This window comes from Amycolatopsis sp. NPDC049691 (assembly GCF_040675005.1).
In the GTDB taxonomy this organism is placed as follows: Bacteria; Actinomycetota; Actinomycetes; order Mycobacteriales; family Pseudonocardiaceae; genus Amycolatopsis.
The window spans coordinates 55,206-170,015 of the sequence record NZ_JBFANX010000003.1 but is presented as its reverse complement, the minus strand read 5'-3'; the positions used below and the strand labels follow the sequence as shown (position 1 = coordinate 170,015).

Sequence of the window (114,810 nt, the reverse complement as noted above, 5' to 3'; positions counted from 1 at the left end):
AGGATGTTGCGCGGGGCCACGTTCTGCGCGTACCGGCCCAGGAAGCCGATGATCGCGGAACCGACGAGCCAGGGGATGACCCAGACCGCGGCCTTGAGCTCCAACGGGCGTCGTTTCTCGGCGGGGGCGGTGGCGTAGCTGATCGCGAAGATCAGGAGGCCGACGATGACGGCGGCGAGGATCTTCCACGTCGTGTCGTAGCCGCCCCAGTAGATGATCAGGTTGGCGCTGACGAACCCGATCGGGGCAAGGACCTTCGCGTAGGGCGTGCGGTAGGGGCGGGGTCGGCCGAGGTCGCGCTTGCGGAGCGCGGCCAGGGAGACCGGCGCGAACGCGTACATCACCGCTGTCGCCGAGGTCACCACGTTGACCAGCTCCTGCCAGCTGGGGAAGGGCAGGAAAGAAAACTCGCCGACGACGAACGCGAGGATGATCGACCACAGCGGGATGCCGCGAACGTTGACCCTGCCGAGGATGCCGGGCAGCAGCCGGTCGCGCCCGAGCGCGTAGGTCAGGCGGGCCGACGTCGCGACGTAGACGAGGCCGGTGCCGGCGGGGGAGACGAACGCGTCGGCGTACAGGACGTAGGCGAGCCAGCCGGCGCCGGCGGCGAAGGCGAGCGTCGCGTACGGGCCGAAGTCACCCTTTTCGATCGGGTTGGCCCAGCCCTGGATCAGGTTGTGCGGGTCGATGCTGCCGATGAAAGCGATTTCCAGCAAGATGTAGACCAGCGCGCCGACCGCCATCGCGGTCAGCACCGCGCGGGAGAGGTCACGTTTCGGGTTCCGGGCCTCGCCGCCGAGCTGGATGGCTTGTTCGAAGCCCTGCAGGGCGAATACGACACCGACCGGCAACGCCGCGAAGATTCCGTGCGCCCCGTACGGCGCGAAACCACCGCCTGCCGTGAAGTTGGCGGCGTGGAAGCTCGTCGGAATCAGTACGAACACGGTGACCAGCGGGACCGCGGTCTTCCACAGCACCGCGTAGGAGTTGGTCTCCGACATCAGCTTCACGCCGACGATGTTGATCAGGGTGAAGACCACCATCAGGAGGCTGGCCCAGCCGAACCCGCTTGCGGTGAGCGTGCCGTCGTCGGGGTGCAGGAGGTTCAGGTTGTCCTTGACCCACGCGATGTTGTTCAGGTACTCCAGACTCGCTTCGACCTCGATCGGCGCGATGGCCACGGCCTGCAGCCACGCGGACCAGCCGGCGACGAACCCGGTGACCGTGCCGTAGGCGAACAGCGGGAACCGCGCCGTGCCGCCGGCGACTGGGTAGGCCGCACCGAGTTCGGCGTGGATCAGCGCCAGCACGGCGAGCATCGCCGCGGCGAGCAGCCACGAGATGATCGACGCCGGGCCGGCGACCTGGGCTGCCTTGAGGGCGCCCAGCAACCAGCCCGAACCGATGATCGAGCCGAGGGAAATGAACGTCAACCCGTAGAAGCCGACCGCTCGCTTCAGCTGTCCGCTGCCTTCGTTCGAGGCCACGACGGTTCGCGAGGAAGCCATGCACACTCCTGTCTGCGAAGTCCGGAGTTCTCCCGGGGCCCTCCGGTGGCGTTTCGGAGCACTATGGCGCATGCGCACTCCGAACCAAACCGCTGTCGTGGCAACGATTTAATACTTAAGGCCGACTTAACATGAGACTCGGACATTTATCGCTTATCGGGGTCGTCGACAGCATGCGAGTACGCATACCGGGCTGATTCGCGGCAAAAGGTGTTCAAGTGACAGAAGCGGACATTGTGGAATCGGGAAGGTTGGTGCAGGGCCGTGTTCCAGGTCCACGTATTGCGTCACCGGATGGGCCAGTAGACCGGGCAGAGTGACGCCGGCGTCGATTCCGTCTGGCGGGCGGAACCGCCGGCGTGGCTGGTTGAGCCGTGGGTGAGCGACAGCACCCGGGACGGCCGCGGCTGCGCGGAGCAGTTCATCATCGACCCGGACGACAGCACCGACGCCACGTGCACACCGTCGTCGAGGAAGAACTCGTGCTCGCCGACGAGGTGATCGCGATCCTGCGTGCAGCGGTACTTCGCTCGGCACTTCCCCGGCTTCCCCAGTGAAACCCACGGCGTCACCAGGGACTCCGGCGGCGACTGCCGGATCACCTGCCTCCGCACCGGGTGAGGCGCCGAGACGTAGCAAATCACCCGCGAATCCCCCAGCCGGGGAGTAGTTCCGGTCCGCTCGGGTATGCGCACGGTCGCCGATGGCGGTGACGTGCGATACGCGGCGGGGGAGTGGCGATGCGAGGCGAATCGATCGACGAGGACCGGAGCGGGAACCTGCGGTCGCCGGCCGGGAGCCGGGACGAACCGGAACTGGAAGAAGCGTTCGACCGGATCGTCGACGAGGGCCGTGACCGGCTCGGCCGTCCGTTGCTGCCGCTGGTGGCGACCGGCTTGCTCGGCGGTGTCGACGTCGCGGTGGGAGTCCTGGCCTACCTGGTCGTCGAGCACGAGACCGGTCAGCCGCTGGTGGCCTCCGTCGCGTTCACGATCGGGTTCATCGCGCTACTGCTCGCGCGCAGCGAGCTGTTCACCGAGAACTTCCTGGTGCCGGTCACCGCCGTGGCGTCCGGCAGGGGTACCTGGCCACGGTTGCTGCGGCTGTGGCTGGTCACCCTGGTGACGAACCTGGCCGGCGGGTTCGCGATGGCCGGCATGGTGGTCGTGGCGCTTCCCGACCTCCGGGGTACCGCGGCGGCGAGTGGCTTGCACTACGCCGCACTGGGCACGTCGTGGCGCTCGTTGCTGCTGGCTGTGCTGGCCGGCGCGGTGATCACGCTGATGACCCGGATGCAGCACGCGACCGACGACCTGGGCGTCCAGGTCGTCGCCGCGGTGGCCATGTCGTTCCTCCTCGTCGGGGCACAGTTGTTCCACTCGGTGCTCGACTCGATCATCATGTTCGCCGGCCTGCTGGGTGGCTTGGCGTACTACTCGTGGGGTGACTGGGCCATCGCGCTGGCCTGGTCGTCGCTGGGCAACATCGTCGGCGGCATCGGCCTGGTCACCTCGATCCGGCTGCTCCGGGTGTCACACCGAGTCGAGGAAGCGCAGCACGATGCCCGCGAGGAAGCCGGTGATCGACCCACTTGACCGAACCTGGGGATCGGGTAGGTCCAAGCCACGCCCGGCTCGCGGAACCGAGGCGCCGAGATGATCGGCTGAGCCGGACTCGATCGGTCGCCCGGGGCGGGCGAAGAGTACGACGAGGATTCGTGCGCTCGGCAATTCACAAACTCGTCACCGGGCACTTGAAGTCGGGGCATGAGGCTTTTGTCCGCGCTCGTCGCTGTGCTGCTCGCGGGGTGCTCTACCGGGGTCGTCCTCGCCCGAATCCAGCGCGCCTCCGGCGCAGCCGCACCGGCTCGAGATCAAGATCGACGGGACGGCGGCCCTTACCACGCTGCCCCACACCTTCAGCTTCGCGCCCCACACCGGCAAGCACGTCTAAGGTGGCCGGGTATCTGTCCTAGCACGCTCGAAAACGAGTAGTTGAGCCACGCGAAAGAGTGAAACCTGTTCTCGGACGGCGCCCTGAGGAACCGTGCCGTTCCACCCGCTGCCGCGGTCATCGGGCGCCGCTTCGGTTCGCTCAGCGCGAAGCCCTGCAAAGGTAACTGTTCCGGTCAGCGGGCCAGCCTGCTCCGAACGGGCGAACCCGCCGCGGAGGCGTGTTCTCCCGGCGGTTCGAAGTCGATAATGGTTCCGTGGGGAATTGACAGGCACTTCGCCGCGCGGGAGGGGTCCGCGCCGGCGCTGCCGCAGCACATCGACCGAACCCGCCGGTTCTCGTGACCGGCTCGGAACGCACCGCTGAATTCTTGTCGATATCAGGGGAAACGCCCGCCGGACGACGCGGCAAAGGTCCGGCGTGCGCACGCATAGGGGGATGAACTTGTCGACTGCGAACGATAGCGTCCGCACCCGAACGGAGAGATCCGTCGTCGCGACACTCGCGATCACCGACTCCGACACCCGCGCCCGCGTAGGGGCAGCGCTGGCGCACACGGCCCGGCAGGTCACCGTCGGCGCGCAGGGCTCGGATGTTCTGATCACCGACTGCGCGACCACAGCTCGAAACTGCGCCGATCGCACCGTTCTCGTTCTGCCGGCCACGGCGACTCGCGACGAGGTGAGTGCGCTCGGCCGGACAGGGATCGGTGGTTTCATCGACGCGGAAAGCCTTTTCACCGAGCTGGTGCCGGCAGTCCTCAGCGTCGGTAGAGGACTCAGGTGGGTCAGCCCCGTGATCGGCGCCCGGCTGCTGCAGGGCCCGCCTCCCCAGCTGCCACCACTGACCGGCCGGGAATGCCAGGTGCTCGACCACATCGCCGAAGGCCATTCGAACGTCGAGATCGCGGAGTCGCTCGTCATCAGCGTCCGCACGGTGAAGCACCACGTGACGAACGTGCTGATGAAGCTCGGCGCCCGGGACCGCGCGCACGCAGTGGCCCTGGCCCTCCGCTTCCGCTGACCACAGAACGGCCGCCGGGTTCGTCGGGACCCGGCGGCCCTCACGCGCGCAGGGCCACCACCGGCTCGATGCGGGTCGCGCGCCAGCCGGGTACGAGGCCGGCAACCAGGCCGGTCACCACCCCACCGGCCGCGGCCAGCAGCGCCGTGCGCAGGTCCAGTACCGGCGCCCAGCCGTTCGCCAGGTCGACCGCCACCACGACCACGACACCCGCGGCGCTGCCCAGCACGCCACCGAACGCGCCCAGCAGGGTCGTTTCGGTCAGCAACTGGGCGAAAATGTGCCGCGGCCGCGCGCCGATCGCACGTCGTAGCCCGATCTCCGCCGACCGGGCCGCCACGCCGGCGGTCGCGACCGTCGCGATCGAGAACGTGCCGATCCCCAGCGCGATCAGTGACACCAGCAAGGCCAACGTGGTGACGTCGCCTTCGACGGACCTCCTCAGCGACAACGCGTCCGGTGGCGCGGCGGGCTGCAGTTGCCCAGGCGCTTCCGGCAGCAGGGCCGGCGGTGCCTGCGTCCCGATCACGTGCGCCGCGCCCGGGCTGACCTGCGCGACGACGTCGCGCTCCGGCCGGGTTCGCGCGCCGGCCGCGAGCTTTTGCGCGGTCGAGAACGGCATCACGACCGATGCCAGGGTCGCCGGTTCACGGGCGATGTCGTCGAAGATCCCCATGACCGTGTAGGCGTGGTCGTCGACGAACACGGCGACTCCGGTCCGGTCGATGCTCAGCCGCCGGGCGAGATTCGCCGGCAGGAGCACCACCGCGGCACCCGCCCGATCGTGGAAGGCGTCGAAGGCGCGGCCCTGGATCAGGTGCGGGCCGATCACCGCGAGCGCGCCCGCGTCGGCGCCTACGACCTTCGCCTGCTCGTCGCCGGCTCCGGCCGCCACCGACCGGGTAAGCCGATGTTCCGGCAGCGCGACGCGCGCGCCGGCGGACTCGACGCCGGGCAGCCGCCGCAGCCGGTCGAGTGCGACCGGTCGCTGCCACAGTGGAAGCGCGGGCGTGGCGGCGCCGGTGTTCGCGTCGGATGCGATCGCAGGCTCCTTCACCACCACTTCCGTCGCCCGGGTGACGTCGAACGACGAGGACACCTGGTGCGACAGCGTCGCCGTAATGCCCAGCGTTGCCACAAAAGCCGCGCAGCCCAGCACGATCCCGGCGGCGGTGAGCGCCGAGCGCCCCGCCTGCGCGAGCAACGACAGACACGCTTCCGAGAACAGGTCTCGCGGCCCCAGCCCGGACCGGCGCTTCGGCCCGCTCACCCGGCCTCCTCGGCCACGACGCCGTCGATGACGTGCAGGCGGCGCGTGCCCTCCGCGGCGACTTCGGGATCGTGGGTCACCACCACGACTGTCATGCCGTCGCGGTGCAGCTCCCGCAGCAGCTCGAGCACGTTGCCGGTGTTGGCGCTGTCGAGGTTGCCGGTCGGCTCGTCGCAGAACAGCACGACCGGCCCGCCGGCCACCGCACGTGCCAGCGCCACGCGCTGCCGCTCACCTCCGGAGAGGGTGCGCGGGTCGGCGTCGGCGCGGTGGCCCAGCCGGACCCGCTCGATCGCCGAGCTCGCGAGCGCGCGCCGCTGCCGCGCGGGCCGTCGTCCGTAGAGCATGCCCAGTTCGACGTTCTCCACCGCGCTGCGTCCGGCCACGAGGTGGAATGCCTGGAACACGAACCCGAACAGCTCGCTCCGCAGCGCGCAGCGCGCGGATTCCGGCAGCGCGCCGGTGTCGCGGCCGGCGACCTCGTACGTGCCGTCGTCCGGGCGATCCAGCAAGCCGGCGAGGTTGAGGAGCGTCGATTTGCCGGACCCGGACGGCCCGGTCACGGTCGCGTAGTCGCCTCGGCGGATCGTCAAGTCGGTCGGCCGCAGCGCCCGGACCAGGTGGCCGTCCTCGTAGCTGCGGCTCACTCCCCGCATGCGCAGGACATCCTCGGACACGTCACTTCCCTCCCGCCGCCGAAGCGCCGACGACCACCTGCGCACCGGGCCCGAACGCGTTGCTGTCCGGCGCGACCTCGACCCAGCCGCCCGCGACCTTGCCGGTGCGGACGACGACGTCGGTCCGCGCGCGGTCACGGCCCACCACCGTCACGAAGGTGCTGCCGTCCGGGCGCGAGTAGACGGCGGAGACCGGGACCGCCAGCACCGGCGTCGCGTCGGCCGCCGGATCCAAGATGACCAGCACGGTGTGGTCCGGGCCGGGTGGCAGCACGGGACCGGTGAACGCGAGCGTGACGGCGTAACCGTCGGCGTCGGCCTGGTCGGCGACGGTGCGGACGACCGCTTCGACGGTGGTGCCCTGGGCTTCATCGGTCACCTTGGCCGTGCTGCCTGGCCTTACCAGCGCTCGCTGCGCCGGGTCTACTTTCGCCTGCACCGTGGCCGCGCCGGCATCCAGCTCCAGCAGGACCGACGCCGCGCCGTTGAGCACGGTACCGACCTGGGCGGGCACTGCCGTGATGGTGCGACCGTCGCGGTCGAGCCGGACGACGTCGACGCGGCGCAAGATCGGTTCCGGGGGCGCGGCAGCGGCCTGGTTCTCCGGTGGCTGGGTGGCTGCGCCGCCCCGCGGAACGTCATAGCCCCGCGCGCGGTAGAAGCGGTCGACCGCCTGCGAGGTGCCCGCATCGAAGGTGCCGGTCACCGGGCAGGCGGCGCCGAGGCGCCGCAACGCCTTCTGGACCTCCGTGACGTCAGGGCCCCGGATACCGGGGGTCAGGTCGCGGTACAGCGGGAAGGGCAGCACGAGCCCGAACACCGGCTCGCCCGCGACCTCCGTGAACACCGTGCCCTCGTGCAGCGGCGTGCCCACGCGGGCGCTCATCCGGGTGACGACCGCGGTGACTCCGCTCAGTCCCTCCGGAGCGGTCACCTTTGTCGCCGAGCCCGGCTGCACCGTGCCGCGGGTGATCACCGGCTCGGTGAGCACCCGTCGCTCGGCGGCCGCGGTGACCGGGGCCGGCGCCGGAGGTGCGGCTTCGGCGACGGCCTGAGCCGGCGACCGGACGGCTGGGCCGGCCACCATGCCGACGAGAAGCGCAACGGCCGCGACCGCGACGGTGCCCAGGACGGACCAGACCGCCCGGCGACGCCGGCGGCGCAAGGCCGAAGCCGTCATCGCCCGACCACCTGCGCGGCGGCCTTGGCCACCTTCTCCACCTTCGGGCGCAGCTCGGCGATCTGCGTGTCGTGCTCGCCCATCGCCTTGCGCAGCAGGCGGATCCGCTGGTTGGTGATACCGCTGCCGAACTTCGTCAGCTGAGCGCATTCCGTCGCGGCGACCGCCAAACGTGCCTCCGCGGCCGAAGGAACGTATCGGCGTTCCGGCTTGGCCGCGACGATCTCGACCGACCCCGGGAGCCGTTTCGGCGCGGGCGGTTCGGCACCCTGGTAAGTGCCCGACGGGTAGCCGATGCCGAACGTGTCGAGCGTCCGGGCCCCGGACTTGATCTGGTGGAAACCCTTCCCTTCGACGCACGCCAGCATCGGGCGCAGCAGCGCGTCGGTCACCGCGGTCTCCTCGGGCGAGGCGAGCAGCTTGTCCCGCTCGTCGGCGATGTCGTTGTAGAGCTGGTAACTCTGGGCCTGCACCTCGTTCAGTTCGGCACCCAGCGTCTGCGCGGCCTCGGTGAAGCAGCCGGTCAGGTGCCGGTCGAAGCCGGGATCGGAACTCAGCACGTGTGCGGCTTCGCTGGGTTCGTTTTCGCCGAACCCGAGCAGCCGCGCCTGTTCGGCGCTCCGCTGGGCGAACAGCGGAGGCTGCACGTTCATGTCGCTGAAGGGTTCCGGGTTCTGGTGCACCCCCACCTGGGCCAGCTGCGGGAACCCGTTGCGTGCCATGCAGTCGGCGGTCAGCTTGTTCTTCGCGTACTCGATCAGGCTGATGTTCCCGGCCTGGAAAACCTCGTCGGCGACCCGGTCGACCGGCAGGTCGGCGGCTGACGGCCCGGTCCGCGCGTCGGCGGAACAGGCGGCCACGGCGGCCAGCGCGGCGACGGCGCACACCACCGCCGCGGAATATCGTGCTCGCATGCGTACTCCCCCGTGCCGAGAGGTGCCCGGCCGTGGCCCCGGCCGGGCACCTTCCTCACTTGCAGCGTTCGTGTCGGTCGTTGCGGTTGTTGATGACACCGAGGTTGTACTCGGCGTTGTTGTTCGGGAAGGACCGCCAGGTCCAGAACCCGCCGGAGAAGTCACCCACCCGCACGGAGCAGGATGTGTCCCGATTGGTCACGTTGAGCGCGTTGTCCTGCACGGGCTTGTCCGAGACGCGGTAGGAAAACCCGTCGTAGAACATGAAGTTGTTCCCGCCGTGGTCCGCGTCGTACCAGAACTGCTTCTGGTAGGTCGTGCCGTTGTCGTACCAGAAGCAGATTTCCCCGTTCGCGCACCCGGGGAGGTTGTCCCCGTTGTCCGCATACGCGGCCACCGGCGCCAGCACCGCTGCCGCGGCCGCGAGCGCGGCCACGCCGGCGACCCGGCGCACCGATCGAGCGATCATGTGGAATTCCCCTTTCGCGGTCAGACGCACCGCTCGTGCCGGTCGTTGGCGTTGCGGATCACGCCCAGCTCGTGGCGCAGCTGGTCGTTCGGGAAGTACCGCCAGGTCCAGATCCCGGTCGCGGCACTCAGGTCGCCCACCCGCACGTTGCACTGGGTGTCCCGGTTGGTGACGTCCACGGCGTCGTCCTGGACGCGGACGTTCGTCGCGCCGCCGGCCCACCATGTGTAGCCGCCGTGGTCGGCGGTGTACCAGAACTGTTTCGTCCACAGCACGGCGTTGCTGTAGCGCCAGAAGCAGATTTCCCCGAGGTTGCAATTGACGTCGCCGTCGCCGTTGTCAGCGCTCGCCGGTACCGCGCCGCCGACGACGCCCGCGGTCACCAGCGCGGCCCCGGCCGCGACGGCCGAAACCCACCTTCGCACGTTCACTAGTCCCTCCCAGCTCAGCGAACCCGCCCCGGAACCCGGAACGGGGCAAAGCCGAAGCTAGAGCCGAGAACAGTCGGCCGCATCGGACCTGGGGACAGGTTCCGGCCGGAGCCAGGGATCCGGGCTGACGACGAAACGCCCGGCATGAACTGGTGCTGAGAGGCGCTCAACGCAACCGCAGCACACCCGGCGCTGGTCCGGCATGCGCTACGGCCGGGGTGTGACCGGACGTCGGTCGCAGGCCGCGCGTTTTCAACTGCAGGCGAAGTGGCCCGATGAGGACGGGGCAGGCACTTCGAGCAGAGGCGACGTCGTCGCCATGGCCGAGTCCGTAGCAGCGCCGTCGGCCTTGTCCTGATCGGGCTCCAGCGTGCAGAAACTCAGCAGGGCACTGAGGCCTCCGGAGTGTGCTGTTCGGTGATGGTGCATCGGAGCGGGCCGGGGGAAGGAACTTGGATCGGCAACGGCAGTTTCGTCGCCGTCGTCGGCAGGCGGGACATCCGGCGCCCTGGAGGCTGAACCGGTTCGCGTCGTAGGCCTGGCCAACGATGTCGGCGACGTCTTGGTAGTTGGTGCTGGTCTCGACGAGGAGTTCGTCGAAGGTGTTCGGTTTGCGGACGTAGGGGTATTGGCCGTCGACAGTTCGCCAGGGTCCGAGCCAGGACTGCACCCTGCCCGTCCTCCGTCAACGGTCGCGCTCCAGCCACCTCCACAAGCAGAGCGCGTTTCTCATCGGAGCAGTGCTGGCCGGACAACACGGCGGAGGGGCTCAACCGAATGACGTGGCCAGGCGTGTTCCGGCCGAGTTGCGAAACGAGAGGGGAACCATGAGACGCATGAAGAGGACGGTCCTCGCCGCCGCAGCGGCCCTGGTGCCGGCGCTTCTGGTCACGCCGGGCGTCGCCGAGGCGCGTGATGCCGTCGCATGCACGTGGACGCAGGCCACGCTGGCGCCGCCTGCCGGGCTGGCTTGGGGATACGTCACGGCCGCCGCGAACGGCGGCTGGGTCGCGGGGAGCGGCTCCACGGGCGGTGGGATCCGGTGGCACAACGGCGTCGCGGAAGACCTCGGACGCGCTTTCGGTCTGCAGATCGATCTGCACGACATCAATTCCGTGGGCACTGCAGTCGGTGCGACCCTTGCCGACAGCGTCGAACGCGACGCGGTCGTGTACCGGGACGGCCGGTTCACCGCTCTTCCGGTGCCGCCGGGCCGCCGGTCGGCCCGAGCCCTCGCCATCAACGACGCCGGCGACGTCGTCGGCACCGCGCTCGGCCTCGGTGACAACTTCACCCTGACGCTTTGGCCGGCCACCGCACCCGGCACGGTGCTGACGATCGATCCCGATCCCGCCGTTTACGGCTACGTCAGCCCGGTCGGGATCGACGAGCAAGGGCGCATCCTGATTCGCGCCGAGGGCTCGCAGACGGACTTCTTCGTGCGGTACCCGGACAGGACGATGACCAAGCTCGCACTGGGCACCGACTCCGTGAGCGGGTTCCGGAACGGCCGCATCGCGGGCGAGAAGTACGAGAACGACGAGTTCAAGACGGTCGAATGGGATCTGAGCGGCGCGATCGTTCGCACGCTGGACACGTGGGTGATCGAGCCTGCCGTCGACTCCGGGACACGCACCGCCGGCACCTACCTGACGGCCGACGGCGGCGAGGCGCTCGGTGTCTGGGACAGCGGAGCCCGCACCCACACCCTCGCCACCAGTCCGAGCTCCGGCAGGCTCGGCGGGCCGGTGATCACCGACGACGGCATCATCGCCACCACGATCGGCGCCACGCCGACGACCTTCCGCTACAGCTGTCCTGCCTGACCTGGCGACACGCGGGCGCCGCGGTGCTCAGCCCGGCTGAGTGCCGCGAACGCCTTACGAGGAAAGCGGCCGGGGTAGTGCCGCGAGGATGACCCGCTTCTCGTGGTTCGCGGCCGAGCGCCTGCCCTTGACGGCGGTTCAGCCGCCCCGGGGACTCGGACCTCGGCAGCTTCGGTCACCCGGACTGAGCCACGCTGGCGGTCGGCCAGGTGCCGTCCTCGACCAGGCGGTGGGTCACCCGGACGATCTCGGTGGCGGCGACCTCGGCAGCGGGCGGGATGCGGCCGGATCGGGGCAACGCCAGGACGATCGTGCGGGAGACCGCGGGATCGACGATCGGGCCGCCCCGCAGCCGTCCGGCTGCCACGTCTTCTGCGACGCCCGCCGCGGGCAGGACACTCCACCCGGTGCCGGCGGCCACCAGCCTCTTCTGCACCGGCATCGAGTTGGTCTGGCACGCGATCGTGGGCGCCGTGCCGAGTGCTTCGTCCACGAGGGTGCGCAGGCCGTGTCCCTCGACCGGCAGGATCAGCCGGTTCTCGCACACCCGGTCCCAGGTGAGTGCTTCGGGGCCGAGTTCCGCGTCGGGGGGAGCGATCGCCCACAACGCCTCGCTCAGCAATGGGGTGACGGCGATCGACGGTGTCGAGTTCACGTTGTACAGCAGGCTCATGTCCACTGCGCCGTCGTCGAGCCACTGCCGCAGGTGGCCGGAAAACGCGCTCAGGATCCGCACTTCGATGCCCGGGTGCCGCCGCCCGAGCGCCTCCACCAACGGCGCGGCGACGAGTTCGACGGTGCTCTCGAGCAGCCCGATCGTCACGATGCCCCGCACGTGCTCGCGGTCCGGGCGGATCTCGGCGCGGGCCCGGTCCAGTTCGAGCAGCGCGCGTCTCGCGCGCTCGGCGAGGACTTCGCCCGCCGGGGTGAGGGTCATTCCCTGGCGGCTGCGCTCGAAGAGCGGGACCCCGACCTCGTCCTCCAGTGCGCGGATGTACCGGCTCACCGCGGGCTGCACGACGTGGAGCAGGCGTGCGGCCTTGGTGACGCTCCCGGTGTCGCCGACGGTCACCAAGGCCAAGAGCTGCTTGAGTTCCACGCGTCCTCCTGCCGGTATGCCGGACGCGTCTAGGGATATCACGAATCGGTATTTCTCTCGACTCGTCATAACGAGTCAGGATGACGGCCATGTACGAACTCAGCGCAGACGAGACCGCGATCGTCGACGTCGTCCGCGAGTGGGTCGACCGCGAGGTCGAGCCCGTGGTGCGAGAACTGGAGCACGCCGACACCTACCCCGAAGCCCTCATCGAGCAGATGAAGCGCATGGGCATCTTCGGCCTCGCCGTTCCGGAGCCGTGGAACGACGCCGGGGTGTCCACGCCGTGCTACGCCGCGGTGACCGAGGAACTCGCCCGCGGGTGGATGAGCCTCGCCGGCGCCATGGGCGGGCACAGCGTCGTCGCCAAGCTCCTGCTCCACTACGGAACCCCGGAGCAGAAGGACCACTACCTGCCGAAGCTGGCCACCGGCGAGATCCGGGCGACCATGGCGCTCACCGAACCCGGCGGCGGATCCGACCTGCAGGCCATCCGGACCGTGGCGCGCAAGGACGGAGACAGCTACGTCATCAACGGGTCCAAGACCTGGATCACCAACGCCCGCCGCGCGCAGCTGATCGCGCTGCTGTGCCTGACCGACCGCGACGCCGAGCCGAAGCACCGCGGCATCAGCATCCTGCTGGTCGAAAAGGGGCCCGGTTTCGACGTGTCCCGCGACCTGCCGAAGCTCGGCTACAAGGGCGTGGAGAGCTGCGAGCTGTCCTTCACCGACTTCCGCGTGCCCCGCAGTTCGTTGCTGGGCACCGTCGAAGGCGAGGGGTTCACGCAGATGATGCGGGGGCTCGAGATCGGCCGCATCCAGGTGGCGGCGCGAGCGCTCGGCGTCGGGGCCGCCGCCCTCGCGCGCTCGATCCGCTACAGCCAGGAACGCGAAAGCTTCGGGCAGCCGATCTGGCAGCACCAGTCCATCGGCAACCACCTCGCCGACATGGCGACGGGGCTGACCGCGGCCCGGCAGCTCGTGCAGTACGCCGCCCGCCGTTACGACTCCGGCGAGCGGGCGGACATGGAAGCGGGGATGGCGAAGCTGTTCGCCTCCGAGACGGCCATGAAGATCGCGCTCGACGCGGTGCGGATCCACGGCGGCTACGGCTACTCGACGGAGTTCGACGTCGAGCGGTACTTCCGCGACGCGCCGCTGATGATCGTCGGTGAGGGCACCAACGAGATCCAGCGGACCGTCATCGCGCGTCAGCTCATCAAGCGGAACCCGGTCCGATGAGGCCCGAGGCCACCTGGCTCTTCGTGCCCGGCAACGTCCCCCGGCGCTTCGCCAAGGCGGCGGCCGCGAGCGCCGACGCCGTCGTCATCGACCTCGAAGACGCGGTGCGGCCCGAGGACAAGGACACCGCCCGCGCCGAGACGCTCCGCTGGCTGTCCGACGGCGGCCAGGCCTGGGTCCGCCTCAACGCCACCGGCACGCCGTGGTTCGACGCGGACGTCGATGCCGTCGTCGGCGCGAGCGGGCTGCTCGGCGTGCTCATGCCCAAAGCCGAGGACCCGGTGGCCTTGGCCGCGTTGTCGGCGCGGCTGGGACCGGACACCGCGGTGGTCGCGCTGATCGAGACCGCGGCCGGAGTGCACCGCGTGCACGACGTCGCCGCCTCGCCCGGGGTGACCCGGCTCGCGTTCGGTGCGCTCGACCTGGCCGCCGACCTCGGGGCCGACGACACCGCCGAAGCGATGCTGTTCGCGCGAAGCACGATCGTGCTCGCCTCCCGGGTGGCCGGCTTGCCGGCACCGATCGACGGCGTCACGACGGTCACCGACGACGCCGACGCCGTGACCGCGGCGGCTCGCTACGCCCGCAGCCTCGGCTTCCGCGGCAAGCTCTGCATCCACCCGGCCCAGGTCGGGCCCACCGCACGGGGTCTGGCCCCCGGCGAGGAGGAAATCGCGTGGGCACGGGAAGTGCTCCACGCAGCTGACGGGTCGGCGGGCGCGGTCACCGGTCCCGACGGGCGAATGATCGACAAGCCCGTGCTCGACCGCGCCCACGCGATCCTCCGGTCCTGAAGCACCGGCTACGAAAGGCTTTTCATGCTCCCACTCGAAGGCACGACTGTCGTCGCGCTGGAACAGGCGGTCGCCGCGCCCTTCGCGACGCGGCAGCTCGCCGACCTCGGTGCCCGCGTCATCAAGGTCGAACGCCCCGGCGCCGGGGACTTCTCCCGCGGTTACGACCGGACGGTCCACGGCGACTCCAGCTACTTCGTCTGGCTCAACCGCGGCAAGGAGTCGATCGAGCTGGACATCAAGGACGCGGCCGACCGCCGGGTGCTCGACGCGATGGTCGCGGCCGCCGACGTGGTGGTCCAGAACCTCGCGCCGGGCGCGGTGGGCCGCCTCGGCCTCGACGCCGCGACGCTGCGGGCGGCCCGTCCCGATCTCGTCCACTGCTCGATCTCGGGCTACGGTCCCGGCGGCCCGTACTCGGGGAAGAAGGCTTACGACCTGCTGATCCAGTGCGAGGCCGGGCTCGTCGCCGCCACCGGCACGCCGGAGGAGCCGAGCAAGGCCGGGATTTCGATCGCGGACATCGCGACGGGCATGTACGCCTACTCGGGCATCCTCACCGCGCTGCTGCGCCGGGCCACCACGGGCGCCGGCGCGACCGTCGAGGTCGCCATGCTCGACGCGCTGGGGGAGTGGATGGTCCAACCGGCGTACCACGCGGTCTACGGAGGTTCCGAGACCCGCAGGACCGGCGCGAAGCACGCGTCGATCGCCCCCTACGGGCCATATCGGACCGGAGATGGCAACCAGGTTTTCCTGGCCGTCCAAAGCGACCGCGAATGGGTCCGGTTGTGCCGGGAGGTGCTCCGGCGCCCGGACTTGGCCGCCGATCCGCGGTTCGCCCACAACCCCGAACGCGTCGCCCACGACCACCTGATCGATCCGCTGGTCGAGAAGGCGTTCGCCGCGTTCGACGCCGACCGGGTCGTCGCACTGCTCGGCGACGCCGGGATCGCGTGCGCCCGCCTGCGCCGGCCGGGTGAGCTCCTCGATCATCCCCAGCTCGCCGGGCGTGACCGCTGGCACCCGATCCAGGCCCCGGGTGGTGCCGTCCGGGCCTTGCTGCCGCCGGTCGACATCGACGAAGTCGAACCGGTGCTGGGTCCGGTGCCCCGGCTGGGCGAGCACAACGACGCCCTCCGCGCCGAGTTCGGTTCCCGGCGCGAGGAGGTCACGCCGTGACCGAGCACACCGAAGTGCTGCAACCGGAGCCCGCCGTGGCGCTCGCCCGGCTGCTCGGCGTCGACCTGCCGGACCTGGCGGACGACGGCCTGCCGCTGCTGTGGCACTGGGTCTACTTGCTCGATCGGCCGCATCAAGCCGATCTGGGGCCGGACGGCCATCCCGTGCGCGGGATCGTCCCGGCGCCGGGTCGCCGGCGCATGGCGGCCGGAGGCCGGGTCACCCGGACGGGGCCGCTGGTCGTCGGCCGGGCCGCGACCCGGCGCACCGAAGTCGTGTCGACGACGGACAAGACGGGACGTTCGGGCCCGTTGACCTTCGTCGTCGTCCGGCACACCATCAGCCAGGACGGCGAGGTGAAGGTCGTCGAGGAACAGGACATCGTCTACCGCGCCGCCGCGTCCACGCCTGTCTCGGCGTCGGCGGCCACGCCGGTGCCGCTCGAAGCGGACGAGCGGGCGTTCCCGGTCGATCCGACCGTCCTGTTCCGGTTCTCGGCGTTGACCTACAACGCCCACCGCATCCATTACGACCGCGACTACGCCCGGGACGTCGAGGGCTATCCGGGGTTGGTCGTCCACGGCCCGCTGCAGGCGTTGGCCATGACGGAAACGGTCCGCGCCACCGGGGTGACGCCCACCGCGATCGGCTACCGCGTCGTCGCGCCGCTGTTCGACCACCAGGGCCTGGTGGTGCGCGCCACCAGCGGCGGGGTTTCCGTTCGTGACCACAGTGGCCGGATCACCGCGACCGGCCAGGTCGAAACGCATACTGGAGAAAGGAAAGCACGATGAAGGCCGCAATCGTACGGGAAGCCGGGGTCGTCGAGATCGACGACGTGCCTCGTCCCTCGATCGGCGAGGGAGAGGTCCTGGTCCGCATCCGGGCCGCCGGGCTCAACCGCGCCGACGTGCTCGTCCGGGACGGAAAGTTCGCCGAACAACCGCCGTTCCCGATCATCCTCGGTGTCGAGGGCGCCGGAGACGTCGCGGCGGTCGGCAGCTCGGTCACGAACGTCGCGGTGGGGCAACGCGTGGTCGTGCTGCCCATGCTGGGTTGCGGCGTGTGCGACGCGTGCGGGTCCGATGTGGACAGTCGCTGCCGCGAACTGAAGTTCCTCGGCGAGCACACCGACGGCACGTACGCCGAATACCTCGCCGTCCCGGCTCGCAACGCCGTCCCGGCACCGGATTCCTTGACCTACGTCGACCTGGCGGCGAGCCTGCTCGCGTACCTGACGGCCTGGCACATGCTGGTAACCCGCGGCGGCCTGCAGGCCGGCGAAACCGCGCTGGTCGTCGGCGCCGGCAGCGGCGTGGGCACAGCCGCGGTGCAGCTGGCCGCCGCTCTCGGCGCGCGGGTCATCGCCACGACCGGCACCGACGACAAGCGGGGCCAGTTGCGGGAAATCGGCGCCGACGAGGTCGTGAACTACCGGCAGGTGCCCGGATTCGGCGCGGCGGTCCGCTCGCTGACGGCCGGGCGGGGTGTCGACCTGGTCCACAACTCGGCGGGCGGGGCCACCATCCAGGAGTCGATCCGGGCGCTGCGCCCCGGTGGCCGGCTGATCGGGATGGGCTCGCACTCCGGTCCGCACGCCGACATCAGCCTGTACAGCCTCTACCGCCACGAGATCGACTTTCGCGGGGCGCACGCCGGGGACCTCCGCGAGGTTCCCGACGTCCTCGCCTGGCTCGCCGCGGGGAAGGTGCGCCCCGTGGTCGACTCGGTGTTCCCCTTGGCCGACCTGGCCCGGGCTCACGAACGGCTGGTGAGCCCGGACCGCTTCGGCAAGGTCGTGCTGACGATCGGCTGATGCGTCAGTCGATGGCCTTGTCCTTCGTCTCGGGCATCGTCAGGTAGACGACCAGGCCGATCGCGGCGGCGATCGCGCAGTACAGCCACACCCACGACCCGAGCCCGCGGGTGGTCAGCCACGTCGTGAGGTACGGGACGGTGCCGCCGAACACCGCGACCGACAACGCGTAGGGGAGACCGATGCCGGTCGCCCGGACCTCCGGCGGGAACTGCTCCGCCATGACGGCCGCGACGTTGGCCGAATAGCCGAGCAGCAGGACCAGACCGGCGACCTGGACGAGCAGCAGCAGCCGGAAATCACCGTTCAGCAGCCGGAAAGCGGGCCACGCGAGCAGCAGGAACCCGCCGGCGAACGCCACCAGGGTGGGCTTGCGGCCGACCCGGTCGGACAGCATCCCGGCGAACGGCAGCAGGACCACGAACGTGACGAGCCCGATGACGTTGGCCAGCAGCGCCTGGTTGAGCGGGATGTGCGTGGACACGGCCGCGTAGGTGGGCAGGTAGGTCAGCCACATGTTGTAGAGCACGACGCCGGCGATGTTCAGGCCGAAGACGCGCAACGCCGCCTTCGGGTGCTCCCGCAGCATCGTCACCAGGGCGTTGCGCCGGCCGCCGCCGGCGCGGTGGAACGACGCCGTTTCCTCCACCGAGCGGCGCAGCCAGAGCCCGATGAGCCCGAACAGCGAGGCGACCACGAACGCCAGGCGCCAGCCCCAGCTGTCCACCGCCTGCCGGGGCAGCGCCGAGGTGACGATCGCGCCCATGCCCGAGGCGATGAGGATGCCGGCGCCGACCGACACCTGCTGCCACGAGCCCGCGAACGCGCGGCGGCCGGGTCCGGCGGACTCCACGAGGAAGGCCGACGCCGAGCCGAATTCACCCCCGGCGGCGAAGCCCTGCGCCATGCGCGCGATCACCAGGATGATCGGCGCCGCGAGGCCGACCTGGGCGTAGGACGGCGAGACCCCGATGACGAACGTCGCCGCGGCCATCAGGCCGATCGTGAGCACCAGGCCCTTCTTGCGGCCGTGCCGGTCCGCGTACGCGCCCATGATCGCGGCGCCGATCGGCCGCACGACGAAACCGACGGCGAAGATGGCCAAAGTGGACAGCAGGGCCGCGCTGTCGTTGCCCGGCGGGAAGAAGTGGTGCGCGAAGACGGACGAGAACGTCGTGTACACCGCCCAGTCGATGAACTCGACGGCGTTGCCGATGCTGCCGGCGACGAGCGCCCGGCGGTTGCCCCGTCCGGTCGCTGCCACCTTCGTGCCCAGCCGAGTGGATTCCATGGTCGTTCTCCCTCAGTTGCCGGAGGCCGTCAGCCGGGCCCGGATCGGTGCGGACCGAGCGACGTCCGCGATCGTCAGCGCCATCGCCAGGCCGCCGTCGCAGACGAACCGGTCGCCTTCCGCGCCACCGGCCGCGGCCGCGAAGGCGGCGGTGTGGTTCCCGTCCTCCGCCGGGAGGTCGAACGACAGCATCGGGTGCAGCGCGGGGATCACCTGCGAGACGTTGCCCATGTCGGTCGAGCCGAAGAGCTTGTCCGGGTAGTCCGGGAACGTGCGGCCCAAGGTCTTCGCGTGGGCCTCGAACAGCGCGGCCAGGTCCGGATCGTGCCGGAACTCGCGGTACAGCGACGGCTGGGTGGTGAAGTCCACGGTGGTCCCGGCCGCGAGCGCGCCGGCTTCGAAGCACCGGCGGACCCGCGTCCACACCTCGTCGACTTCGGCAATGGTGTCGCAGCGGATCATGCACTCGGCCACCACCCGGTCGGGGATGACGTTGACGGCCGACCCGGCCTCCGGCACCACGCAGTGGACCCGGACCCCGTCGCGAAGTTGCTGCCGCAGCAGTCCGATGGCGGTTTGCGCGACCACCACCGCGTCGGCGGCGTTCAGCGCGTTCCACGGGCGCGACGCGTGACCGCCCCGGCCGTTGTACTCGATCCGCCACGACCGCGAGGCCCGGAACTGAGGACTGACGACGTCCTTCAGCGACGGGTGCACCATCATGGCCGCGTGCGTCCCGGTGAAGACACCGCGGTTGACCATGATCTCCTTGCCGGTTCCGCGTTCCTCCGCCGGCGTGCCGAACACCTTGAGCGTCAACCCCAGCTCGTCGGTGAACGGCGCCAGCGCCAGGGCCGCGCCCACGGCCGCCGCGGCGATCGTGTTGTGCCCGCAGCCATGGCCGATGCCGGGCAGCGCGTCCATCTCGGCGCAGATGCCGAACACCAGCTCGCCGGACCCCACCGAGGCCACGAACGCCGTGGGCAGGTCCGCCACCGGCTTCTCGACGGCGAATCCGTGCCGCGCCAGGACGTCGGTGATCGCGGCCGAGGTCCGGTGCTCCTCGAATGCCAGCTCCGGGTCGGCGTTGATCGCGTGCGACAACGCCAGGACGTCATCGAGGTGCTTCGCGAAAGCGCTTTCGATGCCGGTCATCGCCACACCTCTCCCAGCAGCCGCAGAATGTTGCCGCCGAGCACGGCGGTGATCTCGTCGTCGCGGTACCCGTGCTCGACGAGCCAGCCGGCGATGTTGCGGAAGTTCTCGGTCGGGTTCTCGAGCCCGTCGACGTGGCTGACCCGCTCCCACTCGAGGTCGCCCGCGTCGAACACGGTGGACGAGCCGATCACCTCGGAGATGGCTTTTTGGAAGGCGGCGTGGTCGCCGTAGAGCGTGTCCGGGCCGAACGCGACGTGCTCGATGCCCATCACCTCGACGGCGTGGGTGAAGTGGTCCATCACCGACTCGATGGACTGCGCCCGGTGGTCGTAGGACACGGTCGTGTGCGGCGCCGCCTCGATGCCCAGGACGCCGCCGCGCTCGGCGCACGCCTTGAGGACTTCGTCCGGTTTCATCCGCGCGATGGGCCAGACTGCCCGCGCCCCGGCGTGCGTGATCGCGATGGGCTTGGCTGACACCTCGATCGCGTCCAGGCTCGTCCGGTCGCTCGCGTGGGAGACGTCGATGAGCATGCCCACGGCGTTCATGCGCTCGACCGCACGCCGGCCGAAGGCGGTCAGGCCGCCGTCGCGCTGCTCCTTCTGGCCGCTGCCGAGCGTGTTGGCCTCCGCGTAGACCAGGCCCATCTGCCGGATGCCCAGTCCGTAGAGCACGTCGATGCGGTCCAGCTCGTTTTCGATCATGCCGGCGGATTCGGTGCCCATGACGAAGGCGACGTGCCCGTCTCGCTGGGCGCCGAGGATGTCGCCGACGGTGCGGGCGACGACGACGCCGTCCTGGTGGGCGAGATCGGCGAGCCGCAGGCCGAGCGTCGTGATCAGGTCGTCCCACTTCCAGCCCGTCCGGCGGCTGCTGCCGATGACGCCGAACCAGTTGTCGAAGACCGCGGTCAGGCCGGCCCGGCGCAGCTCGGCGAAGGCGGTGAATTCGTGGTTGGCGCGCAGGAAGTCGGGTGTGTCCGCGAAGTCGGCGGGCAGCAGCTGCGGGTGGTCGTGAAAGCTGATGGTGACGTTGTCGGCGAGCAGGTGGTCGATCCGGTCGTCGTCCGAACCGGCGGTGAAGCGGCTCCGGCGGGCGCGCGGATCGGACAGCTCGACGGCGGGGAAGTCGACCCCGCGTCGGAGGTAGGGGAATGACTCGTAGTCGTCGGGTTTGGCGGCGGGGCTGTACATCGAGAACGCTCCTTTGTGGTCAGTGGCGGCTAGGCGGTGGCAGAGCGCCGGACGGTGCCGTCGTCCTCCACGACGATCTCCGGGTCCAGGTCCCTGGACGATTCGGCGACCTGCACGAGAACCGACGCGGCGACGTCCGGCCGGGGGAGGATCGGCTGGCTGTCCGGGTCGAGTTCGATCGGGTCGAGGCGGAGGGTGGGCCCGCCGGCGCCGCCCAGCCCGACGCGGAACACGGCGCTTTCGAACCAGGGGCCGCGCACGAGCGCCGGGCGGTAGGGGGCCGACAGCTGCGCGTCTTCCGTCGGCACCATCGATTCGGCGTTCCAGCCGTCGCACCAGTCGAAGACGAAGTTGCCGGTCGAGTACAGGATCAGCCCGTTTCGGTAGAACTCCACGGGGTGCAGGCAGTGGGGGTGGTGCCCGATGACCAGGTCGGCACCCGCGTCGACCAACCGCCGGGCCAGGGGCTGCTGGTACTGGGCCAGCGGCCCCTGCGCCGCGGGCAGGTAGCAGTGCGGAACACCCCAGTGCAGCGCGACGACGACGAAGTCGTTGTGCCGCTTCGCTTCCCGGACCAGGGCTTCGGCCGCCTGCACGTCGGGTTCGTGGGCGTCGGAATGGACGAAGGGCGGCGTGCCCGGCGTCTCGTCCAGGAAGCCGCTGTCGTACTCGAAGGACTGGCGCACCCGGATGGCGCCGATGCCGGCGCGGTCCGCGGTCGCGTCGAAGCCCCGCGGTAGCGCGCAGCAGAAGCTGAAGAACGCGAGGCTTTCGTCGCCGGCGGAAACGACGCGGGCGCGCGTCGCTTCGGCGCGCGTCTCGCCGAAGCCGGCGTGGCCGACTCCCGCGGCGTCCAGCGCGCGGACGGTATCGCGCATCCCGTCGGCGCCGTAGTCCAGCGCGTGGTTCATCGCCAGGGACACCAGGTCGAACCCCAGGTCGGCCAGTTCGGCGGCGCCCGACGTCGGGGCCCGCATGGCGACCAGCTTCTCCGCGCGCTGTCCCCGTCCGGTGAGCGGGACTTCGAGGTTGCCGATCGTCAGGTCGCCGCCGCGCAGCAGCCCGAACGCCGAAGCGCCGGGGTCCGTGCCTCCGGGGCGGCGCGGCCACCCCGAGATCACGACATCGCCCACGACAGTCAGATCCATGGGAACTCCGTTCCGTAATGTGGCACGCTGTGCCGCAGAGTAGACCGATGCTGGCGGCGTTGTAAAGAAGTCGCTGTGCCGGGATGAGGTACGGCAGTGCGTCCAGTGGTACGGTCGTGACCTCATGAGCACCCCAGGCGACGGCGGCGAACCGGACAAGCCGACCAGCAGCATCCGGTCGATGAACAGCGTGCTGAGCACGCTTCGCGTCTTCGAAGAAGTCGCGGTGCGCCAGCCGATCGGCGTCTCGGAACTGGCCCGGGTGACGGGCATCCCCAAGAGCTCGGTCCAGCGCTGCCTGGTCACCCTCGAACAGGCCCGCTGGCTCCGGATCGTGGATCGGGAGCACGCGCGGTGGGGCGTCACGATGAAGGCGCTCGTGCTGGGTCTGCGCAGCGCGGGTGAGCAGGACCTGCGCGAAGTGGCGACGCCGGTCATCAAGGGGCTAGCCGCCGAGACCGGTGAGACGGTGCTCCTCGGCCTGCGCGACGGCGCCGAGTACCTGATCGTCGCGCGCGAAGACAGCACGCAGCTCGTCCGCGTCTTCATGGAGATCGGCACCAGGGTGCCGCTCGGGGCGAGCTCGGGCGGCGTGGCGATCCTCGCCCGCCTCGACCCCGACGAGGTCGGCGAACTCCTGCGGTCCGAGCCCCGGGAGTTCGAGGGCGCGCCGCTGCTCGGTCCTGACGAGCTGCGCGAGGAGATCGCGCGGACCGCCGGGCGCGGCTACGCGGTGAACATGTCGTCGTGGTACCGCCCGCACGTCGCTTCCCTCGGCGCGGCGGTCACCAACGCGGCCGGACGACCCATCGCGGCGGTCACGCTGAGCATCCCGGAAATGCGGTACCAGCCCGCGCAGGAAGAGCAGCTGGCGAAGAAGGTCGTCGCGGCCGCGGACGAGATCAGCCGCCTGCTTGCGTCCCCGTGACGGCATCCGCGCGCACGACGTCGGCGATGAGCGCGGCCGTCCCCTCCGGTGACTCCACCGGGAAGTGGTGACTGCCGAGGTCGACGAGCACCACGTCGGCCCGGCCCGACAGCCGGTCGACGGCTTCCGGGGTGACCAGGTCGCGCACGCCGAACACGGTGATCGGCTGCCGCACGGCGGCGAGCGCCGCGTCCATGTCCCAGGCGACCAGGCCTTCGAACGCCCTTGTTCCCGCCGGCTGCCGCACCGCGGCCATCTTGGCGAAGTGCGCGTCCTTGAGCGCGGGGTCGGTGCCCGGGGGTGAACCGGCCTCGACCATCGAGCGGACCAGCCCGGCGAAGTCGTCTCGCAGCGGCTGCAGCAAGCCCGCCGCCTGCTCTTCGTCCATGGCGCCGAAGAGGAACAGGTAGTGCAGGGCGTCGAGGGCGACGATGTGCCGGACCCGCACGGGACGCAGCCGGCCGGTCTCGACCGCCACCGCGCCGCCGAGTGAGTGCCCGGCGACGACGCCGTCGGTCACCCCTTCGGCGTCGAGGACCGCGGCGACGTCGCGCGCGAACTCCTCGATCGTCCAGGTGTCGCGCGCCGAGCGCGATTCGCCGTGCTCGGCGAGGTCGACCGCGAGCACGCGGAACTCGTCCGGCAAGAACCGGGTCAGCGCGTCGAAGTCCGTCCGGTCGCACGCCCAGCCGTGGACGAAGACGACCGTGGGGCCCTCGTCCGGCCCGCTGATCGAGTACCGGATGGATGTCACGTCCGGTCGGTGGACTTCGCGGCTGTCCGTCACCCGGTGCGTCGCCATGCCTGCTCCTCGTGCCACTATGCGATACGACGTTTCGTCAAGTAGCATGACGGTAAGTGCGCCGTGGAGGCATGTCAATCGCCGAGTGAAGGAGCAGCGGGATGCCGCCGAATCTCTTCAGCCCGATCGAGATCCGCGGGGTGCGCCTGCCGAACCGGGTGGTCGTGTCGCCGATGTGGCAGTACTCCGGAGTGGACGGTCGCCCGACGCCGACGCACACCGTCCACTACGGACGGCTGGCCGAAGGCGGGGCGGGACTGGTGATCCAGGAAGGCACGACGGTGGACCGGCGCGGCCGCGGCACCGTGGGCGACCTCGGCCTGTGGGAGGACGAGGTGGTTCCGCTCTACGCGCAGCTCGTGGAGGTCGTCAAGGCCGGTGGCGCCGTGCCGGGCATCCAGCTCATCCACGCCGGCCGCAAAGGGCGTCGGAACGCGCCGTGGATCCCCGGCACGCCACCGCCGTCCGCGGACTGGCCACTGCTCGCGCCCAGTGCGGTTCCCCTGGGACTCGAGGGGGCCGAGACCCCGGTCGAAATGACGCTGCGCGACATCGAAGGCACGGTGGCGGCTTTCGCGGACGCCGCCCGACGGGCGGACGAAGCCGGGTACGAGGTGCTCGAACTGCAGGCGGCCCACGGCTACCTGATCCACAGCTTCCTCTCACCGCTGGCGAACCGGCGCACCGACCACTACGGCGGGTCGACGGAGAACCGGTTCCGTTTCCTCGTGGAGATCGTCGACCGCATCCGGACGGTCTGGCCGGACGGCAAGGCGCTTTTCGTCCGCCTCTCGTGCGTCGATGTCGAGTGGACGATCGACCGGACCGTCGAGCTGGTGGGGGAGTTGAAGGCTCACGGCGTCGACGTCATCGATTGCAGCTCCGGAGGGATCACCGGGCTGCCGTTCCCAGGCTTGAAAACCGGCTACGGCTACCAGGTGCCCTACGCGCACCAGATCCGCGAGCGGACGGGGAGCAGGACGATGGCCGTGGGGCACATCGTCCGTGCCGCCCAAGCCCAGTCCATCATCGAGCACGGCCGGGCGGACCTGGTCGCGCTCGGCCGAGAGTTGCTCTACAACCCGAACTGGCCGCTGGACGCCGCGCGCAAACTGGGCGTGCCCGATCCGTACGTCCGCGCCCCGGCGCGCATTTCGCACTGGCTGGGCAAACGGGAGCAGAGCTTCCCGGGGTTCGTGCCGTCGACCGGGGGGTGAGCTGCCCTCGGTCGTCGAACAGCCGGCCGGAGTCGCGGCCGGCTTGGCGGCGGTGTTGCCGTTCCGGACCCGGGGCGCGTGTCCGGAACGGCAACGCCGCTCACGAGTGGCACTCGTAGAGGGTCTGCGCTTCCGTCGGTCCCACCGGCTGCTCACCCTGCTGCCGGCGCCCGCCATGGGCAGCCGGGTCGACCTCGGTGCAGTGCTGCGCGATCCACTGCTGCCGCCGCTGGCCGGCCTCACCGCTCATGCCGGGCAGTCCGCCGCCGCGTCCGCCGGACTCTGCGCCGAGCACGAACTTCAGCTTGCCTTCGGCGGTCCACTGCTGGAGCTGGCCGACCGAGGGCGAGTCGTCGCCGCCCGAGAAGCCGCCCATGCCGATGACTGTCTCGTCGGAGCCGATGATGAAGCCCGCGGCCATCATCGCCGAGCCGTCAACGGCCAGGGTGATCTCCGCGTTTCCCTTGTGCTGGCGGGCGTAGTCGAGGACGCGGCGTTGCTCGTCGGTGAGCTTGCCGTCCATCCCGCCGAAACCGCCGCCCGCGCGGCCGCGGCCCGAACCGCCCGGCAGCTGCGGCATGCCGCCCGGGAACCCGCCGGTGCCGCCGGGGAACTGCGGCAGGTCTCCCGAACCGCCGGGGAACCCGCCCGGGCGCATGCCGCCGAACCCGCCGCCGCTCGGTCCCGCGGCCGGCATCGCGCCGAGGTCTTCGCCGGTTGCCGCGCTGGCGGTGGACCATACCGCGGGCACGAACAGCACCGTCACCAGCCCGGACACCAACGCCACCCGGGAAGCCACCAGCCGGCGCGTCTCGACGAGCCGTGCCCCGAGCAACGCGGCCACGGTGACCACGCCCGCGACGAGGACCGCCCAGCGGGTCCAGCCGTGCCACGACGGATCGCGGCTCGCCAGCACGAACGCCCACACCGTGGTGAGAGCGACGGCGCCGGGCAGCAGCAGCCACGAGGCCGCCCCGTCCCCGCGGTACGCACGCCAGAACCGCTCGAGCCCGGCCGCGGAGATCGCCGCGATCGCCGGGGCGAGCATCGTCGTGTAGTACGGGTGCCAGATGCCCTGGGCGTAGCTGAACACCACCCCCGTCACGAGAAGCCAGCCGCCCCAGGCGAACCAGCCGGCCCGCGAAGCCGGGTCACCCGATCCTTTCGCCCGCACGCCCTGGACGGCGACGACCACCAGGACGAACAGTGAGAGCGGCAGCAGCCACGAAATCTGCCCGCCCACCGACGAGCCGAACATCCGGCCGAGCCCGGTGTCGCCGCCGAACATGCCGCCGCCCATCCCGGACGGCAGGCCCATCCCTTCGGGAAGATCCGGCCTCGCGCCGCCACCACCGGGTCCGAAGTTGCCTTCGCCGCCGAAGATCCGGCCGAAGCCGTTGTAGCCGAAGATGAGGTTCCACGCGGTGCCGTCGGTGCTGCCGCCCATGTAGGGCTTCGATCCCGGCCACCAGTCGTGCAGCGCCACCCACCAGAACGACGACGCGAACAGCACGACACCCGCCCCGAGCAGGTCGACGATCCGCCGCTTGACCGGCGCGCGCGTGCCGGCCAGGTACGCCAGCGCGAACCCGGGGACGACGATCCACGCCTGCATCATCTTCGTGACGAACCCGCAGCCGACGAAGAACGCGCACCACAGCAGCCAGCGTGTCCGCGCGCGGCTCGCGTCCGCCTTCACCGAGCGCGTGAACGCGTATGCCGCGGCGACGAGCAGCAGCACGAGCAGCGTGTCCGGGTTGTTGTCCCGGTTGATCGCCACGGTGATCGGGGTGAGCGTCAGGATCAGTGCGGCCAGCAGGGCGACGTTCTCGCCCGCCCAGTGCCGGACGGTGCGGTGCAGCAGGAACACCGCCGCGACGCCCTCGATCACCTGCGGCAGCAGCAGCGCCCAGCCGTGGAATCCGAACACCAGCACCGAAAGTGCTTGCGGCCACAGCGACATCGGCGGTTTGTCCACGGTGAACACGCCGTACGGGTCGAACGAGCCGAACAGGAAGTTCGTGAAGCTGTCCGTCATGGACTTCACGGCGGCCGAGTAGTACGTGTTGCCCAGCTGGCCCGCGCCGATCCGCCACGCGTAGAGCACGGCGGCGGCGACGCAGATCCCGGCGAGTGCCCAGCCCCGCCACCGCGTGCGGGAGGGGGTGGTGACGGAACCGGCCGGTGCCGCTTGGTCGGCGGCGACTGTCATTCTTCGTCCTTTCCCGGGGAACTGTGGAAGACCCAGCTGCGCAGCAGCACGAACCGGCCCGCGGTGCCGAGCACCGAGGCGGCGAACAGCACCGTCAGCTCCAGCACGCGGCCCGGCTCGGGATCGAACCCGTGCAGGGCCAGCAGCGCGGCGGAGGTGAAGGCGTAGTACAGCCCGAAGACGACGAGCCCCTGCAGGTGCGCCTTGCCCCGTGACGTGCTCGCGCCGGCGAAGGTGAAGCGGCGGTTGGCTTCGGTGTTGAAGAGCGTGGTGAGCACGAGCGCGACGAGGTTGGCCACCAGCACCGGCCACCACAACCGGAACACCGCGTACAGCACCAGGTTCGCGATCGTGGAGACGACCCCGATCACGGCGAAGGACAGGATTTCCCAGAGCCGGCCGCCGCTCGGCGTGCCCAGGACGGCGTCCGGGTGGGCGGCGCGCGGGGCGGGACGGCGGGGGAGGTCCGGCACGCGCGCCGTCCCGGCCGCCTTCGCGCGGGCGACGCGGATCAGCCCGCGGATGTCGTCGAGCGCGGTCTTGGTGACGTCGACGCGGCTGTCGGTGTCCTCGACCCAGTCGACCGGGACCTCGTGCACGCGCAGCCCGTTGTGCTCGGCCAGGAGCAGCAGTTCGGTGTCGAAGAACCAGGCGTCGTCCTCGACGTGGTCCAGCAGCGGCCGGACGACGTCGGTGCGCGCGGCTTTGAAGCCGCACTGCGCGTCGGAGAACCGGGCGCCGTGGCTGAGCCGGATCAGCCCGTTGTAGCAGCGGGAGACGAACTCGCGTTTCGGCCCGCGGACCGTGCGCGCCCCCGGGGCCAGCCGCGAGCCGATGGCGACATCGGAGTGGCCGTTGACCAGCGGGGCGACCAGCGGCAGCAGCGCGTCGAGCCCGGTGGAGAGGTCGACGTCCATGTAGACGACGACGTCGGCGGTGCTCGCCCGCCAGGTTTCCCGCAGGGCCAGGCCGCGGCCCTTGCGGTCGAGGTGGCGCACGCGGACGGACTCGTCGTCGCGGGCCAGGGCCTCCGCGACTTCGAGGGTCCGATCGGTACTGGCGTTGTCCGCGACCACGATGGTCCAGTCGAAGGGGAACTGGTCGCGGAGGAACTCGCGCAGCACGTGGATGCACCCCGGCAGCGCGCGTTCCTCGTTGTACACCGGGACGACGATGTCCACCGTGGCTGTCACAGCACGCTGTTCGGGGGAGGCTGTGAGGCCTCCGGTCGCGCCGACCGACATGCTTCCTCCGTTCTGGGTCTCCTGCGGTCGAGCACGACGCTGTGTGACCGGTTACGTGGCTCTCACGGTGGGCTACCGGTCGTGAGAATGGCCTGGAATTAACCTGAGAGAATCATGAGAGGTGGATCTTTCACCGGGCCCGGTGAGATCAACAGCCGGCGCACAGAATCGCCGCGTAACCTCTGGCCGGTGCGACTGCTGGTGGTGGACGACGACCCTGACGTGCGGGAAAGCCTTGAGCGCAGCCTGGAGTTCGAGGGCTACGACGTAGGCACGGCGAACTGCGGGACGACGGCGCTGGCGGCCGTCGCCGGCGAGGCGAAGCCCGACCTGGTGATCCTCGACGTGATGATGCCCGAGATCGACGGCCTGGAGACCTGCCGCCGGATCCGGGCGGCAGGGGAGCGGCTGCCGGTGCTGATGCTCACCGCGCGCGACGCGCTCGGTGACCGCGTCACCGGCCTCGACTCCGGCGCCGACGACTACCTCGTCAAGCCCTTCGCGCTGGAGGAGCTGCTCGCCCGCGTCCGCGCGCTGCTCAAGCAGAACCGCCGCCGCCGGGGTGTCCCCGAGATCCGCCGCTTCGGTGACCTGACGCTCGACCCGAGCACCCGCGAGGTCACCCGCGCCGGGCGGCGCCTCGACCTCACCCCGACCGAGTTCGACCTGCTGACCGCGTTCCTCGACGCGCCGGACAAGGTGCTGACCAAGCACCAGCTGAGGCACGCCGTGTGGGGGCGGGAACCGAGCCGCACCAACAACCTCGACGTCTACGTCGGGTACCTGCGGCGCAAGACGGAAGCGGGCGGGGCGAGCCGCCTGCTGCACACCGTCCGCGGTGTCGGGTTCGTGTTGCGGGCACCGTGAGGCCGCGGATGCTGCGCGGCCGCGTCGCGCTGATCACCGCGGCCATCGTCGCGTTCGCGATCGCGTCGATCAGCACCGTCACCTACGTCTCCACCCAGCACAACCTGCGTGCGCAGCTGGACGAGACGCTGCTCGGCGGCTGGCCGCCACCCGGCGCGCAGGATCCCGCGGCGCCGAAACCCGACTGGGCCGACCTGTGCCGCGCGGTGAACCGGGGCCGTCCGTTGCAGCGGTTCCTCGAAGGCGTGCAGCTGCTCAAGTCCGACGGGACGACCTGCTCGCCCGCGGGCGTGGACTCGGTCACGCTGGTGGCATCGGACCGGACGACGCGCGCGGTGACGCTGCGAGACGGTTACACGCAGTCCGGCACGCCGGTGCGGGTCCTGGTGGGTCCGGTCGGCGACGGGAACGTGCTGGTCATCTCGCGCAGTCTGGCCGAGGTCGAGAGCACGCTCAACGGGCTGGCCAACGTCCTGATCATCGTGTCGCTCGTCGGGGCGGCACTCGCGGCCGCCGCCGGGCTGCTGCTGACCCGCCGGACCCTGGCACCGATGGCGCGGCTGACCGGGGCGGCCGAGGAGATCGCCCGGACCCAGGACCTCGATCTCCCGGTGGCGGTGTCCGGCCGGGACGAGGTGGGCAGGCTGGGGCGGGCGTTCGCGGCGATGACCGGCGCGCTCGCCGAGTCCCGGCGGCGTCAGCAGGCACTGGTGGCGGACGCGGCCCACGAGCTGCGCACCCCGTTGACCAGCCTCCGGACGAACATCGACCTGCTCGCCCGCAGCGAGCACACCGGCCGCCCGCTCGGGGACGGGCAGCGCGCCCGGACGCTGGACCGGCTGCAGGTGCAGGCGGAGGAGCTCGGCGACCTCGTCACCGAGCTGGTGGTGCTCGCCCGCGACGAGCGCGAACTGGAGCACGCCGACGTCGCGATGCCGGTCGTGGTCCGGCAGGCCGTCCGGCGGGCGTCGAGCCGTGCCCGGGACCACGAGTTCGAAGTCGAAAGCGCCGAGTGGCGGGTGCGAGGCGACGCGGCCGCGCTCGAGCGGATGGTGCTCAACCTGCTCGACAACGCGATCAAGTTCTCGCCGGCGGGGTCGGTGATCACGGTCCGCTCGGCACCCGGCCGGATCTCCGTCGCCGACCAGGGCCCCGGCATCTCACCGGAGCACCGCGAGGCCGCGTTCGAGCGGTTCTGGCGGGCTCCCGAGGCTCGGTCGCTGCCGGGTTCGGGACTCGGCCTGGCGATCGTCGCGGACATCGCGGCCGCACACGGCGGGCGTGCGCGATTCGACGATCCGGGGGATGGGAGGGGTGCGCTGGTCGTGGTCGAGCTGCCGGGGTGAAGCCGGTTTCGTGCGGCTTCCAGCGAACCACCGCCGGCCTGAGCCGTGGCCGGCGGCGGTCGAGGACACCGCTTCAGGGGCGAGCCGGGACCGGGCCGGTGGAAGCACGCGGGATGAGCGTGGGTGGCATCACCACGGTGCGGGCGGCCAGGTCGTTGCTCGCCTCGTGGAGCAGATCCAAGGCGGTCATGGCGATCTGGGCGAAGGGCACGCGCACGGTGGTGAGCGGAACGGGCAGGCTGGTCACGACCGGGATGTCGTTGTAGCCGACCAGGGACAGGTCCTCGGGGATGCGGAGGCCCAGGGCGTGGGCGGCGGCCATTACGCCGATGGCCGTGTTGTCGTTGACGGCGAAGATCGCGGTGGGGCGGTCGGTGCGGTCGAGCAGGAGCCGGCCGGCGGCTTCGCCGGACTTCATCGAGAAGGAGTCACCGGCGATCAGGGACCCGTCCACGGTTATCGCCGCTTCGGTGAGCGCGTCGCGATAACCGTCGAGCCGGCCGCGGGCGCTGGAAGCGTAGTCCGGGCCGCCGACCAGGCCGATCCTGCGGTGGCCGAAGTCGATGAGGTGCCGAACGGCCAGCCGGGCGCCGAGCCGGTCGTCGCCGATCGCGGCCGGGCCGATGCCGTCGGTGCGCAGCGCGAGTGCGTGCGGGACGCCCTGCGCGGTCGGCACGCCGAGTCTCGCGGTGGTGAGGATGAGGCCGTCGACGCGGCGGCGGACGAGCGTCTGGACGGCGAACTGCTCGGTCGCGGGGTCGTCTTCGGTCGTGGCCACGACGGCGAAGAGACCGCGACCGGCTGAGGCTGCGGCGATCTGCTCATAGAGCATCGCCATGACGGTGTCGGTGAGCCGGGGGACGATCACCCCGACCGTGCTGGTGCCGGCGCGGCGCATGCCGGAGGCGAGCGGGTCGCGGACGTAGCCGAGTTCGGCGGCGACCTGGCGGACGCGCTGGGCGGTCTCGCTGTTGGACCGGGGGAGCCGTTCGTCGAGCACGCGGGACACGGTGGACTTGCTGACGCCCGCCGCCCGTGCGACGTCGAGGATGGTCACCACAGGTGCAGGCTACTGGTCGCAGGGTCATTTTCCGGGGAGGGGTTGACGGCGGAGGCCATGAGGCGCATCGTATGGGAACGTTCCCGCGAACGTTCCCATACCACTCGTGAAGGGCTTGCGAATGTCACCCGAACACACCCTCGACCTGCGCGGGCTGGTGCCCGCGCCCGTCACGCCGTTCACCGTCGACGGTGCGGTCGACCACGCGGCTCTCGCCTCCTACGGCAAGTGGCTGGCCGGGTTCGAGGGGGTGAAGGGCCTGGTCTGCCTCGGCCACGCCGGCGAGGGCACCTTCCTGACCCAGGACGAGCAGGTCGCCACCATCGCCACCCTGGTCGAGGCGGTCGCCGGCGCGGTCCCGGTCATTGCCGGCATCACCGGCGAGGGCACCGCCGTCGCCGCCGAGGAAGCGGTGCGCGCGGTGAACGCCGGCGCGTCCGCCGGCCTGGTCTACCCCTCCCACGGCTGGCTGCGGTTCGGCTTCCAGGCCGGCGCGCCGCAGGACCGCTACCGGGCGATCTTCGAGACCTCGGGACTGCCGCTGATCCTCTTCCAGTACCCGGACGTCACGAAGGCGAGCTACGACCTGGCGACCCAGCTGGAGATCGCGGCGCAGCCGGGCGTGTTCGCCACCAAGAACGGCGTGCGCAACATGCGTCGCTGGGACACCGAAATCCCCGTGTTGCGCGCCGAACACCCGGATCTGCAGATCCTGTCCTGCCACGACGAGTACCTGCTGCACACGATGTTCGACGTCGACGGCCTGCTGGTCGGCTACGGCGGCCTGGCGCCGGAGCCGCTGCTGGAACTGATCGCCGCGGGCAAGGCACGGGACTACCCGGCCGCCCGCGCGGTCCACGACCGGCTGCTGCCGGTGACCAAGGCCGTCTACCACCGCGGCTCGCACATGGAAGGCACCGTGGCGCTCAAGCTCGGCCTCAAGGCCCGCGGCGTCCTGCCGACCGCGACCGTGCGGTCCCCGCTGATCGACCTGTCCGCCGAGGCCGAAGAGGAAATCGTCCTCGCGCTCAAGGCCGCCGAACTCCTCTGAACGTCGATCGGGGCGGCAGCACCTCGCTGCCGCCCCGCGATCCGGTGACAATGCAGTCCCGAAGGACTCCGCGACGAGGCGGAGAGCGAGGAACGAACCCATGACCACCATTGCTGCAGGCGGAGGGGCGGCGACGACGACCGCGGCCCTGGTCGCCCGCCTCGAGCGGCTCCCGATCACCCGCCGGCTCCTGCTGATCCGCGTCATCATCGGCTCGGCGACCTTCTTCGACGCCTACACCGTGCTGGTCATCGCCTTCGCGATGCCCCAGCTGGTCACCGAATGGCACCTCGGCCCGGCCCAGGTCGGCGCCATCCTCTCCGCCGGCTACGTCGGCCAGCTCATCGGCGCGGTCACCTTCGGCTGGATCGCCGAGAAGTTCGGCCGGATGAACACGCTGCTGATCACCATCGTTCTGTTCGTCTCGATGGACATCGCCTGCCTGTTCGCCTGGAGCGGCACCTCGATCCTGATCTTCCGGTTCCTGCAGGGCATCGGCACCGGCGGGGAAGTGCCCGTGGCCAGTGCCTACATCAACGAGTTCATCGGCGCCCGCAAGCGCGGCCGGTTCTTCCTGCTCTACGAGGTCATCTTCCCGGTCGGGCTGATGTTCGCCGGGATCGCGGGCTACTTCCTCGTGCCCGTCTACGGCTGGCGTGCCCTGTTCGTCGTCGGGCTCGTCCCCGCCGTGCTGACCATCCCGCTGCGCCTGCTGATGCCGGAATCGCCGCGCTGGCTGGCCGCCAAGGGCCGCGTCGAGAAGGCCGACAAGGTCGTCTCGATGCTCGAAAACGAGGCCGTGAAGCAAGGGCACGTCCTGGCCGAGCCCGTCGTCCGGCCCGTCGACCCGAAGGTGAAGACCCGTTCGGACTGGCGCGAACTGTTCCAGGGCATTTACCGCAGGCGCACACTGATGATCTGGGTGCTGTGGGCGACCGTCTACCTGGTCAACAACGGGCTGGTCACCTGGTTGCCCACCCTCTACAAGCAACTCTTCCACCTGCCGCTGCAGACCAGCCTGGCCTACGGCTGGGTCACCTCCGGTGTGGGTGTGCTGGCCTCGGTGGCCTGTGCGCTGCTGATCGACCGGGTCGGCCGGAAACGCTGGTACTCCTGGGCTTTCCTGCTCGCGATCGTGCCGCTGGTCGCGCTCACCGTCTCCGGTGCCACCTCGGCGGTGCAAGTCCTGATCATGGCCACCCTCGCCTACGCGATCCTGCAGACGATCTCGTTCTCGCTCTACCTCTACTCGGCCGAGCTGTACCCGACGCGGCTGCGCGCGATCGGCACCGGCTTCGGCAGCGCCTGGCTGCGCGCCGGCTCCTCCGTCGGCCCGCTCCTGGTCGGTTGGATCGTCGCCGACCTCGGGATCCGCTACGTCTTCTCCGCCTTCGCGGCGGTTGCCCTCATCGGCGGGATCGTCACCATCCTGTTCGCCATCGAAACCAGGAACCAGGTGCTCGAAGAGCTTTCACCGTGATCGAGGGCAGGCTCGGCGGTGTGGAACGCGCGTTCCCCGCCTCCGGGTTCCAGGAGCCCAACGGCCCCGGAAGCCCCTGCGGCACGAACAATGCCTCGCCGGCCTCGAAGACCCGGCGGTCACCCTTCTGATCGGTCAGCGCGACGCGCCAGGGTGTGCCGAGCTGTCAGCGGCTCTCGGCTCTGCGGTCGTTGATGCGGTGGAGTCGAGGGTGTTTGGCCGTGCGCTGGTCCCCGGAAGACCGGCCGCGCAGGCGCCTGCCGAGCCACGGGCCGAGAAAAGTGGCTGCCCAACGCAGTTCAGCGGTGGCGCGCCAGTGCCTCGACGGTGGGATGGGCAACGGTGGTGCGGGGTCGTTCCAGGAAGCGTTGCTGCCGGGCAGCTGCAGGGCGTGCGCGACCGCGTCGGCGATCAGTTGGTGCCCCAGGGGGCTGCAGTGCAACCGATCCTCGCTCCAGAAGCGGCGGTCGGCGACGGAGGGGTGGCGAGCGATCTCCGCGACGGCGACTCCGTGCCGGGCGGCTGCGGCGCGGATCCGGTCGTTGAGGTCGAGGATGCGGGAGCGAACCGGCCGGGCGAGGGGGATGATCCTGGTGACATCGGGAAAGGTCAGGGTCGCCACGCGGGCTCCGGAGCCGGTGAGCGCGGCGAACATCGCTTCGAGGTCGTCGGCCACCGTGGCGGTCTCGACCCGGAGCCGGAGCAGGTCGTTGACTCCGGCGACAACGGTGGCCAGGTCGGGACGCAGGGCAAGGGCCGGCCCCAGCTGCCCGGACCGGACTTCGCCAGCGCGGCGGCCACGGACGGCGAGGTTGGCGTACTGGAGATCGGGGTTGTGGATGGTGAGGTGTTCGGCGAGCCGGTCGGCCCAGCCCCGAAGGCCGGCGATGTCGTCCCCGTCACCGACGCCTTCGGTTTGGCTGTCACCCAAGGCGACGTAGCGCAGGTACTTGCCGCTGCGAACGGGTTCCTGGGGCCTCGTCACCGGCATCCTCCTAGTCATAATGTTGACTAATCATAATCATGGCTACGATGGGTTTGCCCCCATGGTCGACGACGAGGAGACGCGGCGGTGAGTCTGCGGCATGCCGTGCTCGCGGCGTTGCTGTCCGGCGAGTACAGCGGCTACGAGCTGGCCAAGGCGTTCGACGTGGGCGTCGCCAACTTCTGGTACGCCCGGCCGCAACAGCTCTACCTGGAGCTGTCCAAGCTCGAGAACGACGGGTTGGTCAGCGGCCGAGAGGTGGTCCAGCGAAGCCGTCCCACCAAGCGGCTGTTCATGGTCACCGACGCCGGCCTCGCCGAACTGGCGGACTTCGCCGCCGCCGCGAGCAAGCCGTCGTTCATCCGCGACGACCTGCTGGTCAAGGTCCAAGCCGTCGACCACGTCGACGCGGCACCGGTGATCGCGCAACTGGAGCAACGAGCCGCGGCGGCCGCGGCCAAGGTGGAGATCCTCGGCAAGATCCTGCGGCGTTACCGCGGAGACCTCGACGAGGAGACCTACCTGCGTCACGGATCTCCGATCGGGCCGTACCTGACGTGCTTGCGCGGCCGCCGGTTCGAGCAGGAACACCACGACTGGGCTGTGCAGGCCGCCGCACTCCTGCGTGATCGCACGACCCGGAACGATCATCCGGCGCCTACCTCGGATCAATCGCGGTAGCGCTGCCGACCGGCATCCTTGTGGGCGAGCTTGGCGTCGTTCGCCGCCGAACCCGGCGAGCGCCTCGCCGTGACGCTACTTCGGCCGCGCCTGCCGTTTCCCCATCGGCTGCGAAGCCGCTCGCGTCACGACCGCGCGGCGGCGGTGCACGAACATCCCCGCCACCGTCGGCACCGCCAGTAGCAGCGTCACGAACACGATCACGCCGATCCCGCTCGACGGCGACAGCGCCGCGGCCCGGCCGTCGAGGTCCAGCAGCAGCACCCCCAGGCAAACGGCGACGAACTCGGCCGACACCACCAGCAGGACCGCGCGTCCCCACCGCTCGGGGTCGATCGGACGTCGTCCCGGCGCCGGCGACGGGACCCAGCCGGGCCCGCGGTTCCGCCGCCAGATCCGGCTCAGCTCCGCCACCTCGGTCCTGACCACGTGGCCGGTGGCCGATGTGAGGTACGGCAGCGCGTGGCACGTGCCGTCGGTCTCGAAGCAGAGCGCGTGGTCGTTGAGCGCGACGCTGCTCGTGCGTGCCATGCCGAACCCCGGCCGCCGGTAGCGGAACGGCGTCGGGTCGACGCGCAGCGCGCCGACCCGCGCCCACGGGACGAAGACCGTGGACCGGCCCCGGCTGATCGTCAGCCCGGCCGCCGACACCACCGTGTACCGCGACACCAGCCGCCACGCCGCCGCCCCGGTCACGGCGGCGACCACGACGGCCAAGAACTCCGCGAGGACGATGTCGAAGAGCCGCTCGGAGGTGAGCGCGAGGTAGACCGTCCAGGCGACCGCGGCGCCGCCGGCCAGCGTGGTCCACCCCAGCCAGGCCGGTGGGCAGCGGTAGCTTCTCGACTCCTCCATCGGCACGCCCCCTCGTGGCCCGGTGCAGATCTACCCTCGTCGCATTATCCGGACTTGGCCTGTGCCCGGAACAGTTCGTACCGTTCCCGGTCGGTCTCGATGTAGTCGAGGATGTCCGCCGCGTACTCGGCGTTGGTGGCGGACCCGTGCACCAGCTCGCGGTAGAACAGCCACAGGCCGGCCCGTGCGTGTTCCCGGGCACGCTCGGCCAGGTCCGGCCGGCCCGCCCGGACCTCGGAGTAGTGGGTGTCACCGAGGACGATTTCGGTCACCAGCCGCAGCGTCTCCGTGCGGGCCGCGGCCGGCGACTCCTCGATCAGCGCGGCGCAGAGCACCGACACCAGCGGTACCGCCGCCTCGTACAGGTTGCCCTGCACGACGACGTTGTTGCCGAGGTAGTCGTAGTGACGCTCGGCCTCCGCCTCGGTGGTGGCGGCGACCAGCGCCGCCACCTCCGCCGGCACCTCGGCGGCGGTGCCGTGGACGGTGGCGAGCGACCCCCAGTCGTGCCGGTTCAGCTCGACGGACACAGCGGACAGCACGGCGGCCTCCTTCTGAGCTACCACTCCGGCGGATTCTTCCCGAGTGCCCCACTCGTCCAGGGGTCGGGGCTCGTTGTTCGTCGACCACGCGCGGCGGTCAGTCACGTGGCGCTGTCGCATTGCCGGGTGCTTCCAGGGCGGCTCAGGAGTCGATGATGGCCACCGCCCGCGTCCAGCCCGCGGACGCGGCGTGCACCTTGACCGGGAAACAGGCGATCTGGAAGCCCTGGTCCGGAAGCCGCTCCAGCGCGTGCAGCTTCTCGAGGTGGCAGTAGCCGATCTCGCGGCCCGTCCGGTGGCCCTCCCAGATCACGGAGGGATCGCGCTCGGCGGCGTAGCGGGCGGCGGTGTGCACGAACGGCGCGTCCCAGCTCCACGCATCGGTTCCGGTGAGCCGGACCCCGCGCTCGAGCAGGTACCGGGTGGCCTCGCGGCCCATGCCGCAGCCCGAGGACACGTAGTCGTCCTCCCCGTAGCGTGCGCCCGCCGCGGTGTTCACGACGACGATCTCCAGCGGGGAGAGCTCGTGCCCGATGCGGTCGAGTTCGGCCCGCACGTCGGCGGCGGTGGCGACGTAGCCGTCGGGGAAGTGGCGGAAGTCGAGCTTCACGGCCGGCTGCAGGCACCAGTCGAGCGGCACCTCGTCGATCGTGATCGCGCAGCGGCCGCCGTCCATCGTGGCGGAGTAGTGGTAGGGCGCGTCCAGGTGCGTGCCGTTGTGGGTGGTCATGCGGACCTGTTCGTGGGCCCAGCCTTCGCCGTCGGGCAGATCGTCCACGGTGGCGCCGGGGAAGAACGCCAGCAGGTCCGCGGCGGTCCGGTCATGGGTGTGGTAGTCGATCTCCGGGGTGAGGCCCGGCGGGTCGGAGGCGATCCCGGCCCGCAGCGACACGGAGATGTCCACGAGTTGGCGCATCGGTTCCTCCTCCTTCAGAATCCCGTCGGCAGCGGGAGGACGCCGGTTCCCGCCACCACGGTCTGGCGGGTCTCGCCCAGCCCCTGCCCGCTCAGGGTCACGACGTCACCGGGCCGCAGCCAGCGGGGGAAGCTTTCGAGGTCCGGGGTGTCGACGTGCTCGAGCAGGCAGCCGCCGGGGAGGGTGCCGGAGCCCAGTACGTCCCCCGGTGACAACTCGACGCCGCGCGAGACGTAGGCGAGGAGCTCGCCGAAGCTCCAGTCCATCCGGTCGAGGCTGCCGTGGGTGAGCTGCGTGCCGTTGACCGCGGCGGAGAGCCCGATCGCGAGCCTGCCGTCTTTCCGGTGGTCCTCGAGCTCGTCGACGGTGACCAGCGCCGGGCCGAGGGTGAGCGCGCTGTCCTTGCTCTTGCCCATCCCGAGACCGAGGGCCAGGTCGGACAGCTGGTGGTCCCGTGCCGTCCAGTCGTTGAACAGGGTGTAGCCGACGATGTGCCTCTCGGCGGTGGCGGGGGAGAGATCGCTGCCACCGCGGCCGATGACGGCACCCACCTCGAGTTCGAGGTCGAACATGCGGCTGCCCGGGGCGATCGGCACGTCGTCGTGGGGCCCGACGACCGAGGCCGCGTTGGTGAAGTAGAACGCCGGGATCCGCGACCACACGGGGTGCAGTTGCTCGCCGCGCCCGAGGGCGCGGTAGCAGCCGCGCAGGTGGTCGAGGAAGCAGAGCCCGTCTCGCACCGAGGGCGGCCGGGGCAACGGCGCGAGCAACCGGACGTCGCCGAGGGGGCGGACCTCGTCGGGCGCGCGGCGGGCGGTGTCGCCCGCTTCGGCGAGGGCGTCCGATTCGAGGAGCGACAACAGCGTGACCCCGGCACGGAGGCCACGGACGGTTTCGCGGTCCAGAAGGCCGGTGCGCCGGCCGCTGCCCGCGTCGTAGGTCACCCACTTCACCGGTTCTTCACCGCCCGCACGGCTTGCTCGTGGAAGCCCCGTGCCATGGGTTCGACCGCGGCCCACGCGCCCGGCGGGGTACCGGGAAGCGCGCGGCCCGCGGCACGGATCCGGCCGAGAATGCGCTCGGCCGCGGAGTCGGCCTCGGCGGTGAGGGTGGTCAAGTCGGTCGCGGCCAGCACGCCGTCGCGCTTGACGATCCGGCCGTCGACGAGCACGGTCCGCACGTCGGCTGCCGTGGTCTGGAAGACGAGGGTGGCGTACGGATCGACCACCGGGTGCTGCTCGATCGCGGGGCCGCCGACGAGCAGCAGGTCGGCGCGTTTGCCGGGGGTCAGCGAGCCGATCCGGTCGCCGAGGCCGAGCGCGTCGGCGGCGTTGACCGTGCTCCACTCGAGCGCCTCGCGGGCCGGGATCCCCACGCTGTCGGGCATCGCCCCGGCGGCGTTGACCGGTCCCAGCACGTCCTCCCGCGCGCAGGCGAGGCCGAACCGCAGCTCGTGCCACAGGTCGCCGCTGTTGAGGGAGACCACGTCGACGGACAGCGTCGGGGCGATCCCGTGCCGCCGGCAGCGTTCGAAGACGGGACGGCCGAACCCCATGTTGAGCTCGGTCTCCACCGAAATGGACACCTTGCCCCCGCTGCGGGCGAGCGCGTCCCACTCGGCGTCGGTGAAGGCGGTGCAGTGCACGTGGACCATGTCCGGCCCGAGCAGCCCGAGCGCGTCCAGCTCCGCGATGCCGGTGCACAGGACGCTGCCGAAGACGCAGCCGGCGTGGTTGACGAGCAGTGCGCGCCGCTCGCGGGCGGCCGCCAGTTCGGCGACGGTGTGTTCCCAGGGCAAGCCGAACAGTTCCGACAGTGACACCCCGAGCGTGAGCAGGCCCCCGGACGCGAAGTACGTGTCCGCGATCCGGTGGAAGTCGGCGACGCGGGCCGCGTGGTCGCCGAACCGGCTCTGCTCGGGCGAGCTTTCGAAGAAGCCGTAGCAGAAGGCGGCCCGGATCCCGGCCTCCCGCAGGCCGTGGACGGCGGCGTCGGAGTGGTCGGGGGTGTTGTTGCAGTGGGAGAAGTCGAGGATCGTCGTCACGCCCGAGTTCAGCGCGTCGACGGCGCCGAACAGGTTGCCGAGGCGGACGTCGTCGGGTGTGTAGGCGGGGGAGACGCCGAGGCGGATCCCGAAGTAGTAGTCGGCGAGCGTCCAGTCGCCGCAGATACCGCGGACCAGGGACTGCCAGGTGTGCCGGTGCGTGTCGATCAACCCCGGCAGCACCAGGTGCCCGGTCGCGTCGAGGACCTCCGCGTCGGTCACCGGGAGGGAGGGGGCCACGGCGGCGATCACGCCGTCCTCGATCAGCACGTCCCCGGTGGGGAGGTCCCCGAGCGCGGGGTCCATCGTCAGGACGTGGCCGTTGCGGACCAGGGTGCGGTGCGGGCTCATCGGCTCTCTCCTCAGCGTCGTTGCCGGGAAGAGCATCACCTCCGCCGCCGCCCCCGATCATCAGCGGAAACGGTTGTGATCGGGAGGTTCGCCCGGGTTAGACTCCGCCCGCGCGGAAAGAGGTGGGACATGGACGTCCGGTCGTTGCGCTACGCCCTCACCCTGGCCGAGGAACTGCACTTCGGTCGTGCCGCGCGGGCCCACTTCATCGCCGCGCAGGCCTTCGGCCGCCGGATCCAGGAGCTGGAGCACGAGCTCGGCACGAGGCTGTTCGACCGCACCAGCCGCCGCGTGTCCCTCACCGAGGCGGGAGAGCGGTTCCTGCCGCGGGCCCGCCGGGCGCTGGCAGAGCTGGACGCGCTCATGGAGGTCGCGGAGGGCGACCGGGCCGAACCCGTCCTGCGGATCGGTGTGCTGGGTTACGGGCTCGCCGACCGCTGGCCGGTGACCCGCTCCGTCCTGGCCGGGTGCCGCCCCGACCTGGAGCTCACCTACGTCGAACTGGACTGGGCGAACCAGTACGACGCGGTGCGCGCGGGCGAGGTCGACGTGGCGATCGTGCACGACGTCGGCGGGCACGACGACCTCTTCGTCGAGACCGTCATGGAGACCGGGCGTTACGCCGTCGTCCCGGCGGACTCGGAGCTCGCCGAGGCCGGCCACCTCACCGGCACCGACGTGTGGGAACGGCCGTGGGTCGCGCCGATCGGACAGCCGGGGCTGGCGGAGTGGACCGCCGGCCCCGCGGCCCGCAACCGGGTGGAGGTGCGCTCGCCGACCCACATCCCGATCGCCGTGGCGACCACCGGATGCCTTGGGCTGCACGGAGAACCGGCCGCGCGCTTCTTCCCCCACCCCGGCGTCCGCTACCTGCCGCTGGCGGACGGTCCGCGCGCCACCGTCGCCGTCGCCTCGCGAAAGCGCGACCGCCGCGAGACCGTCGCGGCGTTCCGGAACGCCGTGCGTGCGAGCACCGCCGTCGAACGGCTGACCCGGGAGACGGCACCGTCCTGATCGGACGGACCAGTCCGGCCGCGGAACGGGATGCCGCGCGCTCGTGCGACGGTTCCCATCGCGACGGCTCCGGTGCCGAAGGTGCTCACCGTGCGCGGCGATGCCGTCACAGTCGTGAGGCGGTCCGGATCAGCTCGGCGAGGACGCGGGACCGGCTGTGCGCCGGCCAGACGATGTGGGTCGTGACCGGCGGAGCGTCGCTCAGGGGGACGGCCGCGTGCTCCTCCCACAGCCACGTGCGGGCGGACTCGGGGAAAACCGCCACGGTGCGGCCGAGGGCGATCAGCTGGGCGAGCTGGGTCTGGTCGTGGATTTCGGGTCCTGGGCCGGGCGCGTGGGTGTCCTTGCCGGCCCAGCGGGCGAGCGGGAGATCGGGCACGTCCGCGATGTCGTTCAGGGACAACGTCTTCCGCTCGGCCAAGGGGTGTCTGGCGGGCAGGATCGCCACCTGCGCCTCCGTCATCAGTGCGACGCTGTCGAACCCGGTCAGGGAGTTGTACGGCGTGTGCATGAGCGCCACGTCGGCGCGGCCGTCGCGCAGCATGTCCTCCTGCTCGCACGTTCCGCTCGGCAGGACCTCGATCTCGGCGGCGCCGGGCTCGGCCGCGTAGGCGTCGAGGAGTTTGTTCAGCAGTTCGTGGAACGCGCCCGCCTTCACCGCCAGCACCAGCCGGTCGCGGGAGCCGTCCTGGCGGCCGGCGCGGCGGGTGCGGCGGACCGCGGCGGCCGTCGCGTCGAGAGCCACTCGGCCCTCCTGCAGCAGGATTTCCCCGGCGCCGGTCAGCGAGACACCGCGGCGGTTGCGCTCCAGCAGTGTGACGCCGAGGCGCCGCTCGAGCTGCTGGATCGCGCGGGACAACGGGGGCTGGGCGATGCCGAGGCGCTCGGCGGCCCGGCCGAAGTGCAGTTCGTCGGCGACGGCGATGAAGTACCGCAGCTCGCGGATCTCCACAGTGTCCATGCCACAGCGTAGCTGTGATACCGACCGAGTATCACAGCGCACCGGATCGGTGTTGGCCGCTCGGCCGGGCAGCGCGTGAAGATCGACGGCATGAGCACTGATCGACCCGAAGTTTCCCTGCCCGGTGGCACCTGGTCCCTGGGCGAGCTGACCGTGACCCGGTTCGGCTACGGCGCCATGCAGCTGGCCGGCCCCGGGGTGATGGGGCCGCCCGCCGACCGCGAAGGCGCGCTCGCCGTCCTGCGCAAGGCCGTCGACCTCGGTATCACCCACATCGACACCTCCGGCGCCTACGGCCCTCGCGTCACCAACGAGCTGATCCGCGAGGCGCTGCACCCCTACCCCGAAGAGCTGCACATCGTGACCAAGGTCGGCGCGCGCCGCGACGGCCAGGGCGGGTGGCCCCCGGCGCGGCAGCCGGCCGAGCTGCGCCGGGCGGTGCACGAGGACCTGGAGACCCTCGGCGTCGAGCGGCTCGACCTGGTCAACCTCCGCCTCGGCAACGCGCAGGGACCACAGCCCGGCTCGCTGGCCGAGGCGTTCGAGACCCTGGTCGAGCTCCAGCGTGACGGCGTGATCCGGCATCTCGGCGTGTCCAACGCCACGGCGGAGCAGGTCGCCGAAGCGCGCGCGATCGCGCCGATCGTGTGCGTGCAGAACGCCTACAACCTCGCCTATCGGCACGACGACAAGCTGATCGACGCCCTCGCGAGCGACGGCATCGCCTACGTGCCGTTCTTCCCGCTCGGCGGGTTCAGCCCGCTGCAGTCCTCGACGCTGTCGGCCGTCGCCACGCGATCGGGCACGACGCCGATGTCGGTCGCCCTGGCCTGGCTGCTGCACCGGGCACCGAACATCCTGCTCATCCCGGGCACCTCGTCGGTCGCGCACCTGACCGAGAACGTCGCGGGCGCGGCAACTGCCCTGTCCGCCGACGATCTGGCCGAGCTGGACCGAATCGGCCGACCGTGACGCGCTATGTCGGAGTGAGGCGCGCCGGCCGCCCGGAAACGTAAGAGACTCCTAATCCCTTGATCGCCGGGCCGTCGGCCGCTCGGGGCTATCGTCGCCGGGTGCTCGGATCACGGTGGCTGCGCGGTCTGCTCTTCGCGCTGCCGGGACTTCTGCTCGCCGGTTTCGGCGCGGTGCATCCCGCGTACCTCGATGCCGCCACTGCGTCGTGGTGGGCCGAGCTGCACATCGTTCTGCTTCCGTTCTTTCCGTTGCCGGCTGTGGCGCAGTGGTTGTTGCTGGCCCCCGCGCCGCCGTGGCTCCGGTGGCCGGGGCGGGTGGCGGCCTTCGGTTTCGCGGCCTTCTACGGTGGGCTCGACGCCGTCGCGGGCATCGCCGCGGGCACCGTGGTGCACGCCCAGCACGGTGCGACGCCGGTCGTCGGTGCCGTGTTCGGTGTCGGTGATCTGCTCGGCTACGTCGGGTCGGCCTGCTTTCTCATCGCCAATGCCCTGATCGTCGCCGCGGTGATCTCGCGTGCGAAGTGGCGGGCGGTACCGGGTGCGGTGCTCCTGCTGGTCGCGAGCGTGTCCTTTCTCGACAGTCACATCTTCTGGCCGCGCGGCGTGTTCACGATGATCGGCGTCGCCATCGGCATGTCCTGGTTGGCACTCGCCGGCGAGCCGAAGTCCGCGACGCGCCCGGAGCGGCCGTAAGGATGCGGCGCCTGCTCACCAGAACTACCGGCTGCCCGCGGGGACCGACCTGGCCGGCTACCGGAGCGTGCGGCGCTGGCCGCTGGCCGGCTGTTTGCGCTCGGTCCCTTCGCGGGAGGCGACATCCGGTGCCCGCCGGCAGGCCGGACGGGGCTGGCCGCCGAGATGGCCGAGGGCGTCCTCGGCGACGCGTGCGACGAACGCGGCGTCGAGCGGCTCGCGGGAGAACCAGCGACGGTAGAACAGCGGGCCGGCGACGGCGGCGGTGACGTCGGCCGGCCCGCGATCCGCGGCGAGCTCGCCGCGGGCTCGCGCGCGTTCGGTCACCACACCGAACGGAGCCGTCAACCGGGCGTGCAGATCAGCATGGAGCCCGGCCAGCTCGGGATCGCGCTCGGCGGCGTCCACGATGGAGGGCAGGACCGCCGCCCAGCGGGCGCTCCGCAGCTGCTCGGCCAACGCCTCGGCCAAGGCGACGAGATCCCCGCCGAAGCTGCCCGTGTCGGGGACCGGGGGCGCCGACCCGATCGTCGAGCACGCTTCGATCAGCAGCGCGGCCCGTGACGGCCAGTGGCGGTAGATCGTGGTCTTGGAGACGCCCGAGCGTCGCGACACCTCGTCGATGCTGACACCGCCGATACCGCCCGCCGAGAGCAACTCGTACGTCTGGGCGAGCACCGCCGCCTTGGACCGCTGGACTCGAACGTCGACGAAGTCCCCGGATCGGGCCACGTGGTGATCTCCGTTCCTTTTCCGCAGCGAAACAGTACGGTACTGTACCGTACTGTTTTGGGGAGCCGGATGGTCCGGCTCGCCGGGAGCAGCCAGGAGAACGCCGTGAAGCTCGCCTCAGTACGCCTCGTCACCGATGACCTGCCCACCCTGACCGCTTTCTACTCCACGCTCACGGACTCCGAGCCGGTGACCCCCTACGGGTCCGGCGACTACGCCGAACTGCACACCGAAGGCGGCATCATCGCGCTGGCCGACAGTGCGGCGGTCAAGCGTTTCAACAACAACGCCGCCGTGGCCGCCGCCAACCGATCCGCCATCATCGAGTTCGAGGTCGACGACGTCGACGCCGAACGTGCCCGCCTGGGCGACCAGGTCGCCACCTGGGTCCAGGAACCCACCAACCAGCCATGGGGAAACCGGTCGATGCTCTTGCGCGACCCCGACGGCAACCTCATCAACATCTACTCCACCGGACACTGAACGGCGCCGGCGGAGGACACTCACGCACCGACCCGGCCGACACCGCCTGCTACGGACCCCGCCGCTCGACGCTGCCGGACCTGCCTGGGTCGCCGGCAGATCGAAGAGTGCTTCCGGTAAGCCAAGAATGAGGCCGGGACTCGACCACCACCAGGTCCGATCCTGGTATGCCCGCATCACCCTGGCCATGCTCGGTGTTGCAGCACTGGGCACCGCTCGAGCGAACTTCGGGTTGTCGACGACCGGACCGCGGCCGCAGCACGAAGCCACGCCGTACGTGAAGCTCCAGCCGGCCGCCGCCCTCAGGCCTGATGCGTCTCGTAGCCGTTGGCGAGGTAGGTGTCCAGTCGTCGGCGCCGCTCGGCGATGTTCTGTTCCTGCCGCAGAAGTTCGTCGCGGATCTGCCGGACGCGCGCGACGAGCTCGGTGCAGTCGCCACGCGTGTGCTCATCCCGGGCGCAGGGCAGGATGTCCCGGACGACGTCGGAGGACAGACCGGCGTGAAACAGGTCTTGGACGAACGCGACGACCTCGATCGAGTCGGGGGAATACTCGCGGTAGCCGTTGGGCCGGCGCTCGCTGCGCAGCAGGCCCTGCTGCTCGTAGTAGCGCAGTGCCCGGCTGCTGACGCCGGTCGCCTTGCTCAACTCGCCGATGCGCATGCCCCAGTTCACCTTGACCTTGACATTGACGTCAAGGTTTAGCGTCGAAATCATGACCACAGCAGCGCACCTGCGCGACAAGTTCGCCGTCGTCACCGGCGCTTCCACCGGCATCGGGGCGGCCATCACCGAGCGGCTGGCCGCCTCCGGCGCGCACCTCGTCCTGGTCGCCCGCAGTGCCGGCAAGCTCGACGAGACGGCCGAGCGGCTGAGCCGGCGTCACGGAGTGATCGTCCGAGCCGTTCCGCTCGATCTCGCCGCCGCCGACGCGCCGACGCGGTTGGCCAAGACGTTGGCCGACGAAGGCATCGAGGTGGAGATGCTGGTCAACAACGCCGGCGTCAGCACGGGAGGGCCGGTGCTCGACGGGGATCCGGCCCGGTTCCGGTCCCTGATCGACGTCAACGTCACCGCATTGACCGAGCTGACCACGCTCCTGATGCCCGCGATGGTCGCCCGTGGCCACGGGGCCGTCGTCAACATCGCCAGCACCGGCGGGTACATCCCCGCGCCCTACCTGGCGGTGTACGCGGCGACGAAGGCGTACGTCGTCTCGTTCACCCGGGCGCTGTGGGCGGAAACCCGAAGCACCGGGGTCCGGGTGGTGGCAGTCAGTCCCGGTCCCACGAAGACGCCCATGAACCCCCGCGGCACGCGCAGCGCCGAGGCCGTCGCCGCCACGGTGTTGCGCGCACTGTCGGGCACCGGACCGGCGGTCGTCGACGGGAGAACCAATGCGCTGACCGCTCTCTTGTTCGGCCGGCTGTTGCCGCCGCGCCTCAGCCTCGCCGTCGCGCGCCGCATCATGGCGACCGGCCGAAAGGACGTGGCACCCCCACACCGGCCGGGAGAACCGGTGCCGCCGCGTCAGGAAGCACCCGAAAGCTGATCCCTCGATGTTCACCGCCGATCGAAGTGGCGACTCCGCGGCGTTCGCGGCGCTGCCGATCGCCCCGGAGCTGGACCGGTCCCCGAACCCGATGATGCGGCTGCACGAGCGCATCAGGGCGCTGCCGCAGATCACGATCGCCAAGCTGCGCGGACTGGCGAGCGGAGGCGGCGCGGCGCCGCGCTACGACACCGGCAGGACCCGCACGTCGGCGGTGGCAAGGATGTCTCGTTCGGCTTGCGGTGCCGAACTGTCGGTGACGACGACGTCGAGTTCGTCCGGTGGGCAGGCGCGGACCAACGCCGTGCGGCCCCACTTGGACCCGTCGACCGCGAGGAGCGCACGGCCGGCGACGGCGAGCGCCTGCCGTTTCGCCTCCGCGTCGGCGAGGTCGGGCGTCGTGATCCCGATCTCGGCGCTGAACGCACTCGCGCCGAGCACCGCCACGTCGAACCGGAGGGCACGCAACGAGGCCAGGGCGAGCGGCCCCGCCAGCGCCAGCTCCGGGAGGGACGGCTGACCGCCGGGCAGGAGCACCCGGGCCCGCGTGCCGTCCATGAGCGCGAGAGCCGCGTGCAGCGACAGCGGCATCACGGTGACCGGGCGGTCGCGCAGGTGGTGGGCGACCGCCAAGGCCGTCGTGCCCCGGTCGAGGACGACGGTCTCGCCGTCGGCGATCAGCGAAGCCGTCGCCGCGCCGATGGCCTGCTTGGCTTCGGCCGCCAGGGTCAGTCTGACGTCGAACGAGGCCGGCTCGGTCCGCCGGAGCAGGACCGCGCCACCGTGGACGCGGCGGAGCAGGCCCTGCGCGGCCAGTGCGTCCAGGTCACGGCGGATGGTCATCTCCGAGGCCGCGGTCGCGTCCACCAGTTCGGCGACGGTGACCCTCGTCGCGGCGCGCAGCCGTTGGACGATGACCTGCCGGCGTTCGCCGCCCGTCATCCGCACGGGCCCGAAGTGCGGCGGCGCACCAGTTCGGTGGGCAGGTTGACGTCGTCCGGCCGCGGATCACCGCGCAACAGGGCGAAGAGGAGCTCGGCCGCCAGCTGTCCTTTGTGGACCATGGGCTGGCGCATGGTGGTCAGGCCGTGGGAGCCGGCTTCGGGAGCGTCGTCGAACCCGACGACCGACAGGTCTTCCGGTACGCGCAGGTCCAGCTCCCGAGCGGCTTCCAGCACCGCGATCGCCATCGTGTCCGAAGTGCCCACGACCGCGGTCACCTCGTTGTCCGACAGGAGGCCGAGCGCCGCCGGGACGCCCGCGGCGAGGTCGAACCCGCCGGCTTCCACCAGCGGGACGTGGTCGAAGTCCAGGCCCGCGGCTTCGCACGCCTCCTGGTAGCCGGTGATCCGCTCGCGCACGACGCGTTCGGTGCACCTCGCGCGCCGGCCCGCGTCGACCGGTCCGCGGAAGCCGTCCGGGACCAGGCGTTCCGCGATGATCCCGACCCGGCGGTGGCCCAGGCCCAGCAGGTGCTCGACCTGCTCCCGGGCGGCCGCCCGGTCGGCGATGCCGACGAGCGGGACGCCGGGCAGCCGGGGAGCGTCGACGACGACGATCGGGATGCCGCGCGACCGCAGGGTCAGCAGCGCGGGGTGGTCGTCGGGGAGGCTGTGCACGATCACGCCGTCCACCAGCCCGCGCAGCGCGGCCTGCTCGCCGCCGCGGGGGAGCGGCAGCAGGGTGAGGGCCAGATCGTCGAAGCGCCGCGTCCGCACGATGCCCTCCAAGAGACATCGTGTGGACGGGTCGGTGAACGCGTATTCGAGGGTGTCCATCAGCATCACGCCGATCGCCCCGCTGCGGCCGGAGCGGAGGCTGGCGCCGACGGCGTTGGGACCGGCGTACCCGAGCCGGGCGGCGGTTTCCATGATGGCCCGGCGCTGCCCTTCCGAGAGCTTCTCCGGCCGGTTGTAGGCGTAGGACACCGCGGCCTGCGACACCCCCGCGGCCTGGGCGACGTCCTTCATCGTGACCATCCGCGAAGTCTCCTCGATCGGCTCTCGCAGGAACGCGACGGCTTGACAGCGACGCTTCGATGCGTACCCTCTGTGTGAAGTTAATCGTATCACTAACTACTCAGCGGAGTCGAGGAAAGGGCGAACGTGACCGAATTCGAGCGTGCCGCGCATGCCGTCCTGCTGCCCGTCGCGGGTGGGCTGACGGCCGAACCGTGGCTTCGCGACCTGGTCGGACGGGGTACGCGAGCGGTCCTGATCGGGGAGACCCGCGCCGAATACGTCGCCCGCACGATGACTCCCGAGCGCCGGGCCGCCGAGTCGGCCGCGGACTTCGAGGCATTCACCGCCGAACTGGCCGACGCCGCCGCCGAGCCGCTCCTGTTCGCCGTCGACCAGGAGCCGTGGGGCATCGCGCGGCTGCACGACCTGGTGCCCGCCTTCCCGGCCCCCGACGTCCTGCGCGGGCTGCCCGACGAGGAGATCGCCGCCGTCGCGGCCGCCGTCGCGAGCGCCGCCCGCGCACTGGGCGTCACCGTGTTCCTCGCGCCCGTGCTCGACGTCCTCTCCGGCGAGAACCCGTGGCTGACCGGCCGGACGCTGCCCTTCGGCCACGCGGAGGTCGGGCGCATCGCGGCCGCGTTCGTCGCCGGCGTCCAGGGTGCCGGGGTGCTCGCGGTCGCGAAGCACTTCCCCGGCCACCCGGAACTCGCCCTCGATCCCGCGCTGCACGACACGACGCTGGACGCGTCCGTCCCGGCCGACCCGGAACCCTTCCGGCGGGTCGTGGCGGCCGGCGTGCGCGCCGTCATGACCGGACCGGTGGTGGTGCCCGCGATCGACCCGGCCGAACCCGCCTCGACGTCGGCGGCGACCGTCGGGCTGCTGCGGCGCGAACTCGGCTTCGACGGCCTCGTCGTCAGCGACGACCTCGACACGCCCGCCACGACCAGGGGACGGTCCTTGCCCGAGACCGTCATGGCGGCCCTCGACGCGGGCGCGGACCTGCTCCTGCTGCCCGGCGGCCCGGAACTCGCCGGGCTCGCCGGCCGCATCGCCGCCCGGGCGAGCACCGACCACCCGTTCGCGGCTCGGCTGACCGAGGCCGCGGCGCGGGTCCGGGCGACGGCGGAAACCTTTGCGCGGGGAAGTGCGGGATGGGCGATGTCCTGACCGTCCGGGAGGCGCTCGGCCTCGAGGTCTTCCGCCGGACCGAGGTGGCGGTCCTCGCCGGCGAGGACCGGCTCGACCAGCCCGTCCGCTGGGTCCACACCGGCGAGATCCCGGACATCCACCGCTTCCTCTCCGGCCAGGAGATGCTGCTGACGGCCGGGCTGGGCATGGGCGCGACGGCCGAGCTCCAGCGGGCGTTCGTCCGGCGGATCGCCGACGCGCGCGCGGCCGTCCTCGTCGTCGAACTGGCCGGGCGGATGTTCTCGGCGATGCCGGCGGCGGTCGTCGACGAGGCGCGGGCGGCCGGGCTGCCGCTCGTCGGGCTGCGCGACGAGATCCCGTTCGCCGAAGCTTCGGCGCAGGTCCACGAAGTCCTGGTGGAACTGCGGGTGAGCCGCCTGATCGCCGAGGAGGCGACCGGCCAGGCGTTCATGGACCTGCTGCTGGCCGGCGAAGACTACGTCGGGATGGTCAAGGAGGTCGCGCGCCGCACCGGGCACCCGGTCGTGCTCGAAGACGTCGCCCACCGGATGCTCGCCTACGCCGGCGCCACCACCGAAGCGGACGACGTCGTCGCCGGTTGGGGCGTCCATTCGCGGGCGATCCACGAGCGGCACCCACCGGTCCTGCGCGAGGGGCGCGCGGCGCCGACGGCCCGGGCCGGGTCGTTCCGCGACGTCGCGGCCTGCGCCCGGCGCCCGGTCGTGCTGCGCGGGGAGTCGTGGGGCTGGCTGCACCTGCTGCACGGTCCCGTCCCGCCCCACCCGGTCGAACTGGGGACGCTCGAACGCGCCGCGGCGGCGGTCGCGATCACCCTGCTGAGCGAACGGGAAAGCGGTGCGCGCGCGGCCCAGCGGCAGGGCGCGCTGCTCAACCGGCTCCAGCTCGGGGACATCCCGGGAGAGAAGTTCCTCGACCGGGCGCTGGCGCTGGGGCAGGACCTGCGCCACCGCGACCTGATCGCCGTGGTCACGCGGCGCGCGGCCGACGCCGACCTCGCGCTCGTCCTGCGCGAAGCCGGTCTCCCCGCGGTCGTCGGCGACCTCGGCGATCTCGACCTCGCGGTGGTCGGGCTGCCGCCCGGCGCGGGCGACGCCGACCTGCTCGCGCGGCTGGCGAAGCACGGCTTGCGCGGCGGGGTCAGCCGGATCGTCGCCCCCGCCGCACTGCCCGCCGCGATCCGCCAGAGCCGCAGCGCCGCGTCGGCGGCCGACGGGCAGTCCGGGCAGCTCCTGCGGTTCGACGAACTCGGGGCCCTGCGGCTCCTGGTGGCGCTCGCGGAAGGACCGGAGCTGTCGCGGTACGTCGAGGACGAGCTGGGCCCGCTGCTGGAGCACGACGCGACCGCCTCGAACCCGTTGCTGCCCACGCTGCGCGTCTTCCTCCGGTGCGGGGGCAACAAAGCACGTGCCGCGGAAGAGCTGTTCGTGCAGCGGCGGACGCTCTACCACCGGCTCGACCGGCTCACCGCCGTCCTCGGCTTCGACCTCGCGGACGTCGAAGTCCAGCAGCGGCTGCAGCTCGCCGTCCGGGGGCACGACCTGCTCGACCGGCGGGCGCGCCGCCGCTGACCGGCGGTCCAGTGTGTGCAACTCCGGACCCCGGGGTGGCACGGCTTGTGTCTGTCGCGGGGGTCACGCCTTCCCCAGAATTCACGGTCGAGCCCACCGGGATTCGCGTAACGGCAAGGAGTGCGGAGTGTCCACATCGTCCATGATCGTGAAGAAGCCCGTGGTGGCCGCGGCACCGCGCGCCGGCCGCCCGGAAATCGCCGACACGGTCGCCGAGATCATCGCGGACGTCCGGGCCAACGGCGATGTCGCGGTCCGGCGCTGGTCGGAGAAGTTCGACTCGTGGAGCCCGGACTCCTTCCGGCTCGGGCCGGACGAGATCGCCGCCGTCCTGGCTTCGGTACCGGAAACCGTGCTGGACGACCTGCGGTTCGTGCAACGCCAGGTGCGGGGGTTTGCCCAGGCCCAGCGGGACTCGCTCACCGACTTCGAGGTCGAGACGCTGCCCGGTGTCTACTTGGGACAGCGCAACATCCCGCTCGGCGCCGTCGGCGCGTACGTCCCGGGTGGCCGGTACCCGCTGACCGCGTCGGCGCACATGACCGTGGTGACCGCCAAGGTCGCCGGCGTCGAGCGGGTCGCCGCCACCACCCCGCCGGACCGCGGCGCGCCGCCGCCGATCAGCGTCGCGGCCATGCACCTCGCCGGCGCGGACGAGATCTACGTGCTGGGCGGCGTCCAGGCCGTCGCCGCGCTGGCGTTGGGCACCGAGACGGTCGCCGCGGTCGAAATGCTCGCCGGACCGGGCAACGCCTACGTCGCCGAGGCCAAGCGGCAGCTCTTCGGCGAGGTCGGTATCGACCTGTTCGCCGGGCCCACCGAGGTCCTCATCGTCGCCGACGGCACCGCCGACCCGTTCACCGTGGCGACCGACCTGCTCTCGCAGGCCGAGCACGGTCCGGACTCCCCGGCGGTGCTGATCACGACGTCGGCGGAGGTGGCCCGGCGCACCATCGAGTACGTCGAGGAACTGCTGCCCGGCCTGCCGACCGGCGAGGTGGCCGGGCGGGCCTGGCGCGACCACGGCGAGGTCGTCGTCGTCCCGGACCTCACCGCGGCGTACGAGCTCGCCGACGACTACGCGAGCGAGCACGTCCAGATCCTCACCGCTCAGCCGCGGCTCGCGCTGGACCGCATGCGCAACTACGGCGCCCTCTTCCTCGGCGACAAGACCTGCGTCGCCTACGGGGACAAGGTGATCGGGACCAACCACGTCCTGCCCACCCTGGGCGCGGCCCGCTACACCGGCGGGCTCTGGGTCGGCAAGTACCTCAAAACCGTTACCTACCAGGAGATCCAGGACACCCGCTCCAGCGCGGAGCTGGGCGAGATCTGCGGCCGCGCGTCGCGCCTGGAGAACTTCGAGGGACACGCCCGCTCGGGCGACGTCCGCACCGCCCGCTTCGGCTCGGCCCGGCTCGACTGGACCGAGCACTCCTTCGGCCGCGCCTGAGCGGCGCCCCGCAACTCCCCCTTCCCGCCTCGACCGACGGAGGTCGTCATGGCAGCACCGGAAAAAGCAGCCCGCCCACCCGCCACGGCCGCGCCCGCGTCGTCGGCGGAGGACGCGGAACTGCTGGCCGCGCTGGGTTACGAGCAGCGCTTCGACCGCAAAGTCAGCCTGTGGGGCAACTTCGCCCTCGGCTTCGTCTACCTTTCGCCGCTCGTCGGCGTGGTGTCCCTGTTCGCGATCGGGCTCTCGACCGCCGGCCCGCCGTCGATCTTCTGGATCGTGGTCATCGGCGTCGGCCAGCTGCTGGTCGCCCTCGTCTTCGGTGAGGTCGTCTCGCAGTTCCCGCTGGCCGGCGGCCTCTACCAGTGGTCGCGCCGGTTGTGGAACGGCCGGTACGCCTGGTTCACCGCCTGGACCTACATCAGCTGCATCACCATCGGCATCACGAGCACCGCGCTGTTCAGCTCGGACTTCGTGGCCAGTCTCTTCGGCGGCACCGCGGCCCAGCCGGGCGTCAGCTCGACACCCGGGCAGCGGCTGGTGATCGCGCTCGCCGTGACCGCGTTCTGCCTGGTGTGCAACGCCTTCGGCACCCGGGTGCTGGCGCTGATCTCCAAGATCGGCCTGGCCGCCGAGCTCATCGGCATCGTCCTGGTCGGCCTCTACCTGCTGGTGTTCCAGCGCCACAACCCGGTGTCCGTCTTCTTCGACGGGATGGGCACCGGCGGCGCCGGCGGCTACTTCGGGGCGTTTATGGCCGCCTCGCTCGTCGGCCTCTTCCTCTACTACGGGTTCGAGGCGTGCGGCGAGGTCGCCGAAGAGGTCCCGAACCCCGCGCGCAGCATCCCGCGGGCCATGCAGCTGACGGTCGTCGTCGGCGGGCTCGCCGCGATCCTGGCCTTCGCGGGGTACGCGCTCGCCGCGCCCGACCTGACTTCGATCGTGTCCGGTGCGGACACCAACCCGATCCCGGCCATCCTGCAGAACTCGATCGGCACCGTGGGCACGAAGCTCGTCCTGGTGGTCACCCTGACGTCGTTCATCGCCGGGGTGCTGAGCCAGCAGGCCGCGGCGAGCCGGATCGTCTTCTCCTTCGCCCGCGACGACATGTTCCCCGGCTCACGCGTGTTCTCCCAGGTTTCGCGGCGGCACCGGGTGCCGGTCAACGCGCTGCTCGCGGTGAACGTGCTGCCGGTGCTGATCTTCGTGTTCGTCTACTTCTCGCCGGACTCGCTGGTGCGGATCGCCGCGTTCCAGGTGCTCGCGGGGTACGCGGCCTTCCAGCTGGTCGTGCTGGCCGCGTTGCGCATGCGCCTGCGCGGCTGGCGCCCGGCCGGTGCCTGGTCGCTGGGCCGCTACGGGCTGGTCGTCAACGTCGCCGCGCTGGTCTACGGCGTGCTGGCGATGGTGCTGCTCGCCGCGCCGACCGGGGACGCCGAGACCCCGTTCGTGGACCGGTGGATCGCCCTGATCGGGTTCCTCGTCGTGTCCGCGGTCGGGCTGGTCTACCTGTTGGCGGCCAAGCCGGAACGCAAGTCCACCGCGCCCGAAGGCGACGCGCTCGAAGTCGCCGCCCTCTTGCGGGCCCGGGCCACTGCGAAGGAAGGCATCAGCTCATGACACGCGTGCTCTACCTCTACGGCGGCTGGCCCGGCCACCAGCCGTACCAGGTCGCCGAAGAATGGGCCCGGCCGCTGTTCGCCGAGCTCGGGTTCGACGTCGAGGAGACCAACGACGTCTTCGCGCTCGACGCCGACCTCACCGGCTACGACCTGATCGCGCTCAACTGGAACAACGCCCTGCTGTCGGAAGGGCTGTCGGCGGCCCAGGAGGACAGCCTGCTCGGCGCGGTCGCGGCGGGCACCGGGATCGCCGCGTGGCACGGCGCGGCCGCCGCGTTCCGCACGAGCATCAAGTACCACTGGCTGCTCGGCGGCAGCTTCCTGGAACACCCGGCGGGGGAGGGCGTCAAGCACCCGTACGAGGTGTCCATAGTGGACAAGTCGCACGAGATCACCCGAGGCCTCGGCGACTTCCGCGTCGCCTCCGAGCAGTACTACATGTCCGTCGACCCGAACAACCACGTGCTGGCCGAGACCACCTTCACCGGCGAGCACGTGCCCTGGATCGACGGGTACCGGATCCCGCAGGCGTGGACCAGGACGTGGGGGCGAGGGCGGGTGTTCTACAGCGCCGTCGGCCACGACCTCGACGACCTGCGGAACCCGGATGTCACCCGGCTGTGCGCCCAGGGCTTCGCCTGGGCCGCCCGGGACGCGAAGTAGCCACCACGCCAGAGCGGAGAAAACCATGCCTGTCCTCACCGGCGGCCAGATCGTCGCGCGCACCCTGCGCAACTACGGCGTCGACTACGTGGCCGGCATCCCCGGCCACGGCATCTGGTCCCTGACCGACGCCTTCCTCGACGCCGAATCCGACATCCCGTTCATCCAGACGTTCCACGAGCAGAGCGCCGTCCACCTCGCCGACGGCTTCTATCGCGCCACCGGCCGGCCGATCGCCGCGATCACCTCGATCGGCGCCGGGGCGAGCAACACCGTGATCGGGATGGGCACGGCGTTCACGGACTCGACCAGCGTGCTGGTCATCACCGGCGGCCCGCCGACCCACATGCGCGGGCACGGGCTGCTCCAGGAGCTGGACCGCTACACGGCGAACGACTTCCCGAAGGTCGCCGAAGCGGTCAGCAAGCGGCACTGGGTCGTCACCCGGGTCGAGGAGCTGCCGTTCGTCCTGCACCGGTGCTTCAACTCGATGCTGACCGGCCGGCCCGGCCCGGTCCACCTCGAAGTGCCGATGGACGTGCAGGCCGAGGCGGCCGACGTCGACCTGCACGACCTCGCCCGCCGGCTGCCGGTCGGCCGCCAGCACCCGGACCCCGAGGCGGTCGAGCGGGCCGTGGAGGTGCTGCGCGCGGCCCGCCGTCCGGTGCTCGTCGTCGGCGGCGGCGCGATCACCTCCGGCGCGTCGGACGACGTCGTCGCGCTCGCCGAGCACTGGAAGATCCCGGTCGTGACGACCTGGAACGGCAAGGGCGCCTTCCCCGAGGACCACGACCTGTTCGCCGGGAGCGTCGGGCAGACCGGCACGATGACCGGCAACGCGATCGCGAGCTCGGCCGACGTCGTCGTGTCGGTCGGCTGCCGGTTCACCGACTGGTCGGCGTCCAGCTACGCCAAGGGGATCAGCTTCTCGATCCCGCCCGCGAAGCTGATCCACATCGACATCGACCCGCACGAGATCGGCAAGAACTACCCCGCCGAGGTCGGGATCGTCGCCGACGCGCAGCGCGCGGTCGGCGCGATCGCGGCGTCCCTGCCCACCACGGCCGCCGACCGGCCGGAGTACCTCGCGGAACTGGCCTCGCTCAAGGCGGACTGGGAGGAAAAGCTCGCGGGCCGCCGCGACAGCGACCGCTTCCCGTTCACGTCCCAGCGGCCGCTGGGCGCGCTGCGCTCGGTGCTGCCGCGCGACGCGATCATCGTCGCGGGCTCGGGCAACACCCAGGGCGCGGTCAAGCAGACGTTCCCGGTCTACGGCCCCCGCACGCACCTGACGTCCGGCGGGTTTTCGTCGATGGGCTGGGCGATCCCGGCGGCGATCGGCGCCAAGCTGGGGCAGCCGGACCGCCCGGTGGTGTGCGTCGTCGGCGACGGCGACTTCCTCATGACGGCGCAGGAGATCGCGCTCAGCGTGACCACGGGCGCGCCGGTGGTGTTCGTGGTGCAGAACAACGCGGGCTACATGTCGATCCGCGGCGGCCAGCGCAAGCAGACGTCCCGCCACATCGGCACGGAGTTCTCGCGCCCCGACGGCACCCCGTACAGCCCCGACTTCGCCGCGCTCGGCGCGTCGTTCGGCATCGAGTCGTGGAAGGTCTCCGACGCGGATGCGCTGGAGCCGACGCTGCGCAAGGCCGTCCAGTCCGGGGCGCCCGCGTTGGTCGAGGTCCCGACGGACCGCGACGCGGCCGGGCCGTGGGTGCCGGGCTGGTGGGACTTCCCGGTGCCGGCCTACGTCACCGACGAGCGCCAGGACGACTACCGGCGCACCCGAGCCACCGAACAACACCTCTGAGGACGGTCGTGGACTACGGAATCAAGCTGGACGGCCTGCCCGCCGAGGACGTGCGCGGGCTGGCCCGGCCGATCGACGACTCGGGCCTCGACGAGCTGTGGGTCGTGGAGGACCTGGGGCTGGCCGGCGGGTTCGCCCAGGCGGCCACGCTCCTCGCGGAGACCTCGGCGGTGCGGGTCGGGCTCGGCATCAGCCCCGCGGCCGTGCGCAACCCGGCCTACCTGGCGATGGAGATCGCCGCACTGGCCCGGATGCACCCGGGCCGGTTCCTTTCCGGGATCGGGCACGGCATGCCCGGCTGGCTCCGGCAGGTCGGCGCCCACCCGGCGAGCCTGATGACCGCGCTCGAGGAGGTGACGGACGCCGTCCGGCGCCTGCTGGCCGGGGAGACGGTGACGCTGCACGGTGGCCACGTCCGCCTCGACGAGGTCGCGCTGACCCACCCGCCGCGGATCCCGCCCACGCTGCACCTCGGCGTGCGGGGCCCGAAGGGCGTGGCGCTCGCGGCCCGGGCGGCCGACGGCGTCATCCTGGCCGAGGGCTCCGGCCCGGCCTACGTCCGCTCGGTGCGGGACGCGGTCGGTCCCGGCCGGCGGATCACGGTGTTCGCCTGGCTGTGCCTCCGGCCGGATCGCGACGCCGCCCGGGCCGCCCTCCGGCCCGTCGTCGAGCGGGCACTCGGGCAGGAGTTCATGCGGTTCCAGCTGGGGACCGCTCGCAGTGCCGAGGAAGCGCTGAGCGAGGTGACTGTCTCGGGCGGCCTCGCCGACTGCGTGCGGCAGCTCGAGATCCTGGAGCGGGCGGGAGCCGACGCCGTCGTCTTCGCGCCGCTTCCGGGCGAAGAGCCCGACCAGGTCGAGGCCTTGCACGACACGCTCCTGCCGGCGATCCGGCGCTGAACCGCACGAAGGCCGCCCCTCCCGAACCCGGGAGGGGCGGCCTTTTCGCGTTCGTCAAGCAGTCAGCCCGGCGACGACCGACGGCGCGATGCGCAGGGCGTTGGCCGCGATCGTCAACGCCGGGTTGAGCGCCGCCGACGACGGGAAGAACGACGCGTCCGCCAGCCACAGGTTCTCCACGTCGTGGCTGCGGCAGGACGCGTCGAGCACGCTGCCCGCCGGGTCGTGGCCCGCCACCGCGGTGCCGCACATGTGCGAGTTCGTCTCGATGCCCATGCGCTGGGTGAAGATCAGCGGGTAGCCGGCCTTGCGGACCAGCTTCGTCACCCGGCGGACCAGCTCCCGGTGCGGCGCGAGGTTGGTGGGCGTCCAGTCGATCAGGATCCGCTCGCCGTCGACGCGCACCCGGTTGTCCCGGGACGGCAGGTCCTCGGTCGTCAGGTAGATGTCCAGGCTGCGTGCGGACATGAAGTCCAGCGCCCACATCGGCGCCCAGGCTCGCGCGGGCTTGAGCATCGGGGCGCGGAGCTTGCCGAGCATCTGCAGGTTGCCCAGCGGGAACGGCGTGCCCGGACCCGCTTCGTAGAAGTCGTTGACCCCGAGCGTCTTCTGCCACTGGGTCGGATTGGTGCGCAGCGGATTCACCCCGACGAAGAACGTGCTGTTGTGGACCATGTAGTTGCGGCCCAGCAGGCCCGAGGAGTTGGCGAGCCCCTCCGGGTGCTGCGGCGTCGCCGAACGCAACAGCAGGGCCGCGGAGTTCACCGCGCCCGCCGCCAGCGCCACCCGCTTGGCGGTGATCCGGACCTTGCGGCCGTCGCTGAGCGCTTCGGCCGCCACGATCCGGCGTCCGTCATCGGACGTGACCAGCCGGGTGACCTCGGTGCGCACCATGATCTTCACCCCGGCCGCCAGCGCGGGCCGCACGACCCGGTTCTCGGCGTCGGCCTTGCGGCCGGTGCCGTCCGGGCAGCCGTCCGCGGTGGTGACGGCGGCCCGGTCCTCCTGGGTTTCGACGTTCAGCGCGTTCGGGGTGTGGAACGGGTGCAGGCCCTGGGCGGTCAGCGAGTCCGCGAACCGCTGGATCGTGGGCTCGTGCTCGAGCGGCGGGAAGGGGTACGGCGTCGAGTGCGGTGGTTCGGTCGGGTCTTCGCCGACCTGGCCGTGGGCGTCGAAGAGCCGTTCCGCCCGGCCGTAGAAGGGCTCCAGGTCGTCATAGGAGAACGGCCACGCGCGCGAGCGGCCTTCCTGGTGCTCGACCTCGGCGAAGTCGCTGCGCCGGAACCGGGGGAGCGAGGCACCGTAGAACTTCGTGTTCCCGCCCACCCAGTAGTAGACGCCCGGGGCGAACGGCTCGCCCGTGCGGCCGTCGAACCAGAGCCCGGCGTTCTTGTAGCGGCCCTTGAGGTACATCTGCTCGGGCTGGGAGTTCTCCGGCTCGCGGGGGAGGAAGTCCCCGCGTTCGGCGATCAGCACGCGTGCGCCGGAATCGCGCAGGGCCCAGGCGAGGGTGCCGCCGCCCATGCCCGAGCCGATGACGAGGACGTCGGTGTCGATTTCTCCGTTGGCGTCGGGTGTGACGACGGACGGGTCGGTCATGAGGCGCGGTCTTCCTGGTCGGGTGCGGTGCCCCGGATGAACGCGGCGGCGCGTTCGCCGATCATGATGGCCGGGGCGTTGGTGTTGCCGGTGACGAGCGTCGGCATGATCGAGGTGTCGGCGACCCGGACGTTGGCCAGGCCGTGCACGCGCAGTTCGGCGTCGACGACCTTGCCCATCATGCAGGTGCCGGACGGGTGGTAGAACGAGAACGACTGGGTGCGGATGTAGTCGTCGATGTCCCGGTCCACATCGGACCGCGGGGCGAGCCCGGCGTCGGCCGCGGCCCGCAGGTCGCCGTCGAGCAGCGAGGTGAGCCGGCCTTGCCGGGCGATCTTCATGCACATCCGGACGCCTTCGCGCAGCCGGGCGCGGTCGTCGGCGTCGTCGAGGTAGTTGTGGACGATCCGCGGTTTGGCGTACGGGTGGGAATGCCGCAGCCGGACGCTGCCCCGGCTCGCCGGCCGGGCGACGTACGGTCCGAACGACATCCCGGGTTCGAGCGGTGCCGCCAGCCCCTGGTCGCGAACGATGCCCAGCGCGGCGTGCACCTGGATGTCGGGCGCCGGGACGTCGTCGGACGACCGGAGGAACCCGCCGGCCTCGGTCCAGGCCATCGGCCCGGTTCCCTTGTCGCGCAAGCGGTTCTCCTCGGCCGAGGTGTCCGGTCCGACGATCGGCGGGGTGCTGCTGAAGAAACTGAGGAAGCAGCCCGCGTGGTCCTGCAGGTTCCGGCCGACCTCGGGCAGGTCGTGCACCGGCGGGACGCCGGCGGCGGTCAGCTCGTCCGCCGGGCCGACGCCGGACTGCAGGAGCAGGTGCGGCGAGTTGTACGCGCCCAGCGACAGGATGATCTCCTGGCCCACCCCGATCGTCCGGACGTCGCCCAGGTGGTCGACCGCCAGGCCGGTGGCCCGGTCGCCGTCGAAGCGCAGCCGGAGGGCGAGCGTCGAGGGCAGGACGGTCAGGTTCGGCCGGCCGGCGGCCGGGCCGAGGAACGCGACCGCGCTGCTGCACCGCAGGCCGTTGCGCTGGGTCACCTGGTAGCAGCCGACTCCGTCCTGGTCGGCGCCGTTGAAGTCGGGGTTCGGCCGGTGCCCGGCGTCCTGCGCCGCCTCGACCCAGCCGCGCAGCAGGGGGTGCACGGACACCGGGTCGCTCACCGTGAGCGGGCCGCCGATGCCGTGGAAGTCGTCGGCGCCGCGCTGGTTGTCTTCGGAGCGCTTGAAGAACGGCAGGACGTCGTCGTAACCCCAGTTCTTGTTGCCCAGCTCCGCCCAGGTGTCGTAGTCGTGGCGGTGGCCGCGGACGTAGAGCATCGTGTTCATCGAGCTGGTGCCGCCGATCGCGCGGCCGCGGGGCAGGTAGGCGCGCCGCCCGCCGAGGTGCGGCTCGGGCTCGGTTTCGAAGTCCCAGTCGTAGGCCGTCTTGAGCTGCTGCGAGAACAGGGCGGGGATCTCGAAGAGCCGGCCCCGGGCGGGCGGGCCGGCTTCGACGAGCGCGACGGTGACGTCCGGGTCTTCGGACAGCCGGGCGGCGAGCGCGCACCCCGCCGATCCGGCGCCCACCACGACGTAGTCGTAGTGCTCCTGCGAGAGGTGGGGCATGTGTCCTCCTGGGCGGCTGTCCTCTGTGGTCGAGGTGGACGGATTTCCGGCCACGCTAGCCACGGCCGCGCCGGTGGCGGGATGCACGAAGTGAGCAACGGCGGGAGTCTGCACTGCACACCGTGCCGGGTTCGTCGCGAACCACGTCCGCCGGATGACCGGCAAGGTCGGCCCGAGCCCAGGTGAAGGACCACCACCCGGGCTACGGCCCGCCGTCGAGGCGGTATTCCGCGTTCACCAGTTCGAGCAGCTCGGCCACCGAGGTGTCCGCGGATGCCCGGTCGAACGTGATTTCCCCGTGCTGCAGCAGGTTCACCCGGTCGCAGACGTCGACGACCTGCCCGTAGTTGTGGGCGATCAGGATGATCGCGATGTCACCGCGGTGCTTGAGCTCCCGCAGCAGGCGCAGGATCACCGCGCTCTCCTTGGCGCCCATCGCGGCGAGCGGCTCGTCGAGCAGCAGCAGCTTCGCGTTCGAGTACACCGACCGGGCCACCGCGATCGCCTGCCGCTGGCCGCCCGACAGCATGCCCACCTCGGTGGTCACCGACGGGATGGAGATGCCGATCGAGTCCAGTGCCTCGCGGGCGCGGCGTTTCATCTCGCGCCGCCGCAGGAACGGCAGCGGGCGGTGCGTCAGCTCGCGGTTGAGGTGCAGGTTCAGGTAGACGGGCAGGTCGTCGACCATCGCGAGGTCCTGAAACACCGTTTCGATGCCCAGGGACCGCGCGTGCACGACGGACTTCAGCGTGACCGGCTCGCCCTCGAACAGCAGCTGTCCGCCGTCGGGCTGGTGATAGCCGGTGAGGATCTTGATCAGCGTCGACTTGCCCGCGCCGTTGTCCCCGATGAGGCCGAGGATCTCCCCGCGCCCCACGCACAGGGAGATGTCGGTGAGCGCGGCGACCGGGCCGAAGCTCTTGCTGATGCCCTCGGCGCGGATGACGTCGGTCATGCCACCTCCCGGGAGCCGACGCGCTTGCGCACCACGATCAGCGTCACGTTCAGCACCATCGCGCCGAGGATCGCGGCTCCGAGCACCACGTTGAACGCGTTCGCGCTGACACCGGTCAGGTTGAAGCCGTCGAACACGATGCCCAGCAGCAGCGCGCCCAGGAACGCGCCGGCCACCGTGCCCGAGCCGCCGAGCAGCGCCGTGCCGCCGATCACGGCCGCCGCCACCGCGAAGAACATCGTGGTGAACCCGCCGTTCGTCGGGTCGTACGAGCCGACCCGGGTGCCCTGCAGGATCCCGGCGAGCCCGGCCAGGGTGCTGGTGATCGCGAAGTTGACCACCTTCACCCGGTTGACCGGGATACCGGACTCCGCGGCCCCGACCGGGTTGCCGCCGGTGGCCTGGGTGTGGATGCCGAACCGGGTCGCCGAAAGCACCACCTGCATCACGACGACCACGCCGAGCGCCCACAGGAACTCGGTCCAGCGCGCGCCGCCGAACGCTTCGAGCAGGCCGCTGTCCTTCGGCGCCCCGACCGGCCGGGCGTTGGAGATGATGAGCACCAGGCCCTGCAACAGGAACGCCATGCCGAGCGTGGTGATGAACGACGGAATGGTGAGCACGGTCCGGATCAGCCCGTTGACCACGCCGATCGAGGCGCTCAGCACGATCGCGGCCAACAGGGAGAGCCACAGCGGCCAGCCGTTGACGAAGAACTGCATCAGCAGGAACGGCGAGAGGGTGAACACGAAGCCGGCCGAGAGGTCGATCTCGCCGCAGATCAGCAGCATCACCTGCCCCGCCGCGATGATCGCCCACGGGGCCACGTACTGCGCGATCGTCTGGTAGTTGTCGGCGGAGTTGAACGCGTCGGTCGTCACCGTGAAGTAGACGCCGGCGGCGATCGTCACCAGCAGGATGCTCAGTTCCTTGACCCGCATCACGCCCAGCAGCAACGGTTTCACGACGTCGCCCGCTACCGGCTCAGCACCGACGCCGGCGGCAACGGGATCGAGCCGGGCATCGCGATGACGTCCTTGTTGCCACCGCCTTCGAACCGGCTCTTGGCCGTCGCGTACGGGCCGACGTTCTCCTTGGTGACGAACGTGAGACCGGTGTCGGTCACCGGCGGGGCGACCAGCGTGCCGGACAGCCGGAACAGGTACAGGTAGAGCACCGAAAGGAAGCCCTGCAGGTACGGGGACTGGTCGATGGTGAAGTCGAGCGCGCCGCCCTGCACACCGGTGACCGTGTCGTCGAGCAGGTCGAACCCGCCACCGCCGATCTTGCCGGACAGGCCGCGGTCGGCGATCAGCTTCGCGCATGCGGCGGTGCTGCCGGCGTCGACCGCGTAGATCCCCTTGACGGCCGTGTTCCCGGTGTAGGCGGCGGTCATCGCGTTCAGCTCGCCGGCCTGTTCGGCGCCGGTGTTCACCGACTGGACGCGCACGCCCGGCGCGGCCTGCTTGAGCGCGTCGGTGATGCCGTCGAGCCGGGGCTGGACGTTGTTGCCGCCCGGCTGGGAGATCCCGACGAGGATGTCGCCGGCGGTGACCTTCCGCGCGATGCGCTGACCCATCCGGAAGCCCGACAGGTACAGGTCCTGGCCCACGTAGGTGAGCGGGTAGTTGCCGGCGGCGTTGGCGTTGTAGGCGATCACCGGGATGCCTTGGCCCAGCGCGCGTTTGGTGAGGTCGACGAACGCGTTGTCGTCGGTCAGGGCGACGGCGATCCCGTCGGCCTTGCCGGTGATCGCGGTCTCCATGGCGCTCGCCATCTGGGCGACGTTGCCGTTTTCCGAACCGGTCCACTGCGGCTCGGGCACCCCGAGCAGGGCCGCGGCATCGGCGAGCCCCGTCCGGGTCGGCACGAAGAACGAGTTCGTGGTGACGTGGTTGACGAACACGAACCGCCACTGCGGCGTGCTCGGGAAGGGGCCGGCGCGGCCGCCGCCGTTCTGGCCTTGTTGGACGCTCGTGCACGCCGCGAGCAGCGCGCTCGCGGCCGCCGTCGCGCCGCCGGCGCCCAGGTACCTCAGCGCGGTTCTCCGGGACGTGCCTGTTCCAGCTGTCATCGTGACCCCGCATTCATCTCAGCGGCAGAGCTTCGGCTACGGGTCTCGTGGTACGGCGTCGAAGACGGTAGCAGACATATGATGTCTCGACCAGGCGTTCACGGTAACAAGCTGGCTTCTGGACTTTTTCGCGCGGAAAGCGTAGCCATACGTATGTTGTCTGGCTGGACGTGTTCGACGGAGGTGGTGGCCTTGCCCGAGGTGATCAGCGCGATCGACGCCGTCGACGTCCGCTTCCCGACGTCGCGGACCTTGGACGGTTCGGACGCGATGAACCCGGAACCCGACTACTCCGCCGCGTACGTCACCATCCGCACGAGCGCGGGGGAGGAGGGGTACGGCCTCGCGTTCACCGTGGGGCGCGGCAACGACGTCCAGGTCGCCGCCGTCCGCGCGCTGGTGCCGCTGGTCACGGGCCTGCCGGTGGACGACGCGCTTTCCGACCTCGGCGGGTTTTCCCGCCGGCTGACCGGCGACAGCCAGTTCCGGTGGCTGGGCCCCGACAAGGGCGCGATCCACATGGCCGCGGCGGCGATCGTCAACGCCGCGTGGGACCTGCGGGCGCGCCGCGCGGGCAAGCCGGTCTGGCGGCTGCTCGCCGAGCTGCCGCCGGCGGAGCTGGCCGACCTCATCGATTACCGCTACTTGCGGGAAGCGCTTACCCGGGACGAAGCGCTGGACATCCTCCGCCGCGCCGAACCGGGCCGGGCCGCTCGGCAAGCCGAGCTGCTGGCGTCGGGCTACCCCGCCTACACCACCACCCCCGGCTGGCTCGGCTACTCGCCGGAAAAGCTGGCGACGCTCGCGTCGGAAGCGGTCGAGGACGGGTTCACCCAGATCAAGCTCAAGGTCGGGGCCGATCTCGACGACGACGTCCGGCGGCTGCGGCTGGCCCGCGAAGTGGTCGGCCCGGACGTGCGGATCGCCATCGACGCCAACCAGGTGTGGGGAGTCGGGCAGGCGATCGAGTGGTTGCGGCCGCTGGCGGAGTTCGACCCGTACTGGATCGAGGAGCCGACGTCGCCCGACGACGTGCTCGGCCACGCCGCGATCCGCCGGGCCGTGGCGCCGATCAAGGTGGCGACCGGCGAGCACGCGGCCAACGCGGTGGTGTTCAAGCAGCTGCTGCAGGCCGAGGCGATCGACATCCTGCAGCTCGACGCGAGCCGGGTCGCCGGCGTCACCGAGAACATCGCGATCCTGTTGCTGGCCGCCAAGTTCGGCGTGCCGGTCTGCCCGCACGCCGGCGGCGTGGGGCTCTGCGAGATGGTGCAGCACCTGGCGATGTTCGACTTCGTCGCGGTGAGCGGGACCCGGCAGGACCGCGTCATCGAATACGTGGACCACCTGCACGAGCACTTCGTCGACCCGGCGCGGGTCGAGCGGGGGCGGTACCTCGCGCCCGAGCGGCCGGGGCTCGGCGCCCGTCTGCACCCCGAATCCGTGGCGCGCTTCCGGTACCCCGAAGGTCCGGCTTGGCACGCCGAAGCGGAGGTGGTCGCGTGACCACCACAGCCTGTCAACGAGGAGAGGTCATGAAGATCCGCTACCTGTGCACGGCCTTGGTCGCCGCGGCCGGTGTGCTCGCCGGTTGCAGCGGCGGGGGAACCGCGGCGACCGGGGCAACCGTCGTCGGCGTCGACTACCCCCGCTCGGACACCGACTTCTGGAACGCCTACATCAAGTACGTGCCCCAGTTCGCCGGTCAGTTCGGCCTCGACCTCAAGACCACGAACTCGCAGAACGACGTCGCCACGCTGACCGCCAACGTGCAGACGATGATCAGCCAGGGCGTCAAGGGCGTCGTCATGGCGCCGCAGGACACCGCGGCGATCATCCCGACACTGCAGCAGCTGGCGGGCAAGAAGATCCCGGTCGTGTCCGTGGACACGCGTCCCGACCAGGGCAACGTCTACATGGTCGTGCGCGCGGACAACCGTGCCTACGGCGAAAAGGCGTGCCGGTTCCTCGGCACGAAGCTCGGCGGCAAGGGCAAGGTCGTGATGCTGCAGGGCGACCTCGCCTCGATCAACGGCCGCGACCGCACCGAGGCCTTCAACGACTGCATGAAGCAGAACTTCCCCGGCATCACAGTCTTCGGCGAAGCCACCAACTGGGACGCCGGCACCGCGGCGCAGAAGCTCCAGACCCGGCTGACCGCGAACCCGGACATCAAGGGCGTCTACATGCAGTCCAGCTTCGCGCTGTCGGGGACGCTGCAGCTGTTGAAGCAACGCGGTCTGCTCGTGCCGGCGGCCGACCCGAAGCACGTGTTCGTCGTGTCCAACGACGGGATTCCCGAGGAGCTGGAGAAGATCCGCGCGGGCGAGATGGACGCGACCGTGTCCCAGCCCGCCGACCTCTTCGCGAAGTACGCGTTGCAGTACGTCAAGGACGCGATCGCGGGCAAGCAGCCGGTGCCGGGCAAGACCGACCACGACAGCACCATCGTCGCCGTCCGCGACGGCCTGATGGAGGACCAGCTGGCCGCGCCCCTGGTCACCGCGGACGGCGCGAGCTTCGGACCGGTCGCCAGCGTCAAGGTCGACGACAAGTCGTTGTGGGGCAACAGCAAGAGCTGAAGGGGGCGAACATGGCCGCGGTACCGGTCGTCGAAGCGCGGCAGGTCGTCAAGCGCTACGGCGCCACGGTCGCGCTCGACCACGCCGACCTGACCGTCCTGCCGGGACAGACGCACGCGCTCGTCGGCCGCAACGGCGCCGGGAAGTCGACGCTCGTCTCCGTCCTCACCGGCCTGACCGCGCCGGATGCGGGCTCGCTGCGGATGAACGGCGAGCCCGCACCGGGACTGTCCGATCGGGACGCCTGGCGGTCGCTGGTCGCCTGCGTGTACCAGCGCTCGACGATCATCCCGGACCTTTCGGTGGCGGAAAACCTGTTCCTGAACCGGCAGGAGACGCGGCGCGGGTTCGTCCGCTGGTCCGCCGTGCGCCGGGCGGCCACGGAACTGCTCGAACGCTGGTCGGTGGACGTCGACGTGCGCCGGCCCGCGGGCGAGCTCGGCGTCGAGCAGCGGCAGTTCGTCGAAATCGCGCGGTCGCTGTCCTTCGGCGCGCGGTTCGTCATCCTCGACGAGCCGACCGCCCAGCTGGACGGTGGCGCCATCACCCGGCTGTTCGGCCACATCGCCGACCTGCAACGCCAGGGCGTGACGTTCCTGTTCATCAGCCACCACCTGCAGGAGGTCTACGAAATCTGCGACGCGGTCACGGTCTACCGCGATGCCCGGCACGTGCTGACCGCGCCGGTAGCCGAGCTGCCGAAGGCGGATCTCGTGGCCGCGATGACCGGCGAGAACGCCGTCGTGGCCGACGAACGCGCGTCGTCGGCCCGGCGGGGTTCGGCGCCGGTGCTCGAAGTGCGGGGGCTGAGCCTCGCCCCCGCGTACGAGGACGTCTCCTTCGCCGTCGCGCCGGGGGAGATCGTCGGCCTGGCCGGGGCCGGCGGCAGCGGGAAGACGGAGGTCGCCGAAACGCTGACCGGGCTGCGGCGGGCGGATTCGGGCACCATCCTCGTCGGCGGCCACCGCCCTCGCCCCGGCGACGTCCCGGCGGCGCTCGCCGCCGGGCTCGGCTTCGTCCCGGAAGACCGCCACCGCCAGGGACTCGTGCCCGAGATGTCGGTCGCGGACAACGCCACGCTGTCCGTCATGGACCGGCTCGGCCCGGGCATCTTCGTCCGGTCCGGCCTCCGCGACCGCCTGTCCGGGACGATGATCGACCGCCTGGAAGTGAAGACACCCGGCCCGGACCTGGCGGTGTCGGCGCTCTCCGGCGGCAACCAGCAGAAGGTCGTGCTGGCCCGCGCCCTCGCCGGTGATCCGCGCGTGCTGGTGCTGATCACCCCGACGGCGGGGGTGGACGTGCGGTCGAAGGACTTCCTCCTCGGCAAGGTGGCCGAAGCCGCCGCCGGGGGCACCGCCGTGCTGATCGCTTCGGACGAGCTGGACGACCTGCGCCTCTGCGACCGCGTGCTCGTCATGGTCCACGGACGGCTCACCACCGAACTGCCCGCCGGCCGGCCGGACCGCGAGGTCGTGGCCGCGATGGAAGGAGTCGACCTCGATGCCTGACAGCCCCACCGCCCTGCGGGCCGAAGCGCGGACCGAGCCCGCCGCCGCCCGGCCGCCGCGGCGAATCGCCCTCGCCCGCCTCCGCGACTTCGCGCTGGTGCCCGGGATCGTCGCGATCGCGGTGGTCGGCCAGCTGGTGAACCCCGTGTTCCTCCAGTACGACAACGTGCTCAACATCCTGCAGACCATGTCGGAGATCGCGCTGCTCGTGCTCGCCCAGACTCTGGTCCTGGTCGTCGGCAAGATGGACCTCTCGCTGGAGTCCACCTTCGGGCTGGCCCCTGGCTTGGCGGCCTGGCTGACGATCGGCGGCGGTCACTCGCTCGGCCTGCTGCCCTCGTGGACCGCGGTGCCGGTGGTGCTCGCGGTCGGGGTGCTGGTCGGGATCCTCAACGCGCTGCTCATCGTCCGCTTCGGGCTGAGCGGGTTCGTGGTCACCCTCGGCATGCTGATCGTGCTACGCGGCCTGCTGACCGGGATCTCCGGCGGCCAGACGTTCTTCGGCCTGCCCGAATCGATGCTCTACCTCGGCACGACGTTGTGGGCCGGGATCCCGGCGTCGATCTGGATCTGCGTGCTGCTGTTCGCCGCCGGTGTCGTCCTGCTCGGGTACACCCGGTTCGGCCGCAGCCTGTACGCGATCGGCGGCAACGAGGACGCGGCGAAGGCGGCAGGCATCCGCACCGGGCGCATCGTGTGGCTCGTCCTGATCGCGGCGAGCGTGCTGGCCGCGCTCGGCGGGCTGCTGCTGTCGGGCCGGCTGGCTTCCGTGGCCGCGGCGCAGGGCAACGGCTACATCTTCACCGTGTTCGCCGCGGCGGTGATCGGCGGGGTCAGCCTCAACGGCGGCCGCGGCACGCTGTTCGGGGCGTTCACCGGGATCCTGCTGCTGTACATGATCCAGAACGTGCTGACGCTGGCCGGCGTGCCCGCGCAGTGGATCGGGGCGCTCAACGGCACGATCATCCTGGTCGCGCTGGTGATGTCCCGCATCACCAGCGGCAAGCGGCAGACCTAAGCGCCCTCGAGGGCCCGCAGCTCGGCCAGGTGGGCCCGCAGCCAGCGTTCGGAGGTGTCCACGTGCATCAACGCGGCCGCGGTGGCCACGCCGGGGTCGCGGGCGACCAGCGCGTCGTAGATCGCCCGGTGCTGGGACAGGGTTTCGTGCGTGACGCCGCGGTCGACGGTGCCGCGCCAGATCCGCGCCCGCAGCGTCCGCGAGGAAATGCCGTCCAGCAGCGCGGTCAGCGTTTCGTTGCCCGCCGCGGCGATCACCTCGCGGTGGAAGGCGGCGTCGAGCACGGTCAGGCGCTCGACGTCCTCGACCGCGTCCTGCATCGCTTCGAGCAGCTCGGCCACGGCGCTCAGCCGATCATCGCCGATCCGGGTGGCGGCGAGCCCGGTGGCGGCGGGTTCGAGCAGCCGGCGCACTTCGGTCAGCTCCAGCACGGTGCCGTCCTGCATGAGCGAGACCGCGTTGCCCAGGCCTTCCAGCAGCAGGCCGGGGGCGAGGCTGGTGACGTAGGTGCCGTCTCCGCGGCGCACCTCGAGAACGCGGGCGAGCGCCAGCGCCTTCACGGCCTCGCGGGTCGGACTGCGGGAGATGCCCAGCTCGGCGGCCAGCTCGTGTTCGGGCGGCAGCCGCGATCCCGCCGGGAAGCGTCCGGAGCGGACGAACTCCCGGATCCGGTCGATCGCTTCGTCGGTCAGGGATCTCGCCATGGCCGAACTCTATCATTCATATGATGAATATCGCAGATCTGAGGGTGTGTTCGAAGCATTCGAGCGCATCTGCGTCGTTTTGACACCAGGACGTATGACGTCCTCGCGAATCATCGCCGGCGACCTCCAGTAAGAGTGGTGATGCCCGGGTGACGTCTCGACGACGCACTCTGTGCGATCATCCGGCGAAGTTCGGCTGGGTAGTGGAGACGCTGGATGCCCGTTCCCGTGAAGGCCCGCACGGCACGACCGGCCACGACTCCGGCCGTGACGACGCTGCCGAACTCCCGCCGGCCGCGCACCGCGATGGACCCGACGTCGGCGGAGCCCGTCCGCGCGCGGACGCTCGTGGGCAACGCGGCCGTCACGGCGGGGCTGAGTGCGCCGCCCGGTACTGGGGCGCTGCCACAGGACTGGCAGCGTCTGCTGTCGGGGGCCGGTCAGGACCTGGTCGGCAACCGGGCCGTCGCAGCCCGGGCCGCGACACTTCCCGCACCGGGCACCCCGGCCCTCGCTCCGCCGGCGCCCGATGCGGAGCCACCCGGAACGCGCTCGGCGGCGAAGAAACCGCCCGCGCCCCTGGAGAAGGCGACCGCGCCGGCCGCCCCGAAACCCGACCGGGAGGATCCCGGCGTCCCGAAGGAAGGCCAGGACAAGAGCGCGACCAAGAAGGAGGACGCCACCGGCCCGCGTTCGCCGGGAGCCGATCCCAAGTTCCAGGCCCTGAAGAAGGACGTCGGCGCCAAGAAGAGGCAGGTCGGCTCGAGCCACCCGCCGGCGAAGACCGAGGCCGCCGCGGCGCAGGCCGCCTCCGTGCCCCCCGGCGACGACCGGGAGGCGCGCGGCAAGGCGGCACACGCCGATGACATGGATGCCGCCCAGCCCAAGGAGTTCGACAAGACCGCGTTCGTCAAGGCGGTCGAGGACGCGGTCGCCAAGCAGGCGCCCAAGAACCTGGACGAGGCGGACAGCTTCGGTAAGTCGGGCAAGGCCGAACAGGTCAAGAAAGACGTCCAGGGCAAGGTCGGCGAGGGCAAGGAGGCCTCGGCGAAGGAGATCGCCGACACCACGCACGCGACGCCGAAGCCGGCGCCGGACGAGAAGCCGGTCGTGCCGCTGACCGGCGACAAGGTGCCCGGCAAGCCGGGTACCCCGAACCCGAACCAGGCCGCCCCCGACCCGCTGCCCAAGTCGGCGACGGACATGTCGGCGGGCCCGGCACAGGTCGACCGGCAGCTGGCCGACGCGGCCGTCACCGAGCCGCAGCTGATGAAGTCCAACGAGCCGAGCTTCACCACGGCCGTCAAGGACAAGAAGACGATGGAGGCCCACTCGGCGACGGCCCCCGAGCAGCTGCGTGCCGGCGAGGCGAAGGAGATCAAGCAGGTCAAGGCCGTCGCGGCCACCCGTGGCGCCGCCGCGATGGCCGCCATGCACGCGAGCAGGGTCGCGACGGGCAAGAACGTCGGCGCGGGCAAGGTCGGCACCAAGGCCGGCGACGAGGACCGGCGCACCCGGACCACCGCGATCCTGCAGGACGTCTTCGACAAGACGAAGTGCGACGTCGAGAAGATCCTGACAGATCTGGACAAGAAGGTGGACGACGAGTTCACCCGGAAGGAGAAGGGCGCGCGGGACAGGTTCACCGCCGAGCACGAGAAGGGCATGGCGGAGTACAAACACCGCCGCTACTCCGGACTGGCCGGCAAGGCCCGATGGGTCAAGGACCTGTTCGCCGACCTCCCGGAGGAGGCCAACCGGATCTACGAGACGGCCAAGGACCACTACCTGACGGCCATGCGCCAGGTGATCGCCGACATCGCCGACACCATCGGGCGCGAGCTCAACCGGGCCAAGGACCGCATCGCCACCGGCCGCAAGGACCTCAAGGCCGCCGTGGACAAGCTGCCCAAGGACCTGCGGGCGCTGGGCCGCGAGGCGGCCGCGGACTTCGCGGGCAAGTTCGACGAGCTCGGCGACACGGTCGACGACAAGGGCACCCAGCTCGTCGACACCCTGGCCACCAAGTACAAGGACGCCGTCAAGTCGGTGGACGACGAGATCGCGGCGGAGAAGGAGAAGAACAAGGGCCTGGTCTCCAAGGCGGCCGACGCGATCGGCGGGGTCATCCGCACGATCAAGGAACTCGGCTCCCTGCTCATGGGTGTGCTCCGCAAGGCGGCCTCGGCGGTCGGCGCCATCCTCCGCGACCCGATCGGCTTCCTGGGCAACCTGGTCACCGGTGTGGGCGGTGGTCTCAAGCTGTTCGCCAAGAACGCCGGCCGGCACCTCGAACAAGGCGTGCTCGCCTGGCTGCTGGGCACCGCGGCGACCGCGGGTCTGCAGCTCCCGACCAGCTTCGACGTCCTCGGCATCCTGCTGATGCTCGCGACACTGCTCGGCCTGACCTGGGCGAACATCCGCAGCAGGCTGGTCCGCAAGGTTCCCGAACAAGCCGTCAGCGCGGCCGAGACCGCGGTCCCGATCGTCGCGGCGACCAAGCGGCGCGGCATCGCCGGCATGTGGGACGACCTGAAGACCCGGGTCGGCGACCTGAAGCAGAACCTGATCGGCGACCTGGTCTCCTATCTGCTGCCGACCGTCGTCATCGCCGGCATCACCTGGATCGTGTCCCTGTTCAACCCCGCGTCGGCGTTCATCCGCGCCTGCAAGATGATCATCGACATCATCCGGTTCGTCGTCACCCAGGGCCGCCAGATCATCGAGTTCGTCAACGCCGTCCTCGACGCGGTGATCGCGATCGCGCGGGGCGGCACCGGCGGCGTGCCCGCGCTCGTCGAACGCGCCCTGGCCAGGGCGATTCCGGTGCTGATCGGGGCGCTGGCGGCGATCCTCGGCATCGGCGGCATCGCCGGCAAGGTCCGGCAGATCTTCCAGAAGCTGGCGAAGCCGGTCAACCGGGCCGTGGACTGGGGGATCGACAAGATCGTCGGCCTGGTCAAGAAGCTCTGGTCCAAGCTGAAGGCCTCGCCGGGCAAACGGCGGCCGGGGGACCGGCGGCGACAGCCCGGGAAGCGGCCGGACACCGCGCGCCGCAAGGACAGGGATCAGTCGGACCGGCTCGACAAGGCCATGGCGGCCGCCAGGCGGGTCATGGCGCGCCACGCCCGCAAGCCCGTCGGCCGCGACGAGGTGACCGGACCGCTGTCGGCCATCCGCGGGAAGTTCCGTCTCCGTCGGGTCGACCTGGTCGACGCAGGCCGGGTGTGGGCGGTCGAAGCCGAGGTCAACCCGAAGAAGAAGGAGAAGACCGACGCCCTCGTAGCCGGGCCCAAGCGTGGTGATCACCTCTTCGCCCTGGCCTTCGGGAAACAGCTCGGCCAAGCGCACAGCCGCGGTCCAAGCGCTCGAGCTCAACAACGCGGCGGTGGCACGGATCCTGATCGACGGTCTGGCGATAGCTCGCGCCAAGGCCGCGGCGATCCCCGAACTGGTCGTGCGCAAGCCTCGGCAAGCGAGCGGTTCGGACGCCCATTCCCTGAGCTACGGCTACGCCTCGCGCCACGCGCTGCTGGCCATCAACACCGTCGCCGTCGCCGTGGCCCGGTACTACCAGCACCGAGGCGATGCCGACCTGCTGGCACGACAGCTCGCTGTCAGCGCCATGCAGGCCCAGCTCGCCGTCAACCACTGGATCGACGTGGTGATCGACCGGGAATCGGTGCCGTTCGTCCAGGACAAACGCAGCGACCTGGTACTGGGGCAACGACTTCTCGAGCAGATCCGCGCCGATCTCACCGCCACGTTCGCCCGGTTGTCGGGCCGTGGCGTCGAGAAGGGCCGGAGCGCCGAACCGGAGGGTGCGACCGCGCCGGACGATGCCCTGAAACGCCTGGACGCCGCGCTCCGCGACGCCCACGCCCTGGTTCATACCGGGATGCCGGTCGACGAGATCAGGGTCCGCCTGCCGGCCGTCCAACGCCGCCACCGGTTGACCGCGCTGAGGCTCGTCGTGGAACGCCTCGCCGGTGACCACCACGTGATCCACTTCGTCGCGACCATCAACCCGTCGAAGACGAGCCGTTCGGAGAACTCGCCGCTGAGCCGGAAGAAGGCGCAGGCCGACTACGGGGTTCTCATCAAGAACGGCCGGCGGTTCCAACGCTTCGCCGACGCCAACAACGTGATCATCGAGGTGCGGCCCACCAACCCGGATTCGGTGCGCCACCTCATGCGTGGCGCCTGGTACAAACCGGTGGACATCAAGGCCAAGACCATCAACCACGCCGACACGTTGCTGAGCATCGAGGGGGAGAAGAAGGGCCTGGTCGGGTTTTTCCTCAACCCGGTGCCCCAGCCGAAGCGCCGGAACCTCGGGCAGGAGGACGTCGAAGCGGGAAGGAAACGGTACCGCATGCGAGTCGAGGAGCGCCGCGAATACGGTCGGAAGATGCAGAAGCTCGCGCGCAAACACCTGGGCCCCGGCCGGTTCGAGGTGATCGGCTACGTCGTCCACGGCTACGACAAGAACAAGGTCCGCCATCCCATCGCGGGCGATCACGACCTCTACGACATCCGGCGGCCGGACGGAACCGAGATCCCGCAGGACGAGTACGATCTGCTCGTCCAGGACATGCAGGACGGCAAGTTCGGCGTGATGCACGGGGCCGTCGTGCGCTGGGACCCGGACGACCCGCACGAGAAGGAAATGCGCGACAAACTCGTTCGACAACACCAGCGTGGCGGCGGCGAGGGCCTGGTGCGGTTCACACCCGGTCAACCCATGCGGTTCGTCGTGGCGGAGACTCCACTGTGGACCGACCGCCGCCCGTGGGCGCCACCCGCAGGAAGGCCGGACTAGCGATGCCGGATGACCGCACCGCCGAGCGAGCACGGCTGATGGCCGAGAGCTTCCGGCTGCTCGCGCAGGACTCGCCGGACCCCAACCGGGTCCGCGACGTCAACCACCGGTACCGGGCACTGCTGCCCGAGGTCGTCGTGGCGCGTTGCCCGGACAGCGGCGAGCCGGTGCGCTGGCCGATCGACGTGTACGGCCTCGACGGTCGTTTCTGGGACTACCTGAACTCGATCCGCCGCCCGCCGTCGGCGCTACCTCCCGGCTGGTTGGCGATGACCGGTGCGTTGCGGCCGGCCGGCGAACCGGAGCACCCGCCCTTCCCGGTCGTCCCCGGGCCGGACGTGCCGTTCGTGGTGCCCCGGGTCCTCGACAACCCGGGTGTACGGGCAGTGATCGCCGAGGTGCGCGTGGGGGAGCACACCGGTTGGGCGATCAGCTACTTCGGCCCCAAGCCCGAAGCCGTCCCGCTGGTGAACCTCTGGGGTGCCAACAAATATCCGGTGTACCGCGACGGCGTCAACCGGGGTTGGGCGTGGGATCGGCCGAGGGTGTCGCAGTACGACTTCGAGCTCACACCGTGGCTCCGGGCGGGCAAGGTGCTGTGGCTCGAACCCGGCGACGAGTCGCTGACCTTGCGGGAGGGCCTGGAGGGTTGTCCGTTCGAAGGACTGGAGGGGCGCAGGCTGATCACGGTCATCGAGAACGGCGTGATCGAGCACGTGGCGGCGTTCGCCGGGCACGGCGCCGGCTGACCGATGTTCCGGCTGTGCTGCGCACGGTGGCGCCGGACTCCACCGCGGCCTGCAACACCGGTACGTCCCGTCGTCGGCATGACGGCACGTGAGCGCGCGATCAGCGGCATGAGCAGTTGGTCGGGTGTTCGTCCGCCTGTGCCCCTTCTACTCGGTGCGGATCTTCGGTGGGACAGGGCGCCGTCATTGCGGGTCCCGGGCGGTCCTCTCTCGTCGAACCAGGGCGGTTACCCGGTGCGTCATCGTCGCGGATCGCTGCTTACCGAGCCACCGGAGACCGGAGCGGGGCCGAGGTCGCTGTCGCCGTCCCGGTGGCGGAGCACCCAGTCGTCGAGTTCGAGGGCGAACTCCAGCGGTTCTCCGACCATGTGGGCGCGCAGGCCAGCCGACTCACTCGTGCAGCTCGGCACCGAGGCTGCCGATGGTGACGTGGGGTGTTTCGGTGTGACAATGCCGCTGTGCTCGCACGATTCGGAGAGCTGTCGGACGTGGCCGGCGCCGTCCTGGTCATCAGCGCCGGCGCCTTCGCCACGGGCGAACTCGTGCAGGCGTTCCGCGCGCGTCACGGGGCGACACTCGTCGATGTCCGTGCGGAGGTCCTCTTCCGGGTGATGTTCTTCGTCGCGATTCTGTTCTGGCCGGTCGGCCGCGCGATTTGTCCGGCTGCCGCCGTCGGCGGATTGTGGCCGTTCCCGCTCGGGATCGTGGTCGGGTGGCTCGGGCTGCTCCTGCGTTGGTGGTGCTTCGTCAGCCTGGGAAGGTTGTTCACCGTCACAGTGCGGACGAGCGAGGAACAGCTCGTCGTGGATCGTGGTCCCTACCGAGTCCTGCGTCATCCGAGCTACACCGGCCTGCTGCTCGTCTTCTCCGGCGGCGGTCTGGTCGCGGGCAATTGGGTCAGCGCCGCGGGTGCCCTCGCGGTGTTGCTGATCGCGTTGATCTACCGCCTCCGCATCGAAGAACGCGCCCTCGAGGAAGCGCTGGGCGACCGCTACCGGCGGTTTGCCGAGAACCGGGCCCGGCTCGTTCCCTTTGTGTGGTGACCTGGAGATCTCACCGCTGGTGGTTGCATCCGCGCGGAAGCCGATATCCGAGCGATTTTCGTCCCATCTCGCGAGCGACGTCAGCCGGTGGTGAGCCGGGGGAACAACGCCTCCGCCGCGCCGCGGTCGACGTCGGGGAACCGGTCCGCGCCAGGGCCGTCGTAGGTGGTGAGGTACCGGTCGAACTCGCCTCGCCACTCCTTCGGCGCGAACGGGAAGTCACTGCCGTAAAGGACGTGCCCCGGCTCGGCGAAGGCGAACAGCGACGGCAGCGACGTCGCCGAGGCGGACAACGCCGTGTCGAAGTAGAACTTGCGCAGCCCGGCCAGGATGCCGTCCGGAGTGGTGCCGGGGTTGAACATCGCTGCGCCGGTGAACCGGTGCGCCGCGAACGGCAGGAAACCGCCCGCGTGCGAAAGAATGATCCGCAGCTGCGGGTGCCGGTCGAACACTCCGTGTGCCACCAGGTCGAGTGCGGTGCGCGTGGTGTCGAACGGGAAGTCCAGCAAGGGGCTCGGCAAACCGTCGAGCCGCGCGATCGGTGGCTCGGCCGGGTGCACGAACACCACGGCGCGGCGCACGGCCAGCTCCGTCCACAGTGGTTCGTACGCCGGGTCGCCCAGGTAGCGACCCCGGGCGTTGGACAGCAGGACGACGCCGTCGGCGTGCAACTCGTCGAGTGCGCGCACCGCCTCGACGACCGCGCCGTCGAAGTCCGGCAGCGGGAGCACGGCGAAGTGCCCGAAGCGATCAGGGGCGTCCTTGACGAGCTCGGCCTGGAAGTCGTTCACCTCGCGCGCCAGGTCACGGGCGGCGGCGTCGTCGCCGAAGTGGACACCTGGTGCGCTGATGGACAGCACTCCGGTGGCGATGCCCGCGTCGTCCATCATCGCGGTCGCGTCGCCGGGACTCCACGAAGGCGTTGGCCACCCGCCTGCCGTCGTACCGCTGTTTTCCAGTGCTGCCCGGTAGCGGGCGGGGAGGAGGTGCTGGTGGACGTCGATCCGGTCACCCATGTTGCCTAGCCTCCTAATAGCTAGGTTGCTAACTATTACTTTGCTAGACTAGCTCGCATGACGACGACCGGCAACCGCCCACCGACAGCCGCCGAGGTCGACGAGCTTCTCCAGGCGGCCGACGCGGTGTTCTTCGCCATGCGCAAGGCCCGCTCGGCCGGCGCCGACCGCGACGGCGGGCTGTCGCTACCCCAGGTCACGCTCCTCGAGCCCCTGGCAGCCGAGCCGGAACTGCCGGTCGGCCGGCTCGCTACCGCGGCCGACGTGTCCATCCCCACGGCCACCCGGATGCTCCAGCAGCTGGAAGCCGCCGGAGTCGTGGTGCGTCGCCGATCACCCGAAGACGAGCGCAAGGTCCTGGTGACGTTGACCCCGGACGGCAGCGAACGGCTGACCCGCCTGCTGGCCCGCCGGCGCGAGCGTCAGGCGGAGGCCTTCGGCGCGTTCTCCCCCGCGGAACGCCGGCAGCTCGTCACCTTGCTCCACAAGCTCGTGCCGGTGATCACCCTCGGCTGACCTCGCGAATCGCACTGCAAGTGTTGCGAGCCGGGCCCAGGACCGGCTGGAGCAGTCCTGACGGGCGGCTCGCCGGCGTCATTGGCGTGGCTCTCTCATGGCATGCGTCTCGCCGAGCACCGCGCGAGGAGTGGCTGGAAAGAGGTCTGCCCGGCTCGAAGTAGCGATGCCCTCCTTGCTCACATCGATTTGTCGAGACAAGGGAGAAGTGCATGCCAGTCGTCATCGGGATGGACCCCCATAAGCGTTCGCCGTGATCGAGGTGATCGCCGAACTCGGCGAGGTGGTCACGGCCGGGAAGTTCGGGTCCACGCGTTCGAGCTTCGTCCAGCCGGTCCGCCCGCGCGTCCTCAGTAGCTCGATCAGCCGGTGTCGAAGCTTGTCGGCCAGTTCGGCCCGTTCCGGATCGCCGTCGGCTCGGTCGAGGCCGGTGGCGTGCACCGGTCGGTGGAGCGCTCGCTCCGCTAGAGCCAGTCGTGGCGTTGGTAGGTCGGGGCGAGGACGCCGAAGCCGAAGTAGTCGGTGCCGGGCAAGCTGTCGAGGAACTGTCGAGTCGAGTCGGCGAGCGGTTCCTCGTCGAAGCCGTCGAGCAGTACGACACGGTCCTCGCCGGCGGCGAGGTCGGCGGCGTGCCAGCCACACATGTCCCTGTTGTCGCTGCGGGCGAACACGATGACGTCGGCGGTCGGTGCCAGATCGTCCTCGTCGTCCTCGTCGATCAGGTCCTCGATGAGCTCCCGGTGCGTGTACATGCCGTCCGGCGTCTCGAAGTGCAGGAAACCTCCGAACGTGCCGACCCCAGCTCGCAGGTAGAGCTCGGCCAACGCGCCTGGCAGCGGCGTCCCGTGCTTCTGCGCGAACGCGGCGATGTCGGCCGCCGCGACAATGCCACCGGTTCCGGAAACCGACACCCCAGGCCACATGGCGGGTCAGCCTATCCCGGCACGGGTTGCAGCCGACCAGATGCATGCATCCGTTGGCGTGCAAACGGCCGGCCAGCCCGGCCACGGCGGCGACGAAACACCGCGGACGACCAGAGCACCGCTCGGCGGTCGTGGTCCGTTCCCGCGGGGCCCGTTTCGTGCTGGTGGTTGCGCGTCCCGGCCGGTTTCGGCCCTTCCGGGCAAATGGCGTGCCGGGTGCTGGCAAGATTGTTCTGCCAGTGACGATGTGGTCTGGGGGAGGGTGTCAGTGCGTGAGCTTTCGCCGGGCGATCCGGCGGCAGTGGGGCCTTATCGGACGCTTGCGGAGCTGGGCAGCGGCGGGATGGGCCGGGTACTGCTGGCTTCCGGGCCGGACGGCAGGCTGGTCGCCCTCAAGCTCGTGCACCGGCAGTTCGCCGAGGAGCCGGGGTTCCGCGCCCGGTTCCGTGCCGAGGTGGCCGCGTCCGGCGCGGTGTCCGGTGCGTACACCGCCGCGGTGGTCGATGCCGATCCCGACGCCGCTACGCCGTGGCTGGCGTCGGTGTTCGTGCCCGGACCGTCCCTGCAGGACGTGTTGGACCTTGCCGGTGCGTTGCCCGAAGAGCCGGTGCGCCGGCTTGCCGCCGGGCTCGCGGCCGCGCTGATCCGGATTCATCGGGCCGGACTCGTGCACCGCGACCTCAAACCGTCCAACGTCCTGCTGGCCGGCGATGGCCCGCGGGTCATCGACTTCGGCATCGCCCGTGCGGTCGGCGGCGACCGGCAAGCCGGGCTGACCCGCACCGGCTGGCTGATCGGCTCGCCCGCGTTCATGTCGCCGGAACAGGCCAGGAGCGAGGCAGCCACTCCGGCGAGCGACGTGTTTTCCCTGGGCTCGGTGCTCGCCGCCGCCTCCACCGGCGGAAGCCCCTTCGCCGATCAGGGCACCCTGCAGACCCTCAACAACGTGGTGCGTGCCGAGCCCGACCTCTCCGCGCTTCCCGCCGCGATCCGCGACCTCGTCCGCCCGTGCCTCGCGGCCGACCCCGCCGACCGGCCGACCCCGGCGGAACTGCTCGAGGCGGTCGGCTCCATCGCTCCGTCGACGAATCCGTGGCCGCCCGCGGTCGAGCGGCTCATCACCGAGAACGCCGCCGAGCTGGACCGCTTCCTCGAGCAGGCGCCGGACGACCGCACGAAACCACTGACGTACACCGTCGCCGGTAGCGGGCGCACCGAGCCCGTGAACCGTGACGAAGCCGGGGACGAGAAACCGCCGACGAAGCTCGTGCCGAAGTCCCGCCGGCGTGCCGTGTTGAGCGCACTGGTACTTGTGCTGGTCCTCGTCGGTGCGGCGACGTGGGTTTGGTGGCCGACGCCCCCGGCACCGGCGGCGGCTCCGCCACAGCCACGGTCCCCGCTCACCCGGATCGGTGCGCTCTCCGGTCCATCGCACCCCCAGTTCGCCCGGTTCAGCCACAACGGCGCCACGGTGGCCGTCGTCAACTCCGATCACACCGTGCAGCTGTGGGACGTGGCCGCGCGCAAGCCGATCGGCCAGATCCTCGGCCCGTTCGGCGAAACCGGTCCGAGCGACCTGGCCTTCCGTTCGGACGACCGGACCCTCGTCACCGCGAAGGTCGACGGCGAGGACGCGGTCGTGCAGAGCTGGGAAGCCGCCAGCGGACGGCAGGTAGGCGAACCGCTCGTCGTCGACAAGATCGACAACCGGATCTTCGCTCCCACGCTCAGCCCCGACGGCGCGTTGGTCGCGGTGTCCGACGAGGACGACGATCTTCAGCACGGCGTCTTCCTGTGGAACGTCGCCGACCGCCGGCTCGCCGGCCGGCTGGAGGCGAGCGTGAACGTCAGCGGTGTGATCTTCAGCCCCGACGGGCGCACCATCGTGGTGCACGACTGGAACGAAGCCGGAACCGCCCCGCTGACGCTCTGGGACACCGCTTCGCTCCGCCGTTTCGGCAACCAGATCACCTTGCCCAAGGGCGAGCCCCTCTCGACTGTCTCGTTCGGCCGGGACAACCGGTCCTTCGTGACCGCCAGCGGCGGCGGTAAGGACGATCCGACGCTGCGGGTCAGGCAGTGGGACGTGAGCACGCAAAACCAGCTGCGGGCAACGTTCCCGTTCGCCTCGGCTGCCGGCACGACACCGGAGGGAAGTTACCCGATGGCGTTGGGTGGCCAGGACGGCAAACATCTGTTCACCCTCGCCGGCGACGTGCTCGTCGTCCGGGACCTCGACGGCAAGCAAGACGGTGCCGAACTCGCCGGAATCCGATGGCTGACCCTCAGCCCGGACGGGCACACCATCGCCACCACGTCCGCCGAGACGTCCGACACTGCGTTGAAGCTGTGGCGAATGCCCTGACGCCGGCCGGCGTTCGCACCCCGCACCGATCACCAAACCCCACTCGCGGGGCGGCCGGGCGCCTCCTGTTTCCGCCCGGCACGTCGGCGAAAGCGGATCCGCCACTCAGTGGGCGCCGCGCGAGCCGAGGTGGGCTCGCTGGTGCTCGGTGATCTCGATGAGCCTGTGCTTGAACCGCTCGTACTCGTCTTTCCCGAGGCGTTCGGCGTGGCGTCGCTGGATGGCGGCCATGATCTCGTCCGCCGTCCGCATCTGGGCGAGCCCGCGCTCGGTGGGGCAGACGAGCTTCGCCCGGCGGTCGCTTCGGTCGGGCCGCCGCTCGAGGTACCCCAGGACTTCCAGCTCGTCGATGAGGATGCCGATGTTCTGCTTGTGCTGGCCGGACAGCTGCGCCAGGTCGGTCGCCCGGACCCCGTCCGGGTCGAGGTAGGCCAGCACGGCGCCGTGGCGGGGCTTCAGGTCGTCGAAGCCCCGCTCGGCGAGTGTCGAGAACAGCTCCCGCTGGACCGCGAAGAGCAGCCGCCCCGCGAGTACGCCGAGGTCCGGGTCGGTCGCGTTGCGCTCCGCACGGGTGGTCATTCGCCGCTCCGGGCGAGCGTCTCGCTGATCCAGCCGGTGATCTCCGGCCAGACCGGGTGTCCGGGCTGGACGACGTCGAAGTGGGTGCCGCCGTCGACCTCGACGTACCGGGCGGTGCCGCCCCCGGCGGTCACCTTCTCGGTGTAGCGGCGGCTCCACTCGGCGGGCACGGCTTCGTCGACGGTGCCGTGGACGGCGAGGACCGGGACGCCGGGACCGGCCAGTTCCGCCGGCGACGTCCAGGCGTAGTGCTCGGCGACCAGCAGCGGCACGATCCCATCGCCGACGGCGTCCGCCACCGCGGGCCACACCTCGGGCCGGGCGGGCTCGGGCGCGTCCTTCGGCGGCTCGGCGTCGGGGTCGGCAAGGACCTTCCCGAAGCCTGCCGCGGCGGCGGCCCGCAGGTCGAGGGCGCCGGCCAGCGCGACCAGGCCGATCGGCGTGATCTTCGGGTGCGCGCCGGGCGCCTCGGGTGGGAGCGCGCCGCGGTGGGCGGCCCAGGCGGCCAGGTGCCCGCCCGCGGAGTGGCCGAGGAGCACGACGCGGCCGGTGTCGAGGGCCGGGTCCAGGCCGTCGAGGGCGTCGATCGCCGCGGCGACGTCGAGGAAGGTGCCCGGCCAGCCGCCCCCGGGCTCGCCGATCCGGCGGTACTCGACGTTCCACACCGCGTAGCCCCGGGCGATGAGGTCGTCGACGACGCCGGTGATCTGGCGGCGGTCCCAGATGGCGGTCCAGTAGCCGCCGTGGAGGACGGCGACGACGGGGAACGGGCCGTCGCCCTCGGGCAGGTACAGCTCGCCTACCTGCGACGGCTCGGGGCCGTAGGCGACGGTCCGGACCCGCCGGGCGCCGTCTTCGGCGTCGTCGTAGCGGACACCGCGCTCGGCGCCGACCAGCGAGCCGATCGTCGCGAAGAAGGCCCCGATCGCGGGCAGGTTGGCGCCCTTGGCCTTCGACTCGTCCCAGGCTGCGTCGTCGGTCCACTCGACGAAGTCCAGCCACGTCCGCTCGTCGAGGCGGACCAGCCGCGCGCCGAGGAAGCCGCGCCGGTCCTCGCGGAACGCGGCCACCATGCCCGGGCGCGCGGCCAGCATCGCCTCGGTGTTCTCCGGTGTCACGGTGAAGGTGGTCAGCTCGATGACCGACATCGTCAGCTCCTCGGGTCCGCGGTCCGCCAGATAGTACTCACTTATGATAGTCATAGATTATGACTAAAATCGACGCCGGGCCGGCCGGCTCGCTGCGGTTCGGCGTGTCCCTCACCCCGGCCCTCGACATCGCCTCCGTACGCGCTCGCGCACTGGCCGCCGAAGAAGGGGGCCTGGACCTGGTCGGCGTTCAGGACCACCCGTACGTACCGTCCTATCTGGACGCGTTCGTGGTGCTGGGCCGGCTCCTGGCCGCAACCCGGACGATCAGCGTCTTCCCGGACGTGGCCAACCTTCCCCTTCGCCCGCCCGCTGTGCTGGCGAAGACGACGGCCGCGCTCGACATCGTGTCCGGCGGGCGGTTCGAACTGGCGCTCGGCGCCGGCGGGTACTGGGACGCGATCACCCGGATGGGCGTGCCCCGGCGCACCCCGCGCGAGGCGAACGCCGCGTTGCGGGAGGCGATCACCCTGATCCGCGCGCTGTGGGCGGACGACGCGGCACCGGTCGAGCTGGCGGGAGAGCACTACTCGCTCGCCGGCGTGCCCGCGGGGCCGGCTCCCGCGCACCCGATCGAGATCTGGACCGGAGCCCAGGGCCCGAAGGCGCTCGCTCTCACCGGCGAGATCGCCGACGGCTGGGCCGCGCCGATCGCCGCCTACCTGCCCTACGAGAAGTGGGATGAGGCCAACCGGCTGATCGACGAAGCCGCCGTCGCCGCGGGCCGCGATCCGGCGTCCGTGCGCCGCATCGCCCAGGTCGTCGGCACCATCACGACGGCCAAGGGCCGGCCACGGCTCGACGAGGGCGCCGCGCCCGTGCGGGCCACCGCCGGGCAGTGGGCGGAAGTGCTGGCGCGGCTGGGCACCGAGCAGCCGTTCACCTCGTTCGTGTTCTGGCCCGAGCACGAGACGACCGACCAGATCACCGCGTTCGCCGGCGAGGTGGTTCCCGAAGTCCGTCGGCTGCTCGGCGAGTGAAGCGCCGGCGAACTGCCGCAACACGGGGCCGTGCGGCGATGTCCCTGGTGGTCGCCGGTGCGTAGCCGCGCTCGGCGGAGCAAGCAGCGGCGGGCAAGATCGCGGTGCTCCTCCGCTGCTAGCGTGCTGGTGTGAGCAACCCGTTGATCGCGCAGACCCAGGACTCCACGAAGGCCTACTCCGGGATCTCACTCCTGGAATCCGCCAACGACCTCTCGTCCGCGATCAAAAGCGGCGACTGGGCCTCGGTGGCGATGGGCGCGGTCGGCACGGCGCTCGATGCCCTGTCGATGGCCATGGACCCGTTCGGCGCGATCCTCGCCGCCGGGGTCAGCTGGTTGATGGAGCACGTCGGCCCGCTCAAGGACGCCCTCAACGCGCTCACCGGCAACGCCGACGAGATCCAGGCCCAGTCCGAGACCTGGGCCAACGTCGCCAAGGAACTCGGCAGCGTCTCCTCGGACCTGACCGACGCCATCAAGGCCGATCTGCAGTCGTGGTCCGGACCGGCCTCGGACGCCTACCGGCAGCGCGGACAGGACGTGTCCACCACCCTGGAAGCGGCGCAGAAGGGCTGCGAAGGCGCCTCCAGCGGCGTCAAGACCGCCGGCGAGGTCGTGGCCGCGGTCCGCACGCTCGTGCGCGACATCATCTCCGAACTCGTCGGCCACCTGATCAGCTGGGCGCTGCAGGTCGTCTTCACCCTCGGCATCGGCCTCACCTGGGTCGTCCCCCAGGTCGTCACCGCCGTCGCGAAAACCGCCTCGAAGATCACCGACCTGGTCACCAGGCTCGTCAAGGCGCTGAAGGCCCTGGTGCCCCTGCTCAAGAGGGCGGGAACGCTCTTCGAGGACGCGGGCAAGGCACTCAAGAACCTCAAGGTCGGCAAGGCCGCCCCGCCGCCCAAGGTCCGCGACATCAACGGCACCCCGAAGGCCCCACCGGTGAAGACCCCCGGCGGCGACGGCGGGGGCACCCCCAAGGACCACACACCGCCGCCGGTCGCCAAGGGCGGCGACGACACCACCCACGCCTCCGGCGCCGGCGACGGCGGCTCCAAGGGCGGTGGCGGCACCCCACCGCCGAAGACCGACGAGGCGCCGCCCAAGGCCGACCCCGAACCGCCGCCGGCGCAGACCCCGAAGGGGCCGGGGGACGACAAGACGGTCACCTCGGGTTCCGGCGGCTCCGGCGGCGGCAAGAGCATCAAGGACAGCAACGCGAACCCGCACGAGAACGGCACCCCGCCGCCGGACCGGTCGGTGTGCGGCGACCCGATCGACGTGGCGACCGGGTGGATGCTGCTGACGCAGACGGACCTGGAGATCCCCGGCGCGTTGCCGCTGGAGGTGTCGCGCACGCACATCTCGTCCTACCGCGCGGGCCGCTGGTTCGGCCCGTCGTGGAGCTCCACCGTGGACCAGCGGCTCGAGGTCGAGGACGACGGCGTGCACGTCGCGCTCGCCGACGGAAGCCTCCAGAGCTACCCCGCGCCGGCGAACTCCCCGGTGCTGCCGGTGGCGGGCCCGGCCCGGCCGCTCCGGCGGGTCGAGGGCGGCTACCTGGTCGAGGATCCGCAGCAGCAGCACAAGCTGTTCTTCGAGGAGTCCGCCGACGGCGTGTTCCCGCTGCGGACGATCTTCGACGGCGACGGCAACCGCATCGACGTGGTGCCCGGGGCGAACGGGGTGCCGGCGGAGCTGGTCCACTCCTCCGGCGACCGGGTGCTGTTCGACAGCGCGGGCGGCCGGATCACCGCGCTGCGGGCCGCCGACGGCACGGTCGTCGCGAGCTACTCCTATGACGCGCGTGGCCGGCTGGCCGAGGTCGTCGACGCCGCCGGCACCCCCACCCGCTTCACCTACGACGCCGACGGCCGGATCGTGCGCTGGGAAGACGTCAACGGCCGCTGGTACGGCTACGGCTTCGACGCCGCGGGCCGGGTCGTGCGGGCCCGCGGCACCGACGGCTACCTCGACTGCACGATCGACTACGACCGCGAGAACCTCGTCACGAGCGTGACCGACTCGCTCGGCGCGGTGCGCCGCTTCCACCTCGACGACCGGCTCAGGGTGATCGCCGAGACCGACCCGCTGGGCCACACCACCAGCCTCGCCTACGACGAGCACGGCAGGCTGCTCACCCGCACCGACCCGCTGGGCCGCCAGGTCCGCTACGAGCGGGACCGGGCCGGCCGGGTCGTCGCGATCACCGCGCCGGACGGCACGCGGTCGCTGACCGAGTACAACGAGCAGGGCCGCCCGGTCGCCGCCATCGGCCCCGACGGCGCCACGTGGCGCTACGAGTACGACGAGCGCGGCAAGGTCACCGGGGTCGTCGACCCGCTCGGTGCCCGGACCTCCTACGCCTACGACGAGCGCGGCAACGTCGCCGTGGTCACCGACGCGCTCGGTGGCACCACCCGGATCGCCTCCGACGCGGCGGGCCGGCCGCTGACCGTCGAGGACGAGGACGGCGCCGTCACCCGCTACACCTACGACCTGCTCGGCCGCACCACGTCGGTGACCGACGAGCTGGGCGCCGTCACTCGGTTCACGTGGGCGGCGGGCGACCAGCTCGCCGAACGGATCGAGCCGGACGGCGCGACGTGGCGGTGGAAGGACTCCGCCGTCGGGAACACCGACGAGAGCACCGACGCGCGCGGCAACACCACTCGCACCGAGTACGCGCAGTTCGACCTGCCGGTGGCCGAAACCGGCCCGGACGGCGCGCGGCTCGCCTACGCGTACGACACCGAACTGCGCCTGGTGTCGGTGACCAACGAGCAGGGCCTGGTCTGGCACTACCGCTACGACCTCGCCGGGAACCTCGTCGGCGAGACCGATTTCAACGGCCGCACCCTGCACTACCGCTACGACGCCGCCGGGCAGCTGATCGCCCGGACGAACGGTGTCGGGGAGACCACGACGCTGGAGCGCGACGTGATGGGCCAGGTGGTCCGCCGCGTCACCGGCGAAGACGTCGCGACCTTCGCCTACGACCAGGCCGGCCGCATGGTCTCCGCGCGCAACGCCGACGCCGAGGTCACCTTCGCCTACGACGCGCTGGGCCGCGTGGTCGCCGAGACGGTGGACGGGCGCGTGGTGCGCTCGGAGTACGACGAGCTCGGCCGGCGCCGCGCGCGCCACACGCCGTCGGGCGCGGTGTCGCGCTTCGAGTACGGACCGGCCGGCACGCTCGCCGCGCTGCACGTCGGGAACCGCTCGCTGCGCTTCGAGCACGACCTCGCCGGCCACGAGCGGGTCCGCCGCTTCGGTGCCGCGGAACTGCGCCAGAGCTGGGCTCCGGGCGACCGGCTGCTGGCCCAGACGGTGGTCGCGGGCAACCGCACGACCCAGTACCGCGAGTACGGCTACCTCGCCGACGGCTACCTGGCTTCGGTGGCCGACGCGATCACCGGTCCCCGCACCCTCGAGGTGGACCCCTCGGGCCGCGTCCAGGCCGTCGTGGGCCACGGCTGGCAGGAGAACTACGTCTACCACCCGACCGGTGTCATCGCCCAGGCGCAGACGCCGGGAGCGCCGACGGCCGGGCCACGCGAGTACCGCGGCACCCTGCTCACCGCCGCGGGCGCGGTCCGCTACGCCCACGACCCCGAAGGCCGCACCACCCTGCGCGGTGCCGGGCCGGCGGGTCCGCAGTGGCAGTTCCGGTGGAACGCCGAGAGCCGCCTGACCTCGGTGCTCACGCCCCGGGGCGAGCACTGGCGCTACCGCTACGACGCACTGGGCCGCCGGGTCGCCAAGCAGCGCCTCACGCCGGACGGGCGGGTGGCCGAGCAGGTCCAGTTCGCCTGGGACGGGGACGCGCTCGCCGAACAGGTGCGCACCGGACCCGGGCAGCCCCCGGTCGCCACCGTGTGGGAGTGGGAACCGGGTACCGGCCGCGCCCTCACCCAGACCGAACGCGTCCTCGGCGCGCCGGGCGAGCGGTTCCACACGATCGTCACCGACCTCACCGGCACGCCGAACGAGCTGTTGGAGGAGTCCGGTGAGGTCGCGTGGCACCGCCAGGCCACGCTCTGGGGCAAGGTCCTCGACGGACCGGGCCGCACCACCACGCCGTTGCGGTTCCCCGGCCAGTACCACGACGCCGAAACCGGGCTGCACTACAACCTCAACCGCTACTACGACCCCGAGGTCGGCCGTTACCTGTCCCACGACCCGCTGGGTCTCGACCCCGGCCCGGACTCGCAGGCCTACGTCCACAACCCGACCGCGCTGGCCGACCCGCTCGGTCTCGCTCCGACCGTCACCCCGTGCGCGGCGAAGAAGAAGCAGCAGGCGGCCGCCTCGGGTTCCGCGAAGTCCAAGGTGAGCAAGGCGAAGCAGCAGCTGACCGGTAACACCGGCGGGCCGAGCAAGAAGGCTCCGAAGGTGAAGACCAAGCCGGACGGCAACCCCGCGAAGTCCGACGGCACGTACGGCACGACGAAACACGAGCAGGCGCGCACCTGGGAGAAGTACCAGAACGAGATCAAGAACGACTCGACCTGGAAGGACCCGAACAAGCTCGTCAGCGGCAAGACGCACGAGTCCGAGCACCCGATCGGGTACAAGGCCATCGGCGGCGACGAGTTCCAGCGGGCGAACGCCCACGAAAGCCAGATCCGCGACGGCGTCAAGGCCGGCGATCGCGGGCCGAAAACCGCGGACGAGGCCGCGAACATCAAGGACGCCAGGCGCATGGAAGACGACGCTCCGGCCTACCAGGAGTCGGCGCAGGCGCACCGCGACAACATCGGCACCGGCGTGCGCGGCGAGAAGGACGGCTCGGGGTTCAACGCCGACACCTACCGCGAATCCCTCGGCAACACGTTGCGCGAAGGCCGGCCGAGCGACGGCGTCCAGCTCAACCAGCTCACCTACGCCCACCAGCACACGAAGCCCACCATGGTGGACAACCCCAACTTCGTCAGCAAGGACATGACCCCGGACGAGCCCAAGAAGGTCCACGCCTGGGAGCCCAACCCGCACTACAAGAACGACATCGAGACACCGAACGAGCCGAAGCAGACCCACAAGATGGAGCCCGCTCCCGAGCGGGACAGCTTCCGGCCGACCGCGGGCACGACCCAGGGCAAGGTCGCCGACGACTCCTACCACCACATGGTGGACAAGATGGAGGGCAAGTCGATCGAGTACAGCGACGGCACCGGCGGTGTCGGCAGGCCGGGCGGTACCACCCACACCCCGCCGGTCTCACGCGACGACGTCATCGAGATGCACACGGCGCGCGACGTCGTGCGGGACGGCGCGAACGTGTCCAAAGAGGACATGCCGATGTTCCTCCACGACAAGGAGATGGGCCACCGCCTCGGGCAGCCGACCGACGCGGACAAGCAGAAGTACTGGGGCGACGACGTCAAGGACGTCGACATGTCGGACCAGGCGGTGCGGGAGCGGATCCAGGCGCAGCAGGAACGCATGCAGCAGATGGTCGGCCAGCAGCGCGCCGGCCGCGAACCGGGCTGGGGCGCCGACCCGGACGCCATGGAGGTGGACGGCTGACGGACGTGCGGCGGTTCGCACCCGGCCCGAAGTTAGGATCCGCAATGGGACGCAAGTCGGTGTTCACCTTTCAGTACATCGCCATCGACACGGAGGCTGGTGTCACGCCGGAGGAGTTCGAGACCTTCGTGCGTGCCGAAGGCGTTCACCTGCCGTTGTACCCGGGGTGGCGGTGGACGCTGCTGCGCGGGTTGCGCGGAGAGCGGACCGGGCAGTACCTGATGCTGTACGAGATCGAGAGCGCCGAGCAGCGCGACCGGTACGTCACGGCCCGGGGTGAGCAGACCGAGGCGGCCCGGCTGTTCTGGGCGCGGCACCCGGAGGCGGAGGCGGTGCTGGCGCGGTGGCGGCGGCTGGGCACGTTCGCCGAGCTGCCGACGTTGTTCACCGACTACCGGCTGCTGGCCGACAATCCGCGGAGCACGGTCACGCCCGGCCCCCGCTACCGCGACCGCCCGGGGGAGGAGCCCGTCGCCCGGGTCATCGGGATCCACAACCTGGCGTTGCGCGCCGGCGTGACCGAGGAGATGTTCGACCGCTTCATCGCCGAGAACCACCACCGCATCGACGACTACCCGGACTGGCGGTTCCACGTGCTCAAGGGCGAGCGGGGCAACCGCCTCGACCAGTACGTGATGATGATGGAGATCGCGAGCCTGGAGGCGCTGGACGTGTTCTACCCCGAGCCCGACATCGCCACCGGCGAGGCGGCGGAGTTCGCGGCCGCCCACCGCGACACCAAGCAGATGTACGAGGAGTGGAAGCGGCTGGCCTCGTTCTCCGGCTCACCGCAGATCTACACGGACTACCTCGCCGTCGCGGAGAACCCGGCGTAGTCCCGCACGTCTGAAGGCCGGCCGGTGGCGGTGAGTTGCCGGTGCCGGGCCAACGGGGGAAGGTAGGCTGGAGCCGCAAGCTGGAGGAGGTCGCGGTCGCGTGGTTGACGAGCGTGTGCCGCGGGAGGCCCGGCAGGCGGACCGGCTCGGTGCCGAGTGGGAGACGCATCGGCCTGCCGTCTTCGGGGTTGCCTACCGGCTGCTGGGGAGCGTGGCCGATGCCGAGGACGTCACCCAGGACGTGTGGCTGCGGGCAGCTGGTTCGGACCTCAGCGAAGTCGATGACCTGCGGGCCTGGTTGGTCACCGTGGCCGCGCGGCGGTCCTACGACATCCTCAAGAGCGCTCGCGTGCGTCGGGAGTCCTATGTCGGGCCTTGGCTGCCGGAACCGCTGCTGACCGGACCGGACGCGTCGGAGCCGGTGCTCGTCGACGAGTACGTCGGTACCGCGATGCTGCTCGTCATGGAGGAACTGAGCCCGCCGGAGCGGGTGGCCTTCGTCCTGCACGACGTCTTCGAGCTCGAGTTCGGCCGGATCGCCGAAGTGCTGGACGTCTCCGTGCCCGCCGCCCGGCAGCTGGCCTCGCGGGCACGACGGCGGGTGGCCAAGGCGAAGCAGTCCGCTCCCCAGGCACCGAAGGCGGAGCGCGAACGGGTGCTCGCGACCTTCCGCGCCGCCTACGAATCCGGTGACCTGGCCGGCCTGGTCCGGCTGCTGGACCCGGATGCGGTCTACGTCACCGACGGCGGTGGCAAGGTCTCGGCGGCACGCAAGCTCATCCACGGCGGCGAGCGCATCGCCGAGGTGATGGTGCGGGTGGGCCGCCAATGGGGTCTGGATCACATCGACCTCGTCGAGGTGGGCGGCGAGCTCGCCCTCGTGTGCCACCGGCAGGGCCGCGTCTACTCCGTCGACACGGTGCAGATCACCGGCGGCCTCATCACCGCGTACCGCCGGGTCATCAACCCGGACAAACTTTCCCACCTCTGAGCTGTCACACCCGGAGGGGCTACGTCGTCTCCCTGGCGAGAACGAAAAAGGGAAGGCGAAGAAACGCTCGCGCCATTCCCTCTCCCGGTGAGGAAAGTCATGAAGAACAGCAGAACGCGGATCGCCGGCGCCGTTCTGGCCGTCGCCGCCCTGGCCGGAGCCGCCGCCTGTGCGGCCGACCAGTCCGCTTCGGCCACGACGCCGACGGCCACCACGGCGGCACCGCCACCCACGGAAACCCTGAGCCCCTTGCTGCAGCAGGCTCTTCCCGACGTGCCAGGGAAAACCTTCACGTCGGCGATCGTCACCCTGCCTCCCGCCGCCCGCGCGGCACCGCACCGGCACGGCGGCGCCTTCGTCTACGCCTACGTCCTCGACGGAACTGTGCGCAGCCAGGTCGACGACAAACCCGTCGGCACCTTCCGCGCGGGGGATAACTGGACCGAGCAGCCGGGCGCCCACCACGTCCTCACGGAAAACCCGAGCGCAACGGAGCAGGCCAGGCTGCTGGTCGTCTTCGTCGCCGACAACGGAGCCGAGCTCAAAGTCGACGACGCCCACCAGTGATATCCAAGAAATCGGAGAAAGTGATGACGAACACCCAACGAGTCAGCATCGACAAACAGCACCCGGCCGCCTACAAAGCACTCATCGGCCTTTCCGCGGAGGCGGAGAAAGCCGCCACCGCCGCGGGTCTCGACCCGCTCCTGACCGAGCTGGTGCGGATCCGCGCGTCGCAGATCAACGGCTGTGCGTTCTGCCTGCGCATGCACACCGGTGACGCCCTCAAGAAGGGGGAAAACCCCGACCGGATCGCGGTGCTGCCCGCCTGGGAGGAGACGGGCTACTTCTCCGACACCGACCGGGCGGCGCTGCGGCTGACCGAGGCCATCACCCGGGTGGCGGACGGTCACGTCGGCGACGAGGACTACGCCGCCGCCGCGGCGGTGCTCACCGAGGACCAGATTTCGGCTGTCGCGTGGCTCACCACGGCGATCAACGCGTTCAACCGCGTGGCCATCACCAGCCGGTACCAGGTCGCCGGCTGACGTCCCCGGCTTCCGGACGGCCCGGGAACCCGGGCTGTCCGGAGGGCTTCCGCTCGCCGTGGCCGGCGAGGTCTTCGACCAGGAAGGGATCCGGTGCGGAGTCCCGCCGGGCCACGCTCACCCGGCCGTCGGCCTCGAGGACGACCCAGGCGACGTCGTCGAGGCGGGTGATGCCGGCCAGCCGGAGGTGCTGGCGCAATTCGTCCGGGGTGATCCGGGCGTGCAGCAGGCCGGCGTGGCGGACCTGCGGACCCTCCATGAGCAGAATCGGTTCCAGCCGCAGCGCCCTGCCGAACCAGCGGCTCTTCCGCGCGAGTGCGCACAACCGCTGCAGTACGAACAAAGTCACCATCGCGACCACACCGCCGGCCGGCGTCGGGACGCTCAGGAGGGCGGTCCGGCCGAGCACCGCGCCGAACGCCATGACGGCGGCGGCGTCGTAGACCGACATCGCCGCCAGGCTGCGCCGGCCCATGATCCGTACCAGCACGAGGAAAACCCCGTACATCACGACCGTCGTGAGCGCGACCGCGAGCACTCCTCCCGGGGTGATCGACCGGATTTCGGCCAGTGTGGGCACGGGCACCTCCACGTCAGGGCCGAACGCCGTGCCAGGCTCCGGTGAGCAGTTCCAGGATTCCCTCGCGGGCCAGCGGCTGCGGGTTCGGGTACGGCGAGGCGGTCACCTGGTCTGCCACCGCGCCGAGATCGCCGAGGCCGAGGCCGAGCGCACGCAGGCTCGTCGGACCGTCCACCCGCTCGATCAGTCCGAACACGCCCGAAGGCGCGTCGGGCGCGCCCAGCGCCCGGGCGATCCGCGCCATCACTTCCGGCACAGCCGGTGCGTTGTAGCTCATCACGTGCGGGAGGACCACGGTGTGCGTGCTCGCGTGCGGCAGCCCGAAGCTGCCGCCCAGCACGTGGCAGAGCTTGTGGTGCAGGCCCATGCCCACCGAGGCCAGGCACATCCCGGCCAGCCAAGCGCCCCGGAGCAGATCCGACCGCACCTCGAGGTCGTCCGGCTCGCCGGTGAGACGGCTCAGTCCGTTCCCGAGGCCCGAGATCGCGTCCAATGCCCAGCCGTCGACGATCGGGTTGGCCTGGGCCGAATACAGCGCCTCGACCGCGTGGGCGAGCGCGTTGACCGCGCTGGTGACGGCGATCGGCACGGGCAGCCCGCGGGACAGCTCCACGTCGTAGATCACCGTTTCGGGCAGGATCGACGGTGAGGACCGGGTGGTCTTCGTCCCGCCGGCGGTCTCGCCGAGCACGGGTGTGACCTCGGAGCCCGCGTAGGTCGTCGGGAGGATGACTTGGTCGACGCCGGTCCGCGCGGCCAGCGCCTTCGACAGCCCGGTCGTCGAGCCCCCGCCGACCGCGACCACGCAGTCGGCGTCGCTCGCGCGCAGGTGGCCCATCGCCTCCTCGGTCACGCCGACCGGGGTGTGCAGGGCGGCGCCGTCGAACCGGGCGACGCACCGGGGCCCGAGCAGCTTTTCGACGCGGTCGCCCGGCCCGGCGAGGTCGCCGGAGCTCAGCAGCAGCACGCGGGACCGGCCGAGCCGGGAGACCTCGGCGCCGACCTCGTCCAGCAGCCCCCGGCCGAAGAGGATGCGGTAGGGGAGGCCGACGTACTCGAACCCGGCCGTCACGGCGTCGCTCGCGGGTGGCGGGTGTCGTGCAGGAGCGTGCCCCCGACCATGACCTCGCTGTCGGGTACCTCGACGAGCCAGACCCGGAAGGCGCTCTCCGGCGTTCCGGTGGCCTGCGCGGCGGCCGCGGACACCGCGGCCAGCAGGTCGCGCTTCACGGACCGGTCGTGTCCCTCGGCGATGGTGATCTGGATGAACGGCATCAGGCCACCGGCTTCGTCAGGCCGCCGTCGACGCGCAGCACCTGGCCGGTGACGTAGGACGCGTCGTCGGAGGCGAGGAACCCAACCGCGGCGGCGATCTCTTCCGGGTAGGCCCAGCGGCCCAGGTGGATGCCGAGCGCGTCGGCCATGTTCGCGCGCACCTCGTCGGCCGTCAGGCCCTGCTTCCCGGCCATCGCCTCGTGGCGGGCGAGCCAGCCTTCGGTCAGCGTCATCCCCGGCGACACCGCGTTGACCCGGACGCCGCGGGGCGCGGCTTCGGCCGCCAGGTAGCTCGTCAAGGCCACGACCGCCGCGTTGGTGATCCCGGTGACCGCGGCTCCCGGGACGAGCACGTGCGCGGTGGCTCCGGCGACGTTGACGATCGCGCCCCCGGTCATCCTGGGCAGCGCGGCCTTCGCGACGCGGACGAAGCCGCGGAGCTTCGTGTCGAGCGCGCCCCCGAGCACCCCGTGCTCGGTGTCGGCGAGGGGTGCCGAAGCGATCTGCGGGCCGGCGCAGTTGACGACGACGTCGAGCCGGCCGTGCCAGGCGTACGCCTGACCGACGGCGGCGTCGACGGACTCGCCGTCGCGCACGTCCGCGGGCACGGCCAGCGTTTCCCCGCCCAGCCGGACCGCGGCGTCCTTCAGCGCGGTCTCGTCACGGGCCAGCAGCGCGACCGCCACGCCCTGCTCGGCCAGGTGCCGCGCCACCGCGTACCCGATTCCGCGGCCGGCCCCGGTCACCAGCGCCGTGCGCCGCTCCGCCCGCTCCGTGCGTGCCACCATTCGGGTCTCCTTCGGCTTGTCCCCGGCAGTTCGGCCTCCACTGCACCGCGAGCCGGCCCGCATGACAAACCGCCCTAACAGCGCCGTTCACACCGTGCTCGCCGGCGAGCCGGGCGGCTCTCGCACCGCTAACGGGCACCGGGACCGAATGCGAACCAGGCCTGTTAATCCGCGGGAAATCCCGCGTTGCCCACCCGTGGTGCACGGGAGACACTGCATGCGGACGAGCCGGCAGCGAGGGGAGGTGCGTCGCGTGGCGCCTTCCGAACCCGGCGCGACGCCGGAGCCGGGTGCGCGGACCATCATCCGGCGGAAGCTGGCGCCGCCCGTCGTCGGTGACCGACTGGTCCGGCGGGATCGGCTGACCGGCCGCATCCGCGCCCTGCTCGGGCAGGCGAACGTCCTCGCCGTGTACGCGGCGGCCGGCTCGGGCAAGACCACCGCCGTCGCCATGGCCCTGGAAGACCTCGACCGGCCGGTCGCCTGGCTGTCGCTCGACGGCACGGAAGCGGCGGCGGGACGCCTGCTGCTGTACATCGAGGCGGCGGTCGCGCCGCACGCCCCCGAGGCGCGGGGCGCGGCGACCGACGCGCTCGCCGCCGGCATCCTGATCGGCGAGGCGGCGGGGCTGCTCGCCGAAAGCCTGCACGGCACCGGGCTCGTGCTCGTCTGCGACAACGCCGAGCGGATCGCCGGCAGCGACGAGGCGCTGACCGTCCTGTCCGCGCTGGCCCGCTACGCCCCCGCGGACGTCGCGATCGTCCTCCTTTCCCGGACCGCCCTGCCGCTGGACACCGGTTCGACCGGGGAACTGGCCCGGGTCGCCGAGCTCACCGGTCCGGACCTCGCCTTCGACCTCGACGAAGCCGCGGAAGCGTTGCGCCTGGCCGGCCGGCCCGCGTCGGAGGCGGCCGAGGCCATCCGCGTCACCGGTGGCTGGGCGGCGGGAATCCTCTTCGCCGACGGTGCCGTCGCCGAAGCACCGCACCGGTTCCGCGACTACCTCTCCACGCACGTCCTTTCCGGACTGTCCGAACCGGAGCGGCGGTTCTTGGTGTACACCAGCCTGCTGGACGAAGTGACCGCCGGCGACGCGCTCGCGCTCGGCCTCGACGACGCACCCCGGACCATGGCGGCGCTGCGCCACCGCCACCTCCCCGCCGCCTGGCCCGACGACCGGACGCTGATCGTCAGTCCCCAGCTGCGGGACCACCTGCGCGACCTGCTCGCCGAGCAGGAGCCCGCCGAGCTGGCGCGGGTCCGGCTGCGGCACGCGCGGCTGCTGGTCCGCCGGGGCGAGCAGGAGGAGGCGGTGGACGCCCTGCTCGGGGTCGGCGCGGCCGACGAGGCGTGGGCACTGGCGGCCGAGCTGCTGCCGCGCCTGATCGAGCGGATGGACTTCGGCCCGGCGGCGCGCTGGCTCGACGAACTGCGGGTGTCCGAGAGACCGCTCAGCCCGCGTATCGGCGGGATCGTGCTGCGTGTCGCCTTCGCACTGGAACAGGCCGGGCGCGGAGTGGAACTGTACGACCGGTACGGCAGCGGCTGGCTCGCCGAGGAGCACCACGGCTCGGGCGAGGCGCTGGTGCTGCTGGTGTGGTGCCTGTGGCACGCGGGCCGCCCGGCCGATGCCGAGCAGGTGGCCGGGCTGCTGCCGCCGGGGCGGGCCCGCGACATCGCGCGCACCGTGCTGGCGCTGAGCCGCGACGACCCACCGCCCCCGTTCCCCGCCTTCGCGACCACCCCGTCGGGACCGCTGGACGGGATGCTCATGCGGCTGGCCTTCATGCGCGGACGGCTGGCCGGCCTGGACGACCCCGGCACCCACGGTCCCTGGCGCAGCGTGCTCGGCGCCCCCTGGGTCATCGCCGGGCTCCGCGTGACGGGGCGGATCGACCAGGCGCTGGCCCGCTACGAGGCGCACCGCGACGCACCTCAGCCGCTGTGGCTGCACGCCCTCGACGCCGTGGAGCTCATGATCGACCTCCGGCGCGCCGAGGACGCGTGGCAGGCCCTGCGCCGCGGGCACGAACTCGTGCCGGCCACCGGGTCGCAGATCTACCGAGTGCTGCTGCACGTGATGGAGGCCAAGCTGTGCCTGCGCCTGCACCAGGACCCGGACGCCGCGCACCGCGCGCTGGACGAAGCGGAGGCGAGCGGATCGGGCACGCACGCGTTCACCCGCGAGCTGACCTCTCTCTGGCGGGGGCTCGCGTTCCTGCTGCGCCACCGCGACGCCGAGGCCCGGGACGCGTTGCGGGACTGCCTGCGGAGCATGCTCGCCGCCGATCGCGTGCTCGAGATCCCGACCGCGGCGTGTTACCTGGCCGAAGTCCAGTGGCGGCTCGGCGCGGAGGACGATTCCGACGAATCCGCGGCGCTGGCGATCCGGGTGGCGGAGGAGCGGGGTTCGGTGCACCTGCTGCTCACCGCGCTGGCGGACGTGCCCGCCGTGGCGGTGCGGGGCGCGGACACCGAACCGAACCGGCTGTCGCGCTGGCACGAGCTGACCGCGTCGCTCGCGAACGGCCGCCCGATCACCGCGGCCGGCCGGGCGCCGAGGCTGGTGCTCGAGGATCTGGGCGAGCCGGAACTGCGGGTGGACGGCGCGACGGTGACGCCCCGGCTGCGCAAGAGCGTCGAGCTGCTCGCCTACCTCCTGGCCACCCCCGGCCGCGCGGCCGGTCGGCAGGAACTGCTCGGCGCGCTGTTCGACTCGGACAACGAAGCGGCCGGGCGCAGCTACCTGCGGCAGGCGCTGTACCGCCTGCGCGAGGTGCTGCCGGAGGAACTCGCGCCCGTCCTGCGGAAAGACCGCTTCCACCTGCCGGGACCCGACCTGGTCGGCAGCAGCGCGGCCGACGTGCTGGAGGCGTTCACCCAGGCCGACCACCAGGACGCGGAGGTCAAGCTGGACACGCTGACCCGGGCGCTGGCCGCCACCGAGCGGGGCCGGTACCTCGCCGGCCTGTCCGGCGCGTGGGTGGAGGCGCGGCGCGCCGAAATCGACGAGCGCGTCCTGCGGGCCCGGCTGGACGTCGCCAAAGCCGCGTTCCGGCTGGGCCGGTACCGCGAGGCGGTCGCCAACGCGGACACCGTGCTGCGCCTCGATCCGTACCGCGAGCAGGCCTGGTTGCTGCGGATCACCCTGGCCCAGGCAAGCGGCAACGACGACGACGTGCTCGCGCTGTACCAGCGCTACGCGGCGACCATGCACGAACTGGCCGTGCCCCCGTCGGCGGAGGTGCACCGCCTGGTCACCCGGCTGCGGAGCTGATTTCCCGGCCGGTAACGGGGTCGGTGGCACGGTGGTGGCGGCCAACGTCACCCGCGTGCTCCCACGGAGGTAGCAATGGACAGCGCCAAGCAGCTCGCCGGGCCCGTCACCGACGACGGGGTCTTCCGGTTCCGCCAGGCCATTTCCCGGTTCAGCACCGGGGTCGCCGTGATCACCACGCGCACCGCGGACGGGCCCGCCGGGATGACCGCGAGCGCGGTCGCCTCGCTGTCGATGGACCCGCTGCAGCTGCTGGTCTGCATCGGGTCGAACCTCCCGACCTGCCAGGCGATCCGCCGGTCGGGGCACTTCGCCGTCAACGTCCTCGGCGAAGACCACGAACACCTGGCGAAGCACTTCGCGACGCGCCGGAAGGACAAGTTCGCCGGCGTCGAGCTGCGGCCCGACAGCGACGTCCCGGTGCTGGCCGACGCGATCGCGCACTTCGTCTGCGCCGTCGCGGACACCTTGCCCGGCGGTGACCACACCATCGTGGTCGGCGACGTGCTGAGGTGTGACCACGTGCCGGGCACGACCCCGCTGGTGTACTTCGCCAGCGCGTTCGGCGCCCTCCACGACCCGGCGGCCGCCGGTGGCTGGCACTTCGCGTCGGCGATGTGACCGCACCCCGGACGCGTCCGGCCGTCGTCGTCCGGACCCGGCTGCGGCCACCCGCTCCGCACCCGGACGACGTGCGCCGCACGCGGCTGCTGGCGCGGCTGGACGCGGCAGGCGAACCGGTGGTCCTGGTGGCCGCGCCGCGAGGCGCCGGGAAGACCGTGCTGCTGGCGCAGTGGGTCGCCGCCAGGAAGTGCGCGTGGGTGAGCCTGAGCCGGCACGACGACACCCCGGCGGGGGTGTGGTCCGCGGTGCTCGAAGCACTGCGGCCCTCCTGCGCCGGCGTTCCGGCGCCACCGGCGGCCCTGCTCGACGACGAGCAGGCGCTGCTCACCGAGATCATCCCCGAGCTGCTCAACGCGCTGGCTCCGGCCGGGCCGCTGGTCCTCGTGTTCGACGGGCTGGACGTCGTCGAGCACCCGGTGACCAGGGCCGCGTTGGACGAGTTCGTCCGCCGGGCGCCCGACGCGGTCCGGGTGGTGCTGGCGACGGCGCGCCCGCCGAGCGGGCCGGTCGCCGCCCTGCGCGCGGCCGGCCGGCTCGCCGAGTTCACCGAGGACGACCTGCGGTTCGACCTGGCGGAGACCCGGCACCTGCTGTCGGCCACGGCCGGGCGGCCGGTCGACGAGGCGGAGGCGGCCGCTCTGTGGCGCGGGTACGCGGGCTGGGCGGCCGGTCTGCGGCTGGCCGGCATGGCCCTGCGCAGCCGGCCGCCCGGCGCGCCCCTGCCGTACCCCGTTCCGGCGGTGGCGGAGTTCTTCCGCGCCGAGGTGCTCGAACGCGTCACTTCACGCCAACGCCGGCTGCTGCTCCACAGCAGCGTCCTGGCCGAGCTGACCCCCGAGCGGTGCGCGGAAGTGACGGCGCTGCCGGCGGTGGGGGAGACGCTGGCCGCGTTGGCCGCGTCCTCGCTTTTGGTGCGGCGGACCGGAGCGGGGCTGCGGTGCCACCCGGTGCTGCGGGCCGTGCTGGGGTCGGTGTTGGCGGCCGAACACCCCGAGGCCGTCGCGGCCCTGCACGCCCGCGCGGCGGAACGCCTGCGACGGGAAGGCGATCCGGACGCCGCCTACGAGCACGCCCGCCTGGCCGGGCTGTCCGACGTCGCGGTCCGGATCGCGCTCGAAACGTGGCCGTCGGCGCACCCGCGGACCTTGCTGGCCCGGCTCGACACGGTGCCGGTCGGGGGACGCGCGGCGGCCGCGGCCGCCGAGCTGGCCTGCGGGCACCCCGCTCGGGCGGCGGCCCGGCTCGCCGGTGCCGCCGGTGCTCCCGCGACGGCGGTGCGGGCGTGGCTGGCCCTGCACCGCGGCGACCTGGCCGGCGCGCAGGGCGAAGCCGCGCGGGTGATCGCCGGCCACCGGCCGGAGGACGCCCGGTCCTGGTGGCTGCTCATGGCCGCCGCCGCGCTGGACACCGCCGAGGTGTGGGAAGGGCGGGCGGCCGAGGTCGTCGACCGGCTGGGCGTGACGGCTCGCGACGCGGACGAGCTCGGCTACCGGGATGTCGCCGTGCGGGCCCTGGACGCCCGCACGGCCGGATTGCTGCTCGTCGGCGACGCCACGGCGGCACTGGCGTCGGCGGCGCAAGCGGTTGCCCGGTACGAGCCCGATCCGACGCGGTGCGTGGCGCCCGTCGTCGCGATGGCGTGCCTGGCGAGCGCGGACCGCGGCGGGATTTCGGCTCCGGTACCCCTCCTGCCGCACGCGGAGGCGTTCGCGGCGCTGCTCGACGCGCAGTCCGCCTCGCCCGGGGACGCTCGCGAGCGGGGGAAGGCCCGCGCCCGGGCGCGGGCCGCGCTCAGCGGCGTGCGGTCCGGCCCGGTGCTCGCCGGCCTGTTCGAGGGACAAGGGATTCCCGATCTCCGCCCGGCTGTGCTGTCCGACCGGGAACGGGCCGTGCTCCGCGCCCTGGCCGGGCCGCTGACCCTGCGCGAGATCGCCGCCGAACTGCACGTCTCCCACAACACCGTGAAAACCCACGTCCGGTCGGTGTTCCGCAAGCTGGGCGCGCACGATCGCGCCGACGCCGTCAGCCGGGGAGCGCTCCCCGGCCGATGACGTGGTGACGGCTCGAAACGGCCGGGCGATGGGGCACCGGCCGTCCCGAGCCGCGATTCTCGGGGTCAATGGGCCCGCGCGTCCTGCTGGCGCGCGTAAGCGGCCTGACCGGCGTAGTCCGTCTTCCCGTCGTCCTTCGGGGTGGCCGGCCCGATTCCGGCGATCTTCCGCGCGAGCTCGGTCAGCGGGCCCGCCGGTGCCATCTCCGCGCGGTTCATCGTCAGCATCCGCACCGCCAGCAACGGGGTTCCGTTGAAGTTCTCGAACACGCTGATCCGGTCGCCCCAGTCCGAGAGGTACAGGTCCCGGATCACGCGGCTGATCTTGAGCCGGTCGTGCGGCCGTCCGATCGGGCCCGTCTGCAACGGTTCGAGCCACCGGCGCAGTTCCGGCTGGTTCCACTGCTGCTCGGTGGGGAAGATCAGCGACGAGCGCCCGGCCAGGTCGATCAGTTCGGTGACCATCCGCGGCACGTTTTCCAGGTAGTAGGCGCGGCCGAAGTCGAACAGCAGCACACTCGGCTTGTACAGGCCGCCGGGGGTGGTGAAGCCGTCTTCCTCGCAGGCGAGCACGTGGGCGCGCAGCGTCTGGTGGAAGCCGACGAGCTGCGCCAGCCGGGCCTGGACCGGGGGCAGCTGGTAGGTGCCCACGTGCTCGGTGATCAGCAGGGCCAGGCCGACCATCACCTCGGCGCGGATCGTCTGGCGCACCAGCGCCTGGTAGTGCAGCCAGTCGAACACCCGCTGCGGGTAGAGCGACGCGTGCTTCGGGTTGCCGATGTGGAAGACCCGGTTCCACGGGATGAAGACGTCGTCGAAGAGGATCGTGGTGTCCAGCTCGTCGCCCTTGGCGGCCAGCGGGTGCTCTTCGTACTGCCCTTCCTTCACGGTGCTTTCCCGGCAGACCAGCGTGACCCCGGGGGTGTTCGTGCGGACCGCGCCGAAGATCACCTGATCGCCGGGGATACCCGGACGGAAGAACACGCCGATGTGGATGTAGTCGGCGAACGCCGCACCCGTCGCGATGGCCTTGACGCCGCGCACGACGATGCCGTCCTCGCGGGTTTCCACGATCCGCAGCGCCGGCGACTCGGCCTGCGCCGACTCACGGGACCGGTCCGTCTGCGGGTCGACGAACGCCGGCGCGGCGTTGAGGTCGCCCTCGACCATCAGGTCCCAGAACTCGCGGATGCCCACCGTCAGGTCCCGGCCGCCGGTGCCCTGCGACTGCTCGCTCCACGGCACGGGGTCGTCCTGGTAGGTGAGCAGCACGTAGTTGTTGACGTCCGGGGTCCGCGGCACGGCGCCGCCGTCGAGCTCGCGGATCACCGTCTCCAGATAACGCCGCTTGCGCTTCAGCTCGTCCTTCGTCGTGTGGCGGAACCACGTCATCGACCGGCGCTCGCCGTCGTCGTCGACGAACGTCATGACCTCGCGCAGGTCGTCCCGGTGGTGCAGGTCGTAGAAGTCCGCGAGGCGCTGCGCGTAGTCCCGCGTTTTCGGGTGGGTGGCCACGTTGCCGACCTTTTCGTCCCCCACCCACACCACCCGGCCGTCGTCCAGTGCGTCCAGGTATTCCTTACCGGTTCGCAGCACAGGTCGCTCCTTTCCGATCGTCGGCGCCTTCCGGTGCGCCGGTGCCGACGGTGCCGCGCGACGGGGTGAGGAAACCCCGGTGCCACCGGGTGAATCCGCGCTAACACCGGATTTCGCCGCGGCTAACGGCGGCCCGGCTACCGTTCCGGCACGAACGCGAGGAGGCGGACCATGCTCGACCCGGACGAAAAGAGCATCACCGAAGCGGTGCTGCGGACCATGGCGGACACGCCCGACCCGCGCGTCCGCACGGTGCTGTCCGCTCTGGTGCGGCACCTGCACGACTTCGTCCGGGACGTGGACCTCACCGAGGCCGAATGGGCGCACGCGATCGGCTTCCTGACCCGGACCGGCCGGAAGTCCGACGACACCCGGCAGGAGTTCATCCTGCTTTCCGACGTGCTCGGGGTGACCACGCTCGTCGACGCGGTCAACCACCGGCGCAGCACCCACGCGACGGAGAACAGCGTCCAGGGCCCCTTCTACCGGGAAGCGCGACCGGAATTCCCCGACGGCGCCGACATCTCCAACGGCCTGCCCGGCACGCCACTGCTGTTCCGTGCCACCGTGGTCGACGCCGCCGGCGCTCCGGTGGCCGGAGCCGAATTCGACGTGTGGCACGCCGACAGCCACGGGCACTACGACTCCGACGTGCCCGGCCTCGACGCGGCCGCGATGCGCGGGCTGTTCCGCACGGGCCGGGACGGGACGGTCGAGATCCGTAGCATCGCACCGGCCCCGTACCCGATCCCGGACGACGGACCCGTCGGCGAGCTGATGCGCGCGACCGGCCGGCCGGTGATGCGGCCCGGGCACATCCACGTCCGGATCGCGGCACCGGGCTTCTCGACCGTGACGACGATGCTGTTCCGCGACGACGACCCGTACCTCGCGCAGGACCCGGTGTTCGGCACCAAGCGGTCGCTGCTCTACCGGCGCGATCTGCGGGAGGGGCCGGACGGGCCGTTCGACCTCGTCGAGCACACCTTCGTGCTGGATCGGCTCGGCTGAGCCGCCGCCCCGGTCGTCGCGCCGTGGCGGTGCTGAGCTGCTTCGCTCAACAGGAGGTACGCGCCGGCAGTCCAGGTGTACGCGCGGTCGCGCAGGCCGGCTCCGGTGAGCGCGTCGAAGTTCTCGGCGAAGCCGTGGTCCTCGCACGTCCTCCGGAACCGGCTGCTCACTTCGTCGGCGAGGTCGGTGGCGCCTCCTCGGCGGAGGCCGTCTTCGACGAGGACCGTGACCGGGGCCCAGACCGGGCCGCGCCAGTACCCGTCGGGTTCGTAGTGCGGCGAGGTCGGCAGCTCCGTGGCCAGCCCGACCGGCGTGAGGTGCTCGGCCACGCGGGCGCACAGCCGCTCGAAGACGTCGCGTGGCAGGTGCTCGCCCAGCACGATCGGCATGAGGTCGAGCAGGCTCGAGCCGCGCTGGGACGTCCCCGTGCGGACGCTGCGGCTGCGGAAGGACGAGCCGTCCCAGAGCTCGGCGAGCAACGCGGCCAGCAAGGTGTCGGCGCGTTGCCCCCAGTCCGTGGTGGTGTCCCCGGCGTCGGGGGCCAGCGCGGCCAGTTCCTTCAGCTGCAGGACGAGGAAGGCCGCGAGGTCCGCGGTGACGAGGAGGCGTTCGCTCGCGAACACCGTGGCGTTGTCCCAGCCGCTGTCGTTGCCGTGTTCGTAGTACGGCAGCCGCTGCCCGGGGGCGCGGCGGTGGTCGAGCCAGAACGACGTCCAGGCCGCGAGCTGCCGGTAGGCCAGGGCGGGATCGGGAACGCCGCCCGGAAGCCGGCTGCGCAAGTGCGCGAGGGCCCAGCCGTGGATCGGCGGCTTGACGAAGTTGCGGAGCACCTCGGCGTGGGTGACCGAGTCCGGCAGCGCGCCCAGGCCGTCTTGGTGGTCGAAGGGCAGCTGGTACTGGTTCCACGCCAGCTCCGGCGCCCCGGGGGCCAGCGCCAGCGCGGTGAAGCAGTGGTCCCAGCTCCACACCTTGTTCATCCAGTGCTTCGACATGAGCACGGCCGGGCGGGCGAGGAACCCGGCGGGCGCGACCGTGGCTGACCACAGCACGTAGCAAGCGAGGTCGGCCGCGGGGGTCGAGTGGTTCCGCCAGGGGGCGACGGCGTCGGCGAAGGCGGTGAAGTCGCCGTGCGCCGAGGCGGCGGCCCGCCGGAAGTCCACAGTGGACGTATACGGTGCCGCGCCGGTGGTGGTTTCCTCCAGCGCGACCTCCCACGGGCCGCCGTCGGCGCCCACGGTGACGCCGCGCCGGGCCGTGCCGAGTTCCTGCTCGCCGGTGTGCGTCCACTGTCCGGAAAGGAGGGTCACGCGGAGGCGGTTTCCGGTCTCGTAGAAGGTGAACACGGCCGCTCCGGACGGGTCGGCGAAGAAGTACGGGCCGGTGAACGGCGTGAGGTCCGGCTCCGCGGCGATGATGCTCATGCCCAGGCCGGTGCCGGCGATCCGGAGCGTCCCGGCGTCGGCGAACGCCGCGGTGATCCGGCCCTCGGGCGAGCTCCACGTGAGCACGGCGGGGTCGGCCGAGACGTCGGTGGCGGCGCGGTGGCCGTCCCGTTCGGGCACGAGCGCCAGCACGGGGTGCAGGCCGTGCCGGTGGGACACCACGTGCACGTCGTCGGCGCGCCGCGTCGCACCGAGCACCGGGGACAGGCCGAGCCAGGATCCGGCGCGGCTGAACGGGATCTCCCCGACGGAGAACTCGGCGGTCACAGGGTGGTCCCTTCAGTCCTTGACGGCGCCGGCGGTGACACCGGCCGCGACGTAGCGCTGGGCGAGCACGAGCAGCACGGTGGCGGGAACGGACGCGACCACGGCGGTGGCCATGATCGCGTTCCACTCCTGGTTGTTGTTGCCGATGTAGTGGTAGATGCCCAGGGTGAGCGGGCGCAGCCGGCCCCCGGCGTCGAGGGTCGCGGCGAACACGAAGTCCGACCAGGCCCACAGGAACGAGAACAGCGCGGCGGTGACGACGCCGTTGCGGCTGGCGGGCAGCACGACCGACACGAACGTGCGCCACGCCCCGGCGCCGTCGATCCGGGCCGCCTGCAGCAGTTCGTCGGGCACGGAAGCCATGAAGGAGGCCAGGATCAGCACGGCGAACGGCACCGCGACGGTGGAGTCGGCGACGATCAGGCCGCCCACGGTGTCGGTCAGGCCGAGCTTGACGTAGCTGCCGTAGAAACCCAGGGCCATGATGATGCCCGGGATCATCTGCGCCACCAGCAGGACGAAGCCGAGCACGCGCCGGCCCGGCGGCCGGAGCTTCGCCAGCGCGTACGCCGCCGGGGCGGCGATGACCAGGGTGAGCGCGACGGTGCCCAGCGCGACGAGCAGGCTGGTGCCGAAGTAGGGCAGCTGTTCCCGCAGGACGCGCTCGTAGCCGGCGAAGGTGGGCGAGGCCGGGAACAACTCCGGTGGTGACTTCCTCAGGTCGCCGGGCGGGGTGAGCGAGACGGCGACCATCCAGTAGACCGGGAAGAGCATCGCCGCGGTGAGCAGGACGCCGAGCGCGGTCGGCCACGCGGGGCGCTTCACGCGCGTTCCTGGTGACGCTGCAGGCGGACGTAGACCAGCCCGGCCGCGAACGCGAGCAGGATCAGCACGTTGGCGACGGCCGCGCCGGGGCCGAACTCCGGCAGCATGGAGCCGAACCCCAGCTCGTAGGACCAGGTGGCGAGCGTGCTCGACGAGCCACTGGGGCCGCCCCTGGTCATGATCCAGATGATGTCGAACACCTTCAGCGTGTAGACCAGGCCGAGCAGCAGGGTGATCGCCGACACGGGCCGCAGGACGGGGAACGTGACGTGGCGGAACGTCTGCCAGCGGGTCGCGCCGTCCAAAGCGGACGCTTCGTGCACCTCGGCGGGGATGTTCCGCAGTCCACTGTGGAGCACGACGAGGTTGAACGGGATGCCGATCCAGATGTTGGCGATGGTGACCGACACCAGCGACCAGGACGGCGAGGTCAGCCAGTCGACCCGGGCGATGCCGAGGCCGTGGAGGACCGCGTTGACCAGTCCCGACTCGCTGTTGAGCAGCCAGGCCCAGGTGGACCCCGACACGATCAGCGGCAGCAGCCACGGCACGAGGAACAGCGCCCGCAGCGTCGCCGACAACCGGAAGCGGCGGGTGAAGAACACCGCCATCGCCAGGCCGATCGCGTACTGGAAGACCAGGGACGCGGCCGTGAAGACGAGCGTGTTCACCAAGGCGGTGCTGAACCGCGGGTCGCCGAACACGGTGGCGTAGTTGGCGAACCCGGTGAAGGGCGCCCCGCCGCGGACGAAGGTCCGGACGGTGTAGTCGCGCAGGCTCAGGTCGACGGTGGTGTACAGCGGATAGCCGTAGCAGGCGAGCAGGTAGGCCGCCAGCGGGACGAGGAACGCCCAGCCGGCGAGCCGCTTCTTGTCGAGTCGCCGCTTGTCGTGGGGCCGATTGTCGTGTGGCACTGCGTGGCTACTTCGCCGCCGCGGCCGCGGTTTGGGCGTCCTTGAGCGCGGCCTCCGGCGTCTTCGAGCCGGTGAGGGCGGCCTGGACCGCGTTCCACAGCGGCTGCGAGATGCGGGGGTACCGCGTGCCGAGGTTGTCCCCGGTCCGGCCGTTGGCGTTCTTCACCGCGTCGACCCACACCGCCAGTTCCGGGTTCCGGGCGACCTGCTGCTGCTGGACCGACGGCACCGCCGAGACGTAGGTCAGCGCCGTGTCCGAGGTCAGCACCTTGTCCGGGGAGGTGAGGCAGGCCGCGATCCGGCCGGCCGTGCGCTCGGTGCCCGGGTCGTCCTGGGCGGGGACGGTGACGAACTCCCCGCCGGTCGGCGCGGGCGCGGTGCCGCCGGTGCGGCCCGGGATCGGGATGACGCCGTACGGGAAACCGGCTTTCTTCGCGTTCTCCAGCTGCCAGGTGCCGTTCTCGGCGAAGGCGTACTGGCCGGTGGCGAACTCCTGCCAGCTGGTCGTCTGCGTGTTGCCGATGACCGAGTTGGGGGCGTAGCCGCGGTCGAGCCAGGACTTCCACTGGGCCAGCGCCGTGACGGCCGGGGGAGCGGACAGGTCGGTCAGCGCCGCCCCCGAGCCCCAGAACCACGGCAGGAACTGGAAGCTGCCCTCCTCGGTGCCGATCGCGGAGAAGGTGATGCCCTTCTTCCCGGCTGCCTTCACCTTGCCCAGCGACGTTTCGAGCGACGCCCAGTCCGTGACGGAGGCGGGGTCGACGCCCGCGGCGGCCAGGACGTCCTTGTTGTAGTACAGCGCGAGGGTGTTGGCGCCCAGCGGCACGCCGTACGTGCGGCCCTGCACAGTGCCGGCGGCCACCAGGTTCGGTGCGGCCGGCGAAGCGTCCAGCCCGACCTCGTCGTTCGCCTTGAGCACGCCCGCTTCGACCATGGTGGACACGACCGGGTTGTCCAGCACGAGCACGCTCGGCGCGGTGCGCTGCCGGGCGGCGAGCAGCACCTTGCCGGTGAGGTCGGTCGTGTCGTAGGCCTGGCGCTCGATCTTCACCCCGGCTCCCGCCGCGCAGTCGTCGATCACCTTCGCCCACGCGGAACCGGCCGTGAACTGCGGGTACGGGTCCCAGATCGAGAACGTCCCGGTGCCGCCGCCGGCCGGGGACGACGAGCAGGCCGCCATCGTCGCGGCGAGGGCGACCGCCGCCAGCGCGGCCGGGAGCGGACGGGTGCGCGGGGGGTACGGCATGGGGTCCTCCTGGCGGCCACGGCGACGACAGTCATCGAACCGGTTCGATGATGGGAGCCGCAACAACGTAGACCGCGGCTCGCCCCGTCCGCAAGAGGCGGCGTTCCGGGATGGCAAGATGGTCGAACCGGTTGCCGCCGACGGATCCGGGGACGGGAAGCGGACATGAACATCGGCGAGATCGCCAAGCGGGCCGGGGTGTCCCGCAGCACGGTGTCGTACGCGCTGAGCGGCAAGCGGCCGGTGTCGGCGCGGACGGTGCGGCGGATCAACGACGTCATCGCCGAGCTGGGCTACCGGCCCAACGCCAGCGCGCGGGCGCTGGCCGAGGGGAAGACCCGGACCATCGGGCTGGTGATCCCCCCGGCGAGCGCGCGCCTGACCGACGCGCAGCTGGGCTTCGTCGCGAGCGTCGTCGAGGCGGCCGCGGCGCACGACCACGACGTGCTGCTCTCGCCCAGTGGCGGTGACCACGACCGGTCGTTCGAGCGGATCGTGACCGGGCGCCGGGTCGACGGCGTGATCCTCATGGAGATCCTGCTCGAGGACGCCCGGGTCGACCGGCTGACCGGCGCCGGGCTCCCGTTCGTCGCGATCGGCCACGTCGAGCACCCTGGCGCGTCGTGGTGGGTCGACGTCGACTACGCGACGCTGATCGCGCGCTGCGTGCGTCACCTCGCGGATCTCGGCCACGAGCACGTCGTGCTGATCAACCGCTCCGAGCACCTCGTCGCCGCCGGCTACGGCCCGGCGGTGCGCGCCACGGCCGGGTTCCTCGGCGCGGCCGGGGAGTGCGGGATCACCGGGCACACCGTGAGCTGCGCCGACGAGCCGGCCGCCGGCCTGGAGTGCTTCGAGCGGATCCGGGCTCGGTGGCCCGAGGTGACCGCCGCGGTGACGATCAACGAAGCCGCCCTGCCCGGGGTGCAGCGGGCCCTCGACCGGGCCGGCCTGGACGTCCCGCGGGACTTCTCGCTCACCGGCGTGCTCGCCGACCGGCTGGCCGAGGACTTCCACCCGCCGCTGACCGCGGCGGACGTCCCGGCGGGGGAGATGGCCCGGCTGGCCGTGGACCTGCTGCTGGAGCAGATCGGCGACCGGTCCGCCGAGCCGCGGCACGCCCTGCTGGAGCCGGCGGTGACGCTGCGGTCCAGTACCGGTGCTCGGCGCTCGCGGAAGTGAACCGGTTCGACGCCATTTGGTCTCTTGTTGGCGAATCTCTGACGGCGTAGCTTCACTCCTTGGTCGAACCGGTTCGACGTCGCACCTGACCTCGTTGTCCGTGCCCGAAGGAGTCGCACGTGGACATCTCGCGCGAGCGCGCCCGCCGTGGCTTTGCCGCCTTCCTCGTCACCGCCGCCCTCACCGTCTCGTCCGCCGTGGCCGTCGCGGAGCCGGCCCGGGCCGCCGACGAGTCGATCGCCGTCGACTTCTCCGCCGGTGGCGGCACCCCGACCCACCGGGCGTCCGGCTGGATCTACGGCATGACCGAAAACGCCTCGGCCCCGGCCGACCACTTCTACCGCGACGTGCAGTTCCAGGCCATGCGCGCCGGCGGCGCGCAGCTGGACAGCCCGGGCGGCTGGGTCTCGGGCAAGTACGACCGCCGCTGGAACGCCACCCGCGCCCAGCTGCTGCGCACCCGCGCGCTCGGCGGCAAGTTCGTCCTGCTGGTGCACGACCTGTGGGGCGCGGACGGTTACCCGATCTCCCGGTTCCCGGGTGACAACGGCGACTGGACCGACTACGACGCCTTCCTCACCCGGCTGATCGGCGACGTCCGGGCCACCGGCGCCCCCGTCGAGTGGGACCTCTGGAACGAGCCCAACATCACGCTCTTCTGGAACCGCCCGCAGAGCCAGTACTTCGCCATGTGGCAACGCGCGTACCAGCGGATCCGGGCGGCGTTCCCGGAGCAGCCGATCGTCGGCCCGAGCCTCGCCGGCGTCCCGTCGACCGCGGCGGGCTGGTGGACGCAGTACCTGGACTTCGTGCGTTCCTCGAACGTCGTCCCGGACATCGTGAGCTGGCACTCCCTGCCGGGCGATCCGGTGGCGAACGTCGCCGCCGCCAACGCATCCCTCGACACGCGCGGCATCCCGCACCCGCGGCCGTACCAGATCAACGAATACGGCGCGTCGAACGAGCAGAACCCGGGCGACGGCTCGTGGTACATCGCCCGGCTCGAGCGGGCCGGCGCCGACGGGCTGCGCGCCAACTGGGCGAGCGGGGGAAACCTCCACAACGACCTCGGCAACCTGCTCGTCCACGACGCCGCGGGGCAGCACCAGCCCAAGGGGGAGTGGTGGGTCTACCGGTTCTACGGCTCGCAGACCGGCCGGATCGCCGCCACGACACCGAGCGGTTCGTACGACGCGTTCGCCACGGCGGCGAGCGGGTCGGCGAAGGTGCTGGTCGGGGGCGGCGGCACGACCGGCAATGTCGCGGTCGCCCTGCGGCGCCTGGACGCCACCACGGGAATCGTCGAGAACAACCAGGTCCGGGTGCTCGTCCAGCGGATCCCGTACAACGGCGGCGGCGCGGTCGCCGGCCCGGTCACCGTCCAGAACTCCGTGCTGACCCTGTCCGGCAACGCCGTGACCGTCAGCGTGCCGCACGCATCCGCCGACGACACGTTCACCATCACGCTGCTCCCGCCGTCGGACGGCGGGTTCCAGTCGGTCGCCGTCGCCCAGCATTCCCAGCAGTGCCTGGACAACACGGATCTGAGCACCGCCGACGGCAACCGGCAGCAGCAGTACCCCTGTGAGGGCGGCGACCAGCAGCTGTGGAACTTCCGCCCGGTCTCCGGCGCGTTCACCGTCGTCAACCAGCAGTCGGGCAAGTGCCTCGAGGTGGCCGGCGCTTCGACCGCCGACGGTGCGGCGGTCCAGCAGGGAACCTGCCGTCCCGGCGCGGCGAACCAGCAGTTCACCTTGCGGAAGGTCACCTACAGCGGCAACGACGCCCACGACTACCAGCTGGCCGCCCGGCACAGCGGCAAGTGCGTCGACGTCAACCAGGCCTCCACCGCCGTGCGCGCCCAGCTCATCCAGTGGCCGTGCCGGGCCGTCACCCAGGGCAGCCCGCTGAACCAGACGTGGCGCCTGTGGGGAGCGGCGCCGGCCGGTTGACCCGGCTCAGCGAGTACTGGCGAGGGTGACCTCGACGACGCGCTCGACGAACGCGTCGTCGAGGGGCTCTCTGGACAGCAACCGGCGGTAGAACAGCGGGCCGAGGAAGAGGTCCGCGACGAACTCCGGGTCGGTGTTCGCGGCGGCTTCCCCGCGGGCGATGGCCCGCGCGACCGCGTCGTGGACGGGTTTCCGGCGCCGGGCGGTGAATGCGGCGAGCACCTTCGCCAGGCCCGGGTCGCGCTCGGCGGCGTCGAGCAGCCCGGGGATGAGCGCCGAGGTCGGCGCGGTGTGCAGGATGCGGTCGAGGTCGCGGGCGAAGGTGACGAGGTCGCCGTGCAGGCTGCCGGTGTCCGACGGCGCGGCGGCCGGCACGATCGACTCGACGGCCGCCCGCAGTACCGCGTGCTTGTCGGGCCACTGCCGGTAGATCGTCGTCTTCGCCGCGCCGGACCGCGCCGCGATCGCCTCGACCGTCGTGCCCGCGAAACCCTGCTCGACCAGCAGCTCGACGGCCGCGTCGAGGATCGCGCGCCGCGAGCGGGCCACCCGTGGATCCGTCACCGAAGACCTCCTTGCGGGCAGTCTAGCAACTTCGCTACGCTACGGTAGCGTAGCGAAAGTTTGGGGAGAGGAGCCGCGGTGAAATTCGGAATCGAACTCCCGACCGCCACGTCCGGGATGATGCACCCGGTCCCGTTCGCGACCCCGCGAGACCTGGTGGACCTCGCGATCGAGGCCGAGCAACTCGGCTACCACGACGCCGGCGGCAACGACCACCTGTCCACAATGGACTTCGTCCGGCGCGCCTGGCCCAACCCGCCGGATCTCTACGAACCCCTGCTCGTGCTGGCGCAGGTCGCGGCGAAGACGTCGGTGCTGCGGCTGACCACCGGCATCCTGGTGCTGACGCTGCGGGACCCGGTGCTGCTGGCGAAGCAGGTGGCGACGCTCGACCAGCTCAGCGGCGGCCGCGTCACGCTGGGCGTCGCGGTCGGCGGCTACCGGGACGAGTTCGAAGCCGTCGTGCCCGGCCTGCGGCACGCCGACCGGGCCCGGCTGACGCGCGAGCGGATCGAAGCCCTGCGTCTCTTGTGGACGGAGCGGAACGCTTCCTATCACGGCGAATACGTCCACTTCGAGAACGTCGAGTCGTTCCCCAAGCCGGTCCAGGCACCCCTACCGCTCTACTCGGGCGGCAACGCGGAAGGTTCGCTGCGGCGGGCGGCCTCGCTGTGTGACGGCTGGCTGCCGGCGAAGCTGAGTCCTTCGGGCATCGCCGCGGGGCGCGCGAAGCTGGCCGAGTACGCCCGCGCGGCGGGCCGCGACCCGGCCGCGATCACGACGGCCCTGCAGTCGGTCGTCTGCCTGGGCCCGACCCGGGAAGCGGCGCGCGAGACGTTCCGGAACTCCTCGTTCGACCTGTTCCGGAAGTCGCTGGCGAAGACGATGACCAAGGGCGTCGACCAGGACGCGTACTTCGACCTGAACCTGATCGGCACCCCGGACGAGGTGTGCGCCAAGGTCGAGGCCTACGCACGGGCGGGCGTCGAACACCTGACGGCGTTGCTGTTCGTCGGCAACACGGTCGAGGAGATGCGGGCGCAGATCCGGTTGTTCGCCAGGGAAGTCCTGCCGTCGTTCCCCTGATCGGCGATGTATCACGTCCAGTGCTTGGGGTCGTGCAGGTCGTCAGGGTGCCTGGTGACCTGTGATGGCTTCGGGTCGTCGGGCTCGTAACTGAACGATGAGCCGTTGCGAAGCTCGCGCCACACGAAATCGTCGCTGCCGTGGTGTCGCTGGGTCCAGCGTTGGACAGTGCGCCAGTTCCCGCCGTTCACGCGCAGCTGGAGTTCCCACCGGACGTGATCGAGCCGGGCCTCGTGGTCCCAGCGGGTGCCGAACAGCAGCAGTTTGCCCACGGTTTCTTTGGCGAGAACGACGAACGGGGTGCCGTCGCCACGGTAGGCCTCGCGGAACAAGTCCTTGTGGGACTTCAACGTGTGGTACTTGGCAGGATCCAATTCGCCATTGAGCCCGAAGATCTCGTGCGCGTCGGCCACTGGGTGGTCCGGGTAGCGTGCAACGACCCGCGCGTCGGTGATCACCCCGGCGCGAGCGCCGGCGTTGGTGACGTTCACGGCGACCACGACGCGCGGCACGTACCACCACTCGCGATCAAGCGTGGTCTGATCCGCGAACAGAGACAGCCGGCCGACCGCCAGGCGCGGCGAGAACGTCGCCAGGTGGGTGCGCCACAACGAAACGCACGCGACAATCAGCGCGGCCACGGACACGACCGCTGACGCGAGCTGCATGGGATCCCCCTTCCGGCACCGCCGAGCGATATCGCCCGAAGCGTATCTCGCCGACCGGAGCGGGCCGGCGGCTCAGATCCAGCCGCGGCGGGTGGCTTCCATGGCGATCTGGAAGCGCGTCCGGGCCCCCGTTCGCCGCATCAGCTTGGTCACGTGGCGCTGCACCGTCCGCTCGCTCCAGCCGAGCGCCCGGCCGACGGCCTTGTCGGTCACCCCGGAAGCCAGCAGTGCCAGCAGTTTCGACTCGTCCGCGGACAGCTCGCCGGGGTCGGTGGCACCGAACCGGACCGGGACGCTCCGCGTCCACACCGACTCGAACAGCGCGATCAGCGCGTCCAGCAGGGGAGACGGGTGGATGAGGTACGACGCGGTCAGTGCCGGGTCGCCCGGGCGCATCAGCGGGATGATCGCGAGCCGGTCGTCGGCGATGGCCAGCTTCATCGGGACGTCGCCCGCGATCCGCGCCTGCTCGCCGTGCCGCACGCCCAGCTCGATGTCGTCGAGCAGGCCCGGCAGCTCGACGGCGCTCTTGTCGTAGACCACCC

100 protein-coding genes (2 of these 100 running past the window's edge) are annotated in these 114,810 nt (G+C 71.3%); 50 read left to right on the top strand and 50 right to left on the bottom strand.

The window, feature by feature from the left end; translation table 11 throughout:
- Positions 1-1,511 carry the 5' portion of an APC family permease gene (locus AB0J40_RS07855; RefSeq protein ID WP_364449098.1) on the bottom strand. Its footprint begins 163 nt before the window's first position, so 1,511 of the gene's 1,674 nt are visible here — the first part of the coding sequence; it begins with the start codon at positions 1,509-1,511; the stop codon falls past the left edge of the window.
- Between the two features lie 287 nt (positions 1,512-1,798).
- The gene (locus AB0J40_RS07850) at positions 1,799-2,113 is read right to left on the bottom strand and encodes a hypothetical protein (RefSeq protein ID WP_364449095.1); all 315 of its coding nucleotides are present in this window, start codon (positions 2,111-2,113) and stop codon (positions 1,799-1,801) included.
- 138 nt (positions 2,114-2,251) lie between these two features.
- Between AB0J40_RS07850 and AB0J40_RS07845 the strand changes: the two genes are divergently transcribed.
- Both AB0J40_RS07845 and AB0J40_RS07840 read left to right on the top strand, forming a co-directional pair.
- Positions 2,252-3,106, top strand: coding sequence for a formate/nitrite transporter family protein (locus tag AB0J40_RS07845; RefSeq protein WP_364449094.1), 855 nt, complete (start codon positions 2,252-2,254; stop codon positions 3,104-3,106).
- A 796-nt stretch (positions 3,107-3,902) separates the two neighbouring features.
- On the top strand, positions 3,903-4,487 hold the full coding sequence (locus AB0J40_RS07840; protein ID WP_364449092.1) for a response regulator transcription factor: 585 nt from the start codon (positions 3,903-3,905) through the stop codon (positions 4,485-4,487).
- Between the two features lie 40 nt (positions 4,488-4,527).
- On the opposite strand, the gene AB0J40_RS07835 is transcribed toward AB0J40_RS07840, so the two are convergent.
- From AB0J40_RS07835 to AB0J40_RS07810, 6 genes are read right to left on the bottom strand one after another with little or no spacing between them, the layout of a single operon-like run.
- A complete protein-coding gene (locus tag AB0J40_RS07835; protein WP_364449090.1) occupies positions 4,528-5,757 on the bottom strand; it encodes an ABC transporter permease in 1,230 nt (409 codons plus the stop codon).
- Positions 5,754-6,434, bottom strand: a complete 681-nt coding sequence (locus AB0J40_RS07830) for an ABC transporter ATP-binding protein (RefSeq protein WP_364449087.1) — start codon at positions 6,432-6,434, stop codon at positions 5,754-5,756. The genes AB0J40_RS07835 and AB0J40_RS07830 overlap by 4 nt, the downstream gene beginning before the upstream one ends.
- Before the next feature lies 1 nt (position 6,435).
- Positions 6,436-7,614 (bottom strand): peptidoglycan-binding protein, encoded by a 1,179-nt coding sequence (locus AB0J40_RS07825; protein WP_364449084.1) that lies wholly within the window; start codon positions 7,612-7,614, stop codon positions 6,436-6,438.
- On the bottom strand, positions 7,611-8,528 hold the full coding sequence (locus tag AB0J40_RS07820; protein WP_364449081.1) for a hypothetical protein: 918 nt from the start codon (positions 8,526-8,528) through the stop codon (positions 7,611-7,613). The genes AB0J40_RS07825 and AB0J40_RS07820 overlap by 4 nt, the downstream gene beginning before the upstream one ends.
- A gap of 55 nt (positions 8,529-8,583) precedes the next feature.
- Entirely contained in the window at positions 8,584-8,997 is a 414-nt protein-coding gene (locus AB0J40_RS07815) for a hypothetical protein (protein ID WP_364449079.1), read from the bottom strand.
- Positions 8,998-9,017: 20 nt separating this feature from the next.
- Positions 9,018-9,428 (bottom strand): hypothetical protein, encoded by a 411-nt coding sequence (locus AB0J40_RS07810; RefSeq protein ID WP_364449078.1) that lies wholly within the window; start codon positions 9,426-9,428, stop codon positions 9,018-9,020.
- 782 nt (positions 9,429-10,210) lie between these two features.
- Here AB0J40_RS07810 and AB0J40_RS07805 point away from each other — a divergent pair.
- Positions 10,211-11,254 (top strand): hypothetical protein, encoded by a 1,044-nt coding sequence (locus AB0J40_RS07805; protein WP_364449076.1) that lies wholly within the window; start codon positions 10,211-10,213, stop codon positions 11,252-11,254.
- 175 nt (positions 11,255-11,429) lie between these two features.
- Here the strand turns inward: AB0J40_RS07805 and AB0J40_RS07800 are convergent, their stop codons facing one another.
- Positions 11,430-12,353 carry a LysR family transcriptional regulator gene (locus AB0J40_RS07800; RefSeq protein ID WP_364449073.1) on the bottom strand — a complete coding sequence of 308 codons (924 nt, stop codon included), beginning with the start codon at positions 12,351-12,353 and terminating at the stop codon, positions 11,430-11,432.
- An 89-nt stretch (positions 12,354-12,442) separates the two neighbouring features.
- On the opposite strand from AB0J40_RS07800, the gene AB0J40_RS07795 reads away from it, so the two are divergent.
- The 5 genes from AB0J40_RS07795 to AB0J40_RS07775 are packed head-to-tail and all read left to right on the top strand — an operon-like array spanning position 12,443 to position 17,389.
- The gene (locus AB0J40_RS07795) at positions 12,443-13,597 is read left to right on the top strand and encodes an acyl-CoA dehydrogenase family protein (RefSeq protein WP_364449070.1); all 1,155 of its coding nucleotides are present in this window, start codon (positions 12,443-12,445) and stop codon (positions 13,595-13,597) included.
- Entirely contained in the window at positions 13,594-14,391 is a 798-nt protein-coding gene (locus AB0J40_RS07790; RefSeq protein ID WP_364449067.1) for a CoA ester lyase, read from the top strand. Before AB0J40_RS07795 ends, AB0J40_RS07790 begins: the two co-directional genes overlap by 4 nt.
- Before the next feature lie 24 nt (positions 14,392-14,415).
- Positions 14,416-15,573, top strand: a complete 1,158-nt coding sequence (locus AB0J40_RS07785; RefSeq protein WP_364449065.1) for a CaiB/BaiF CoA-transferase family protein — start codon at positions 14,416-14,418, stop codon at positions 15,571-15,573.
- Positions 15,570-16,367, top strand: coding sequence for a MaoC family dehydratase N-terminal domain-containing protein (locus AB0J40_RS07780; protein ID WP_364449062.1), 798 nt, complete (start codon positions 15,570-15,572; stop codon positions 16,365-16,367). Before AB0J40_RS07785 ends, AB0J40_RS07780 begins: the two co-directional genes overlap by 4 nt.
- Entirely contained in the window at positions 16,364-17,389 is a 1,026-nt protein-coding gene (locus AB0J40_RS07775) for a zinc-binding dehydrogenase (RefSeq protein WP_364449059.1), read from the top strand. Before AB0J40_RS07780 ends, AB0J40_RS07775 begins: the two co-directional genes overlap by 4 nt.
- A gap of 4 nt (positions 17,390-17,393) precedes the next feature.
- Here AB0J40_RS07775 and AB0J40_RS07770 read toward each other — a convergent pair whose 3' ends face one another.
- The 4 genes from AB0J40_RS07770 to AB0J40_RS07755 are packed head-to-tail and all read right to left on the bottom strand — an operon-like array spanning position 17,394 to position 22,179.
- Complete coding sequence (locus AB0J40_RS07770) at positions 17,394-18,680, bottom strand: MFS transporter (protein ID WP_364449058.1); 1,287 nt, start codon at positions 18,678-18,680, stop codon at positions 17,394-17,396.
- Positions 18,681-18,692: 12 nt separating this feature from the next.
- Positions 18,693-19,835 carry a M20 family metallopeptidase gene (locus AB0J40_RS07765; protein ID WP_364449056.1) on the bottom strand — a complete coding sequence of 381 codons (1,143 nt, stop codon included), beginning with the start codon at positions 19,833-19,835 and terminating at the stop codon, positions 18,693-18,695.
- Positions 19,832-21,031, bottom strand: a complete 1,200-nt coding sequence (locus AB0J40_RS07760; RefSeq protein ID WP_364449053.1) for a membrane dipeptidase — start codon at positions 21,029-21,031, stop codon at positions 19,832-19,834. The genes AB0J40_RS07765 and AB0J40_RS07760 overlap by 4 nt, the downstream gene beginning before the upstream one ends.
- Before the next feature lie 29 nt (positions 21,032-21,060).
- The gene (locus AB0J40_RS07755; RefSeq protein WP_364449051.1) at positions 21,061-22,179 is read right to left on the bottom strand and encodes a CapA family protein; all 1,119 of its coding nucleotides are present in this window, start codon (positions 22,177-22,179) and stop codon (positions 21,061-21,063) included.
- Positions 22,180-22,303: 124 nt separating this feature from the next.
- Here AB0J40_RS07755 and AB0J40_RS07750 point away from each other — a divergent pair, with 124 nt between their 5' ends.
- Positions 22,304-23,107: an IclR family transcriptional regulator gene (locus AB0J40_RS07750; protein WP_364449048.1), complete on the top strand. Its 804-nt coding sequence runs from the start codon at positions 22,304-22,306 to the stop codon at positions 23,105-23,107.
- Here the strand turns inward: AB0J40_RS07750 and AB0J40_RS07745 are convergent.
- Positions 23,082-23,909 carry an alpha/beta hydrolase gene (locus AB0J40_RS07745; protein WP_364449046.1) on the bottom strand — a complete coding sequence of 276 codons (828 nt, stop codon included), beginning with the start codon at positions 23,907-23,909 and terminating at the stop codon, positions 23,082-23,084. The genes AB0J40_RS07750 and AB0J40_RS07745 overlap by 26 nt on opposite strands.
- A 101-nt stretch (positions 23,910-24,010) precedes the next feature.
- Between AB0J40_RS07745 and AB0J40_RS07740 the strand changes: the two genes are divergently transcribed.
- Positions 24,011-25,126, top strand: a complete 1,116-nt coding sequence (locus AB0J40_RS07740) for an NADH:flavin oxidoreductase/NADH oxidase (protein WP_364449043.1) — start codon at positions 24,011-24,013, stop codon at positions 25,124-25,126.
- 100 nt (positions 25,127-25,226) lie between these two features.
- Here the strand turns inward: AB0J40_RS07740 and AB0J40_RS07735 are convergent, their stop codons facing one another.
- Entirely contained in the window at positions 25,227-27,338 is a 2,112-nt protein-coding gene (locus AB0J40_RS07735) for a glycosyltransferase family 39 protein (RefSeq protein WP_364449040.1), read from the bottom strand.
- Positions 27,335-28,582 carry a bifunctional glycosyltransferase family 2/GtrA family protein gene (locus AB0J40_RS07730; RefSeq protein WP_364449037.1) on the bottom strand — a complete coding sequence of 416 codons (1,248 nt, stop codon included), beginning with the start codon at positions 28,580-28,582 and terminating at the stop codon, positions 27,335-27,337. The genes AB0J40_RS07735 and AB0J40_RS07730 overlap by 4 nt, the downstream gene beginning before the upstream one ends.
- A 189-nt stretch (positions 28,583-28,771) precedes the next feature.
- Here AB0J40_RS07730 and AB0J40_RS07725 point away from each other — a divergent pair, with 189 nt between their 5' ends.
- Positions 28,772-29,449 carry a response regulator transcription factor gene (locus AB0J40_RS07725; protein ID WP_364449035.1) on the top strand — a complete coding sequence of 226 codons (678 nt, stop codon included), beginning with the start codon at positions 28,772-28,774 and terminating at the stop codon, positions 29,447-29,449.
- A complete protein-coding gene (locus tag AB0J40_RS07720) occupies positions 29,446-30,795 on the top strand; it encodes a HAMP domain-containing sensor histidine kinase (RefSeq protein WP_364449032.1) in 1,350 nt (449 codons plus the stop codon). Before AB0J40_RS07725 ends, AB0J40_RS07720 begins: the two co-directional genes overlap by 4 nt.
- A 73-nt stretch (positions 30,796-30,868) precedes the next feature.
- Here AB0J40_RS07720 and AB0J40_RS07715 read toward each other — a convergent pair whose 3' ends face one another.
- Positions 30,869-31,855: a LacI family DNA-binding transcriptional regulator gene (locus AB0J40_RS07715; protein ID WP_364449029.1), complete on the bottom strand. Its 987-nt coding sequence runs from the start codon at positions 31,853-31,855 to the stop codon at positions 30,869-30,871.
- Positions 31,856-31,976: 121 nt separating this feature from the next.
- Here AB0J40_RS07715 and AB0J40_RS07710 point away from each other — a divergent pair, with 121 nt between their 5' ends.
- Together AB0J40_RS07710 and AB0J40_RS07705 are read left to right on the top strand one after the other, a co-directional pair.
- Positions 31,977-32,906 carry a dihydrodipicolinate synthase family protein gene (locus AB0J40_RS07710; RefSeq protein WP_364449027.1) on the top strand — a complete coding sequence of 310 codons (930 nt, stop codon included), beginning with the start codon at positions 31,977-31,979 and terminating at the stop codon, positions 32,904-32,906.
- Positions 32,907-33,006: 100 nt separating this feature from the next.
- Complete coding sequence (locus tag AB0J40_RS07705; protein ID WP_364449024.1) at positions 33,007-34,386, top strand: MFS transporter; 1,380 nt, start codon at positions 33,007-33,009, stop codon at positions 34,384-34,386.
- 166 nt (positions 34,387-34,552) lie between these two features.
- Here AB0J40_RS07705 and AB0J40_RS07700 read toward each other — a convergent pair whose 3' ends face one another.
- The gene (locus AB0J40_RS07700) at positions 34,553-35,377 is read right to left on the bottom strand and encodes an SGNH/GDSL hydrolase family protein (protein WP_364449022.1); all 825 of its coding nucleotides are present in this window, start codon (positions 35,375-35,377) and stop codon (positions 34,553-34,555) included.
- Positions 35,378-35,458: 81 nt separating this feature from the next.
- Here AB0J40_RS07700 and AB0J40_RS07695 point away from each other — a divergent pair, with 81 nt between their 5' ends.
- Positions 35,459-36,052: a PadR family transcriptional regulator gene (locus AB0J40_RS07695; protein WP_364449020.1), complete on the top strand. Its 594-nt coding sequence runs from the start codon at positions 35,459-35,461 to the stop codon at positions 36,050-36,052.
- A gap of 75 nt (positions 36,053-36,127) precedes the next feature.
- On the opposite strand, the gene AB0J40_RS07690 is transcribed toward AB0J40_RS07695, so the two are convergent.
- From AB0J40_RS07690 to AB0J40_RS07670, 5 genes are all read right to left on the bottom strand, one after another.
- On the bottom strand, positions 36,128-36,907 hold the full coding sequence (locus AB0J40_RS07690; protein WP_364449017.1) for a hypothetical protein: 780 nt from the start codon (positions 36,905-36,907) through the stop codon (positions 36,128-36,130).
- 44 nt (positions 36,908-36,951) lie between these two features.
- The gene (locus AB0J40_RS07685) at positions 36,952-37,449 is read right to left on the bottom strand and encodes a hypothetical protein (RefSeq protein WP_364449015.1); all 498 of its coding nucleotides are present in this window, start codon (positions 37,447-37,449) and stop codon (positions 36,952-36,954) included.
- A gap of 142 nt (positions 37,450-37,591) precedes the next feature.
- On the bottom strand, positions 37,592-38,365 hold the full coding sequence (locus tag AB0J40_RS07680) for a cyclase family protein (RefSeq protein ID WP_364449012.1): 774 nt from the start codon (positions 38,363-38,365) through the stop codon (positions 37,592-37,594).
- A 14-nt stretch (positions 38,366-38,379) separates the two neighbouring features.
- Positions 38,380-39,318, bottom strand: a complete 939-nt coding sequence (locus tag AB0J40_RS07675; RefSeq protein WP_364449010.1) for a fumarylacetoacetate hydrolase family protein — start codon at positions 39,316-39,318, stop codon at positions 38,380-38,382.
- A complete protein-coding gene (locus AB0J40_RS07670) occupies positions 39,315-40,760 on the bottom strand; it encodes an amidohydrolase family protein (protein WP_364449007.1) in 1,446 nt (481 codons plus the stop codon). Before AB0J40_RS07670 ends, AB0J40_RS07675 begins: the two co-directional genes overlap by 4 nt.
- A gap of 129 nt (positions 40,761-40,889) precedes the next feature.
- Here AB0J40_RS07670 and AB0J40_RS07665 point away from each other — a divergent pair, with 129 nt between their 5' ends.
- Positions 40,890-41,774: a LysR family transcriptional regulator gene (locus AB0J40_RS07665; RefSeq protein WP_364449004.1), complete on the top strand. Its 885-nt coding sequence runs from the start codon at positions 40,890-40,892 to the stop codon at positions 41,772-41,774.
- 106 nt (positions 41,775-41,880) lie between these two features.
- Here the strand turns inward: AB0J40_RS07665 and AB0J40_RS07660 are convergent, their stop codons facing one another.
- Positions 41,881-42,735: a LysR family transcriptional regulator gene (locus AB0J40_RS07660; protein ID WP_364449001.1), complete on the bottom strand. Its 855-nt coding sequence runs from the start codon at positions 42,733-42,735 to the stop codon at positions 41,881-41,883.
- 90 nt (positions 42,736-42,825) lie between these two features.
- Between AB0J40_RS07660 and AB0J40_RS07655 the strand changes: the two genes are divergently transcribed.
- Positions 42,826-43,707, top strand: a complete 882-nt coding sequence (locus AB0J40_RS07655; RefSeq protein ID WP_364448998.1) for an aldo/keto reductase family oxidoreductase — start codon at positions 42,826-42,828, stop codon at positions 43,705-43,707.
- A gap of 59 nt (positions 43,708-43,766) precedes the next feature.
- Positions 43,767-44,402: a hypothetical protein gene (locus AB0J40_RS07650; RefSeq protein ID WP_364448996.1), complete on the top strand. Its 636-nt coding sequence runs from the start codon at positions 43,767-43,769 to the stop codon at positions 44,400-44,402.
- Between the two features lie 57 nt (positions 44,403-44,459).
- Here the strand turns inward: AB0J40_RS07650 and AB0J40_RS07645 are convergent, their stop codons facing one another.
- The gene (locus AB0J40_RS07645) at positions 44,460-45,134 is read right to left on the bottom strand and encodes a TetR/AcrR family transcriptional regulator (RefSeq protein WP_364448995.1); all 675 of its coding nucleotides are present in this window, start codon (positions 45,132-45,134) and stop codon (positions 44,460-44,462) included.
- Positions 45,135-45,191: 57 nt separating this feature from the next.
- Between AB0J40_RS07645 and AB0J40_RS07640 the strand changes: the two genes are divergently transcribed.
- Positions 45,192-45,617 carry a VOC family protein gene (locus AB0J40_RS07640; RefSeq protein ID WP_364448992.1) on the top strand — a complete coding sequence of 142 codons (426 nt, stop codon included), beginning with the start codon at positions 45,192-45,194 and terminating at the stop codon, positions 45,615-45,617.
- A 302-nt stretch (positions 45,618-45,919) separates the two neighbouring features.
- Here AB0J40_RS07640 and AB0J40_RS07635 read toward each other — a convergent pair whose 3' ends face one another.
- Positions 45,920-46,333 carry a MerR family transcriptional regulator gene (locus AB0J40_RS07635; RefSeq protein WP_364448990.1) on the bottom strand — a complete coding sequence of 138 codons (414 nt, stop codon included), beginning with the start codon at positions 46,331-46,333 and terminating at the stop codon, positions 45,920-45,922.
- Here AB0J40_RS07635 and AB0J40_RS07630 point away from each other — a divergent pair.
- A complete protein-coding gene (locus tag AB0J40_RS07630; RefSeq protein WP_364448987.1) occupies positions 46,332-47,168 on the top strand; it encodes an SDR family NAD(P)-dependent oxidoreductase in 837 nt (278 codons plus the stop codon). The two genes, AB0J40_RS07635 and AB0J40_RS07630, sit on opposite strands and share 2 nt — an antisense overlap.
- A 183-nt stretch (positions 47,169-47,351) precedes the next feature.
- Here the strand turns inward: AB0J40_RS07630 and AB0J40_RS07625 are convergent, their stop codons facing one another.
- On the bottom strand, positions 47,352-48,110 hold the full coding sequence (locus AB0J40_RS07625; RefSeq protein ID WP_364450047.1) for a DeoR/GlpR family DNA-binding transcription regulator: 759 nt from the start codon (positions 48,108-48,110) through the stop codon (positions 47,352-47,354).
- On the bottom strand, positions 48,107-49,147 hold the full coding sequence (locus tag AB0J40_RS07620) for a LacI family DNA-binding transcriptional regulator (protein WP_364448984.1): 1,041 nt from the start codon (positions 49,145-49,147) through the stop codon (positions 48,107-48,109). Before AB0J40_RS07620 ends, AB0J40_RS07625 begins: the two co-directional genes overlap by 4 nt.
- A 126-nt stretch (positions 49,148-49,273) precedes the next feature.
- Here AB0J40_RS07620 and AB0J40_RS07615 point away from each other — a divergent pair, with 126 nt between their 5' ends.
- From AB0J40_RS07615 to AB0J40_RS07585, 7 genes are all read left to right on the top strand, one after another.
- The gene (locus AB0J40_RS07615; protein WP_364448982.1) at positions 49,274-50,299 is read left to right on the top strand and encodes a glycoside hydrolase family 3 N-terminal domain-containing protein; all 1,026 of its coding nucleotides are present in this window, start codon (positions 49,274-49,276) and stop codon (positions 50,297-50,299) included.
- Entirely contained in the window at positions 50,284-51,870 is a 1,587-nt protein-coding gene (locus AB0J40_RS07610) for a PucR family transcriptional regulator (RefSeq protein ID WP_364448979.1), read from the top strand. Before AB0J40_RS07615 ends, AB0J40_RS07610 begins: the two co-directional genes overlap by 16 nt.
- A gap of 127 nt (positions 51,871-51,997) precedes the next feature.
- Entirely contained in the window at positions 51,998-53,323 is a 1,326-nt protein-coding gene (gene hisD / locus AB0J40_RS07605) for a histidinol dehydrogenase (RefSeq protein ID WP_364448978.1), read from the top strand.
- Positions 53,324-53,371: 48 nt separating this feature from the next.
- Positions 53,372-54,943, top strand: coding sequence for an amino acid permease (locus AB0J40_RS07600; RefSeq protein WP_364448975.1), 1,572 nt, complete (start codon positions 53,372-53,374; stop codon positions 54,941-54,943).
- Positions 54,940-55,608, top strand: a complete 669-nt coding sequence (locus tag AB0J40_RS07595) for a ThuA domain-containing protein (RefSeq protein WP_364448973.1) — start codon at positions 54,940-54,942, stop codon at positions 55,606-55,608. The genes AB0J40_RS07600 and AB0J40_RS07595 overlap by 4 nt, the downstream gene beginning before the upstream one ends.
- Positions 55,609-55,633: 25 nt before the next feature.
- Positions 55,634-57,421, top strand: a complete 1,788-nt coding sequence (locus AB0J40_RS07590) for a thiamine pyrophosphate-binding protein (RefSeq protein ID WP_364448970.1) — start codon at positions 55,634-55,636, stop codon at positions 57,419-57,421.
- An 8-nt stretch (positions 57,422-57,429) separates the two neighbouring features.
- Positions 57,430-58,320: an LLM class flavin-dependent oxidoreductase gene (locus tag AB0J40_RS07585; protein WP_364448967.1), complete on the top strand. Its 891-nt coding sequence runs from the start codon at positions 57,430-57,432 to the stop codon at positions 58,318-58,320.
- Between the two features lie 54 nt (positions 58,321-58,374).
- Here AB0J40_RS07585 and AB0J40_RS07580 read toward each other — a convergent pair whose 3' ends face one another.
- The 5 genes from AB0J40_RS07580 to AB0J40_RS07560 form a co-directional block, all read right to left on the bottom strand.
- The gene (locus AB0J40_RS07580; protein WP_364448966.1) at positions 58,375-59,919 is read right to left on the bottom strand and encodes a GMC family oxidoreductase; all 1,545 of its coding nucleotides are present in this window, start codon (positions 59,917-59,919) and stop codon (positions 58,375-58,377) included.
- Complete coding sequence (locus AB0J40_RS07575) at positions 59,916-61,526, bottom strand: GMC family oxidoreductase N-terminal domain-containing protein (RefSeq protein ID WP_364448963.1); 1,611 nt, start codon at positions 61,524-61,526, stop codon at positions 59,916-59,918. The genes AB0J40_RS07580 and AB0J40_RS07575 overlap by 4 nt, the downstream gene beginning before the upstream one ends.
- Positions 61,527-61,728: 202 nt before the next feature.
- The gene (locus AB0J40_RS07570; RefSeq protein ID WP_364448962.1) at positions 61,729-62,481 is read right to left on the bottom strand and encodes an ATP-binding cassette domain-containing protein; all 753 of its coding nucleotides are present in this window, start codon (positions 62,479-62,481) and stop codon (positions 61,729-61,731) included.
- The gene (locus AB0J40_RS07565) at positions 62,478-63,446 is read right to left on the bottom strand and encodes an ABC transporter permease (protein ID WP_364448959.1); all 969 of its coding nucleotides are present in this window, start codon (positions 63,444-63,446) and stop codon (positions 62,478-62,480) included. The genes AB0J40_RS07570 and AB0J40_RS07565 overlap by 4 nt, the downstream gene beginning before the upstream one ends.
- Before the next feature lie 11 nt (positions 63,447-63,457).
- On the bottom strand, positions 63,458-64,555 hold the full coding sequence (locus AB0J40_RS07560; RefSeq protein WP_364448956.1) for a substrate-binding domain-containing protein: 1,098 nt from the start codon (positions 64,553-64,555) through the stop codon (positions 63,458-63,460).
- A 192-nt stretch (positions 64,556-64,747) separates the two neighbouring features.
- On the opposite strand from AB0J40_RS07560, the gene AB0J40_RS07555 reads away from it, so the two are divergent.
- The 4 genes from AB0J40_RS07555 to AB0J40_RS07540 are packed head-to-tail and all read left to right on the top strand — an operon-like array spanning position 64,748 to position 69,666.
- Positions 64,748-66,061: an enolase C-terminal domain-like protein gene (locus AB0J40_RS07555; protein WP_364448954.1), complete on the top strand. Its 1,314-nt coding sequence runs from the start codon at positions 64,748-64,750 to the stop codon at positions 66,059-66,061.
- 29 nt (positions 66,062-66,090) lie between these two features.
- Positions 66,091-67,137 carry a sugar ABC transporter substrate-binding protein gene (locus tag AB0J40_RS07550; protein ID WP_364448952.1) on the top strand — a complete coding sequence of 349 codons (1,047 nt, stop codon included), beginning with the start codon at positions 66,091-66,093 and terminating at the stop codon, positions 67,135-67,137.
- A gap of 11 nt (positions 67,138-67,148) precedes the next feature.
- A complete protein-coding gene (locus tag AB0J40_RS07545) occupies positions 67,149-68,648 on the top strand; it encodes a sugar ABC transporter ATP-binding protein (RefSeq protein ID WP_364448950.1) in 1,500 nt (499 codons plus the stop codon).
- Complete coding sequence (locus tag AB0J40_RS07540) at positions 68,641-69,666, top strand: ABC transporter permease (protein ID WP_364448948.1); 1,026 nt, start codon at positions 68,641-68,643, stop codon at positions 69,664-69,666. The genes AB0J40_RS07545 and AB0J40_RS07540 overlap by 8 nt, the downstream gene beginning before the upstream one ends.
- On the opposite strand, the gene AB0J40_RS07535 is transcribed toward AB0J40_RS07540, so the two are convergent.
- On the bottom strand, positions 69,663-70,370 hold the full coding sequence (locus AB0J40_RS07535; protein WP_364448946.1) for a FadR/GntR family transcriptional regulator: 708 nt from the start codon (positions 70,368-70,370) through the stop codon (positions 69,663-69,665). The two genes, AB0J40_RS07540 and AB0J40_RS07535, sit on opposite strands and share 4 nt — an antisense overlap.
- A gap of 216 nt (positions 70,371-70,586) precedes the next feature.
- Between AB0J40_RS07535 and AB0J40_RS07530 the strand changes: the two genes are divergently transcribed.
- From AB0J40_RS07530 to AB0J40_RS07515, 4 genes are all read left to right on the top strand, one after another.
- Positions 70,587-74,363, top strand: coding sequence for a hypothetical protein (locus tag AB0J40_RS07530; protein ID WP_364448943.1), 3,777 nt, complete (start codon positions 70,587-70,589; stop codon positions 74,361-74,363).
- A complete protein-coding gene (locus AB0J40_RS07525; RefSeq protein WP_364448941.1) occupies positions 74,344-75,192 on the top strand; it encodes a hypothetical protein in 849 nt (282 codons plus the stop codon). Before AB0J40_RS07530 ends, AB0J40_RS07525 begins: the two co-directional genes overlap by 20 nt.
- 2 nt (positions 75,193-75,194) lie before the next feature.
- On the top strand, positions 75,195-75,941 hold the full coding sequence (locus AB0J40_RS07520) for a hypothetical protein (RefSeq protein WP_364448938.1): 747 nt from the start codon (positions 75,195-75,197) through the stop codon (positions 75,939-75,941).
- Positions 75,942-76,399: 458 nt separating this feature from the next.
- The gene (locus tag AB0J40_RS07515) at positions 76,400-76,984 is read left to right on the top strand and encodes an isoprenylcysteine carboxylmethyltransferase family protein (protein WP_364448936.1); all 585 of its coding nucleotides are present in this window, start codon (positions 76,400-76,402) and stop codon (positions 76,982-76,984) included.
- Between the two features lie 80 nt (positions 76,985-77,064).
- Here AB0J40_RS07515 and AB0J40_RS07510 read toward each other — a convergent pair whose 3' ends face one another.
- Complete coding sequence (locus tag AB0J40_RS07510) at positions 77,065-78,000, bottom strand: amidohydrolase family protein (protein ID WP_364448933.1); 936 nt, start codon at positions 77,998-78,000, stop codon at positions 77,065-77,067.
- 57 nt (positions 78,001-78,057) lie between these two features.
- Between AB0J40_RS07510 and AB0J40_RS07505 the strand changes: the two genes are divergently transcribed.
- Positions 78,058-78,516 carry a MarR family winged helix-turn-helix transcriptional regulator gene (locus tag AB0J40_RS07505; protein ID WP_364448931.1) on the top strand — a complete coding sequence of 153 codons (459 nt, stop codon included), beginning with the start codon at positions 78,058-78,060 and terminating at the stop codon, positions 78,514-78,516.
- Positions 78,517-78,980: 464 nt separating this feature from the next.
- On the opposite strand, the gene AB0J40_RS07500 is transcribed toward AB0J40_RS07505, so the two are convergent.
- Positions 78,981-79,439: an SMI1/KNR4 family protein gene (locus tag AB0J40_RS07500; RefSeq protein WP_364448928.1), complete on the bottom strand. Its 459-nt coding sequence runs from the start codon at positions 79,437-79,439 to the stop codon at positions 78,981-78,983.
- Positions 79,440-79,707: 268 nt separating this feature from the next.
- Here AB0J40_RS07500 and AB0J40_RS07495 point away from each other — a divergent pair, with 268 nt between their 5' ends.
- Positions 79,708-81,804, top strand: a complete 2,097-nt coding sequence (locus tag AB0J40_RS07495; RefSeq protein WP_364450044.1) for a serine/threonine-protein kinase — start codon at positions 79,708-79,710, stop codon at positions 81,802-81,804.
- Between the two features lie 105 nt (positions 81,805-81,909).
- On the opposite strand, the gene AB0J40_RS07490 is transcribed toward AB0J40_RS07495, so the two are convergent.
- Both AB0J40_RS07490 and AB0J40_RS07485 read right to left on the bottom strand, forming a co-directional pair.
- The gene (locus tag AB0J40_RS07490; protein ID WP_364448926.1) at positions 81,910-82,383 is read right to left on the bottom strand and encodes a MarR family winged helix-turn-helix transcriptional regulator; all 474 of its coding nucleotides are present in this window, start codon (positions 82,381-82,383) and stop codon (positions 81,910-81,912) included.
- A complete protein-coding gene (locus AB0J40_RS07485) occupies positions 82,380-83,585 on the bottom strand; it encodes an antibiotic biosynthesis monooxygenase (RefSeq protein WP_364448923.1) in 1,206 nt (401 codons plus the stop codon). The genes AB0J40_RS07490 and AB0J40_RS07485 overlap by 4 nt, the downstream gene beginning before the upstream one ends.
- 5 nt (positions 83,586-83,590) lie before the next feature.
- On the opposite strand from AB0J40_RS07485, the gene AB0J40_RS07480 reads away from it, so the two are divergent.
- The 6 genes from AB0J40_RS07480 (at position 83,591) to AB0J40_RS07455 (ending at position 92,918) form a co-directional block, all read left to right on the top strand.
- The gene (locus AB0J40_RS07480) at positions 83,591-84,511 is read left to right on the top strand and encodes an LLM class flavin-dependent oxidoreductase (RefSeq protein ID WP_364448920.1); all 921 of its coding nucleotides are present in this window, start codon (positions 83,591-83,593) and stop codon (positions 84,509-84,511) included.
- A gap of 131 nt (positions 84,512-84,642) precedes the next feature.
- A complete protein-coding gene (locus tag AB0J40_RS07475) occupies positions 84,643-90,042 on the top strand; it encodes a DUF6531 domain-containing protein (protein ID WP_364448919.1) in 5,400 nt (1,799 codons plus the stop codon).
- A 44-nt stretch (positions 90,043-90,086) separates the two neighbouring features.
- Complete coding sequence (locus tag AB0J40_RS07470) at positions 90,087-90,878, top strand: hypothetical protein (RefSeq protein WP_364448918.1); 792 nt, start codon at positions 90,087-90,089, stop codon at positions 90,876-90,878.
- A gap of 100 nt (positions 90,879-90,978) precedes the next feature.
- Positions 90,979-91,869 carry an RNA polymerase sigma factor SigJ gene (gene sigJ, locus AB0J40_RS07465; RefSeq protein WP_364448916.1) on the top strand — a complete coding sequence of 297 codons (891 nt, stop codon included), beginning with the start codon at positions 90,979-90,981 and terminating at the stop codon, positions 91,867-91,869.
- A gap of 99 nt (positions 91,870-91,968) precedes the next feature.
- Positions 91,969-92,436 (top strand): cupin domain-containing protein, encoded by a 468-nt coding sequence (locus tag AB0J40_RS07460; RefSeq protein WP_364448914.1) that lies wholly within the window; start codon positions 91,969-91,971, stop codon positions 92,434-92,436.
- A 23-nt stretch (positions 92,437-92,459) separates the two neighbouring features.
- A complete protein-coding gene (locus tag AB0J40_RS07455; RefSeq protein ID WP_364448912.1) occupies positions 92,460-92,918 on the top strand; it encodes a carboxymuconolactone decarboxylase family protein in 459 nt (152 codons plus the stop codon).
- Here the strand turns inward: AB0J40_RS07455 and AB0J40_RS07450 are convergent.
- From AB0J40_RS07450 to AB0J40_RS07435, 4 genes are read right to left on the bottom strand one after another with little or no spacing between them, the layout of a single operon-like run.
- The gene (locus tag AB0J40_RS07450; RefSeq protein WP_364448910.1) at positions 92,890-93,498 is read right to left on the bottom strand and encodes a YetF domain-containing protein; all 609 of its coding nucleotides are present in this window, start codon (positions 93,496-93,498) and stop codon (positions 92,890-92,892) included. The genes AB0J40_RS07455 and AB0J40_RS07450 overlap by 29 nt on opposite strands.
- 13 nt (positions 93,499-93,511) lie before the next feature.
- On the bottom strand, positions 93,512-94,570 hold the full coding sequence (locus AB0J40_RS07445) for a maleylacetate reductase (protein ID WP_364448907.1): 1,059 nt from the start codon (positions 94,568-94,570) through the stop codon (positions 93,512-93,514).
- Positions 94,567-94,773: a tautomerase family protein gene (locus AB0J40_RS07440; RefSeq protein ID WP_364448905.1), complete on the bottom strand. Its 207-nt coding sequence runs from the start codon at positions 94,771-94,773 to the stop codon at positions 94,567-94,569. Before AB0J40_RS07440 ends, AB0J40_RS07445 begins: the two co-directional genes overlap by 4 nt.
- The gene (locus tag AB0J40_RS07435) at positions 94,773-95,561 is read right to left on the bottom strand and encodes an SDR family oxidoreductase (RefSeq protein WP_364448902.1); all 789 of its coding nucleotides are present in this window, start codon (positions 95,559-95,561) and stop codon (positions 94,773-94,775) included. The genes AB0J40_RS07440 and AB0J40_RS07435 overlap by 1 nt, the downstream gene beginning before the upstream one ends.
- Before the next feature lie 253 nt (positions 95,562-95,814).
- Here AB0J40_RS07435 and AB0J40_RS07430 point away from each other — a divergent pair, with 253 nt between their 5' ends.
- From AB0J40_RS07430 to AB0J40_RS07420, 3 genes are all read left to right on the top strand, one after another.
- Positions 95,815-98,838 carry a BTAD domain-containing putative transcriptional regulator gene (locus tag AB0J40_RS07430; protein ID WP_364448899.1) on the top strand — a complete coding sequence of 1,008 codons (3,024 nt, stop codon included), beginning with the start codon at positions 95,815-95,817 and terminating at the stop codon, positions 98,836-98,838.
- 75 nt (positions 98,839-98,913) lie between these two features.
- A complete protein-coding gene (locus AB0J40_RS07425; protein WP_364448896.1) occupies positions 98,914-99,459 on the top strand; it encodes a flavin reductase family protein in 546 nt (181 codons plus the stop codon).
- Complete coding sequence (locus tag AB0J40_RS07420) at positions 99,456-101,513, top strand: LuxR C-terminal-related transcriptional regulator (protein WP_364448894.1); 2,058 nt, start codon at positions 99,456-99,458, stop codon at positions 101,511-101,513. The genes AB0J40_RS07425 and AB0J40_RS07420 overlap by 4 nt, the downstream gene beginning before the upstream one ends.
- 65 nt (positions 101,514-101,578) lie before the next feature.
- On the opposite strand, the gene AB0J40_RS07415 is transcribed toward AB0J40_RS07420, so the two are convergent.
- Positions 101,579-103,108 carry a 4-hydroxyphenylacetate 3-hydroxylase N-terminal domain-containing protein gene (locus AB0J40_RS07415; protein ID WP_364448891.1) on the bottom strand — a complete coding sequence of 510 codons (1,530 nt, stop codon included), beginning with the start codon at positions 103,106-103,108 and terminating at the stop codon, positions 101,579-101,581.
- A 171-nt stretch (positions 103,109-103,279) separates the two neighbouring features.
- On the opposite strand from AB0J40_RS07415, the gene AB0J40_RS07410 reads away from it, so the two are divergent.
- On the top strand, positions 103,280-104,119 hold the full coding sequence (locus AB0J40_RS07410) for a dioxygenase (protein WP_364448889.1): 840 nt from the start codon (positions 103,280-103,282) through the stop codon (positions 104,117-104,119).
- On the opposite strand, the gene AB0J40_RS07405 is transcribed toward AB0J40_RS07410, so the two are convergent.
- From AB0J40_RS07405 to AB0J40_RS07390, 4 genes are read right to left on the bottom strand one after another with little or no spacing between them, the layout of a single operon-like run.
- Positions 104,038-105,828 carry a trehalase family glycosidase gene (locus AB0J40_RS07405; RefSeq protein WP_364448887.1) on the bottom strand — a complete coding sequence of 597 codons (1,791 nt, stop codon included), beginning with the start codon at positions 105,826-105,828 and terminating at the stop codon, positions 104,038-104,040. The two genes, AB0J40_RS07410 and AB0J40_RS07405, sit on opposite strands and share 82 nt — an antisense overlap.
- 12 nt (positions 105,829-105,840) lie before the next feature.
- Positions 105,841-106,602 (bottom strand): carbohydrate ABC transporter permease, encoded by a 762-nt coding sequence (locus AB0J40_RS07400; RefSeq protein ID WP_364450041.1) that lies wholly within the window; start codon positions 106,600-106,602, stop codon positions 105,841-105,843.
- A gap of 47 nt (positions 106,603-106,649) precedes the next feature.
- The gene (locus tag AB0J40_RS07395; protein ID WP_364448884.1) at positions 106,650-107,567 is read right to left on the bottom strand and encodes a sugar ABC transporter permease; all 918 of its coding nucleotides are present in this window, start codon (positions 107,565-107,567) and stop codon (positions 106,650-106,652) included.
- A 7-nt stretch (positions 107,568-107,574) separates the two neighbouring features.
- Positions 107,575-108,813 carry an extracellular solute-binding protein gene (locus tag AB0J40_RS07390; protein WP_364448882.1) on the bottom strand — a complete coding sequence of 413 codons (1,239 nt, stop codon included), beginning with the start codon at positions 108,811-108,813 and terminating at the stop codon, positions 107,575-107,577.
- 144 nt (positions 108,814-108,957) lie between these two features.
- Here AB0J40_RS07390 and AB0J40_RS07385 point away from each other — a divergent pair, with 144 nt between their 5' ends.
- On the top strand, positions 108,958-109,995 hold the full coding sequence (locus AB0J40_RS07385; RefSeq protein WP_364450038.1) for a LacI family DNA-binding transcriptional regulator: 1,038 nt from the start codon (positions 108,958-108,960) through the stop codon (positions 109,993-109,995).
- A gap of 119 nt (positions 109,996-110,114) precedes the next feature.
- Positions 110,115-111,947, top strand: coding sequence for an RICIN domain-containing protein (locus tag AB0J40_RS07380; RefSeq protein WP_364448879.1), 1,833 nt, complete (start codon positions 110,115-110,117; stop codon positions 111,945-111,947).
- 6 nt (positions 111,948-111,953) lie between these two features.
- On the opposite strand, the gene AB0J40_RS07375 is transcribed toward AB0J40_RS07380, so the two are convergent.
- Entirely contained in the window at positions 111,954-112,511 is a 558-nt protein-coding gene (locus AB0J40_RS07375) for a TetR/AcrR family transcriptional regulator (protein WP_364448877.1), read from the bottom strand.
- 78 nt (positions 112,512-112,589) lie between these two features.
- Here AB0J40_RS07375 and AB0J40_RS07370 point away from each other — a divergent pair, with 78 nt between their 5' ends.
- Positions 112,590-113,597 (top strand): LLM class flavin-dependent oxidoreductase, encoded by a 1,008-nt coding sequence (locus tag AB0J40_RS07370; protein ID WP_364448875.1) that lies wholly within the window; start codon positions 112,590-112,592, stop codon positions 113,595-113,597.
- A gap of 11 nt (positions 113,598-113,608) precedes the next feature.
- Here the strand turns inward: AB0J40_RS07370 and AB0J40_RS07365 are convergent, their stop codons facing one another.
- Both AB0J40_RS07365 and AB0J40_RS07360 read right to left on the bottom strand, forming a co-directional pair.
- Positions 113,609-114,265 carry a hypothetical protein gene (locus AB0J40_RS07365; protein WP_364448873.1) on the bottom strand — a complete coding sequence of 219 codons (657 nt, stop codon included), beginning with the start codon at positions 114,263-114,265 and terminating at the stop codon, positions 113,609-113,611.
- A 72-nt stretch (positions 114,266-114,337) separates the two neighbouring features.
- A protein-coding gene (locus AB0J40_RS07360) for a helix-turn-helix domain-containing protein (RefSeq protein WP_364448870.1) crosses the window boundary here: on the bottom strand, positions 114,338-114,810 show its 3' end. Its footprint extends 496 nt past the window's final position; 473 of the gene's 969 nt are visible here — the last part of the coding sequence; its start codon lies beyond the right edge, outside the window; its stop codon occupies positions 114,338-114,340.

Coding starts and splice junctions, on each gene's coding strand:
- AB0J40_RS07365 (WP_364448873.1), bottom strand. CDS start 114,265: ATGCAGCTCGCGTCAGCGGTCGTGTCCGTGGCCGCGCTGATTGTCGCG.
- AB0J40_RS07540 (WP_364448948.1), top strand. CDS start 68,641: ATGCCTGACAGCCCCACCGCCCTGCGGGCCGAAGCGCGGACCGAGCCC.
- AB0J40_RS07815 (WP_364449079.1), bottom strand. CDS start 8,997: ATGATCGCTCGATCGGTGCGCCGGGTCGCCGGCGTGGCCGCGCTCGCG.
- AB0J40_RS07550 (WP_364448952.1), top strand. CDS start 66,091: ATGAAGATCCGCTACCTGTGCACGGCCTTGGTCGCCGCGGCCGGTGTG.
- AB0J40_RS07680 (WP_364449012.1), bottom strand. CDS start 38,365: ATGCGCCAACTCGTGGACATCTCCGTGTCGCTGCGGGCCGGGATCGCC.
- AB0J40_RS07670 (WP_364449007.1), bottom strand. CDS start 40,760: ATGAGCCCGCACCGCACCCTGGTCCGCAACGGCCACGTCCTGACGATG.
- AB0J40_RS07440 (WP_364448905.1), bottom strand. CDS start 94,773: ATGCCGTTCATCCAGATCACCATCGCCGAGGGACACGACCGGTCCGTG.
- AB0J40_RS07710 (WP_364449027.1), top strand. CDS start 31,977: ATGTCACCCGAACACACCCTCGACCTGCGCGGGCTGGTGCCCGCGCCC.
- AB0J40_RS07770 (WP_364449058.1), bottom strand. CDS start 18,680: ATGGAATCCACTCGGCTGGGCACGAAGGTGGCAGCGACCGGACGGGGC.
- AB0J40_RS07500 (WP_364448928.1), bottom strand. CDS start 79,439: ATGTGGCCTGGGGTGTCGGTTTCCGGAACCGGTGGCATTGTCGCGGCG.
- AB0J40_RS07460 (WP_364448914.1), top strand. CDS start 91,969: ATGAAGAACAGCAGAACGCGGATCGCCGGCGCCGTTCTGGCCGTCGCC.
- AB0J40_RS07745 (WP_364449046.1), bottom strand. CDS start 23,909: ATGGCGACGCACCGGGTGACGGACAGCCGCGAAGTCCACCGACCGGAC.
- AB0J40_RS07545 (WP_364448950.1), top strand. CDS start 67,149: ATGGCCGCGGTACCGGTCGTCGAAGCGCGGCAGGTCGTCAAGCGCTAC.
- AB0J40_RS07765 (WP_364449056.1), bottom strand. CDS start 19,835: ATGACCGGCATCGAAAGCGCTTTCGCGAAGCACCTCGATGACGTCCTG.
- AB0J40_RS07505 (WP_364448931.1), top strand. CDS start 78,058: ATGACGACGACCGGCAACCGCCCACCGACAGCCGCCGAGGTCGACGAG.
- AB0J40_RS07785 (WP_364449065.1), top strand. CDS start 14,416: ATGCTCCCACTCGAAGGCACGACTGTCGTCGCGCTGGAACAGGCGGTC.
- AB0J40_RS07795 (WP_364449070.1), top strand. CDS start 12,443: ATGTACGAACTCAGCGCAGACGAGACCGCGATCGTCGACGTCGTCCGC.
- AB0J40_RS07655 (WP_364448998.1), top strand. CDS start 42,826: ATGAGCACTGATCGACCCGAAGTTTCCCTGCCCGGTGGCACCTGGTCC.
- AB0J40_RS07760 (WP_364449053.1), bottom strand. CDS start 21,031: ATGTACAGCCCCGCCGCCAAACCCGACGACTACGAGTCATTCCCCTAC.
- AB0J40_RS07735 (WP_364449040.1), bottom strand. CDS start 27,338: ATGACAGTCGCCGCCGACCAAGCGGCACCGGCCGGTTCCGTCACCACC.
- AB0J40_RS07485 (WP_364448923.1), bottom strand. CDS start 83,585: ATGACTATCATAAGTGAGTACTATCTGGCGGACCGCGGACCCGAGGAG.
- AB0J40_RS07575 (WP_364448963.1), bottom strand. CDS start 61,526: ATGCCCCACCTCTCGCAGGAGCACTACGACTACGTCGTGGTGGGCGCC.
- AB0J40_RS07820 (WP_364449081.1), bottom strand. CDS start 8,528: ATGCGAGCACGATATTCCGCGGCGGTGGTGTGCGCCGTCGCCGCGCTG.
- AB0J40_RS07690 (WP_364449017.1), bottom strand. CDS start 36,907: ATGGAGGAGTCGAGAAGCTACCGCTGCCCACCGGCCTGGCTGGGGTGG.
- AB0J40_RS07665 (WP_364449004.1), top strand. CDS start 40,890: ATGGACGTCCGGTCGTTGCGCTACGCCCTCACCCTGGCCGAGGAACTG.
- AB0J40_RS07775 (WP_364449059.1), top strand. CDS start 16,364: ATGAAGGCCGCAATCGTACGGGAAGCCGGGGTCGTCGAGATCGACGAC.
- AB0J40_RS07750 (WP_364449048.1), top strand. CDS start 22,304: ATGAGCACCCCAGGCGACGGCGGCGAACCGGACAAGCCGACCAGCAGC.
- AB0J40_RS07560 (WP_364448956.1), bottom strand. CDS start 64,555: ATGACAGCTGGAACAGGCACGTCCCGGAGAACCGCGCTGAGGTACCTG.
- AB0J40_RS07705 (WP_364449024.1), top strand. CDS start 33,007: ATGACCACCATTGCTGCAGGCGGAGGGGCGGCGACGACGACCGCGGCC.
- AB0J40_RS07480 (WP_364448920.1), top strand. CDS start 83,591: ATGACTAAAATCGACGCCGGGCCGGCCGGCTCGCTGCGGTTCGGCGTG.
- AB0J40_RS07790 (WP_364449067.1), top strand. CDS start 13,594: ATGAGGCCCGAGGCCACCTGGCTCTTCGTGCCCGGCAACGTCCCCCGG.
- AB0J40_RS07390 (WP_364448882.1), bottom strand. CDS start 108,813: ATGCCGTACCCCCCGCGCACCCGTCCGCTCCCGGCCGCGCTGGCGGCG.
- AB0J40_RS07700 (WP_364449022.1), bottom strand. CDS start 35,377: ATGCCGGTGACGAGGCCCCAGGAACCCGTTCGCAGCGGCAAGTACCTG.
- AB0J40_RS07730 (WP_364449037.1), bottom strand. CDS start 28,582: ATGTCGGTCGGCGCGACCGGAGGCCTCACAGCCTCCCCCGAACAGCGT.
- AB0J40_RS07825 (WP_364449084.1), bottom strand. CDS start 7,614: ATGACGGCTTCGGCCTTGCGCCGCCGGCGTCGCCGGGCGGTCTGGTCC.
- AB0J40_RS07435 (WP_364448902.1), bottom strand. CDS start 95,561: ATGGTGGCACGCACGGAGCGGGCGGAGCGGCGCACGGCGCTGGTGACC.
- AB0J40_RS07570 (WP_364448962.1), bottom strand. CDS start 62,481: ATGACCGACGTCATCCGCGCCGAGGGCATCAGCAAGAGCTTCGGCCCG.
- AB0J40_RS07755 (WP_364449051.1), bottom strand. CDS start 22,179: ATGGATCTGACTGTCGTGGGCGATGTCGTGATCTCGGGGTGGCCGCGC.
- AB0J40_RS07490 (WP_364448926.1), bottom strand. CDS start 82,383: ATGACCACCCGTGCGGAGCGCAACGCGACCGACCCGGACCTCGGCGTA.
- AB0J40_RS07535 (WP_364448946.1), bottom strand. CDS start 70,370: ATGGCGAGATCCCTGACCGACGAAGCGATCGACCGGATCCGGGAGTTC.
- AB0J40_RS07595 (WP_364448973.1), top strand. CDS start 54,940: ATGACACGCGTGCTCTACCTCTACGGCGGCTGGCCCGGCCACCAGCCG.
- AB0J40_RS07455 (WP_364448912.1), top strand. CDS start 92,460: ATGACGAACACCCAACGAGTCAGCATCGACAAACAGCACCCGGCCGCC.
- AB0J40_RS07470 (WP_364448918.1), top strand. CDS start 90,087: ATGGGACGCAAGTCGGTGTTCACCTTTCAGTACATCGCCATCGACACG.
- AB0J40_RS07590 (WP_364448970.1), top strand. CDS start 55,634: ATGCCTGTCCTCACCGGCGGCCAGATCGTCGCGCGCACCCTGCGCAAC.
- AB0J40_RS07620 (WP_364448984.1), bottom strand. CDS start 49,147: ATGGTCACGATGAAGGACGTCGCCCAGGCCGCGGGGGTGTCGCAGGCC.
- AB0J40_RS07610 (WP_364448979.1), top strand. CDS start 50,284: ATGGGCGATGTCCTGACCGTCCGGGAGGCGCTCGGCCTCGAGGTCTTC.
- AB0J40_RS07840 (WP_364449092.1), top strand. CDS start 3,903: ATGAACTTGTCGACTGCGAACGATAGCGTCCGCACCCGAACGGAGAGA.
- AB0J40_RS07580 (WP_364448966.1), bottom strand. CDS start 59,919: ATGACCGACCCGTCCGTCGTCACACCCGACGCCAACGGAGAAATCGAC.
- AB0J40_RS07660 (WP_364449001.1), bottom strand. CDS start 42,735: ATGGACACTGTGGAGATCCGCGAGCTGCGGTACTTCATCGCCGTCGCC.
- AB0J40_RS07400 (WP_364450041.1), bottom strand. CDS start 106,602: ATGCTCTTCCCGGTCTACTGGATGGTCGCCGTCTCGCTCACCCCGCCC.
- AB0J40_RS07530 (WP_364448943.1), top strand. CDS start 70,587: ATGCCCGTTCCCGTGAAGGCCCGCACGGCACGACCGGCCACGACTCCG.
- AB0J40_RS07600 (WP_364448975.1), top strand. CDS start 53,372: ATGGCAGCACCGGAAAAAGCAGCCCGCCCACCCGCCACGGCCGCGCCC.
- AB0J40_RS07845 (WP_364449094.1), top strand. CDS start 2,252: ATGCGAGGCGAATCGATCGACGAGGACCGGAGCGGGAACCTGCGGTCG.
- AB0J40_RS07425 (WP_364448896.1), top strand. CDS start 98,914: ATGGACAGCGCCAAGCAGCTCGCCGGGCCCGTCACCGACGACGGGGTC.
- AB0J40_RS07635 (WP_364448990.1), bottom strand. CDS start 46,333: ATGATTTCGACGCTAAACCTTGACGTCAATGTCAAGGTCAAGGTGAAC.
- AB0J40_RS07520 (WP_364448938.1), top strand. CDS start 75,195: ATGCCGGATGACCGCACCGCCGAGCGAGCACGGCTGATGGCCGAGAGC.
- AB0J40_RS07510 (WP_364448933.1), bottom strand. CDS start 78,000: ATGGGTGACCGGATCGACGTCCACCAGCACCTCCTCCCCGCCCGCTAC.
- AB0J40_RS07625 (WP_364450047.1), bottom strand. CDS start 48,110: ATGACGGGCGGCGAACGCCGGCAGGTCATCGTCCAACGGCTGCGCGCC.
- AB0J40_RS07410 (WP_364448889.1), top strand. CDS start 103,280: ATGCTCGACCCGGACGAAAAGAGCATCACCGAAGCGGTGCTGCGGACC.
- AB0J40_RS07630 (WP_364448987.1), top strand. CDS start 46,332: ATGACCACAGCAGCGCACCTGCGCGACAAGTTCGCCGTCGTCACCGGC.
- AB0J40_RS07740 (WP_364449043.1), top strand. CDS start 24,011: ATGCCGCCGAATCTCTTCAGCCCGATCGAGATCCGCGGGGTGCGCCTG.